Origin of the sequence: Streptomyces sp. SAJ15, from assembly GCF_007595705.1 — a bacterium.
Taxonomy (GTDB): Bacteria; Actinomycetota; Actinomycetes; order Streptomycetales; family Streptomycetaceae; genus Streptomyces.
The window spans coordinates 230,687-344,863 of sequence record NZ_NISY01000013.1; the positions used below are offsets into that span (position 1 = coordinate 230,687).

Consider the following 114,177-nt stretch of genomic DNA (forward strand, 5'->3'; position numbering starts at 1 on the left):
AGCTCGCGCGGCACGTTCGACAGCGCGGCCAGGTAAATGATCATGTAGTAGCCCAGCCCCTTCCACACCGTCAGGGCCATCGCGCTGAACAGCAGCAGCCACTGGTCGCCGAGGAACTCCACCGGGCCCGCGCCGAGGAACTCGAGCATGGCGTTGACCAGACCCCGGTCGTCCAGCATCCAGCCCCAGATCAGCGAGACCACGACGAGCGAGGCGACGACCGGGGTGTAGAAGGCGGACCGGAAGAACGCGACGCCGGGGATCTGCTTGTGCACCAGCAGCGCGAGCAGCAGCGGCAGCAGCACGGTGCAGGGCACGACCAGGGCCACGTACAGCAGGCTGTTGCGCAGGCCCACCCAGAACTGCTCGTCGTCCAGCATGGTGCGGAAGTTCTCCAGCCCCACCCAGGTCCCGTCGGTCAGCGTCCGCTTGTCGGTGAACGCCGTGGAGACCGTGGTGAGGAACGGATAGAGGCTGAAGGCGGTCACGACCACCAGGCCGGGCAGCAGGAGCAGCCAGGGGCTGCCGGCCCAGTGGGTGCGTACGGCGCGGCGGCGCGGCGGCCGGTCGCCCGGCCGGGGCGCGGCGGGGTGCTCCGCGGGGTCCCCGGGGATCGGCCGGGCGGGCGCGGTGGCGGGGCGGCCCATCAGCTCTGCCGCAGCAGCTTGTTGCTCTGCTCGACGGCGTCGTCCAGCGCGTCCTGGGGCGACTTCCTGCCCTGGAGCGCCTTGGCCACCTCGTTCTGGAGCACGGTCTTCATCTCGTCGCTCATGACGACGGGGGTGTAGTTGACGGCCCCCTTCAGCATCCGGGCCGCGGCGACCCGGACCCGGCTCTCGTCGCTGCCGTCGTCCCTGGACCAGTACGCCTTCTCCAGCGAGCCCCTGGTGCTGGGGAAGATCGCGACCTCGTGGGCGAAGGACTCCTGGTTCTCCTTGTCGGTGACGAAGTGCGCGAAGGCGACGGCCGCCGCCTTGTGCTCGCTCCGCTCGTTGACCGCGAGTCCCATCACGTACATGTTCGGCTTGCCGGTGTTGTTGGGCGCGTCGGTGATGCCCAGGTTCTCGTAGAGGCTCGGCGCGTCCCGCTTGAAGGTCTCCAGGTCGTGGGCGCTGCCCGGATTGATGGCGACCTTCTGCTCCAGGAACCGCTGACCCGCCTTCTCCGGGGTCATCGTCAGCGCCTGCGAGTCCAGCCCGCCGTTGTCGTACAGCTCCTTGTACCTCGTCAGCAGCTCGACGCCCTTCGGCTCGTTGTAGGTGAACTCGGTCGCGTCGGCATCGGTCAGCCTGACGCCGTAGCGGCCGAAGTCCTCGACGGTGGGGGTGCCCGCCAGCGTGGCGACCTTCCCGTCCGACGTCTTCGCCATGGCGTTGGCGTGCGCGAAGAGTTCGTCGAAGCTCTTCGGGGGCTTCTCCGGATCCAGCCCCGCCTTCCGGAACAGCGCCTTGTTGTAGAAGAGCGGGCCGGTGTTCAGATACCAGGGGAAGGCATAGGTGCCGTCCAGGCCGGGCAGCGCGTTCCCCCGCCACGCCTCCGGGGTGTACTCGCCCTTGAACCTGGCGCTCGCCTCGGACTTGTCCAGATTCATCAGCAGACCGGCCTTGGCTAGGGGATACGCCAGGTCGGGGGAGACGTTGACGACATCGGGCAGATCGCCCGAACCCGCGTCCGCGCTGAGCTTCTCCGCGTAGTTCTCGGCCGGCTGGTCCAGCCACTTGACCTCGACGTCCGGGTAGCGGTTCTCGAACTTCTCGATCAGCTCGTTGAAATAGTCCTTGAAGTTCGCCCGCAGGTTCCAGGTCTGGAAGCTGATCTCGCCCTCGATCCGGCCGTTCGCGCTGCTACCGCCCCCGCCGTCATCCGATCCGCAACCGGTCAGCAGCAGTGCCGACAGGGCGAGCGGCACGGTGGTGGCGATGGCTCTACGGAAGAGGGGCATGACGGGCGTTCTCCTTCGGTCGGGCCGGGAGGTTGCGTCAAGAAGCTGCACCCGTACGGGGGTTCGAGTCAAGTCTTCCGCAACGAACTAATGCGCTTTAGTCTGTTGGTGCTCAAGCGCTTTAGCTGAACGCCTCTCCCCGCCGGGGCGGACGGCTCACGCGCGGGATGCTGATCTGTGTGTCGCACGGCTCCAGGAGGACCTCGATGCGCCGGACCCCGGCCCGACGCCCCACCATGAAGGACATCGCGCGCCGCGCCGGCGTGTCGGAGAGCGCGGTCTCCTTCGCCCTGAACGACCGGCCCGGTGTCTCGGCGGCCACCCGCGACCGGGTGCGGCGCGTCGCCGAACAGCTGGGCTGGCAGCCCAGCACCGCCGCCCGCGCGCTCTCCGGCGAGGGCTCGGCCACGGTCGGGCTGGTGCTGGCCCGGCCCGCCTCCACCCTCGGCGTGGAGTCGTTCTTCCTGCAACTGGTCTCCGGCGTGCAGGAGGCTCTCTCGCCGCGCCGGCTCGGGCTGCTCTTCCAGGTGGTGCCGGACCTCGACGCCGAGTGCGCCACCTACCGCCGCTGGTGGGCCGAACACCGCGTGGACGGGCTGCTGGTGGTCGACCCCCGCGCCGCCGACCCACGCCCCGAGCTGCTCACCGCGCTCGGCCTGCCGGCCGTGGTGATCGGCACCCTGCCCGCACCGCTCGCCGACCGGCCGGCGATCTCCAACATCTGGGCGGACGACACCGGCGCCATGGCCTCGATCGTCGACCACCTCCACGAGCTGGGGCACCGTCGCATCGTCCACATCGCCGGGCTGCCCGACCTCGCCCACACCCGCGACCGCGTCGACTCGCTGCGCGCGGAGGCCGCGCGCCGCGGGCTCGCCGACGTGTGCTCGGTGCCCACCGACTACTCCGACGCGCAGGGCGCGGCCGCCACCCGTCGGATGCTGGCGCAGGACCGGCCGCCCACCGCCCTCGTCTACGACAACGACGTGATGGCCGTGGCCGGGCTCGCCGTCGCCGCGGAGCTCGGCCTCGCGGTCCCCGCCGACGTGTCCATCGTGGCCTGGGACGACTCGGTGCTGTGCCGCAGCACCCACCCCTCACTCACCGCCCTGGTCCGCGACACCGCCACCTACGGGCGGCACGCCGCCGAGCAGCTGATCGCGCTGCTCGACGGCGGGCCGGCGGTGTGCGTCCAGGACGAGCTGCCGCGACTGGCGCCGCGCGCCAGCACGGCTCCGCCGCCGGCCTGAGTCGAGGCCGGCGGCGGAGCCGGACGGCGTGGCCGCGTCGAGCCGTGCGACGGGTCCCGGGCCGCCCGCCCGGGACCACGCCTTACGCCGGCACCGCCAGCGACAGCGCGAAACGGCCCTCGCGGTCCGTCCACCACTGGCGCAGCGCCAGCCCGGCGGCGGCCAGCTCGGTCCGCACGCTCTCCTGCCGGAACTTCGCGGAGACCTCGGTGCGCAGCTCCTCCCCGGCGGAGAAGTGCACCGCGAGATCCATCGAGGGGAACTTGACGGTGAGCGCCGCACGGGCGCGCAGTCGCATCTCGATCCACTCGTGCGCGGGGTCCCAGACGGCGACATGGTCGAAGTCGGCGGAGTCGAAGTCGGCGCCCAGTTCGCGGTTGAGGACGGCCAGGACGTTCTTGTTGAACTCCGCGGTCACCCCCTGGGCGTCGTCGTACGCCGCCACCAGCGTCGCCTCGTCCTTGACCAGGTCGGTGCCGAGGAGCAGCGCGTCACCGGGCTCCAGCAGATCGGCCACGGCGGTGAGGAAACGGTTCCTCTCCGGGGGCAGCAGATTGCCGATGGTGCTGCCCAGGAACGCCAGCAGCCGCGGGCCCGGTGTGTCCGGCAGCTCCAGACCCTCCTGGAAGTCGGCGACCAGGGCGTGCACATGCAGGGTCGGATGCTCGGCCAGCAGCCCCTCGCCCGCCTGCCGCAGGGCGCTGTCGCTGACGTCCACCGGGACGTACGAGTGCAGCTGCGGCAGGGCGCGCAGCAGATAGCGGGTCTTCTCCGAGGAGCCGGAGCCCAGCTCGACGAGGGTGCGGGCGGCGGTGGTGGCGGCGATGTCGGGGGCCCGCTCGATGAGGATCTCCCGCTCCGCCCGCGTCGGGTAGTACTCGGGGAGCTCGGTGATCCGGTCGAACAGCTCGCTGCCCCGCGCGTCGTAGAACCACTTGGGCGGCAGCTGCTTGGAGGTGCGGGTCAGGCCGTCGGCCACATCGGCGCGCAGCGCGGCGGACGTGGTGTCGACCGGGAGGGTGCGGGTCAGGCTGAACGGGCTCACGCGGAGGGCTCCTTGAGCGGGGTACGGAGTACGTCGGTGCGGGTGGCGCTGAGCAGGGTGTGGTCGGGGACCTCCGTCCAGAGCGGATCGTCGTCGTACGGCTCCGAGGCGACGACGACGGCCCGGCCCGGTTCGGCGCGGTACCAGAGCGTGTCGCCCCACGCGGTGGCGGCGATGGTCTCGCCGTCGGTGAGCAGCAGGTTCAGCCGGGAGTCGGGCGCGGCCGCCGCGACCTCCCGGGTGGTCTCGGCCAGCGCCTCGGGCGCCGGGTAGCCCTCCCGGAGCCGGTGCAGCAGCAGCGCCCACACCAGCGCGGAGTCGCAGCGCGCCTCCAACAGGAGCAGTTCGCCGGCCGGCAGCCCGGCGGCGAGCCGGGACAGCGAGTGCGGCCAGCCGCGGATCGCCCCGTTGTGGCTGAACAGCCAGTCGTCCCCGGCGAACGGCGCCGCGGCCGCCTCCCCGTCGGCGCTGGCCTCGGTGGCGTCCCGTACCGCGCCGAGCAGCGCGCGCGTGCGCACCACCCGGGCCAGGTCCGCGAACGAGGCGTCGGCCCACATCGGCCCGGACCGGCGGTATCGCGCGGGCCGCGGGTCGCCCGGGGCGTACCAGCCGACGCCGAACCCGTCGGCGTTGACCGTCCCGTGCACCTGTCGACGGGGCGCCCACGCCTGTCGGTAGAGCGAGTGCGGCGGACGCACCAGGACCTCGCCGATGGCCACGTCCGGTCCCAGGTAAGCGAGGTGTCGGCACATCAGTCCGTCCTCCCTCGCACGTCGTCCACGCGGTGCTGCGACGGGCTCGGCCCGGTGAGGGCGGGCCGTCGGGCCTCCGGGCGTCGCGGTCGGGCCGCGGCGCCCCCCGAAGGGGTGCGGGGGTCAGGCATCGCGGGCCTCCCGTTCCGCGTCCCGCGCGGTGCGGAAACCGGAGAAGATCTGCCGCCGGACGGGCAGGTCCCAGTTGCGGAAGGTGCCGCGGCAGGCGACGGGGTCCACGGCGAAGGAACCGCCGCGCAGCACCTTGTGGGTGCCGCCGAAGAAGACCTCGGAGTACTCGCGGTAGGGGAAGGCGGCGAAGCCGGGGTAGGGCAGGAAGTCGCTGGCCGTCCACTCCCACACGTCGCCGATCAGCTGCCGCACGCCCAGCGGCGAGGCGCCGCGCGGATAGCTGCCCACGGGGGCGGGCTGGAGATGGCGCTGGCCCAGGTTGGCGAGGTCGGGGGTGGGGTCGGCGTCGCCCCACGGATAGCGCCGGGAGCGGTCGGCGTCCGGGTCGTGCCGGGCGGCCTTCTCCCATTCCGCCTCGGTGGGCAGCCGGCGCCCGGCCCAGCGGGCGTAGGCGTCGGCCTCGTACCAGCTCACGTGCAGCACGGGTTCGGCGGGCGGCACCGGCTCGGTCACCCCGAAGCGGCGGCGCAGCCACTGGTCGCCCTCGCGGCGCCAGAACAGCGGCGCGTGCAGCCCGTGCTCACGGATGTGGGCCCAGCCCTCGGCGGTCCACCACCGCTCCCGCTCGTAGCCGCCGTCCTCGATGAACCGCTGGTAGGCGGCGTTGCTGACCGGCACCGTGTCGATGTGGAAGCCCGGCACCTCGACGCGGTGCGCGGGGCGCTCGTTGTCCAGCGCCCAGGGCTCGGCGGAGGTGCCCATGGTGAACGGGCCGCCGGGGACGAAGACCTCGGCGGGCAGCGCGGCGTCGACGGGCCCCGGCGGCGGGGGCGCGTGCAGGACGGCCGGGCCGCGCCGCAGCTGGTGGGTGATGAGCATGGTCTCGTCGTGCTGCTGCTCATGCTGGGCGATCATGCCGAAGGCGAAGCCCGCGTCGACCAGCGGATCGCCGTGCAGCGCGGCGCGCTCCAACACGTCCAGGACCCGGCCGCGCACCTCGCCGACGTAGCGGTGCGCCTCGTCGGGGGGCAGCAGGGGCAGCGAGGGGCGCGTGGCGCGCGGGTGCTCGAAGGCGTCGTAGACCGAGTCGATCTCCGGGCGCAGCGCCTCCTGGCCGCCGACGGAGCGCAGCAGCCACTGCTCCTCCTGGTTGCCGATGTGGGCGAGGTCCCAGACGAGAGGGGACATCAGGGGGGAGTGCTGGGCGGTGAGATCGCGCTCGTCGACGCAGTCGGTGAGGGCGCGGGTGCGTTCGCGGGCGGTGCGCAGCGCGCGCTCGGCCCGCTCCCGTATGGCGTCCGGATCGAGCGGTGCGGAGCCCTCGGGGGCCGCGGGCGTCTGGTGGGGGGTGGCGGCCTCGGGCGCGGTCATGGCCGGCGCTCCTTCCCGGTGGGGGCGGCCCCGGCGACGGGGGCCGTCAGATCGTCGGCCGGACATCGGCCACGGGCGACGTAGCGGTCGGTGAAGTCGGCGACGGCGGTGAGGATCCGGTCCGAGGCGCCGATGCGCGGCAGGGCCTCCAGGGCGGTGGCGAAGCAGCTCACGGCGGCGGCGTGCAACTCGGGGTCGGTCAGGGCGTGCCGGGCGGCGTTGCGCCAGAGCGCGTTGCGGGGTGCCGGCGCGCCGCCGGCGGTCTCCGCCAGCGGCTTGACCACGCGGTAGACGGTCTCGGCCGCCTCGGGGTCGTCGAAGAGCGCGGCGGTGACGGCGAGCGGGACGATCCAGCCGTCCTCGCCCGACTGTGCGTCGATCATGCGCAGTTCGAGGTGGCCACGCGGTCGGACCGGGGGGAAGAGGGTGGTGATGTGGTAGTCGAGATCCTCGATGTCCGGCGGCCGGGGCCGTCCGCGCCGCACCCACTGACGAAACGTCAACCCGTCGGCCAACGGCCACGGCCCGTGGTCGGAGCGGATGAACATCACCGGCGCGTCCAGCACATACGCCGACCAGGCGGCGCGCGGATCGCGGTCGTCGGGCGGGGCGAGCGTGCGGCCGGGGTCCATGGCGGCCCAGACGGCCTGCCGGGTGGAGCGGTAGCCGGTGGGAACCCCCCGCGCGAGAGGGGAGTTGGCGAACGCGGCGGTCAGCACCGCGCCCAACAGGTGGGCCAGCCGCCAGCGCCGCCCCACCCCCAGCGGCCCCGGCTCGGCGTGGCCGGCGTCCACGCAGACCTGTACCGAGGCCGTGCAGCACATCATGGAGCGCCCGGCCGTCCCGAAGCGGTCGAAGTACCGCTCCATCGAGGCGTAGCGGTGGTCGGTGAGCAGCCGGCGCGGCGGATGCCAGGGGTTGTGGCCGTGGCCGGCGATGCCGAGCCCCATGCGGGCCAGTAGATCGCGCACCAGGGCCAGATCCGCGGAGGTGTCGGCCACACAGGCGGTGAGCGAGGCGCAGGGGCGGGAGCTGAGCTCCAGCTGGCCGCCGGGTTCGAAGGTGAGCGCGGAGCGCAGCGGCAGTTCGCGCAGCGCGGCCACCGCGGCGTGCAGCCGGGCGGGGGCGACGGGAGTCGCCGGGTCGCGCAGGTCGTGCATGAGCCATTCCAGCTCGATGCCGATGAATCGGGGTGGTCCGGTCTTGAAGCAGATGCCGCGCACATGGGCCTCCATGTCGGCCTCGGCGGGCGAGATCCCGCCCGACCGCATCGCGGCGCGCATCGCCTTGTCCTCGGGCACAGCCATCTCCTGTCCCGTCCCGGTGATCGGCCCGCGGGGTGCGAGCCGGTATGCCGTCCTCCACCTAAACGTGCCATGGTCGCCGGGCTCAAGAGTGCCTACAGAGTTACACAAGAGTTCACGAGGCGCAGGGCGAGACAGCAGCCACACGCGCACCCTGCGTGACCGGCGGCGTCCCGGACGCCTCCGCGCGCTCCGACGCGCCTGTTCCCCAGAGGCCGACCGACCGCTTAGTATGCCGCGCGGCGCGGCACCGCGCGCCACGAGGACCGCTTGCGGGAGGCCATCTGATGCGGGCATGGCGAGTACACGAGAACGGCGAACCGCGCGAGGTGATGCGGCTGGAAGACGTGCCCGAGCCGGTCGCCGGCCCCGGCCAACTGCTGGTGCGGGTGCGGGCGGCCAATGTGAACTTCCCCGACGCGCTGCTGTGCCGAGGCCGGTACCAGGTGCGGCCACCGCTGCCGTTCACCCCCGGCGTCGAGCTGTGCGCCGAGGTCCTCGCGGTCGGCGAGGGGGCGCGGGGCGAGGTCGGGGCGCGCGTCCTGGCCACCCCCGTGCTGCCCGCGGGCGGCTTTGCCGAGCGCGCCGCCGTGTCCGCCGCGAGCGCGCTGCCGGCCCCGGAGACGCTGGACGACGCCGAGGCCGCCGCGCTCCACATCGGTTACCAGACCGGCTGGTTCGGGCTGCACCGCCGGGCCCGGCTCCAGGCCGGCGAGACGCTGCTGGTGCACGCCGCCGCCGGCGGTGTCGGCAGCGCCGCCGTACAACTCGGCAAGGCGGCCGGGGCCACCGTCATCGGTGTCGTCGGCGGCGCCGAGAAGGCGCGGGCCGCCCGCGAACTGGGCTGCGACCTGGTCGTCGACCGACACGCCGAGGACGTCGTCTCCGCCGTCAAGGAGGCGACCGGCGGTCGGGGCGCGGACGTCGTCTACGACCCGGTCGGCGGCACGGCCTTCACCCAGTCCACCAAGTGCGTGGCCTTCGAAGGCCGGATCGTGGTCGTCGGCTTCGCCGGCGGCACCGTCCCCGCCCCGCCGCTCAACCACGTCCTCATCAAGAACTACGCGATCCTCGGCCTGCATTGGGGGCTCTACAACACCCACGACCCGGCCGCGGTGCGCGCCTGCCACGACGCGCTGACCAAGCTCGCCGCACAGGGCGCCATCGCCCCGCTGGTCAGCGAGCGGGTCCCGTTGGAGGCGGCGGCCGACGCGGTCCAACGGGTCGCCGACGGCGCCACCACCGGCCGCGTGGTCGTCGTCCCCGGCCTGTCGGGGGAGGCGCGATGACCCACGACGAGGCGATGACCCACGACAACCCGCGGCCGAGCGGCGGAGCCGACGGCGGTGGTGCCGATGTCGGTGGGGTCGACGGCGGTGGTGCCGATGTCGGTGGGGTCGACGGCGGCGGCACCGACGCAGACCAGGCGCGCCACAGGGTGCGCGAGCTGCTGGCCGCCCATCCGCCCGCGACCACCCCTCGGCTCGACTTCCTGCGCGCCCGCTTCGACGCCGGACTGGCCTGGGTGCACTACCCCGAGGGCCTCGGCGGACTGGGCGCGCCGCGCGCCCTCCAGACCGTGGTGGACGCGGAGTTGGCGGCGGCCGGCGCCCCCGACAACGAGCCCCGCCGGATCGGGATCGGACTCGGCATGGCCGCCCCGACCATCCTCGGCTACGGCACCGACGAGCAGCGCCGCCGACTGCTGCGCCCGCTGTGGACCGGGGAGGAGGTGTGGTGCCAGCTGTTCAGCGAGCCGGGCGCCGGCTCCGACCTCGCCGCGCTCGCCACCCGTGCGGTACGGGACGGCGACGACTGGGTGGTGGACGGCCAGAAGGTGTGGACGTCCAGCGCGCACCTCGCCCGCTGGGCGATCCTCATCGCCCGCACCGACCCCGAACTGCCCAAGCACCGCGGCATCACGTACTTCGTCTGCGACATGACCCACCCCGGGGTCGAGGTCAGGCCGCTGCGGCAGATCACCGGCGAGGCCGAGTTCAACGAGGTCTTCCTCACCGGGGTGCGGATCCCCGACAGCGCGCGGCTGGGCCCGGTCGGCGAGGGCTGGCGGGTGGCCCAGACCACCCTGATGAACGAGCGGGTCGCCATCGGCGGCGGCCGCGTCCCGCGCGAGGGTGGCATGATCGGCATCGTCGCCGACACCTGGCGCGACCGCCCCGAACTCCGCACCCACGACCTGCATCAGCGCCTGCTGCGGCTGTGGGTGGAGGCCGAGGTCGCGCGGCTGGCGGGCGAGCGGCTCGGCCAGCGGCTCGCCCACGGCCAGCCGGGTCCCGAGGGGTCGGCCATGAAGCTCGCCTTCGCCCGGCTCAACCAGGAGATCAGCGGACTGGAGGTCGAGCTGCTCGGGGAAGAGGGCCTCGGCTACGACGACTGGACACTACGCCGCCCCGAACTCGTCGACTTCACCGGGCGCGAGGCGGGCTACCGCTATCTGCGCGCCAAGGGCAACTCGATCGAGGGCGGCACCTCGGAGGTGCTGCTGAACATCGTCGCCGAACGGGTGCTCGGGCTGCCGCCGGAGCCACGCGCCGACAAGGACGTCCCATGGAAGGACCTGCCGCGATGAGCACGCCCCGTTCGGAAGCGTCCCGTTCCGACGCGCCCCGTTCCGAAACCCCCCGACCCGAAGCCCACCGCCCCGAAGCACCCCGAGCCGACGCACTTCGCCCCGACGTGCCCCGGGCTGGGACTCCGCACCCCGCCGACCTGCTCTACTCCGAGGCCGAGGAGGACCTCCGGGCGGCCGTGCGGGCACTGCTCGACGATCGCTGCCCGCCGGCCGCCGTGCTCGCCGCGGCCGAGGCGGGACGCCCGTACGACGCCCCGCTGTGGGACACGCTCGGCCGCGACATCGGCGCGGCCGGGCTGCTGGTGCCCGAGAAGCTGGGCGGGCAGGGCGCCACCGCGCGGGAGGCGGCCGTGGTCCTGGAGGAGCTCGGCCGTTCCGTCGCACCGCTGCCGTACCTCACCAGTGCCGTCCTCGCGGTGCGGACCCTGCTCGGCTGCGACCCCGAGGCGGAGGAGGAGGTGCGGGGTCTGCTCGGCCGGCTCGCCGCCGGCCGCGCCACCGCCGCCCTGGCCGTGCCGCTCTCCACCGCCCCCGGCGGCGCGCCGCGGCCGACCGTACGGGCCGACGCCGACGGGCGACTCACCGGGCGGGTCACCGGCGTGGCCGGGGCGATCGGCGCGAGCACGCTGCTGGTCCCCGCCGACAGCGGGCTGTACGCCGTGGCCGCGGACGCCGCCGGGGTCCGGACCACCCCGGTCACCTCCCTGGACCTCACCCGCCCGCTCGCCACCGTCGACCTCGACCGGGCGGCCGCCCGGCGGCTGGCGCCGGCGGAACGCGCCGCGGCCGCGGTCGACCGCGCGCTGCTCACCGGCGCCGGGCTGCTCGCCTCCGAACAGCTGGGCCTCGCCGAGTGGTGCCTGGCGGAGACCGTGCGGCACACCCGCGAGCGGCACCAGTTCGGCCGGCCCATCGGCTCCTTCCAGGCGCTCAAGCACCGGATGGCCGCGCTCTGGCTGGAGCTGGTCTCCGCGCGGGCCGCGGCCCGCAACGCGGCCGACGCGCTGGCCGCCGACAGCCCCGACACCCCGGTGGCGGTCGCGGTCGCACAGGCGTACTGCGCCCGCGTCGCCGTGCACGCCGCCGAGGAGTGCGTCCAACTGCACGGTGGCATCGGGATGACCTGGGAACACCCCGCGCACCTCTACCTCAAGCGCGCCAAGAGTGCGGAGATCGCGCTGGGCACCCCCGGCCGGCATCGCGAGCGCCTCGCCGTCCTGGTCGGCATCCCGTCCCCCACCAGCTGAAACGCTCAGGCCGGCACCGACCCGGAGCTTTCCGGCCCGGTGCCGGCCCACCCCTGGCCGTGAGGTTTAATTGCAAACTGTTCGCAATAAAGCAAGATCTTCAGCAGGGGTGTGGGGGCATGACGGCCCGGACGATACGGACGGTGGCCGCCGCGGTGACGGCGGCGACTCTACTGGCGGGCGCCACGGCCTGCTCGACGCCGAGTGACAGCAAGGGCGGTGGCACCGAGGCCCTCGTCGTCGGCATCGCCAACGAACCGGAGACCCTCAACCCCCTCCTCGGCTTCGGCAAGGACGGCAACTCCAAGATCTTCGAGGGGCTGCTCCGCCACGACGCCGGGATGAGGCTCGTCCCCGCCCTCGCCGCCGCCCTGCCCAAGGTCTCCGACGACGGCCGGACCTACACGTACCCCCTCCGCCGGGGCGTGAACTTCAGCGACGGCGAGCCGCTGACCGCCGACGACGTGGTCTTCACCTACCAGACCATCCTCGACAAGAAGACCAACAACCCCTCCAAGGGGGAGCTGGACGCCATCGAGTCGGTCCGCGCCAAGGGCGACGACACCGTGGTCTTCACCCTGAAGTACCCCTACGCGGCCTTCGCCGAGCGCACCGTGCTGCCCATCGCCCCCGAACACGCCGCGGGCGGGCAGAACGTCAACACCGGCCCCTTCAACACCGCGCCCGTCGGCACCGGCCCGTACATGCTCACCCACTGGAGCAAGGGCGAGAAGATCAGCTTCAAGGCCAACCCGCACTACTGGGGCGGCACGCCGAAGGTGAAGAAGCTCACCATGGCGATCATCAAGGACGACGACATGCGCGCCACCCGGCTGCGCTCCGGCGACCTGGACGGCGCGATCCTGCCGCCCAACCTCGCCAAGACCTTCGCCAAGGACAAGAGCAAGCGGACCATCACCGCCAAGACCACCGACTTCCGCGCCGTCACCCTCCCCACCGACAACGAGGTCACCGGCGACACGGCGGTGCGCCGGGCCCTCGACCTCGCCGTGGACCGCCGCGCGATGGTCGACGCCATCCTCGAAGGCGCCGGTACGGAGGCCTACGGCCCGGTGCCCGGCGGCAGCCGGTGGTTCGCCAAGGGCACCGAGCGCGCACACGACCTCGCCCAGGCCCAGCGGATCCTGGACGAGGCCGGCTGGAAGCCCGGCGAGGACGGCGTCCGGGAGAAGGACGGACAGCCCGCCGCCTTCACCCTCTGGTACCCCTCCGGCGACAAGCTCCGCCAGGAACACGCCCTCGCCTTCGCCGCCGACGCCAAGAAGGCCGGCATCAAGGCGACCGTGCAGAGCGGCACCTGGGAGGTCATCGAGCCCCGGATGAAGAAGGACGCGGTGCTCGCCGGCGGCGGCAACCCCGCCGACCCGGACTTCGACCTGTACAACCTGCTCCACTCCGCCCTCGCCGGCGACGGCTTCAACAACATGGCGCGCTACGCCAACCCCGACGTCGACCGGGCCCTGGAGGAAGGCCGGCGCAGCGGCGACCAGGCCGAGCGCAAGCGCGCCTACGACACCGTCCAGCGCGAGCTCGAGGACGACCCCGGCTATGTCTTCCTCACCCACGTCGACCACCGCTATGTGATGCGGGACGCCTGGGACGGCCCGAGCACCCAGGTCGAGCCGCACGACCACGGCCTGGGGGCCGGCCCGTGGTGGGACGTCGAGGACTGGGCGCCGAAGAGGTGACGCCCCGCCAGACCGGCCCCCGGCTGCCCTGGGGGCCGATGGCGCGCATGGCGGGGCGGCGGCTGCTGTTCGCCGTCCCGGTCCTCCTCGCCGTCACCTTCGGCGTCTTCGCCATCGCCGCCGCGTCGCCCTTCGACCCCGCGCGCGCCTACGCGGGGTCGGCCGGGCTGAGCGCCGGGCAGGACACCCTCGACCAGCTCCGCGTCAACCTGCACGCCGACGACCCGTTCACCGTCCGCTGGTGGCGCTGGCTCACCGCCGCGTTCCACGGCGACCTCGGCGACTCCAGCGCGCTGCGCCAGCCCGTCTCCCAGGTCATCGGCGAGCGCATCGGCTGGTCCGTGCTGCTGTGCGCGGTCGCCTTCACGCTCGCCCTCGTCCTCGGCACCCTGCTGGGCGTGCTCGCGGCCCGCCGTCGCGGCGGCCTCCTGGACCGCGCGGTCACCGGCGCCGCGTACGCCCTCGAAGCGGCGCCGCCGTTCTGGATCGGGCTGCTCGCCGTCTGGTTCTTCGCGCTCAGGCTCGGCGCGCTCCCGGCCGGCGGCCTCACCGACACCGGCAGCGACATCGTCACCGCCGACCAGGTCGCCCGCCATCTGGTGCTGCCCGCCGCCGTGCTGGCGGTCTCCCAGCTCCCGTGGTTCGTGCTGTACGTGCGGCAGGGCGTCGGCGACGCGCTGGAGGAGGACCCGGTGCGCGGCGCCCGCGCCCGCGGACTGAGCGAGCGCACCGTGGTGCTCCGGCACGCCCTGCGCAGCGGACTGCTGCCGGTGCTGACCCTCGTCGGCTCCCGGGTGCCCGAGCTGATCACCGGGGCGCTGCTGGTGGAGACCGTCTTCAGCTGGCCGGGCATCGCCTCCGCCACCGTCGAGGCCGCCACCAGTGTCGACTTCCCGCTGCTGGCCGCCCTCACGGTGTTGGCCACCGCCGCCGTGCTGGCCGGCAATCTCCTCTCCGACCTGCTGTACGGTCTGGCCGACCCGAGGGTGGGGTTCGATGGCTGACCGCCTCCCCGGGGAGCCGGCGAAGACCACCGACGCGCCCGGCACGGCGTCCACGCCCGGCACGGTCTCCGCCCCCGGCACGGTCTCCGCGCCCGGCACCGGGGCCGGGTTCGCGTCCGGCGCCGAGGCGCCGGTGGTCTGGCGTGACCGGGGCCGGGCGCGAGACGGCTTCCGTACGCTGCGTGTGCGCGTGTCGGCCGTGCTGGTCGCGGTCGTGGTGCTGGCGGTGTTGTTGGTGCCGGCGCTGGTGCCGCTGGACGAGCAGGCCGTCGATCTGACGTCCAAGCTGCTGCCGCCGTCGGCCGCGCACCCCTTCGGCACCGACGACGTCGGCCGCGACCTGCTGCTGCGCAGCGTCTACGGGCTGCGCGTCTCACTGCTGGTGGGCGTGGTCGCGGCGCTGGTCGCCACGCTCGTCGGCACCGCGATCGGCGCCCTCGCCGGGGCCCTCGGGGGCTGGGCCGACCGGCTGCTGATGCGGCTCGTGGACCTCTTCTCCTCGGTGCCCCATCTGCTGCTGGGCATCTTCGTGGTCGCCATGTTCCGGCCGGGCATCTGGCCGGTGATCGCCTCCGTGGCGCTGACCCACTGGCTGTCCACCGCCCGGATCGTGCGTGCCGAGGTGCTCTCGCTGCGCTCGCGCCCGTACGTCGACGCGGCGATCTCCGGCGGCGCCTCGCGCTGGCGCGTCGCCGTGCGCCATCTGCTCCCCGGTGTCGCTCCGCAGGCCGGTCTCGCCGCCGTGCTCATGGTCCCGCACGCCATCTGGCACGAGTCGGCGCTCTCCTTCCTCGGGCTGGGGCTGCCGGCCCACGAGGCGAGCCTCGGCACGATGGTGCAGAGCGCGCGAGGCTCGCTGCTCGCCGGTGACTGGTGGCCGACGCTGTTCCCGGGCCTGTTCATCATCGTCCCCACCCTCGCCATCGCCGGCCTCGCGGGCGCCTGGCGGGAGCGGATCAACCCGCGCCGGCGATCGGAGCTGATGCTGTGATGACCCCGTCCCGGCGCCTCGCCGCGAAGGAGCGCCCCGCGCGGGGAGCCCCCGTGAACAGTGCCGCCGCGAAGGGCGCCCCCGGAGACGACGTCCCCCTGAAGGCGGTGTCGGGCGCGCCCGTGCTCAGCGTGCGCGACCTGTCCGTGCGCTTCCGGATGCGCGGCGGCCGGCATGTGGCGGCCGTGAGCGGGGTCGGCTTCGACCTGGCGCCGGGGGAGTGCCTGGCGCTGGTGGGCGAGAGCGGCTGCGGCAAGTCCGTGCTCGCCTCGGCGCTGCTCGGGCTGCTGCCCGGCAACGCCCAGACGGCGGGCAGCGCCCTGCTGGACGGGCTCGACCTGCTCGCCGCCGACGAGCGCACCCTGGCCCGCACCGTGCGCGGCCGCCGGGTGGGCCTGGTGCCGCAGAGCCCCGCGGCCCACCTCACCCCGGTGCGCACCGTGCGCGCGCAGCTGGAGGAGACCGTACGGGAGCTGACCGGCACCGCGCGGGCGGAGCTACGGGCCGCCGCCGAGGCGGCCGCCGCGCGGGCGGCGTTCCCCGCCGACCACCTGGACCGCTATCCGCACCAGCTCTCCGGCGGCCTGGCCCAGCGCGCCGCCACCGCGCTCGCCCTGGTGGGCGACGCGCCCCTGCTGCTCGCCGACGAGCCGACGACGGGGCTCGACCGCGACCTGGTGGAGCACACCGTCGACGAGCTGCGCCGGCACACCGACGACGGACGGGCGCTGCTGATCATCACCCATGACCTGGCGGCCGCGGAGCGGATCGCGGACCGGGTGGCGGTCATGTACGCGGGTCGCGTCGTCGAGATCGCCGACGCGACCGCCTTCTTCGGCACCCCCGGCCCCCGCCACCCGTACGCGCGCGGGCTGCTCGCCGCGCTCCCCGAACGGGACTTCACGCCGATCCCCGGCATGCCGCCGGAGCTCGGCGCGCTCCCCGCCGGCTGCGCCTTCGCCGCCCGCTGCGACCGGGCCACCGAGGTCTGCGGCACGCTCCCGGCGCCGCGCGACGGCGTCGCCTGCCACCACGCCATGGAGGCCGCCCGTGCTTGAGCTCCGCGAGATCACCGCCGGATACGACCGGCGGGCCCCCGTCGTCCGGGGCGTGTCGCTGAGCGTCGCCCCCGGTGAGGCGGTCGGGCTGCTCGGCCCCAGCGGCTGCGGCAAGTCGACGCTGGCGCGGGTCGCCGCCCTGCTGCACCGCCCGGACGCGGGCACCGTCGTCCTCGACGGGGAGCCGGTGCGCGGCTGGCGGCACCGCGCCCCCCGCGCCCAGCGCACCGCCTACGGGGTGGTCTTCCAGCAGCCGCGGCTCTCCGCCGATCCGCGACTGTCGCTGCACGCCCTGATCGCCGAGCCGCTCCGCGCCACCGGCCGGCGCGCGGAGGCCACCGCGCGGGTGGCCGAACTCGCCGACGCGGTCGGGCTCTCCGCCGAACTGCTCGCCCGGCGACCGCACGAGGTCAGCGACGGACAGCTGCAACGCGCCTGTCTGGCACGGGCCCTGGTGCTCCGCCCACGCTGGCTGGTCTGCGACGAGATGACCGCGATGCTGGACGCGTCGACCACCGCCGCGCTCGTCGCCGTGGTCGAGGAGTACCGCCGCGAGACCGGCGCCGGGCTGCTCGCCGTCGGCCACGACCCCGCGCTGCTGGACCGCTGGTGCGACCGTGAGGTCGCCTGGAGTTCCCTGTCGGCAGACGGTTGCCGAGCATCCCGCGGATGAACCTTCGGCCGATGTCCCCGCCGGTGTCGCCTCGTGAGAGTGCCTCCGCGTGGACGAGCCGCTGCCCCGCCCCGAGGGTCGTGATCGGAGAGAAGGCCGCCGACCTGATCCGCCGGGGCGACTGACCGCGAGTCCCAGGCGGCCGACAGGAGGAGGGCGGCGCGCGCCGTGTGCCGCCCTCCCCACCCGGCCGGGGCCGGTGCGTCGTCACAGCAGCTCGGCCGCCACCCTCAGGTCGGCCACCAAGCCCTGGTACACCGCCTCACGGTCGTCCGCGCGCAGCACGGCCGAGGGGTGGATGGTCGCCACCAGACACTCGCCCGACGGCGCGTAGCCGTCCACGGCCGGGCAGGGAAGCAGCATCCCGCGCTGTCGCGTCACCCGGAACGAGGGGCCGAGCAGCGCCTTGCCGGCCGTGGCGCCGAGCGCGACGATCACCTCGGGGTCGACCAGTCGCAGCTCGGCGCCGAGCCACGGCCTGCACGCCGTCAGCTCGTGCAGGTTCGGGGTCTTGTGGATACGGCGTTTGCCGCGCTCGGGGACGAGCGTGAACTTGAAGTGCTTGACGGCGTTGGTCACGTACGCCTGGTCCGGGTCGATCCCCGCCTCTTCCAGGGCGCGCGTCAGCACCCCGCCGGCCGGGCCGACGAACGGCCGCCCGCGCCGGTCCTCCTGGTCGCCCGGCTGCTCGCCGACGAGGACGATCCGCGCGCCGGCGTCGCCCTCCCCGAAGACCGTCTGGGTGGCCTCCCGGTGCAGCGGGCAGCCCCGACACTCCGCGGCCGCCTTCCGTAGCGCGGTCAGCCCGCCCCTGCGCGGCACGAACGGCTCGGCGGAGTACGCCTCCTCCGGCTCCGCCCCGTCCTCACCCTCGACGTCCGCCATGGGGTTCCCGGGGTCAGCCCTGCCGACCGCGTCCGCTGAGCATGTCGCGCACGCGGTCGACCATGCCGGCCCCGGGAGCGAGCAGCTTGTTCGCGGGCGGGGTGTCGGGGGCCGCGGGGTGCGGCCGGGTCGGAGCCATCTTCTTGGCCCGCCGGATCTTGTCGCCCAGTTTGTCGAGCTGGTCGGCGGAGCAGGACTCGGCCAGCAGCGGGAAGAGGCGACTCTCCTCGTCGGCGACGTGCGTGGTCACGGCTTCCTTCAGCCGGTTGATCAGCGAGTCGAAACGGGTGTCCTCCGCGTCGCAGCCCTCCAGCTCCTTGAGCATGCGTTCCACGGCGCTGTGGTCGTCGATCTCCTTGTCGGCCAGGTCGTCGCCGTCGTCCACGTAGCGGCGCACCGCGGGGTAGAGGTACTCCTCCTCCGCCACGGAGTGGCGCACCAACTCGATGGTCAGCTGATCGGCCAGGCGCCGCCGCTCGCCGTCTCCCGCCGGCAGCGCCCCGATCCGCTCGAAGAGCGACTCCACCTCGCGGTGGTCAGCAGTCAACTCCGCGATGACGTTTCCGCCGTGCCCCATGGTCAGCCTGCTCTCTCGTTGTTTCCGGACGGAAATCAGCTTTTCCGCACGAGCTCTTTCGTCTCCTGCTCGGAGTCGCGTCGTACCGCACCTCGTGGAGGTGCTGACGGCACTCAGCCGCTATACCTCCCACCCTCCCGCGCCGTTGACCGCGCCCAGCCCGGCCTTCCACCCGGATGGCCTCCTTTCGCCGGCCCCGTCAGCCAATTCCGCCGCGGGCGCGGACCGGTCGGTCTCGGGCCCGTCAATTCACGGAGATCCTTCACTCTGACGAGGGGTGAGGAGACGGCGCATCACCCATACGCGCAGGGCGTTCGCGATCCACGCCGCGAGCACATGCCGTCATCATGAAGGGAAACCGCATCCCGATGTCCTCGGGTGACGCGATGGGGTGTTCGACCCACAGGAAGGCAGAGATCTCATGTCGACGACCGCGGAGCACACGGCGGCCCCTGTTCGGGAGCGGCCCGGCATGGGAGCGATCATCGTCGATTGGGTGACGACCACCGACCACAAGAAAATCGGTCACCTCTATCTGATCACCTCATTCATCTTCTTTCTCTTCGGTGGAGTTCTCGCGTTGCTGATGCGGGCCGAGCTGGCGCGGCCCGGTGTGCAGATCATCTCCAATGAACAGTTCAACCAGGCCTTCACCATGCACGGCACGGTCATGCTTCTGCTGTTCGCCACGCCCACCTTCGCGGGGTTCGCCAACGCGGTCATGCCCCTGCAGATCGGATCCCCCGATGTGGCGTTCCCCCGGCTGAACATGCTGTCGTACTGGCTGTTCCTCTTCGGCGGGCTGATCGTCCTCGGTTCACTGGTGACCCCGGACGGCGGCCCGGACTTCGGATGGACCGCCTACACGCCGCTCAGCGGCGAGGTACGCACCCCCGGGATCGGCGCCGACATGTGGATCATGGGGTTGGCGCTCGCGGGCTTCGGCACGATCCTCGGGTCGGTCAACTTCATCGCCACCATCGTGTGCATGCGCGCCCCCGGAATGACGATGTTCCGGATGTCCATCTTCACCTGGAACATCCTGCTGACGTCGATCCTGGTGCTGCTCGCGTTTCCGGTCCTGGCCGCCGCGCTGCTCGTGCTGGAGTCCGACCGCAAGTTCGGATCGCTGGTCTTCGCCCCCGAAAACGGCGGGGCCCTGCTGTGGCAGCACCTGTTCTGGTTCTTCGGCCATCCGGAGGTCTACATCATCGCGTTGCCGTTCTTCGGCATCGTCACCGAGATCTTTCCGGCGTTCTCCAGGAAGCCGATCTTCGGATACGCGGGCCTCGTGGGTGCCACCATGGCCATCTCCGGGCTCTCGATCACCGTCTGGGCGCACCACATGTTCGCCACCGGTGCCGTGCTCCTCCCTTTCTTCTCCTTCATGACATTCCTGATCGCCGTGCCCACCGGAGTCAAGTTCTTCAACTGGGTCGGCACCATGTGGACGGGGTCGCTCTCCTTCGAGACGCCCATGCTCTGGTCCGTGGGATTCCTGGTCACCTTCCTCTTCGGCGGTCTGACGGGAATCATCCTCGCCTCGCCTCCCATGGACTTCGAGGTCACGGACAGCTATTTCGTCGTCGCCCACTTCCACTACGTGGTCTTCGGGACCGTCGTCTTCGCCACCTTCGCGGGCTTCTATTTCTGGTGGCCCAAGATGACGGGAAAGATGCTGGACGAAAGGCTGGGGAAGATGCATTTCTGGACCCTGTTCATCGGCTTCCACACCACGTTCCTGGTCCAGCACTGGCTCGGCGCGGAGGGAATGCCCCGCCGCTATGCGGACTACCTCTCCGTCGACGGGTTCACCACCCTCAACTCGCTGTCCACCATCGGTTCCTTCCTCCTCGGCCTGTCCACCCTTCCGTTCCTCTACAACCTCTGGAAGACCACGAAGTACGGGAAGAAGGTCCACGTCGACGACCCGTGGGGCTACGGCCGTTCACTGGAGTGGGCCACCTCCTGCCCGCCACCCCGGCACAACTTCCTCACCCTGCCCCGGATCCGCAGCGAGTCGCCCGCCTTCGACCTGCACCACCCGGACGTGGCCGCCCTGGAGCGGTTGGAGAACGTCGCCTATCGAGACGTCGTCGAACCGGGGAAGGGCCTGGCGCCGCCGCTGGGAGACGAGGAGCGGGGGAAGTGACGCGCCGGAGGCGTCGGGCGCGCCAGACGCGGCGGCGGGAGGCGGCGGCCGACGCCCCGAGGGGCCTCGCCCAGCTGGAGACATATGTGTACTGCCAGGGCGAGATCGGCAACGCACGAAAGGAAGCCGAGGCGTTCGCCCGAGGCATGCCCTGGCTCACCGCCGCGCAGCACGAAGAGGTCGTGCGCCGCTTCGCGAAGGCACGCCTGGAGCTCTCCCGCACCCTGCTGCGCGAGCTCGCGCAGCGACGCGACGACCTGGGACGCGAGTACGCGGACCGCTACGAGGCGCTGCAAGGCCGGCTGAAATCGCTCTGCGCCGGGGTGCTGATCAGCGTGTCCTTCCTGGCCACCGGCATCGCGCTCGTCATGACGCTGCGCTGACCCGCTCGCAACGCCCCGCCGGCAGGCGGCCGGACGCACTCCGCCGCCCGCCGTGCCGGTCCCCGCACGCGGCGTTGGAGCCCCCCCGAGGCGGCGGTCGCCGTGGGGTGCCGGGACCGGAGCGGCCTTCGTCGTGCGCGGGTCCGAAGGACGTGCGAGCGTGGAGGGAGGGGCGCCGGCGCCGGGAGCGGAGGCGCCTTCGACGGCCTCTTCGACGGCCCGTTGCGGCGGGCCGGAGAGGACGGTCCGTGGTGGTCAGGGACGGGGAGGTTTCCGTGCAGCTGTCCTTCCTCGATCGGCTCTACGAGCAGCCCGGTCCCTGGGCCAGCGTGTATCTGGACACCTCGCGGGACATCGACGACCCGGACAAGGCGATCGCCCTGCGGTGGAGGCACCTGCGCGACGACCTGGTGGCCGGTGGCGCGGACGCGGCCACCGTCGACGCCCTGGCGGACGCGGCGGGCGCCGACCGCGAGGTGGCGGGACGGCACGGGCAGGCGCTGTTCGCGACGCGTGGACGGCTGGTGCTGGTCGAGGAGTTGCCGGAGCCCCCGCCACGCGACGTGGCGCGCTTCGGACCACTGCCACACGCCCTGCCCGTGGCTGTGCAGTACGCGCCCGACATCCCCTACACGGCCATCGTGCTCGAACGGCTGGTGCCCCCGGACGCCGACGGCGCGGAAGAGGTGGTCGTGGAGGTGGAGAGCGGACGCTGGCCGATGAGCCGGGCTCTCCCGGGCCCCTCGGACCTCCTCCGGGTCGCGGTCGAGGACTGGCGGCTGGAGCTGCCGGGCATCGTCCGGCGCCTGGCGGAGCTGGCCGGCCAGGCGGACGCGGAGGCGATCGTGGTCGGCGCCGATCCGGGCAACGAGCGGCTTCAGGGAGCGCTGGTCAACCGCCTTTCCGCACGGGTGCCCCACGGCCGGCGCGTGGTCCGGAGCGTCGCCCCCACGGACCCGACGCCATCCCCGCCCGAGAGCGGGCGGGCCCTGCTGGAACAGGAACTGAGCGGGCTGCTCACCGGCCGTCTGAGGGAGTCCGACCACGAGCGGCTGGAGCGCTACCAGGCGCAGCGGGCACGGCGCCCGGACACCTCGGAGGGCATGAGCGCCGTGGTCACCGCCCTGCAGCGCGGCCAGGCCGACACCGTGCTGCTCAACGACCCTCCGCGGCTTCCCTCGCCTCTCTTCGTCGGCACCGAGCCGGGGCAGATCGCCTCGACGCCCGGCGAGCTGGAGGCGTTCCGGTCCTCCACCATCCGGGAGGAGGACGCGGGAGACGCCCTGCTGTGGTCCACCGTCGGCACGGGCGCCCAACTGACGGTGGTGCCCCAGGACACGCTGGCGTTGCGCGACGGTGTCGGGACACTGCTGCGCCACGCGTGACGCGGCCGGCGCACCGCGCGGCACGCCGTATGCGCCGTCGCCCTCGAGACCTCGTGGCCGGGATCGTCCACGAGACACGGAAACCGGAAGGCAAACGACAAACGACAAACCGGACAAAGGGAAATCGGGCAAGGGAAATCAGACAAGGGAAACCAAGCGCAAAGGAGCGAAGCATGGCCGCCACCGACCCCACCCAGGTGCAGAAGGCCCTCAAGGGAGCCCACTACCCCAGCGACAAGCGCGAGCTGGAGCAGCTGGCCAAGAAGAACGGAGCCGATCAACAGATCGTGAAGAAGCTCCACGACGCGAAGCGGGACCGCTTCGACAGCCCCGCCCAGGTCCAGGAAGAGGTCTTCGGCTCCTGAGCCGAGGGGCGTCCGGGTCCCGGAGCCCGCCCGTCGGGCCCCAGGACCGGAACGCCACGGCCGTCCGGGCGTGCCGCGCCCGGACGGCCGTGGCCCACGACGTCACCGCCAGGGAAGGAGAGGCACGATGACGACGGGTACCCGTGCGGCGCACCCCGTGGCCGTGGTGACGGGGGCCGACTCCGGAATCGGCCGGGCCACGGCCGTCACGCTCGCCGACCAGGGCATGGACATCGGCGTCACCTGGCACAGCGACCAACCCGGAGCGGAGCGGACCGCCACGGAGGTGCGGGTCCTGGGCCGGCGCTGCGAGCTGGAGCGGATGGACCTCACCCGGCTACCGGAGGACACCGCCGCGATCGACCGGCTCGCCGACCGGCTGGGCCGGATCGACGTCCTCGTCAACAACGCCGGCACGGGGACGGCCACCGCCTTCCTGGACCTCGACCCCGACACGGTGCGGGAGGTCCTCGACGTCGACCTCTTCGGCCCGTTCCTGTGCGGACAGCGTGCCGCCCGTCGCATGATCCGGCAGGGCGACGGCGGGCGCATCATCAACGTCACCAGCGTCCACGAGCACCAGCCGCGCGTCGGCGCCGCGCCGTACTGCGCGGCCAAGGGCGGTCTGGGGCTGCTCACCCAGGTGATGGCGCTCGAACTCGCCGGACACCGGATTCTGGTGAACGCGGTGGCGCCGGGCGAGATCGCCACCCCGATGACCGGTCAGGAGGACGTCGACGTGACGACCGTCCACCGTCCCGGTGTGCCGTTGGGCAGGCCGGGTGACGCCCGCGAGGTGGCCGCCGTGATCGGCTTCCTGGCGGGGGAGCGGGCCGGTTACGTCACCGGCGCCTCATGGGCCGTCGACGGCGGGATGCTGCGCATGGGTCCCATGGCCGGTTCACACCTGCCCGACGACTCCTGGCGCCGCCCCTGATCCTCCGCCGCCCAGGGACCGGCCCCGGGCCGCCAGCCGGCCCCCGACGCGCGCCTCGGCGTGGGCCCTCGCATGTCGGCCGCTCCGTCGCGCGGCCTCTTCGGTGCCGGCCAGGCCCCCGCGCGGCGCCCCGGTTCACCACGCGGCGTCCCCGCCCACCCCGCGGCGTTCCGGCGTGTCGGCGGCCGCCGACCGGCGCCGTCGCGTCCGCGTGAACGGGTTCGGCGCCGCGGCGTTTCGGGTGCCGGCCGGTCCTCGGCGCGGGTCGGCGCCGGGGTGCTGCCTCCCCCGAACGGGCGACGCGGAGTCGCGGCGCCCGGTGCTCGCCTCCAGGCTGAGGGGAGCCGAGGCCCCGGCGGCGCCCGGTGCACGACAGGCTCGGGAGACCGCCGGGAGACCGGAGGAGACGACATGGACACCGCACTTTCCGGCATATGGCGTCACGCCGTGGTCACCGGCGGCGCGGGCTTCGTCGGTTCCCATCTGTGCACCGCCCTTCTGCATCACGGCACGGCCGTGACCTGTGTGGACGACTTCAGCACCGGGGCGCCGGAGAACATAGCCCACCTGCGCGACCGGCCGGGCTTCACCCTGGTGGAGGCCGATGTCGCCGACCGGCTCGACGCCGGGCGCGACGACGTCGACCTCGTCCTGCACTTCGCCTCACCCGCCTCCCCGGCCGACTATCTGCGGTTGCCGCTGCACACGTTGGAGACCGGGAGCCTGGGCACCCGCAACGCCCTGGCGCTGGCCCGCGCCCACGACGCGCGCTTCCTCCTCGCCTCCACGTCCGAGGTCTACGGCGACCCGCAGCAGCATCCGCAGAACGAGACCTACTGGGGCAACGTCAATCCGGTCGGCCCGAGGAGCGTCTACGACGAGGCCAAGCGCTTCGGCGAGGCCCTCACCACCGCCGAGGCCGGAAGCCACGGGACCGACACGGGCATCGTGCGTCTGTTCAACACCTACGGACCGCGGATGCGCGGTCACGACGGCCGCGCCGTCCCCACCTTCATCCGGCAGGCGCTGGCCGGGGAGCCCCTCACCGTCACCGGTGACGGACGGCAGACCCGATCCCTGTGCTTCGTCGACGACACCGTGCGGGGCATCCTGGCCGCGGCCGCCTCAGACCTCCGTGGGCCGGTGAACCTGGGCAACCCCACGGAGATCACCATGCTGGAGCTCGCCCACACGGTCATCGAGCTGGCCGGTTCGAGCTCCACGGTCACCTTCATCGAACGTCCGACGGACGACCCGGCGGTGCGGTGCCCCGACATCACCCTGGCGCGCGGCAAGCTCCAGTGGGAGCCGCGCGTGGGCCACCGCGACGGCCTGCGGCGCACCATCGACTGGTTCCGGAAGCGGCTCGACGGCTGACCCGCCCGTCCGCCGGCCGGCCCCGCGGCCACGACGCCCGACGCATACGACGAAAGGCGCTGAACCCATGCGCATCCTCGGCATCAACGCCCTCTTTCACGACCCCGCGGCCGCCCTGGTCGTCGACGGTCGGACGGTCTGCGCCGCCGAGGAGGAACGATTCTCCAGGCGTAAGCACGGCAAGCGCCCCGTTCCGTTCTCGGCCTGGGAGATGCCGGAGAAGGCCGCCGCCTGGTGCCTGCGACAGGCCGGACTGGGTCCCGGGGACCTGGACGCGGTGATCTACTCCTTCGATCCCGCGCTCGCCAGGCCGGCCGACGAGATGGGCCTGGACGACCCCTGGGACCACCTGCGGCTCACCTACGCCGCGCAGGCCCCGGGCTTTCTGAAGGCCGCCCTGCCGGGCCTGGACCCGGCCGTGGTGCGCTTCGTGCCCCACCACATGGCGCACGCGGCCTCGGCGGCGTTCGCCGCGCCCGACGCGGAGTCCTGCTCGGTGCTCGTGCTCGACGGCCGGGGGGAGAGCACCTCACACCTGGCCGCCCGTCGCGTGCAGGACAAGCTGGAGCCCCTCTACGGACAGCGGCTGCCGCACTCGCTCGGCCTCGTCTACGAGGAACTCACCGCCCATCTCGGCTTTCTGCGCTCCTCCGACGAGTTCAAGGTGATGGCGCTGGCCTCGTACGGCAGACCGCGGATGCTGGACGAGATCCGCCGCCACGTCCACCCCACCGGAGACGGCGGATTCCGGGCGACCGGGGTGCCCTGGGCGGAGTTGTGTCCGCCGCGCCGCCCCGACGAGCCCTGGAACGAGGCGCACGCGGACGTCGCGGCGAGCGCCCAGGCGTGTCTGGAGGAGACCCTGCTGGACCTGGTGCGCTGGCTGCACGGCCGGACCCACGACAGCGTGCTCGCGCTGGCCGGCGGCGTCGCCCTCAACTGCGTGGCCAACGCGCGGATCGCCCGCGAGGGCCCGTTCGACCGGGTCTGGGCGCAGCCGGCGGCCGGTGACGCCGGAACGGCCCTGGGAGGCGCCCTGCTGTACGCGGCGGACGGAGGCGACCGGCCGCGGCCCATGCCCGGGGCCGACCTGGGCCGTGGCTGGTCCGACGCGGAGCTCGAAGCCTGGCTGAAGCGGGCCAGGGTCCCCTACGAACGGCCGGCGGACATCGCCGAGACGGTCGCCGAGGCGCTGGCCGGAAACGCCATCGTGGCGTGGTTCCAGGGGCGTTCCGAGTACGGCCCCCGGGCCCTCGGCCACCGATCGCTGCTGGCCCACCCCGGGCACCCGGGCAATCTGGAGCGGCTCAACGACGTCAAGGGCCGCGAGCAGTTCCGCCCCGTGGCCCCCATGGTGCTCGCCGAACGGGCGGGCACGATCTTCGACGGCCCGCTGCCCAGCCCGTACATGCTCTTCGTCCACGACGTGGCCCCCGAGTGGCGGGAGCGCATCCCCGCGGTGGTGCACGTGGACGGCACCGCGCGCATCCAGACGGTGGACCCCGCCGACGAGCCCCTGGTGGCCAGGATGCTGACCGCGTTCGAACGCAGGACCGGGCTGCCGGTCGTCGTCAACACCAGCCTGAACACGGCCGGCCGGCCCATGGTCGACGACCCTCGGGACGCCCTCGAGTGCTTCGGCTCCACCCCGGTCGACCTGCTGGCCATCGGGCCCTTCGCGGTCCGACGCGACCGCCTCTTCACGACCGGCCCGGCCGCCGCGACCGAGCGGGAGGCCGATCGATGAGCCCGGCCGACACCGACGCCCCCGACTACGTCGTCGTCATCCCCACCCTCGGCAGACCGAGCCTCGCCGACTGCCTGGAGGCGCTGGCAGCGGGCCGCGGCCCGCTGCCCCACCGCGTGGTGCTAGTCGACGACCGCCCGCTGGACCGGTGCGACGCGCTGCCGGCGCCGATCCCGTTCCGGCTGCGCGACCGTACCGACACCATCCCCGGCTGCGCCGCCGGCCCGGCCGCCGCCCGCAACGCCGGCTGGCGGGCCGCCCCGGAGACGACCTGGGTGGTCTTCCTCGACGACGACGTGGTGCCCGGCCCCTCGTGGGCCGCGGACCTGGTCGCGGACCTGGCCGTCGCCGGGCCGCGCACCGCGGGCGTCGCCGGGCGCGTCAGCGTCCCGCTGCCGACGGAGCGCAGACCCACCGACTGGGAGCGCAACACCGCCGGACTCGCCACCGCCCGCTGGATCACCGCCGACATGGCCTACCGGCGCGCCGCGCTGGTCGCCGTCGGCGGCTTCGACGAGCGCTTCCCGCGCGCCTACCGGGAGGACGCCGACCTCGCCCTGCGGGTGCTCAAGGCCGGCTGGTCCCTCACCACCGGCAGCCGCCGCACCACCCACCCGGTCCGCCCGGCCGACCGGTGGATCTCCGTGCGACTTCAGGCGGGCAACGCCGACGACGTGCTGATGACCCGTAAGCACGGCCGCGACTGGTGGGGGCGGGCGGGCGCCCCCCGCGGCCGGCTACCGGGCCATCTGCTCGTCACCGGCGCCGCCGTCGCCGCGCTCCTGTGCGCCGCCGCCGGCCGCCGCCGCGGGGCCGCGCTCTCCGCTGCCCTGTGGCTAGCCGGCACCGCCGAGCTGGGCTGGGCGCGGATCGCGCCGGGTCCCCGGACGCGGCCGGAGGTCACCACCATGCTCCTCACCAGCGCGCTGATCCCGCCGGCCGCCACCGGCCACTGGCTGCGGGGCCTGGTCCGCCATCGCCGGGTCCGCCCCGACCGGCCGCCGGAATCCGCCCGACCCCCGCGGACGCGGCGCCGCCCGGCGCGCGAGCGGGTGCCCCGATGACCGCCGGCCACGGCCACCGGGCCGGCCCGGGCCGGCCCCGGAGGCGCCCGCCCTCGCCCCCCGGGGCCGACCGCGCTCCGACCTCCGGTCCTCCGGCCGGCGGCAGCCGGCACACCCCCTCCCGCCCCTGGCTGTACGGCCCCCGAACGGCCGCCGTCGAGGCGGCCCGGCCCCGACGCCCGAGTGGCGTCCCACGGCTCCCGCAGGCCGTGCTCTTCGACCGGGACGGCACCCTCGTGGTCGACGTCCCCTACAACGGCGACCCCGCCCGGGTCCGTCCGATGCCGACGGCGGCCGACGCGGTCCGCGCGGTCCGCGCCCACGGCGTGGCGGTGGGCGTGGTCAGCAACCAGTCCGGAGTCGCCCGCGGACTGCTGACCCGCCGACAGGTCGAGGCGGTGCAGCACCGGGTGGACGAACTGCTGGGCGACTTCGACGTGTGGGCGGTGTGCCCCCACGGCCCCCAGGACGGCTGTCGCTGCCGCAAACCCGCTCCCGGACTGGTCCTCGCCGCCTGCCGCCGGCTCGCGGTCGACCCGGCCCGTACCGCCGTCATCGGCGACATCGGCGCCGACCTGGCGGCCGCCCGCGCCGCCGGCGCGCGCGGGATCCTCGTCCCCACCCCCGCCACCCGGCCGGCCGAGACCGCGGCGGCCGAGGAGAGCGCCCGCGACCTGCTCGCCGCCGTGCGCCTGGCGCTCGGCGGCCGCCCGCCGTCCGGAGCCGCCCTATGACCGGGCTCCCCCGGACCCTGGTCGTCCGGCTGGACAGCGCGGGCGACGTGCTCCTGGCCGGCCCCGCGATCCGCGCGGTGGCCGCGGGGTCCTCCCACACCGCGGTGCTGTGCGGCCCGTCGGGCGAGCCCGCCGCCCGGCTGCTGCCGGGAGTCGACGAACTCCTGGTGCACGACGCCCCCTGGGTGGGCCTGCGCCCGCCGCCGGTGAGCCGGGCCCGGACCGACGCGCTGATCGACACCCTGGCGGCCGGCCGCTTCGACCGCGCCCTGGTGCTCGTCTCGTACCACCAGAGCCCACTGCCCGCGGCGCTGCTGCTCAAGCTGGCCGGGGTGGTCTGGACGGCGGCCGACAGCGAGGACTACCCCGGCGCCCTGCTGGACCTCCGGCACCATCGCGCACCGCACCGCCACGAGGTCGAGGCCGCCCTGGACCTCGCCAGGGACGCCGGCTTCCCCCTCCCGCCCGGCGACGACGGAGCGCTGCGGGTCTGCGCCCCGCCCGACACCGACCACCTCACCGGGCCCGGCCCCTATGTGGTGCTGCACCCCGGGGCGGCCGTACCGGCACGCGCCTGGAGCGCGCACCGGGCGGTGCGCGCCGCGGCCGCCCTGAGCGCGGCCGGGCACCGGGTGGTGGTCACCGGGGGCCCCGCCGAGAAGGAGCTCACCGCGGCGGTCGCGGGAGACCACGCGCTGGACCTGGGCGGCCGGACCGACATGCGCCAACTGGCCGGAGTGCTGGCGCGGGCACGGGCCGCGGTGGTCGGCAACACGGGACCGGCGCATCTCGCCGCCGCGGTCGGCACCCCGGTGGTCTCCCTGTTCGCGCCCGTGGTCCCCGCGGAGCGGTGGGCGCCCTACCGGGTGCCGCACGTGCTGCTGGGGGACCAGGGCGCGGCGTGCGCCGGCAGCCGCGCCCGCGACTGCCCCGTCCCCGGCCACCCCTGCCTCGACGCGGTGCCCGACTCCGAGGTGCTGGCCGCCCTGGCCGGCCTCGTCGACGCGGCCACCGGACGGCGCCGCGATCCCACGCCCGTCGTGCCGGACCGTTCCCGAGACACCGAGCGAGGCGCGAGCGTATGAACATCCTGCTGTGGCATGTGCACGGCTCCTGGACGACGGCCTTCGTCCAGGGACCCCACACCTATCTGGTGCCGGTCACCGCGGACCGCGGACCCGACGGGCTCGGCCGGGCCCGCACCTTCCCCTGGCCCGACACGGTGCGCGAGCGGACGCCGGAGCAACTCCGCGACGAACCCGTCGACCTGGTCATCCTGCAGCGGCCACACGAGGCGCGACTCGCGGAGCGCTGGCTCGGCGGCCGCCGCCCGGGCCGGGACCTGCCCGCGGTCTACCTGGAACACAACGCCCCCGACGGCGAGGTGCCGCACACCCGGCACCCGTGCGCCGACCGCGACGACCTGGTGCTGGTCCACGTCACCCACTTCAACCGGCTCTTCTGGGACAACGGCGGCACCCGGACCGAGGTGATCGAACACGGCATCGTCGACCCCGGCCACCAGTACACCGGCCGGCTCCCCCGCGCCGCCGTCGTCGTCAACGAACCGATGCGCCGCGGCCGGACCGTCGGCTGCGACCTGCTGCCCGCCCTGGCCGCCGAGGCCCCGCTGGACGTCTTCGGCATGCGGACGCGGGGACTGGCCGCCCACCTCGGGCTGTCCGCCGACCGCTGCCGCACCGCGGACCTGCCGCAGAGCGAGCTGCACACCGCCATGGCCGCGCGCCGCGTCTACCTCCACCCCGTGCGCTGGACCTCCCTCGGGTTGTCCCTGCTGGAGGCCATGCACCTGGGCATGCCGGTCGTCGGCCTCGCCACGACCGAGGCGGTGGAGGCCGTGCCCGCGGGCGCCGGAACGCTCTCCAACCGGCCGGGCACCCTGACCCGAGCCCTCCGCGCCTATCTGCACGAGCCCGAGGCGGCCGCCGAGGACGGCCGCCGGGCCCGCCAGGCGGCGCTCGCACGGTACGGGCTCAAACGCTTTCTCCACGACTGGGAACGCCTGTTGACGGAGGTACGTCCATGACGCCCGGCACCCACGCACAACAGCTGTCCATCGCCCTCGTCTCCGAGCACGCCAGCCCGCTCGCGGCCCTGGGCGGGGTGGACGCGGGCGGACAGAACGTCCACGTGGCCCGCCTCGCGGGGGCGCTCGCCGACCGGGGCCACCGGGTCACCGTCTACACCCGGCGGGACTCCGCCGACGCGCCGGACACCGTCCCCCTGCGCCCCGGCGTCCAGGTGCGACATGTCACGGCAGGCCCCGCCGAGCACCTGCCCAAGGACCGCTTGCTCCCCTACATGCCGGCCTTCTCCCGCTTCCTGGCCGAGGACTGGCGATCGCGGCCGCCGGACGTCGTGCACTCCCACTTCTGGATGTCCGGGGTCGCCGCCCTGCGCACCACGCGGCTGCTGGGGCTGCCGCTGGCGCACACCTACCACGCCCTGGGCACCGTCAAACGACGCCACCAGAAGGACGCCGACACCAGCCCACCCAGCCGGATCCGGCTGGAGACCCGCGTGGGGCGGGGCTGCCAGCGGATCATCGCCACCTGCCGGGACGAGGTCGCCGAACTGCGGCGCATGGACATCCCCGAGAGCAGCGTCCGCGTGGTGCCGTGCGGAGTCGACACCAGCCACTTCACCCCGGACGGCGCCGTCGCCCGCCGGGGCCCGTACAGCCACCAACTGCTCCAGCTGGGGCGCCTGGTTCCACGGAAGGGCGCCGCGGTCTCCGTCGCCGCGCTGGCCCTCCTGCCGGACACGGAACTCGTGATCGTCGGCGGTCCGCCCGCCGACCGGATCGACGAGGATGACGAGGTGCGGAGGCTGCGCGCCCTCGCGCTGAGCGCCGGGGTCGCCGACCGGGTCCGCTTCACCGGCGGCGTTCCCCCCACGGACGTCCCCGCCCTGCTGCGCGCCGCGGACGTGGTGCTGTGCCCCGCGGACTACGAGCCCTTCGGCATCGTGCCGCTGGAGGCGATGGCCTGCGGCACCCCCGTCGTCGCGAGCGCCGTCGGCGGACAACTCGACACCGTCTGGGACCCGGGCACCGGGCGGCTGGTTCCACCGGGCGATCCACGGGCCCTGGCCCGGGCCGCCGCGGGGCTCCTCGTCGACCGGGAGGCCCGCCTCGCCTGCGGGGCCGCGGGCCGCCGAAGGGTCGTCACCCGCTACGGCTGGGACAGGGTCGCGGGCGCCACCGAGGAGGTCTACCTCGACGTCCTGCACCGCCGACCGTCCTGACCGCGGCCGCCTGACCCGCGCCCCGGCCCACCGCCGCCGAACCCGAGTCCGAAGGAGGTGCGGGCCGCCGTCGTCCACCCGGACCCGGCGCGCCCGACCAGCCATGAGCCAGTCCTTTGAGGCCGCCCACGAACACTGCCAGTCGTTGCAGGACGCGCTGAGCCGCTTCCGACGGCACAGCCTCCACCGGATCGGGGAGTGGGGCGCGCACCTCGCGGCCATCCTGCCCGTCGGCGGGCGGCTGCTGGCCGCCGGCAACGGCGGCAGCGCCGCACAGGCCCAGCACCTGACCGCCGAACTCGTCGGGCGCTACCAGCAGGAGCGCCCCGGATACTCCGCCATCGCCCTGCACGCCGAAACCTCCAGCGTCACGGCGATCGGGAACGACTACGGCTTCGACCACGTCTACGCCCGGCAGGTCGCCGCGCACGGCCGCCCCGGCGATGTGCTCGTCCTGCTGTCCACCTCCGGCCGCAGCCCCAACCTGCTCTCCGCCGCGGACACCGGCCGCGACGCCGGGCTGCGCGTGTGGGCGCTCACCGGCCCGCTGCCCAATCCGCTGGCCGCGGCGGCGCACGAGACGGTGTCCATCGACGCGGAGAGCACGGCCACCATCCAGGAGGCCCACCTGCTCGCGGTGCACCTGCTCTGCGAGAGCCTGGACGCGGTCGGCGCCACCCCCTCGGCCGGCACCGAGGGTGAAGGGCCCCTCCGCCCGGGGGAGTCGGCATGACGGCGCGCGCCCGACAGCCACTGGTCATCGTGGGAGACGTCCTCCTGGACCGGGACGTGGCGGGCACGGCCTCCCGCCTCACCCCGGACGCACCCGCCCCGGTGGTCGACGCGACAGCCGACCGGACACGCCCCGGCGGAGCCGGCCTGGCCGCCGCGCTCGCCGCCCGCGGCGGCCGCCGGGTGACCCTGGTGACCGCGCTCGGCGACGATCCGGCCAGCGACACCGTCCGGCGCGCGCTGCGGCGCCTGGTGCGCCTGGTCGAGATCCCGCTCACCGGGACCCTGCCGGTCAAGACCCGGATCATCGCGGGGGGCCGCCCGCTGGTCCGGGTGGACCACGGCGGCGGCTCCCCGGGCGAGCCGACCGAACCGGCCCGCGCCGCGCTCGAGCAGGCGGGCACCGTGCTCGTCGCCGACTACGGCCAGGGCACGGCGCGCTCGCTCCGGGACCAACTCGGCCGAGCGGCCCGCTCGGTGCCGCTGCTGTGGGATCCGCACCCCAGGGGCCCCGAGCCCGTGGCCGGGGCCCGCCTGGTGACGCCGAACGCGGCGGAGGCCAGCGCGCTGTGCCCCGGCGACGACCAGTCGCTGCGCGCCTACGCCCGGCGCGGCACCCGGCTGGCGGCCCGCTGGAAGGCGGCCGCCGTGGCGGTGACACTCGGCGAACGCGGCGTGCTGCTGGCCCGCGCCGACGTCGACACGCCGATGCTCATGCCCGTGCCGTACCGGGCGACGGGTGATCCGTGTGGCGCGGGCGACTGCTTCGCGGCCACCGCGGCCGGCGCTCTCGCGGACGGCGCGCTGCCGGAGGAGGCCGTGCAGCGGGCGGTCGCGGAGGCGGCCGACTTCGTCGCCGCCGGCGGGGCGGGCAACGGCGCCCTGTGGAACACCGCGTCGAGCGAACCGGTCCGGCCGGCCCGGGAGAGCGACCCGTTCGCCCTCGCCGAAGCCGTCCGCGCCCGAGGCGGAACCGTGGTGGCCACCGGCGGCTGCTTCGACCTGCTGCACGCCGGCCACGTGGGCCTGCTGGAGAACGCCCGCGGAATCGGCGACTGCCTCATCGTCTGCATCAACTCCGACGCGTCCGTCGCCCGGCTCAAGGGCCCCGGCCGCCCGCTCGTCCGCGCCGCCGACCGGGCCCGGGTGCTCGCCGGGCTGTGCAGCGTCGACGCGGTCGCGGTCTTCTCCGAGGACTCCCCGCAGGAACTGCTGCGCCGCCTCCGCCCTGACGTGTGGGTGAAGGGCGGCGACTACTCCCTCGACGATCTGCCGGAGGCCGAGACCCTCCACGAGTGGGGCGGCCAGGCCCTCATCCTGCCCTACCTCGACGGCCGGTCCACCACCGCGCTGGCCCGGCGGGCCGCGCGCGCCGCCGCACCGGACGGCCGACCGTGACCGGACCCGCGGGAGAGCCGGAGACGGAGGTCGCCACCCCGGCGCCGCCGCCGGCCCGCCGGGACGGCGGGCCGCGGGTGGGCCTGGTGATCATCACCCGGAACCGCCGCTCCAGCCTGCTGCGCACCCTGGAGCGCCTCATCCGACTGCCCGAGGCCCCACCCATCGCCGTGGTCGACAACCACTCGACGGACGACACCGTCGCGGCCGTGCGGGAACGCCACCCGGAGGTGACCCTGCTGGCCCTGGACCGCAACCTGGGCGCCGTCGGCCGCAACCGCGGCGTGGCGGCCCTGACCACCCCGTACGTCGCCTTCAGCGACGACGACTCCTGGTGGGAACCCGGCTCCCTGGCGCGCGCGGCGGAGCTCTTCGACGCGCACCCCCGGCTGGGGCTGATCGCGGCGGCCACCCGGGTCGGCCCGGAGGCGGCGCCCGACCCGCTCAACGCCGTGCTCTCGGCGTCCCCGCTCGGCCGGGAGCCGGACCTTCCGGGCCCCTCGGTCCTGGGCTTCCTCGCCTGCGCCTCCGTCGTGCGCCGCTCCGCGTTCCTCGCGGCCGGGGGCTTCCACCCCCTCCTGCACTTCGGCGCCGAGGAGTCGCTGCTCGCCATCGACCTCACCGCCCGCCGCTGGGGAGTCGTCCACTGCCCCGAGGTGGTCGCCCGCCACGACCCCGAGCAGGACGGGGGCTCCCCACGCCCCGGCCGCCTGGTGCGGGTGCGTCGCAACGCGCTGATCACCGCCTGGTTGCGCCGACCGCTGCGGCACGCCCTGGCGCGTACCGCGCGGCTGGCCCTCGACAGCCGGACCGACCCCCAGGCGCGGAGGGCGCTGGCCGAGGTCACGCGCGCACTGCCCGCCGTCCTGGCGCGACGGCACCCCGTACCGCGCGGCGTCGAGCGGCGCATCCGGGCCGTCGAGGCGGGCTCACCGGGCGGCTGAGGACGAGCCCGGGCGCCGGGCCGCGACCGGGCTCTGGTCCACGACCGGGCTCGGGGCCGCGACCGGGCTCGGGCCCGAGGCGAGGCGAGCGACCGCGCCGTCCGGGCACCGGCTCATCGAGCCACAGACGAAGGAGGGTTCGTGACCGACCCGCGGATCACCGTCATCGTCATCACCCACAACCGCAGGGACGACCTGCTGCACACGCTGGGACACCTCGCCCGGATCCCCGAGCGGCCGGCGGTCATCGTGGTCGACAACCGGTCCGCGGACGGCACCTCGGACGCCGTACGACGGCGGTATCCGGCGATCACCCTGCTCACCCTGGGCCGCAACCTGGGCGCGGTCGGCCGCAACCTGGCCGCCCGTCAGGCGACCACGCCCTACCTCGCGTTCTGCGACGACGACTCCTGGTGGCATCCGGGCTCGCTGGCGGGCGCGGCCGACCTGCTGGACGCCCACCCGACGGTCGCCGCGGTGACCGCGCGCATCGTCTCGCACCCCCATCCGGACGACCCCGCCGCGCGCGGCGGCAGCCACGAGGACCCCATCGTCCCCGAGCTGCGGGACTCGCCGCTGCCGACCCCGGCCGGGCTGCCCGGACCGGTGCTCGGCTCCTTCCTCGCCGCCGCCACGGTGATACGTGCCGACGCCTTCCGGTCCGCGGGCGGCTTCTCCCCGCGGCTCGTGCTCGGCGGCGAGGAGGAACTGCTCGCCGCCGACCTCGCCGCCCGCGGCTGGCGGCTCTGCTACGTCGACCGGCTGACCGCCCATCACCGCGCCTCGCCGCGCCGGGACCCCACCCTCCGGCGTCGCCGGGGCATCCGGAACACCCTCTGGTTCACCTGGCTCCGCCGCCCCTGGCCCACGGCCCTGCGCCGGACGACGTGGCTGGCCGCGACCGTGCCCCGCGACTCGGCCTCGGCACGGGCGTTCGCCGAAGCCCTCCGGGGGCTGCCCTGGGTGCTCCGCGAGCGGCGCCCGCTGCCCCCGGACGTCGAGCGGGGCCTCAAGCTCCTCGCCGACTCCCAGCGGCGGTCCACCGCCCGCCGCTACCACGGCTGAGCCGGGGACGGCCGCCGGCCGGGCTCGCCGGGGCGCTCGCCCGTCAGGTCGGGGAAGTGCCGGCCGGCTGCCGGCCGGGGGTCGCCGGGGCGCCGGCCTGTCCGGGAGGTGCCGGCAGGCCGCCGGCCGGGGGCGCCGGCGCGTCCGCCTGTCAGGACCGGGAGGCGCCGGCCGGCCGGGGGTCGCCGGCGCGCTCGCCCGTCAGGACCGGGAGGCGCCGGCCGCACGGCGGCCCGGGCTCGCCGGCGCGTCCGCCTGTCAGGACCGGGAGGCGCCGGCCGGCCCGTGGCGAGCCGGTCCACCAGCTCGTCCCGGTACAGCCGGGCGACCCGGTCGAGGAGGTCGGGGTGGCGCAGCAGACCGGCGGCGGCCTGGTCCCCCTCGTCGGGGGCCGTCAGCCGGCGGAACGCCACGGCGGTCACCGAGTCGTGCTCGCCGCCCGCCGCGGCGACGACCGCCGCGTCGGCCAGCGTGGGCTCGGTGAGCAGACAGGCGGCCCAGCTCGCCACCCCCTCGTCCACCCAGGAGCGCCACGCCTCCTCCGCGGAGTCGGGCGTCGGGTGCCCGCCCACCAGCCCGTCCAGCCGATGCGACCCGCCCGGGCCCAACAGGGACACCAGCCCGACGTCCAGCGAGGTCGGGTAGCGCAACCAGGCGGCGACCGTCACCGCCTGACGGGCCTGGGCCTCGGCGAGCGCCGCGCTCAACGGGCCGCCGACGGGTGGGTAGGCGCGTAGCAGCCACCGGGTGGTGGCCGCTATGACCGAGGTGAGTTCCACCGACATGACGCGACGGTTCTCCTTTCTGCCCGGGCCTACGCGGCGGCGGGCGCCAGGGCCATGGGACGGCCGCGTACGGCGGCGCCCGCCAGGATCGAGCCCGCGACGACGAGCCCGCCGAAGACCAGCGCGCCGCGCGCGCCGGCCAGTTCCATCAGCAGACCGAGCAGCGGCGGGCCGGCCAGACCCCACAGCGTGCTCGCGCTGCGCCACACGCCCAGCACCCGACCCCGCATGTGGGCCGGCGGGTCCGTCTGGAGGACCGTGGTGCCGGCCGTGTCGGACATGGACTCCACCACGGCCATCGGCAGCACCAGCACCAGCAGCACCGCCAGGGAGGGCGAGAGGCCGGCCGCCACCTGGAGCAGCGCCCCGGCGGCCGCCAGGATGCCCACCAGGCGCACCGAGGGGCTGCGCAGCCGCGCGGCGAGCACCGCGCCCACGATTCCGCCGACGGCCAGCACCGTGGACACGGTGCCGAACGCGCCCTCGCCGCCATGGAGCGGACCGGTGACGAAGACCGCCAGGGTCAGCCCGTAGTTGCGGCCGAAGACGGCGCTCAGGCCGGTGATACCGGCCAGCGCCACCAGGCGCGGCCGACGGCAGAAGAAGGCCAGACCCTCGCGGGCGGTCATGCCCTCCTCCCGCCGCTTCCGCCGCTTCCGCTGTTCCGGCTGTGCCGGCTGTGCCGGGCGGGGTGCGACCCCGGAGCCGTCGACGACGCGGGTGGTGCCGGCCGCGGGGGTGAGGAAGGGAATGACGGCGGCGACGAAGAGGAAGGACAGCCCGTTGGCCGCGTAGGCGGCCTGGGTTCCCAGGAAGGCGACGACCACACCGGCCGCGGCGGCGCCCGCGAGCCGGCCCACGCTGTGCACCAGGGAGCCGACGGCGATGGCGGACGGCACGTCCTCGGTGGGCACCAGGTCGTTGCCGAGCAGGGCGCAGGCCGGTCCCTCGACCGTCGCGATCAGGCCGGTGACGGCCGCCAGGACCATCAGCGCGGCCACGTTCAACTGGTCGAAGGCGACCAGCGCGGCGGTGGTGAAGGCGACCAGTGCCAGGGCGACCTGGCTCACCGCGGCGGTGACCTTGCGCGGCCAGCGGTCCACCGCGGCACCGCCCAGCAGCCCCATGAGCAGACCCGGGGCCGCCTGGACGGAGAGGGACAGACCGGTCGCCGCCGCCGACCCGGTGACCTGGAGCACCAGCAGGTTCTGCACGGTGAGCTGCATCCAGGTGCCGGCGTTGGACACCAGGTTGGCGAAGGACCACCACCGCATGCCGCGGTGGCGCAGCGAGCGCCAGGGGGCGCGGTCGGGTCGGCCTTCCGCCCGCCGCCGGAAGGGGCGGGACAGGACGGACCGTCCGGCCGACGGGCCGGCCTGGGCGGGAATGGGGGAGGGGGTGGGGTTGGGGATCGGGGTGGGGGCAGTGTCGGCGGCAGCGGCGACCGCTCGGAACTGGGTGGCAGTGGGCACGTCGAGAACTTCGTGAAGAGCCCGGCAGGCTCGGACAGCGGAGTCGGCGCGACCTGGTCACCGGCGGAGGCCGGGCAGGTGCCGAGTTCGGTCGGTGCTGCGCGGAGGGCCCGGACTGCCGAGGCACTCCCGTCAGCAGCCCACATCCTCACAGAAGCGACGGCACGGTGGGGTCCGGATTGGCCGCGGGAGGCGTCCGGGAGCCCGTGAAGCCCTTGGCCCGCAAGGGAGAGGGGGAGCCCGGTGAGGTTGACCACAGGACCACCGCGGAGGCCGGGTTGTGGAGCAGGTCACTCCGCCGCACCGGCGGGGTTCCGCACTGCGATCTCCCGGGCCTACTGGCAGAATTCATCCCGATTTGTCGGTATGCACTGCGATCCACCGGAGCATCGTCGAAGGAGCGGTTCCCATGCCGGGTTCCCGTCGGCGGCCACCACGCGGCCGCACCTCCGCGAGCGAGCCCGGCCGCGCCGGCCCTTACGCCGGGTCCGGCCGCGCCGGCCTGTACGCAGGGGTCGGCCCGTACGCCGGGACCGACCGCACGGCCCCGTACGCCGGGGCCGGCCCGCCCGCCGGGATCGGCCGTACCGGCCCCTATGCCGGGGTCGCCCTGTACGGCGGGGTCGGAGGCACCGCCCTCGACGCCCGGACCGGCCGCACCGCCCCGTACGCCGGGACCCGCCCGTACACCGGCAATGGCCGTACCGGCCTGTACGCAGGGGCCAGCCCGTACGCCGGGGCCGGCCGCACTCCCCTCCATGCCGGGACCGGTCGCACCGGCCCGCACGCCAGGACAGGCGGCACCCGCCCCTATTCCTATGCCGGGGTCGCCCCGAGCGCCAGGACCGGCGGCACCGTCCTCCGTACCGGCCCGTACGCCGAGGCCGGCGGCACCGCCCTCGATGCCGGCGCCGGTTGCACCGGCCCCTATGCCGGGGTCGCCCCGTACGCCCGGACCGGCCGCACCGCCCTCCGTCCCGGAGCCGGCGGTACCACCCCCTGCGCCAAGGCCGTCCTCCGTGCCGGCGCCGGCCGTACCGGTCCGTACGCCAAGGCCGGCCCGCACGCCAGGGCCGGCGGCACCCGCCCCCATGGCGGGGTCGCCCCGTACGCCGCGGCCGGCGGCACGGCCTTCCATGCCAGCACCGGCCGCACCGGCCCGGGCGCCAAGGCCGGCCCGTACGCCAGGACCGACCGCACCGCCCCGGACGCCGGGATCGGCCCATACGCCAAGGCCGGCCGATACGCCAAGGCCGGCCGATACGCCAAGGCCGGTCCGTGCGTCGGGGCCGGTCGGTGACCGGCCGAGGGGGCGGGAGCCGCGCGGAGACCCGTCCCCGCATCCTGGTGCTGCGTGCCCTGGGGCTCGGCGACCTGCTCACCGCGGTGCCCGCGCTGCGGGCCCTGCGCCGCGCCCACGCGGACCACGAACTGGTGCTCGCGGCCCCCCGCCGGCTGACCGGAGCGGCACGGTCGACCGGCCTGGTGGACCGGGTGCTGCCCACCGCCGCGGCGCCCGGCAGGCCGGTGCCGACCGCGCTCGCCTGGTCCGGCCCACCCCCCGAGGTCGCCGTGGACCTGCACGGCAACGGCCCGCTCAGCCACCGACTGCTCAGCTCGCTGGCCCCGGCCCGACTCTTCGCCTACGCCCACCCCGGAACCCCCGACGTGACCGGGCCCCCGTGGCGGGAGGACGAGCATGAGCGCGCTCGCTGGTGCCGCCTGCTGACCTGGTACGGTCTCGCCGCCGACCCCGCCGACCTGCGCATTCCCGACCCTCGCCGGGTGTCTCCCGCGCCCGGCGCCGTGATCATCCATCCAGGAGCGGACGCCCCGGCCCGGCGCTGGCCACCGGAGCGGTTCGCCGCAGTGGCCCATGCCCTGTACGCCGCCGGCCACCGGGTCGTCATCACCGCGGGGGCCGGAGAGGGAGCGTTGGCCCGGCGCGTCGCCGGGCTGGCCGGACTGCCGAGCCGCACGGTCCTGGGCGGCGCCGGGGACGTGCCGTTCGACGAACTGGCCGCGCTCGTCGCCCACGCCCGCGCCGTCGTCGCCGGCGACACCGGCCTCGCTCATCTGGCCAGTGCCGTGGGAACCCCGTCGGTCACGCTCTTCGGCCCCGTCGCCCCTCGCCTGTGGGGGCCGCCCCGGTCGGCGGCGCACCGGGTGCTCTGGCACCCGGACCCTCGCGACACCACGCGCCCCGGTGACGCCCACGGCGGCCGCCCCGACGCCCGGCTACTGCGCATCACCGCCGCCGAGGTCCTCACGGCCGTCTTCCGCCTGCCCCGCGTGGACGGGGCCGTCGCCGCCCTGGCCGTGACGTGAACGCCGGCCGTGACGTGAATGCCGGCCGTAACGTGAACGCCGGCTGTGACGTCGACGCCGGTCGTGCCATGGGCGCCGCCCGTCCCACCGCGTCCGGCGCGCGCGTGCTGCTCACCGGGTGGTTCAGCTTTCTGCACGGCGAGGTGACGGCGGGCGACCTGCTGGCGGAGGAGAGCGTGCGACGAGCCCTGTGGGAGGCCGCCGTCGAGGTGGAGACGGCGTGGTCTCCGGTGTTCTGGCCGGAGGCCCTGCATCTGGTGGACGCCGACCCGGCCGACTTCAGCCATCTCGTCTTCGTCTGCGGGCCCGTGCACTCCACCCTCGCCCCCGACGCGGGCTCCAGCCCGCTGCTGGAGCTGCACGCGCGCTTCGCCCGCTGCCGACGCCTCGCGGTCGGCGTCTCGGTCACCGACCCCTCGGATCCGGCGGTCACCGGCTTCCACGACGTGCTGCCCCGAGACGCCCCCCACGTCCCCGTCGCGGCCGTCGACCTCAGCGTCCAGGCCCCCAGGGCGGACCCGCCGCCTCCGCTCGTCGGGGTGATCCTCACCGAGGGACAGCACGAGTACGGCCCCCGCCGACTGCACGCCCGGGTCTCCGCGGCCCTGACCCGCTGGCTGGCGTCGATCGACGTGGCCGCGGTTGCCCTCGACACCCGGCTGGACACCCGGGACTGGCGTCTTCCGTCCAGCCCCGAGCAACTGCACGCCGCCCTGGCGCGCCTGGACGCCGTGGTCACCACCCGGCTGCACGGCCTGGTCCTGGCCCTGCGCGCCGGCACACCGGCGCTGGCCGTCGACCCGGTGGCCGGCGGAGCCAAGGTCAGCGCGCAGGCCGCGGCGCTCGACTGGCCCGCGGTGCTGCGCGGCGAGCGGCTGCGGACCGGCGACCTCGACCGCGCGCTGACCTGGTGCCTTTCTCCCCACGGACGCGCCCGAGCCGGCCGGTACGCGGGAGAGGCCGCCCCCAGCGATCTGCTGACCGGGCTGGTGCGCCGGGTCGTCGACCGCTCCGCCATGTGACGGACTGCCGCGCCCCGGTCGCACACCGCGGCGACGCCGACGGCCACCGGTTGCCGTCCTGCGGCTTCGGGAGTTTCGTGGAGAGAACGCCCCGCGGGGCGTCGAGCACTCCGACCGCCCTGCGCACGGCCCGCGGCGAAGGGAGCCCCCCATGCTGATGGCCCACCCCACCGTGCTCCGCGAGCTCATCGAGAGGTACGAGGCACTGCAGGACCTTCCGCACAGCCCCCAGGTGCGGCAGAGGACGGCCGATGTCGTCTACACCCTGTGTGTCTCGACCGGCACCCGTACCGCCGGCGCGGCCCTCGCGACCGCGCGCGACCAGCTGCGGCGGGCTTCCGTCCGAGAGGTCGGTCCCCGGTCTCTGGCGAAGGAGAGTGACGCCGGCTGCGCGGGCGAGTCGCCCCGGCCCGCGCGGGCCGTCGGTATCGAACCGGCGATCTGCACCCGTCCGGAGTAGCCCGCCTGCCATGGTGGCGGGCCCTTCGTGAGCGACACTGACGGCTGATCCTTACCCATGGATCCCACCCACCGTCGCCGCCGAGGAGGCCCGCCATGGCCATTTCCATCTCCGTGGTCCTGCTGCTGCTGGTCCTCGCGGTGGTCTTCCTGCGGAGCGGCGGCCTGCGCGTCTCGCACGCCATCGTCTGCGTGCTGCTCGGCTTCTACCTCGCCAGCAGCAGCCTGGCGCCGACCATCTCGGAGGGCCTGGCCGCCACGGCGGACGTGGTGAGCAGCGTACGGCCCTGAGCGGCGCCGCTCAGCGGCCGATCTCGACCCCCTCCAGCACACCCAGCGCGTCCGGCACCAGGATGGCCGCCGAGTAGTAGGCGGAGACCAGATAGGACGTCACCGCCCGCTCGCTGATGCCCATGAAGCGCACGTTCAGGCTCGGCTCGACCTCGTCCGGGATGCCGGTCTGGTGCAGCCCGACCACGCCCTGGTCCTCCTCGCCGGTGCGCATCGCCAGGATGGAGCTGGTGCCGGTCTCGCTGATCGGGATCTTGTTGCAGGGCAGCAGCGGAACGCCGCGCCAGGCCCGCACCGACGCCCCCATGAAGTCCAATCCCTGCGGATAGACGCCCCGCTTGTTGCACTCCCGGCCGAAGGCGGCGATCGCGCGGGGGTGCGCCAGGAGGAACCGGGTCTTGCGGCGTCGGGCCAGCAGCTCGTCGAGGTCGTCGGGGGTGGGCGGCCCGCTGCGGGTGTAGACGCGCTGCTTGAGGTCGGCGTTGTGTAGCAGCCCGAACTCGGTGTTGTTGACCATCTCGTGCTCCTGGCGCTCCCGTAGCGCCTCGATGGTCAGCCGCAGCTGCTGCTGCAGCTGGCTCATGGGGTCGTTGTAGAGGTCGGTGACGCGGGTGTGGACCCGCAGCACGGTCTGCGCCACGCTCAGCTCGTACTCCCGCGGGGCCAGTTCGTAGTCCACGAAGGTGCCGGGCAGCAGCGGCTCTCCGACATGGCCGGAGGTGATGGCGATGTCGGCCTCGCCGCGCCGGTTCCGCGGCGGCTCCGGCCGTCGCTCCACGCCCTCGATGTGGGAGCGCAGCACCCCGGAGCGGTCGGCCAGCTCCTGGAAGGCTCCGCGGGACAGCGCCAGCACGGTGGTGCGGGTGACGGCCTTGACGGTGTACTCCCACACCCGCTCCGGCCCGGTCAGCGACTCGTCCCCGAAGTAGTCCCCGTCCGCGAGCACGCCCAGCGAGTGCGCCTCGTCGTACTCCCCGGGGCTGAGCTTGTCGACCTTGCCGTGGGCGATCAGGATCACCTCGTTGGCCGGTCGCCCGGCCTCGGCGAGCACATCGCCCGGCGCGTACTGGCGCTGGATGAACCGGTCGGCGAGGTTCTCCAGCACACCGTGGTCCTCGAAGCCCCGCAGCAGCGGGAGTTCGGCCAGCTCCGGCGGGATGACCCGGACGTCCGGGCCGGTGCTGATGAACTCCACCCGCCCGTCCCCGACCGTGTAGGTCAGCCGGCGGTTCACCCGGTACGTACCGGCCGAGACCTGCACCCAGGGCAGCACCCGCAGCAGCCACCGGGAGGAGATGCCCTGCATCTGCGGAGCGGACTTGGTCGTTGTGGCGAGATTGCGCGCTGCCGAGGTACCGAGGCTCAGCTGCGGCTCGCCGGCGGGCTCCACGGACGTCGTCATAAGAGGTCTTCACCCATTTCTGTGCGGTACGAAGCTCTGTGCGGTACGAAGCGGAGGTGAGTCCTTGAAAAGCGCGAGGAAAGCGCGAGGAGGAGCGCGAGGAAAGCGGGAGGAAAGCGTGGACTGCGGCTCCCGTCAGTTCCCGACTTCGACGTTCTCGAGAATTCCGAGAGCGTCGGGGACGAGCACGGCGGCGGAGTAGTAGGCGCTGACCAGATACGAGATGATGGCCTTGTCGCTGATCCCCATGAAACGCACCGTCAACCCCGGCTCGTATTCGTCCGGAATTCCGGTCTGACGCAGTCCGACGACGCCCTGGCGCTCCTCGCCGGTGCGCATGGCGAGAATCGAGCTGACCCCGCTGGGGCTGACCGGGATCTTGTTGCACGGGAAGATCGGGACCCCACGCCAGGCCGGCACCGCGTGGCCGCCCACGTTGGCGCTCTGCGGCGCCAGACCGCGCCTGTTGCACTCCCGGCCGATGGCGGCGATGGCCCGCGGGTGAGCCAGGATCAGCCCCGGCTCCTTCCAGACCGTGGCCAACAGCTCGTCCAGGTCGTCGGGGGTGGGCGGCCCGCCGCGGGTGTGGATCCGCTGCTTGAAGTCCGCGTTGTGCAGCAGGCCGAAGCTCCGGCTGTTGACCATCTCGTGTTCCTGGCGCTCGCGCAGCGCCTCGACGGTCAGCCGCAGCTGCTGTTCGAGCTGGTTCATCGGGTCGTTGTAGAGGTCGGCGACCCGGGTGTGCACTCGCAGCACGGTCTGCGCCACGCTCAGCTCGTACTCCCGCGGCGAGGTCTCGTAGTCGGCGAAGACGCCGTCGAGGGAGGGCTCGCCGACGTGCCCGGAGGCGATGGCGATATCGGCCTCGCCGTGCTGGTTCCGCGGCGGCGTCGGCGCGTTCCGATACGCCTCGACGTGTGACCGCAGCCCCTCCGCGCGGGCCTGGAGCGCCAGGAACTCCTCGCGCGCCAGCGTCAGCACGGTCGCGGAGGTGACGGCGCGCGCGGTGAACCGCCAGGTGCCGGCGTCGGTCGCGGCCAACTCCCGGTCGCCGAGGTAGTCGCCGTCGGCGAGCGAGCCGAGCACGGTGGGCTCGTCGTACTCGCCCACGCCCAGCTTCTCGATCTTGCCGTGGGCGATCAGGACCACCTCGTCGGCCGGCTCCCCGGCCGCCACCAGCACCTCGCCGGGGGCGAGTTCGCGCTGCCGGAAGCGGTCCGCGAGCGCCACCAGCACCTCGGTGTCCTCGAACCCGCGCAGCAGCGGCAGCTCGCGCAGCTCCACCGGGATGACCCGGACCTCGGCCCCGGCGGCGACGAACTCCACCCGCCCGTCGCCGAGCGTGTGCGTCAGCCGTCGGTTGACCCGGTACGTGCCGCTGGAGACCTCCACCCAGGGCAGCAGCCGCAGCAGCCACCGCGAGGTGATGCCCTGCATCTGCGGCACGGTCTTCGTCGTCGTGGCCAGGTTCCGCGCCGCGGCCGTGCCCAGGCTCAACCGCGGATGCGTCATGTTTTCGGCGCCGGACCGGGATTCCGCCGAAGTCGTCATGGAGAAAGCCCACCCACCCTTTTGGGATCTACATCTAAAATTGCACTGGAGCGCCCCCGAAGCTAGCAGCGCTCTTTGCGTCCGCGCAGTCACTCGGACGGGTGGCATGATCAGGTTTGGTTAGGAGCGGGTAAATACACCGATGCCGTTGGGCACGGGGCGCTCCGAGCCGCCCGAGGGATGGTTCCGTACTTTTGTGCGGGTGCCACCGGGGGGCCGTGTCACCAGCGTCGAGGAACCGCCGCCGTCCAGGTTCACCACGTCCCGCGCGCCGAGCTCCAGCATGACCTCGGCCAGCTCCGCGATCGTCAGCCCGGAGCGGTACTCCGCCCTGCCGTCCAGCGCCAGCAGATGGAGGAGCCGCCCGCCCCTGCCGACGCCCGCGCCGGTGCGCACCGCGGTGGTGACGGCGTCCAGCCCCTCCAGGGGTCGACCGTCACGAGCGATGGGATAGCCGCCGACGGCGAAGTCGAACGGGGTCCGCTGAGTGCCCTTCAGGGTGTACGCCGTCCGTACCGGGTCGCCCACCCGCAGCCCGCGCAGCGCCCGCGCCCCCGCCTCGCGGCCCACCAGCACCACCGCGTCCGACGCGATCGCCCCCTTGCCCGGGGTGCGGGCCACCGCCGTCACCCGCCCGCGGCGCACCGTCACCTCCCGGGTCTCGGTGCTGCACGGGGCCGACCGGTCGGTGTCCGTGCCGCAGGTCGCCCGCACCCGCGAGGTGGTGCCCCAGTCGGAGGTGAACGCGCCGACGCCGTCCACCGCCACCGCGTACTGGTTCAGCCCGCGCAGCCGCAGCGCGCCGCGCGGGGTGCGCACCGTGCCCCGCAGCGACAGCCGGTCCACCCGCGCCCTGCGGTCCGTGCCCACCCCGATGACGTCTCGGACCGACGCCCCGGGCGGCAGCGCGGGCCCGAACCGCTGTCCCCTGGGAACCGCCCCCTTCAGCACCCGCCCGCCGGCCACGGCCGGGCCCACCGGGGCTCCGGTGGCCTCCACGCCCGGGTGCTGGATCTCGGTGATGTTGAAGAAGTCGCCGTTGACGGCGGCCACCGCGCCGCGCGCGTCGGCCAGCCGGGTCACCGGCGCCCGGGCCCCGACCGCGTCCGGGTACAGCAGGCCCGTCGCGGTCCGCGCGGTGCGCAGGTCGACGGTGAGCAGATGGGCGTAGGCCGTGCCATGGGGCGTCGACACCGCGAACCTCCGGTAGTCGACGCCCGGCGCCAGCGTGGTCTCCGTCAGCTGGCGCAGCCCGTTCGGCGCGCCCCGCGCGGGAGTCGCTCCGACCAGTCCGCCGCCGACGAGCGCCACCCAGGCGGTGCCCGCCGCCACCGTCGCCCGCAGCCGTCTCAGTCGTCCGTGGCGTGTCATCGTCCCCCCTCGGTCCCGATGGCCCGGGCGGCCCTCGATGGTGGCCAACTGTCGCACCGGGCAAGGGACTTCTCCACGGCGCGCGGGCGTGAACGGAACGCCGGGGAAACCACGGGGGAGCACCCTCGGAACTCTTCATCCCCCTCTGCCCAACGCGCGCCCCGCCCCCGATACTCACTGGCGTCCGCCGTGCACAGCCGCGTGCACCCCCGGCCGTGGGCCGGGACGAGAGCCGGGAGGTCCCCATGGTCCGCCGTACGCGCCGCGCCTTCGTCGTCACTCTCGGAGCCGCCCTCGCGGGCGGTGTGGCCGCGCCCGCCCCGGCGGCGGAGGCCGCGACCGGGCGCGACCGCCGTGCGCCGCTGCGCAGAGCCCATGCGCACAACGACTACGAGCACCCCCACCCGCTCGATGACGCGCTCTCGCACGGCTTCACCAGCGTCGAGGCCGACATCTGGCTGGTCGACGGCGAACTGCTGGTCGCCCACGACGAGGTCGACCTCGACCCCGAGCGCACCCTTGAGGCCCTCTACCTCGACCCGTTGGCGCGGCGTGTCCGGGCCAACGGCGGTCGCGTCTTCCGCGGTCACGACGTCACCCTGCAACTGCTCATCGACATCAAGAGCGCGGGCGACCCCACCTACCGCGAGCTGTCCCGACGGCTGCGCCGCTACGCGCCCCTGCTGAGCGTCGCCGCCGGCGGCCGGGTGCGCCGCCGCGCGGTCACCGCCGTCATCTCCGGCGACCGCGGCGCGCGGGTCCCCATGGAGGCCGAGCGGATCCGGCACGCCTTCTATGACGGCCGACCGGACGACCTGGGCAGCGGCGTCCCGGCCTCCTTCACCCCGCTGATCAGCGCCAACTGGAACTCGCTCTTCACCTGGTGGGGGATGGGCGAGATGCCCCCGGCGCAGCGGGAGCGGCTGCGGCGCGTCGTCGGCGCCGCGCACGCCGAGGGGCGGCGCGTCCGGTTCTGGGCCACACCGGACCTGCCGGGCCCGGAGCGTGAGGCGGTGTGGCGCGAGCTGCTGGCGGCCGACGTCGATCACATCAACACGGACGATCTGGCCGGCCTGGAGGACTTTCTTCGCATAATGCGCTGATCAGACATAGCCGCATCGTACGTGTCTGGTGTCGCGGCACCCGGTGCGCCATGCTGGTCGCTATGTTGATCAAGGACGCGACGGCCGACCACTGGCCCGTCATCTGGCCTTTCCTGCAGCGGATCTGCGCCGAGGGTGAGACCTTCACCTATCCGGTCGACCTGGACGAGCCGCTGGCCCGTGACATGTGGATGCTGAAGGCGCCCGGCCGCACGGTCGTCGCCGTCGACGCGGCGGGAACCGTGGTCGGCACGGCCAAGATGAATCCCAATCAGATGGGACCCGGCGCCCACGTCTCCAGTGCCAGCTTCATGGTCGACCCCGCGCACCAGGGACGCGGGGTCGGCCGCGCCCTGTGCGAGGAGGCGCTGCGCTGGGCGCGCGCCGCCGGCTACCGTGGCATGCAGTTCAACGCCGTCGCCGCGACGAACACCCGCGCGGTGGGCCTCTACCGCACCCTGGGCTTCGAGGTGGTCGGCACGGTCCCCGGAGCCTTCCGGCACCCGACCGAGGGGTATGTGGGGCTGCACGTGATGTACTGCGCGTTCTGAGCCGCGATCTGAGAAGAACGCCTTCTGAGTTGCCGTCGGGCGCGCGGTCGTGTGGGGGGTCCGGGCCGCCCCTGTGGGACAACGCACCGGCTCCTCGCATGACGGGTCCCCGCCCCACGGATCCGTCGCGCGGTCGTTCGTCATGAGCCCCGCGCGGAGCCGCGCCGAGGGACCCGAGCCCCCGTTGGGGTGACGGCCCGTCGGCCGGCCACCCGCGCGGGCGCGCGTGTCCTCGGTGTGCGCGTCCCGAAGCGGCTGCGCCGGCCGCACGAGGGTGACATCGACGACCGCGCGGGCGCGCACGGCCCCGCGCGAGGCCGCCTCCCCCGACGGGTCACCCGCGGCGCAGCAGGGTGTCGGCGTCGGCCAGCACCGAGCCGATGCGCTCCAGGGCCGCGTCGTCGCGCGCGACCGCCTCGTACTCGGGGCCGTCGGCGGTGCCCCAGCGCCGGGCGACGGCCGCCGGGTCCTCACCCAGCAGCAGCCCCGCGGCCTGGGCGGCCGCGCCCAGCGCCACCGGCTCCGCGACCCGCGGCACCCGGAGGGGGCGGCCGCTCAGCCGGCGCACGGTGTCCCGCCAGGCCGTACCCCGGGCCCCGCCCCCGATCAGCAACAGCGCGGCGTCCTCCGCACCCTCCCGGGGGCCGGCCGCCTCCAGCACCCGGTCGAGGGCGGTCAGCAGCGCGTGGACGGCACCGTCATAGGCGGCCTGGAGCACCTGGCCGGGCGTCGTGTCATGGCGCAGCCCGTGCAGGAGGCCGGAGGCCCGCGGCAGGTCGGGGGTGCGTTCGCCGTCGAGGAAGGGCAGCGCGACCACCGAGCCGCCCGGCTCCACCGCCTCACGCTCGCGGCCGAGCAGCGCCGCGAACCGGTCGACGGCGGGCGCGCAGTTGAGGGTGCAGGCCAAGGGGAGCCACGCCTCGCGGGCGTCGGCGAAGCCCGCGACCACCCCGGTCGGGTCGGCGGGGCGCCGCGCGGACACGGTGAAGACCGTGCCGGAGGTACCCAGGCTGAGCACCGGCTGACCGGGGTGCAGCCCGAGCCCCAGGGCCGCGGCCATGTTGTCGCCGGTGCCGATCGCCACCAGCGCCCCGCCGGGCAGCGGCAGGTCCGGCCGGCTCCGCACGGTCCCGGCCGCCTCGCCGTGCCGGCGGACGCGCGGCAACAGCGCGGCGGAGAGCCCGACATGCTCGAGCACCCGGTCGTCGTACGCCTCGTCCGCCGCCGACCACCAGCCGGTGCCCGACGCGTCGCCCCGGTCCGTGGTCGCCTCGCCCGTCAGGCACTCGGTGAGGTAGTCGTGCGGCAGCCGTACGGCTGCCGTCGCGCGGACGGCCTCGGGCTCGTGCTCCCGCAGCCACGCCCACTTCGTCACCGTGAAGGAGGGCGCGGGGACACTGCCGGTGCGCTCGGCCCAGACCGCGGGTCCGCCGAACTCGGCCAGCAGCCGGTCGCGCTGCGGCGCGGAGCGCACGTCGTTCCACAACAGCGCGGGCCGCACCGGGTTCCCGACGGAGTCGAGCGTCACCAGGCCGTGCTGCTGCCCGGCGATGGACACCGCCGCGGCCTGCCGGGCCTCGGACCCGCACTCCTCCAGGGCCGCGCACAGCGCCCGCCACCACCCGCGGGGGTCGCTCTCCCGGCCACGGCCGTCGGCCCCGCCGCCGACGGTGTGGGGGGCCCGGCCCCGTGCGACGACCTCGCCGGTCGAGGCGTCGACGACCACCGCCTTGGTGGACTGGGTGGAGCTGTCCACGCCGACGACGAGCGGCCCCTCGGACACCTGCATGGCTGTGGCCACCGGACTCTCCCTCTGTGCGGTCTGGGCGACCCGCGCGGACCGCCGTGGCCCGCGCGGGCGTCGGAGCCGGCCGGACGGGACCGACCACGGCGCCGCCGTCCCTGCGGCGGCCGAGCGGCGGTGCCCGGCGCGGGGCCTCCAGTCTCCCGTCGGTCGTCCTCCGCGGGCGCGCGGAGGACGACCCCCAAGCGGGTGTCAGTCCGCGAGCAGCCCGGCGAGCGCGGCCGCCGGATCCTCCGCGCACGGCCCGGCGGGCCACCACTGCCCGCGCTCCTTGCGGTACGGCCACCAGCGTCCGTCCCGCCCGTAGCGCAGTTGGACGCCGGAGCCGACCGCGGTCCACCGGTTGCCGGACGCGCGCAGCCGGGGCAGCCCGCCCGGTGCGTCCGCCCCGCTCCGCCCGCCCTGTTCGGCCGGGGCGCCCTGGTCCGCGCCGTCCTCCTGGTCCTCCCAGGCGGCGGCGAGCTCCGCGCGGGCGCGGGCGAGCGCCTCGGCGTCCGGCGCCCAGTCCTCCTCCAGCACCGCCAACCCGGCCACGCCGCCGTGCTGCCAGGCACGCACCGCGCGCTCCAAGGCCCCGCGGTCACGGCCGCAGCCCTCGGCGAGCCGGGCGCGGATCCGCGCGGTGTCCGGGTTCGGCGCGCCGGCGTCGGCCGCCAGCCGCACCGCGTCCTGCCAGACGGAGAGCCCCGCGGGGAACGGCGCGGTCGCGTGCTCCGGCGCCAGCGCCTCGGCCAGCAGCCGGCGCGCCCGTACGGCCGCGTCCGCCGCCAGGAACTCCAGCGCGCCGGGGTCGAGCCCCGGGGCCGGGTCCGTGCCGCCGCCGAGAGCGGGCGGCACCCCGGGCTCCGCCACGGTGGGCGGGGGCTCCGGCAGCGGCGCCACGAGGGCGCGGCCGGCGAAGACCTCCGCGGCCGATATGCCCTCCGCGGCCGTGGCACCGGCCGCCTGACGGACGGTCGGCGTCGCCCCGTCGGCCGGATCGGCCGCGGGACCGTCGGGGGCGGACTCCCGTACGGCGGCGGCCGCCCGCGCGGCACTGCGCTCCTGGAGCTCGTCCAGCACCTCCCGCTCGGTGCGGCCGCGCACCAACAGCAGCACGAACGGGTCCTGGTCCAGCAGCCGCGCCACCTGGTAGCAGAGCGCGGCGGTGTGCGGGCAGTGGTCCCACTCCGTACAGCCGCACTCCGGCTCCAGGTCGCCGATGCCGGGCAGCAGCTCGACGCCGGCCGCGGCCGCGTCCTCGGCCAGGTGCGGCGGCATCTCGCGGTCGAGCAGCGCGGCGATGTTCCCCGCGCGGTCCGCGACCACCGCCAACAGTCGGTCCCACTCCGCCTCGTCGAACTCCCGCAGCAGCACGTCGGAGCGCTGCCGCGTGCCGTCGCGGTCGCGGACCACGCTGGTGATGCGGCCCGGCCGCACCGAGACGGCGCCCACCGCCCCCGCCCGCGCCTGGACCCGCCCGCGTCTGAGCTGATCACCGTCGAGCGCCGTGTCCTCCAGGGCCTTGAGCCAGGCCCGGCCCCACCAGGTGGTGGCGAAACCGCGGCCCCGCGCGGGCGGCAGCGCGTCGAAGGTGCGCTCGGCGGGGCTCTCCCCGTGCCGTGTCCGGTACGCCTCGGTCATCGGTCGTTCCCCCTCAACTCCACCAGTTCCGCCAGCTCGGCGTCGGTCAGTTCGGTCAGCGCCGCCTCGCCGGTGCCCAGCACCGCCTCCGCCAGCTCCCGCTTGCGCTCAAGCATCGCCGCGATCCGGTCCTCGACCGTGCCCTCCGCGATCAGCCGGTGTACCTGCACCGGCCGCGTCTGCCCGATGCGGTACGCACGGTCGGTGGCCTGCGCCTCCACGGCCGGGTTCCACCAACGGTCGTAGTGCACCACGTGCTCCGCGCGGGTGAGGTTCAGACCGGTGCCCGCCGCCTTCAGGGACAGCAGGAAGACCGGAATCTCGCCGTCCTGGAAGCGGCGGACCATCTCGTCCCGCTGCGCCACCGGCGTACCACCGTGCAGGAGCAGCGTCGGCACGCCGCGCGCCGCCAGGTGCCGCTCCAGCAGTCGGGCCATCCGCACGTACTGCGTGAAGACCAGCACACCGGCGCCCTCGGCCAGGATGGTGTCGAGCAGTTCGTCGAGCAGCTCCAGCTTCCCGGAGCGCCCGGGGATCCTGGGCTCGTCCTCCTTGAGGAACTGCGCCGGGTGGTTGCAGATCTGCTTCAGCCCGGTGAGCAGTTTGACGATGAGCCCGCGGCGCTCGAAGGCGTCGGCTCCGGCGATCTCGGCGAGGATCTCGCGCACCACCGCCTCGTACAACGCGGCCTGCTCCGTGGTGAGCGCCACCGCGCGGTCCGTCTCCGTCTTCTCGGGCAGCTCCGGGGCGATGCCCGGATCGGACTTGCGGCGGCGCAGCAGGAAGGGCCGCACCAGCCGCGCGAGCCGCTCGGCGACCGCCGGGTCGGCGGCCCGCCCGCCGCCCTGCCCGGCACCGCCCTCGAGGGGCTGGGCGTAGCGCCTGCGGAAGGCGCCGAGCGTCCCCAGCAGTCCGGGGGTGGTCCAGTCGAGGATCGCCCACAGCTCGGTGAGGTTGTTCTCCACCGGGGTGCCGGAGAGCGCGATCCGCGCCTTCGCCCCTATGGTGCGCAGTTGCTTGGCCGTCGCCGAGAACGGGTTCTTGACGTGCTGCGCCTCGTCCGCCACCAGCATGCCCCAGGGCCCGGCCGCCGCGAGCCGTCGCGCGTCCAGCCGCATGGTGCCGTATGTGGTGAGCACGAACTCGCCGTCCGCCAGGTCCTCCAGGCTCCGCGCGGAGCCGTGGAAGCGGCGTACCGGGGTGCCGGGCGCGAACTTCCCGATCTCCCGCTGCCAGTTGCCCATCAGCGAAGCCGGGCAGACGACGAGCGTGGGGCCGGCGGTGTCGGGGGAGGTCTGGCGGTGCAGATGGAGGGAGATCAGGGTGATGGTCTTGCCCAGGCCCATGTCGTCGGCGAGACAGCAGCCGAGACCGAGCGAGGTCATCCGGCTCAGCCAGTCCAGGCCGCGCAGTTGGTAGTCGCGCAGCGTCGCGGTGAGCGCGGCGGGCTGCCGCACCGGCTCCCGGCCGGTGCCCTCGGGATCCTCGGGGGTGGCGACCGCGTCGCGGAGCCGGGCCAGCCAGCCGGTGGCCTCGACCTCCACGGTGGAGCCGTCGGGAGCCTCGGCACGTCCGGTGAGCGCGGCGCCGAGCGCCTCCACGGGGGTGAGCTTGCGGTCCTGCCGATCGCGGGCCGCGCGGACCGCCTCCGGGTCGATGACCACCCACTGGTCGCGCAGCCGCACCACGGGACGGCTGGCCTCGGCGAGCCGGTCCAGCTCCGCGCGGGTGAGCTCCGTGTCGCCGACGGCGAAGCGCCAGTCGAAGCGGAGCAGCGCGTCGGCGGAGAGGAACGAGGGCAGGCCGGAGCCGTCCCCGTCGAACCGTTGCCGCCCCTCCGCGCGGCCGTCCCCGTCGGAGCGGTCCCCGCCGTCCGGGCCCACGACCGCGCGGGCGGTGAGCCCGCGCGCCAGCTCCTTGGGCCAGTGCACCCGCACACCGGCGGCGGCCAGCGCGCGGGCGGCGGCGCCGAGCAGCTCCGCCACCTCCTCGTCGGCGAGTTCGACGGCGTCGGGCACGGCCGCGGAGAGCAGCGGGGTCAGCGGCGGCCAGGCGTGCGCGGCCCGGCGCAGGGTGAGCAGCGCGTCCATGCGGGCGCGTGGGCCCAGCGCGGCGGCCACCGGCGAGGCGCCGGCCCAGACGTCGGCGGCGTCGGCGACGAGCGCGGGGTCGGTGAGGCTGTGCAGTTGGAGGACGGCGCGGAAGTCGGGCCCGCGCATGGCGTCGTCCGCCGTGTCCTCCACGGCCGCGTCCACCGTCGGCCCGTACGCCTCGACGCGCAGCGACAGCCGCACGCCGGCGTCGTGGCCCGCGGCGACGTCCGCGGCCCAGGAGCGCTGCTCGGGCAGCCGCCGCGGCTCGGCGGCGGCGAAGGCGGGGCCGCCCGCGGCCAGGGCCGCGGCGGGCGAGCGCGGGAGGCCGTCCGCCACCGCGTCCAGGAAGGCGCGGAGCAGCCGCTCGGGCTCGGGCAGCAGCGGTGGTCGGGCGCCGGGCAGCGGTACGGCGTGCGCCTCCGGCGGCATCGCGGCGGCCAGCTCGCGCACCCGGCGCAGGTCGTCGGCGGAGAGCGGGCCGGCGCGCCACGCGTCGTGGTCGGCGGCGCTGAGTCCGGGCAGCAGGCGACCGCGGGCGGCGAGTTGGAGGGCCAGCACCGACGCGGCCCCCCAGAAGGCGGCGGCCGGATGGCCGCCTGCGGCACGCGCCCGAGTGAGCACCGGCAGCGCCTCGCCCGCCGACAGCACCAGGGCCCGTACGGTCCGGGTGCGGATCTCCGCGCCGTCCGGGACGACGACGGTCAGCTCCTCGACGCGGTCGGGATCGGACCCCGGGGCGGGCGCGTCGGCGGAGGGCGAGTCGCCCGGCGTCCAGAAGGCGAGGCGTCCGGCGCGCGCCGGGTCACCGGGCAGGAAGACGGCGTGACAGCGGATGAGTTCGGTGATCAGGGAGGGCGTTGCCGCGAAGGGCGATGTCACAGCGATGACGCATTCCTCAAATTTGACTAGCCGAGTAGGAATCGCCGAGGGTACACCGCCGGCCGGGCGTCCGGACGTGCTTTCTGAGTGATCCGTGTCACTCGGGTGGAGACTGGATGCGTCGTCCTCGTGTCGCCGGGCGCCGAGGGGAACCGCGGGGTGACGGTGCCCGTGGCGGGGTGAGCGCGGCGTGTCGCCGTGAAGGAGGCGGAAGATGTCCAAGGGTGCGAAGGCCGCCACCGGGGCGGTCGTGGTGGCCGTGATCCTGCTCTGGCTGCTGCCGCTGTGGGCGGCGGTGGCAATCATCATCGGGGTGCCCGTGGCGGGCTTCCTCCTGCTCGACCCGGAGCAGCGACGCAGGCTGCGCGGGTCCTTCCGCAAGGAGATCGGGCGCTGAGGGCGCGGCACCCCGCCGCGCGGTACGCCGCCGCGCGGTACGCCGAGCGGCCGAGGCCCGCGCGGGTCGGCCGCTGGCCGGGGAGGCTTCGCCGCCGTCCGCGACGATGAGCGTCGGTTCCCGGGCCAGTGCGCGCGCGATGCCGGGTGGCGGGCCGGGCTTCTCCGGTGCGGCGGAACGCGCCCGCGCGGGGTGGGCTCGGCGGCGGGGTGGGAGAGTGGCCTCCCCTGTCTCCGGCGGGGGAGGCGGTCACTGCGGGCGAACGGCCAACTGGTCCAGGGCGTTCAGCAGGGCCGGCAGTTCCGGGCCCCGGCCGACCGGCAACACCTCGCCCGGAGCCTCGTCCAGCAGCACGAACGCGATGTCGTCGGTGCGGGCCACGAGGCTCCACCCCGGCCCGTCGGCCCGGAGCGTGCGCGCGTCGCCCGAGGCGAAGGCCGAGCGGATCCGGCCGGGCGGCGGGGGCGACTCCAGGTAGGCACGGGCCTCCTCCAGGACGCGGCGCACACCCGCGTGCGGCCTCTCACCCGCCGGCACGAACGTCACCTCATCGCCGATCTGCTCCCGCCAGGTCGCCCACTGGAGCGCGATCTCGTCCGCCCCCAGCCGACGCTGGGCGGGGCCCCACTCGCCGGCGTCCGGTGGCGCGAGCGGCAGCCGCCCGGGCGTGGCTTCGTGGGCGGCCTTCGGGTCGAACTCCGGATCGGGCCGCGGGTCGTGGGGAGCCGGGATCCCGGGCACGGCCACGGCGACGGCCAGCGGCCACCCGGGGAGCGAGGCGACGACGGTGCGTTCGTCGGGGGACAGGTCGTACTCCATGCCGCAGTCCCAGGCGGCGATCGCACAGGCGACGAGCGAGACGTCGTCGGTGACCACCGTCCAGCGCGCGCCCTCCTCGTCCTGGCCCAGGACCAGCCCGTATCCGGCGTCGAACGGGTCCAGCCCCAAGGCCCCGCAGACCTCCGGGTAGTCGTCCCCGAGCACGCTGGGAAACCGCGCGGGCGTCAGGAGGACCGCGGTCAGGACGTACAGTGCGCCGTCCCCCGCCTCCTCGATGGGCTCCTCCGTCGTGGCCACGGCGGCCTCCTCCTCCAGCTCGTGTACGGCGTCCGGCTCCAGCTCGTGCACGGCGTCCGGGCCGGGCGCGGCGCGTTCGACGCGGCCACCGGGGCGTGACGGGCGGGCGCGCCCCGGCGTCGGGGCGACCGGGCGTACGGGGCGATCGACCGGCTCCGAGCGGCATGACGCCCTCGGCCACCTCCGGTCCATCGACCGACCACGTCCGGCCGACCGGTTGTCCGGCGCACCTTAACCAGCCGGTAGCCACGGCGTCGAGAGGTCGCGCGAAGCCGTCGTGGCACGCGCCGGGCCGAACACTCAGACAGAGGGCAGACCCAGGAGAGACCGCGCCACCTCCTGTGGTGACGCGTCGCGCTCCCGCGCGAGCGCTATCACCGCCCGGCAGGCCAGTTCGTGCACGCCGAACGCCAGCGCCTCCGGCGACACCCACTCCGCCGCCTCCGAGCTGCGCCGCTCGTCCGCCTCCGCGCACGCGGCGACGTGGGTGGCCGCCGCCTCGAAGAGGTTGGGCCGATGGCGGGCCGGGCGCGGGCCGGAGGCCCTGCCGACGGGGCGGGGCGCCGCGCGGCGTGCCGGCGCCGGCTGTGGTGCGGCGGGCCGGGTCGCGGACCGCGGTGCCTCCGGCCGGGGAGCCGCCGTCGGCGGCGGGCCGGCGGACCGCGCGGCGCGGGTCCGGGCTGGCGCGGGCCGGGGCCGCCAGAGGACCCGCCACACCTCGTCGATCAGCGTGCCCATTCCGCGGAGCTTTCCTGCCACGTCGACCATCCCCTCGCTGAGCCGCTGGAAGTGCCGTAGCGCCAAGTGTCCCCCGCGCGGGCGTCGTTGTCCCGGCCGTCGAGAGGCCGGGGCCACCGGGGCCCGTACGGCCGAGGTGTACGGTCCCCGAGGCCGCGGCCCCACCGAGGGGCAGGCCCGACGCGCGAGGCCGGGGGCCGGCCGCGGGGGATGGGGCCGACGCGGAGACGGGCCGCGTGGGGCGGACCGGGAGCGGGCGTGGAGCGGCTGGGGGCTTGACGCGGGCAGACGGGACACGTGCTCGGACCAAGCGCGGGACGTGGCCCGCCCGAGCGGCTGGGGGTCGACGCGGGGCAGACGGCACGCGTGCGCGGGCCGGGCCCGGGGCGTAGGGCGCCGAGCGACGGGGTCCGGGGCGGGGTCAGCCGGGACGCTCCGCCAGGGCCAGGAAGCGCGCGTCCACGTCCTCGTACGAGCTCAGCCGCCAGCCGGAGCGCGTCAGCAGCGGGCGGAGGTTGGGCTCGGCGCGCAGGTCGTCGGGGGTGAGCCGGCGGCCCTTCCGGGCGGCGAGCGCCGCCCTCCCGACGGGATGGAACAGCGCCAGCCGCCCGCCGGGCCGCACCACCCGCGCCAGCTCACGCAGCCCCGCCTCCGGGGCGGGCAGATGAGACAGCAGCCCGGCGGCGAACACCGCGTCGAGCGTTCCGTCGCGCAGCGGCAGCCGCGTCACGTCGGCGACCGTGAGCAGCGCCGTGCGGTGGCGACCCGCGCGGACCGCCGCCTCCAGCATCGCCGGCGTGAGGTCGGCACCGAGGACCCGCCCCTCCGGGCCCACGGCGGCGCGCAGCGCGGGCAGGGCGCGGCCGGTGCCGCAGCCCGCGTCGAGGACCGTGTCTCCGGTGCGCAGCTCCAGGTCGGCGACGGCGGCGGCATAGGCCGGAGCGTCATCGGGGAAGCGCGCGTCCCAGTCGGCCGCCCGCGCGGTGAAGAACTCCCGCACCTCGTGGTGGTCGTCGCTCACAGGGCTCCTTCGGAGGTGGTGGAGGCGGCGGCGCCCCGTCGGCGACCGTCCAGGGTCGACAGCGCGGTGTAGAGCGCGCCCGCGACGAGCAGCGCCACGACCACGCCGATGTTCATCGCGCCGAGCGTGCCCCGCGCGGCGCTCTCGGTGAGCAGGAACCCCACGCCTCGCGCGAGGTGTGGATCGGCGGAGGTGATCAGTCCCAGCCCGAGGGCGGTGGCCACGGCGAGCGAGACCACGGCGGGCCACCCCACGGGCCGGACCGCCGTGAGGCCGTACCCCGCCGCGCGGCGACGCCACTGCTCGACCAGGAACACCGCCACCCAGGCCGCCATCGTCACCCCGACGATGGACAGGAACGCCTGGAACGTGGCGAGGAAGCTCTGCGAGACGAACAGCAGGTACCAGCCGCCGAGGGTCATCAGCGCGCCGTCGACCAGGACCGCCAGATGGCGCCGGATCGGTACGCCGAGCGTGAGCAGCGACATCCCCGAACTGTAGATGTCCATGATCGCGCCAGAGACGAAGCCGCCGACGGCGGTGAGCAGATACGGCACCAGGAACCAGGTCGGCAGCTCGGCGGCCAGGGCGCCCACCGGGTCGGCGGCGGCAGCGGCGGCCAGCCGCGGATCGCCCGCGGTCAGCAGCGCGCCGAAGACCAGCAGCACCAGCGGCGCGAGGACGCCGCCCAACGTCGTCCAGCCGGCGATGCCCCGCGCGGAGGCGTCGCGCGGCAGGTAGCGGCTGTAGTCCGCGCCGCAGTTGACCCAGCCCAGACCGAGCAGGTTCATGGCGAAGACGACGCCGCCGACGAACACCCCGGCGTCCCCCGGGGCGCCGCCCGTCGTCGACAGGTCGACGCGATCGACCATGAGGACCATGTACGCGACCGTCATCACGGCTATGGCGGCGGTGAGGTACTTCTGCACCTTCATGATCAGCGCGTGCCCGTAGACTCCGACGACGACCACCACGGCGGCCGTCACCGCGAAGCAGAGCGCGACGGCGGCGGTCGTCGGCGAACCCTCGCCGCCCCGCTCGGCGAAGGCACCCGGGGCGACGCGCGCCAGGATCGCCGCACCGCCCAGCGAGGAGAGGGTGACCAGCACGGTCTCCCAACCGACGTTGGAGACATAGCTGAAGAGGGTCGGCAGCTTGTTGCCGTGCAGTCCGAAGGAGAGCCGGCTGATCGCCATGGTCGGCGCCCCGGTCCGCGCGCCCGCCACCGACACCAGGCCGACGAGCGCGAACGACAGCACATAGCCGATCGCTCCGGCGGCGACGGCCTGCCACCACCCCAGCCCCAAACCCATCAGGTAGACGCCGAACGCGACGCCCGCGAGCGAGAGGTTCGCGGCCGCCCACGGCCAGAAGAGCGACGCCGGCGTGCCGTGCCGCTCGGCGTCGGGGACCGGGTTGATCCCGTTGCGTTCGACCACTCCGGCGGAGGTGTTCACGGTGCGCCGCCGCGGGGCCGTGGGCTGTCGTGTCATAACACCATGATCGCGCGAGCCCGCGATCCCGTGAACGGCCCGGCGCGCAGTGGCTGACGGGCCCGCCCGGGAGAAGGCCGAGCCCCCCGCTAGTCGGTGAGCCCCGACAGCGCGACGACCTGGTCCACATGGACGCGGACGACCAGCTCGCCGGGGACGCCGTTGCGGGCGCCGAACTCCTCCGCCCGGTCCTCGCCCATGTAGCGGGCGGCGATCCGGGCCGCCCAGTGGCGGAGTTCGTCGAGGTCCTCACTCAGCTCCGCCCGCCCGCGCAGCGTGACGAAGGCGAACGGCGGCCGCTCGTCGTCCACACAGAGGCTGACCCGCCCGTCGCGCGCCAGATTGCGCCCCTTGACGGTGTCCTTCCCGGTGTTGAAGACCACGTCCTCCCCGTCGAGCAGGAACCACACCGGGGCGAGGTGCGGGCTCCCGTCCGCCCGGACCGTCGCCAGCTTCGCGGTGCGGGTTCCCTCGGAGACGAATGCCTGCCACTGATCCTTGGTCATCTTCCTTGCCATGTCCCCATCCTGCCAACCCGCTCACACGGGCGCCGCCAGTCCCGAGGTCGGGTTGCCGAGACGACGGCAGTGAGAAAGGCTGGTGCAGGTGCGGGGAATTCGCCGGACGGGGAGGGCACGGAATGGCACTCAGTAAGGGGCTCGACTGGCTGCTGGACGACCTGACCGGGCGTGTCGAGCATGTGCGGCACGCCCTCGTGTTGTCGACCGACGGCCTGGTGACCGCCGCCAGCTCCTCGCTACCACGCCAGGACGCGGAGCACCTCGCCGCGGTCGCATCGGGTCTGCACAGCCTCGCCAAGGGGTCCGGACGGCACTTCCGGACCGGCCGGGTGCGGCAGACGGTGGTGGAGTTCGAGGAGGGCGTGCTGTTCGTGACGGCGGCCGGAGACGGCAGCTGTCTCTGCGTGCTCGGCGGGCCGGACAGCGACGTCGGGCAGATCGCCTACGAGATGGCGCTGATGGTGAACAGAGTCGGGGAGCATCTGGGCGTCGAGTCCCGGCGGCAGAGCAGCGCGACCAGTCACCTCTAGCGGTCGATCGGCCCGGGAATCCGACGGTCGGACGGTCGGCTCAGCGACGCGGTCGGTCGCCGAGGGGCCGGAAGGGGATCACCCGAAGGGCTGAGCGGGTTGTCCACATGCGCGGGCCTGTCCACAGCCACGCCCGCCGCCTCCGCGCCGCCGCTAGATTCGTCACTGTCAGTGATTGATCGTGGGTCGTGGCGTGGCGGCACGTGAAGGCGTGGCGCTCCGTCGAGATCCGGAGCGGGGGAGGCCAGCGATGGTCGTACGCGAGCACGTTCTGTCGGAGCGGACGCCGGGTTCGGGGCGGCGACCCGCGCCGCGTCGGGAGGTGCCGGCGCGGCCACCCGAGACACCGGCCCCGGATCCCGACCGGCCGCCGGAGGACACCGTCACGCCCGGCTGGGCCGCTCGGCGACTGGGTCTGAAACCAAGCGAGTTCGAGCTGGCCGTACAGCTGGGTGAGGTGCGCACCGTGGCCACCGGCACCCCGTGGCTGCGGCGTGTGGCCCGCGCCGAGCTGCGCCGGCTCGCCGAGGCCGAGGGCGGCCCCGAGGGGCTGCGGGAGCGGCTGCGGTTGGTCGGGGCGGGGCAGGGGGCGGCGCTGTTGGGCATCAGCCCCGGCCGATTCGGCCGGCTGGCGCGCTGCGGGTGCTTCACCCCCGCCCGCTTCTACGTGAACCGCTACCAGGCCGTCGTCTGGCTCTATCTCGCGACCGAGCTGCGGCAGTTCGCCGAGCGGGAGCCGGAGTTGCTGACCGGCCGCGCCCCGGCCGGGCTGCTGGCGATGCTCGCCGCCGGTATGGACCTGCGGGCCCGCGGCTGGCGCGGCCGCCGGGCCGAGCAGCTCATCGGGCAGACGGACGACCCGTGGGAGCGGGTCGCGGTGTGGGCTGCCCTGCTGGCCCCCGACGAGCTGGACCAGGCCGTCGAGGACCCGCGTGAGCGCGCCTGTCTGCGGCGTCTCCGCCCCGCCCTGATCTCCACCGGAGCCCACGCCCCCGGCTCGCGCGACGCGGCCGCCGGCATGCTCACGGTGGACGACCCGGTGGAGCTCCGCACCTGTCGCCTCAGCCTCGCCGCGGCGCTGGCCACGGCCCGCGCGGCCCGGCCGGCCCCGCTCCTCGGGCCGGCCGAGGCCGTTCCCGGGGGCGTCGAGACGTGGCCGCCCAGGGAGGGCGTGGAGCCGTCGGGGGCGGCGACGACGGGAACGACGGCGACGACGGGGGCGACGACGGCGCTGACAGGGACGATGGCGACGACGGGGACGACGGAGGCGATGGGGCTGAAGCCCGCCGGGCGGCCCGTACGTGAACCCGCATCCCGCACCGGCCGCCCGCGCCCGCTGTGGAGGCGACTGCTCGGCCGCGCGTGATTCCCGGGCGCCCACAGGGCGAACGGGCCCCGCCGGGAGCGGTCGACGCCGCATCCTCCTCGCCGTGGTGGGGCGAAAACCATCGATGTGAAGATCAGCTTAGGTTAGGCTTCCCTAGCTTTCCGATGCTGTTGTGACGCCTGTCCGGTGATTGACGGAAGTAGAGCACCCATGACGTATGACCTCGCCCGCTCAGCCCGTCTGTCGCGTCGTGGCCTGTTCGCGGCCGGCGGTGCTCTCGCCCTCGCTCCGGTGCTGGCGGCCTGCGGCGGTGACAAGAAGGACGACACGGCGAAGGCGGGCGGGGGTTCCTGGTCCTTCAAGGACGACCGGGGCCGCACGGTCACGCGCAAGAAGACGCCGGAGCGGATCGTGGCCTTCGTCAGCACCGCTGCGGCGCTGTACGACTACGGGATCGAGTGCACCGGCATCTTCGGGCCCAGCTCGCCGGTGCACGGCAAGCCCAACCCGCAGGCCGGAGACCTCGACGTGAAGCGGCTGACCAGCCTCGGCGAGGCATGGGGCGCGTTCAACATCGAGAAGTACGTCCGGCTCCGGCCCGACCTGCTGGTCAGCAACATGTTCCCGGCGCCCGATCTGTGGTTCGTGCCGCAGGACAGCGCCAAGAAGATCCAGGAGATCGCGCCCAGCGTCGGCATCGACGTCGCTCGTACCTCACTGCTCAACCCGCTCAAGCGCACCGCCGAGCTCGCCGAGTCCCTCGGTGCCGACCTCCGCGCGCGTAAGGTCGTCGACGCCAAGGCACGCTTCGACCGGGCCGTCCGGACCCTGCGCGAGGCCGCCGCGGCCAACAAGGGCCTGAAGATCCTCGCCATGACCGCCGACCCGGACAACCTCTACGTCGCCGTCCCCGACTCGTACTGCGACCTCAACTTCTACAAGAGCCTCGGCGTCGAGTTCGTGGAGGGCGAGAAGAGCGACAAGTGGGGCTTCTGGGAGTTCCTCAGCTGGGAGAACGCCGACAAGTACCACGCCGACCTGATAATGATCGACAACCGTTCCAGCGCACTGCCGCGGCGGCAGCTCGACGAGCGGCCCACCTGGCGCCGGCTTCCCGCGATCAAGGCGGAGCAGACCGTCGACTGGGCCATGGAGGAGCGCTTCAGTTACGCCGGTTACGCGCCGGTCCTCGAACAACTCGCCGCCGCGATAACCAAGTCCAAGAAGCTGCGCGCTTAGCCGCGCCCTGGCCCGCCGGGTCGGGAGCGAGGAGCCGCCCGTCGGCGCGAGGATCCGCTAGCGGAAAAGAGCCGCGTGCTCTTCCGCCCACGAGCGGAACGTGCGCGCCGATGCTCCGGTGATCTCTTCCACGGTGGAGGTGACCAGGTTCGATTCGGGCCGCGTCTCGGCGCTGGCCAACAGGGCCTCCACGAGGGCGGGTGGCCTGCCGTCGGCGAGCATCTGCTCTCGCGCGACCTCGAGGGGGACCTTCTCGAAGCGAGTCCGACGGCCGATCGCCTCCCCGATCGTGTCGACCTGCTCGCCCCTGCTGATGACCCGCGGGCCGGTCAGGACGTGTTTCGCCCCCGCGTGCCCTGCGTCGATCAGCGCACGTGCCGCCACGGCCGCCACATCACGTTCGTGGATCACCGCTGTGGCGGCGATGTCGGGACCGCGAACGACGCCCGTGGCCCGGATCTGCTCGGCCCACCCTCTCGCGTTGGAGGCGATGGTGTTCGACCGCAGCACGGTCCACTCCAGGCCGGATTCCTCGATCAGGCCCTCCATGTCGGCGTGGAGCTGGTTGATCGGGTCGGTCTGCCGTTCGCCGTCGTCGTTCACGCCCGACGACGAGAGGTAGACGATGCGGCGTGCGTGCCGTGCGATCGTCTCCATTACGGCGGGGGCGCCCTCGGTCGTCAGGAAAGGCCAGATCAGGAACACCGTGTCGGTCCCCGTCAGCGCCGCCTCCAGCGTCTCCGGCCGGGACAGGTCTCCGCCCACGACCTCGACTCCCCGCGGCAGCTCGGCCGATTCGGGGTCACGCGCCAACGCGCGTACAGCGACGCCTGCGGTCAGGAGCTGAACGACAACGTGTCGACCGACGTTCCCGGTGGCACCGATCACGAGAATCTCACTCATGATCAGGTCAGCCTCGGCCATCCTCGAAGTATTCCTCCCTGCCGGGCCGGGGCCGGGGCCGGGAGCGAAGGTGAGGGATCGAAGGTGAGGGCGGACGCGGCGGTGCGGCGCACAGCCGCCGCTCGGACCGATGCCGCTCTCGTTAGGGTTCGACCGGTACGTATCACCGAGCTCGGGAGATCAACGGGTGTCCGATCTCGACTTCTACGCTCACGTCGCCACCCGCTGCGACGTCCTCGGGGCCGGCATAGGGTCAGGGCTCGCCGCATGGGAGGCCATGGTGGGCCCGGACTACATCGACGATGGCGGCGATGGGCTGGTGCGCCGGGACTACGGGCTGGTGGAGCTCTCCTTCTCGGATGCCGACGGGCTCCTGTCCTGCTTCGGGATCGGCGTGCAGGTCCACCGGTTGGTCCACGGTCCCTGCGTGCCGCCGCCCCTGGAACGGGAGTACGGGGAGTTCGCGCCCCGTGCCCGGTTCGAGGAGTTGCGGTCCGTGATCCTTTCCGTCGGGTGCACGGTCGAGCCCGATGACCTCTCAGGGGACATCCACCGTTATCGCGTGCCCGAGTCCGACGCGCGCCTTCTCGTCATCGCCGACCCCGACCCGCATGGGAACGGCGACCACGATGTCGACGACCCGGAGATTCACCAGCCAGGCGACGTGTGGGCGTTGAGTATCTCCCCGGCCTGGTGGAGGCCGCGCTAGGGAGCGAACCCCGTTCGACGGCGGGCCCGTGAATCGTTGTCAGTGCCGTATGACAAGGTCTGATCGCACGAGTACGGCACGGAACGAGGAGTTCAAGATGACGGGGGCCTGGGGCGAGGCACGCGTGGTGGACCTGGCGCGGCGGCTGAAGGGTGCGGACACCGACGGCTGGAGCGGCGCGGGGTTGCGGGCGATGGTCGAGGGCCTCGGCTGGGGGTGGCGGAACAGCGCCGTCGGGCCGCGGCTGAGCACCGGCCCGGAGTCGGCCGCGGATCCGCGGTGGGCGGCCCGACTGCGCCCGACGGGCCGCTTCGAGGAGGACTACGCGCACGACGGCGAGGAGTACGTGGGGCTGTATGTGCCCGTCGCGCTGCCGGAGGGCGGGGCCGCGGAGAAGGCCGCGGCCTTCCGGACGGTCGCCGAGGCGCTGACGAAGGAGTTCGGCCCCGCCTCCATCATGGGCGCGTACGGCGACCCCGGACCGTTCTACGACTCCGCGCCGCTGTGGGGGAGCCCGTTCCTCCGCTGGCGTGAGCGCGAGAACACGCTGGAGCTGCACGCCGGCGAGCACGGCCCCGAACTGCTGCTCCAGCCCACCGATCCGGTGGAGAACTGGTTCTGGCGGCAGGGGCACGGCGAGCACTACGCGGTCGGCGGGTTCTTCGGCTCCCGCCGCGACCCCGCCAACGCGGCCCTGGGCTTCCCGGGTCGCTGGCGCACCGACGACTGGGACGTTTTCGTGAACGCCCTGGGCGACTTCCTGCACACGCTCCCGGCCGAGACCCACGCCCTGGGCATCGAGCTGGACCTGGGCTTCCACGCGCTGGTGCCCGGCACCTACGGCCCGATCCTGTTCCACCTCGTCTGCAACGACCGGCTGGAGATCGTCTACGACCCGGAGCGCCTCCACGAGGACGGCACCGATCCGACGTCCTTCGGCTGGATCCCGCAGAGCTCCCGACCGGCCGCCCTGGACCACTGGCTTGAGTGTCCCTACCACTCCGGGGACTTCGGCATCGGCGAGGTGGACGGCCGCCGGCTGGCCCGGATGATGGTCGACACCCTGCGCGCCCTGGGGGTCGCCTCCCCGAAGGACCTCAGCCTGTCGGACCACGCGCAGCGGGTCGGGGACTACCACGTCGACTACTACGGCCTCACCCTGCGGGAGAACCCGTAAGCAGGGTGCGGGATCCGCGGTCGTCCGCGGCCTTGTGCGGGGATCCGCGGTCGTCCCCCCGGCCCCCGGCAGCCCGCTGAGGTGGGCGGCCGGGGGCGGGAGGGGAGCGTCAGTCCGCGCGGCCGGTGGCGGCCACCGTGATGCCCAGGCCGATCATCGCGAACCCGCCGGCCCCGCCGACCAGGGACATGCGGCGTTCGGAGCGGGCGAACCAGGCGCGTGCAGCGGAGGCCGTCAGGGCCCAGGCCGTGTCGGTGACCAGGCCGATGCCGATCGGGATCAGGCCGAGGACGAGCATCTGGGTGGGCACCGCGCCGGCCCCGTGGTCGACGAACTGCGGGAGCACGGCGGCGAAGAAGACGAGGCCCTTGGGGTTGGTGGCGCCCACCAGCAACCCGTCCACCACGGTGCGGACGTCGCCGCGGCGCGCCGGCCGCGGCGACGGTCGCCCCGCCTCGCCCAGTCGCCCGCGGTGCCGGAGGGCCCGTACGCCGAGGAAGACCAGGTAGCCGGCGCCGGCGAGCTTCACCGCGGTGAAGGCCGTCGCGGAGCGACCGATCAGCGAGCCGAGGCCGAGGGCGACGACGACCACCAGGAGGTAGGAGCCGAGCACGTTGCCCCAGACGGTCGCCAGCGCGGTGCGGCGGCCGTGGGCCAGGGCCCGGCCGACGACGAAGAGCACGCTCGGCCCCGGAATCACGATCATGACGAAGGACGCCGCCGCGAACGCGAGCAGCCGTTCACCGGACACCGGATCTCCCCACCGTCGCCCCCGTGGAAGACACCTGGTCGGTGCCGACCGTCCGTCGCACGTCACACTCAACAGCCTTGGCCTCAGCGTGTCCAGCGCGGATGGCCGGGGTAAAGCGGTGCATATTCGGGCGTTACCACCCGGTGAGATGCTTGCTTGCCCTCCCGAGGTGACCATGGGCGACCCCGGCGCCCTGCTCAGCCGACGAGGGGGGTTAGCATATGAGCGCCGCCTAGCTCGAAAGATAAACCTGTGACTGTCAACGAAGACTCGTTCACAAACTGGAAGCACCGCGAGGAGATCGCGGAGTCGATGATTCCGATCATCGGGAAGCTGCACCGGGAGCAGGACGTCACCGTCCTCCTCCACAGCCGCTCCCTGGTGAACAAGTCGGTGGTCAGCATCCTCAAGACCCACCGATTCGCCCGGCAGATCGCCGGCGAGGAACTCTCGGTCACCGACACGCTGCCGTTCCTCCAGGCCCTCACCACCCTCGACCTCGGGCCTTCCCAGATCGACATCGGCATGCTCGCCGCGACCTACCGGCGCGACGACCGCGGTCTCTCGGTGGAGGAGTTCACCGCCGAGGCCGTCTCCGGCGCCACGGGGGCCAACAAGGTCGAGCGCCGCGAGGGGCGCGACGTCGTCCTCTACGGATTCGGCCGCATCGGCCGCCTCGTCGCCCGCCTGCTCATTGAGAAGGCCGGTTCCGGCAACGGCCTGCGGCTGCGCGCCATCGTCGTCCGCCAGGGCGGCGACCAGGACATCGTCAAGCGGGCCTCGCTGCTGCGCCGTGACTCGATCCACGGCCAGTTCCAGGGCACGATCACCGTCGACGAGGCGAACAGCACGATCATCGCCAACGGCAACGAGATCAAGGTGATCTACGCCGGCGACCCGTCCGAGGTCGACTACACGGCGTACGGGATCAAGGACGCCATCCTGATCGACAACACCGGCAAGTGGCGCGACCGCGAGGGCCTCTCCAAGCACCTGCGCCCCGGTATCGACAAGGTCGTCCTGACCGCCCCGGGCAAGGGCGATGTCCCCAACATCGTCCACGGCGTCAACCACGACATGATCAAGCCGGACGAGCAGATCCTGTCCTGCGCGTCCTGCACCACCAACGCGATCGTCCCGCCGCTGAAGGCGATGGCGGACGAGTACGGCGTGCTCCGCGGCCACGTGGAGACCGTCCACTCGTTCACCAACGACCAGAACCTGCTGGACAACTACCACAAGGCCGACCGTCGCGGCCGCTCGGCGCCGCTCAACATGGTCATCACCGAGACCGGTGCCGCGTCCGCCGTCGCCAAGGCGCTGCCGGAGCTCAAGGCGCCGATCACCGGCAGCTCGATCCGCGTCCCGGTGCCGGACGTCTCGATAGCGATCCTCAGCCTGCGCCTCGGGCGTGAGACCACCCGCGAGGAGGTCCTCGACTACCTGCGCAACGTGTCGCTGACCTCGCCGCTCAAGCGCCAGATCGACTTCATCAGCGCCCCCGACGCGGTGTCGAGCGACTTCATCGGCTCGCGCCACGCCTCCATCGTCGACGCCGGCGCCACCAAGGTCGACGGCGACAACGCGATCCTGTACCTCTGGTACGACAACGAGTTCGGCTACTCCTGCCAGGTCATCCGCGTCGTCCAGTACGTCTCCGGGGTGGAGTACCCGACCTACCCGGCTCCGCTGGTCTGACGGACGCCCCGTCCGACGGGCGGCCTGCTGGACCGCCGCCCCGTCTGACGTACGTCCCGAGCAGAGGTCCGCGTCGTGTGGCAACACCCGACGCGGACCTTTGTCATGGGTGAAACCGCAGATCAGACGTGCTGGCGGAAGAGTCCCTCCTGCATCACCGAGACCAGCAGCCGACCGTCGCGGTCGAAGATCTGGCCGCGGGCCAGGCCGCGGGCTCCGGTGGCGACGGGGGACTCCTGCTGGTAGAGGAACCACTCGTCCGCGCGGAAGGGGCGGTGGAACCACATGGCGTGGTCCAGGGAGGCCATGTCGAAGCCGCGGGGACCCCACAGCGGCTCGACGGGGATGCGCACCGCGTCGAGCAGGGTCATGTCGCTGGCGTAGGTGAGGGCGCAGGTGTGCACGAGCGGGTCCGTGCCGAGCGGGCCCACCGCGCGCATCCACACCGCGCTGCGCGGCTCGGCGCCCTCGAGGTCCTCGGGCGACCAGCGCAGCCGGTCCACATAGCGGATGTCGAACGCCTGGCGCCGCTCCATGCGGCGCAGCGGCTCGGGCAGCTCGCCGAGGTGCTCGCGCAGCTCCTCGCCGAGCCGGGGGAGGCTCTCCGGCTCCGGCACCCCCGGCATGGGCACCTGGTGTTCGAAGCCCGGCTCCGGCTCGTGGAAGGAGGCCGTCAGATTGAAGATCGTCCTGCCCTGCTGCACGGCCACCACCCGCCGGGTGGTGAAGGACCGCCCGTCGCGCACCCGCTCCACCTGGTAGACGATGGGCACCCCCGGCGTGCCGGGACGCAGGAAGTAGGCGTGCAGCGAGTGCACGGGGCGCTTCCCGTCGGTGGTCCGGCCGGCGGCCACCAGGGCCTGACCGGCCACCTGCCCGCCGAACACCCGCTGCAACGACTCGTCCGGGCTGTGGCCGCGGAAGATGTTCAGCTCGATCCGCTCCAGGTCGAGCAGGTCGACCAAGCGCTCGGCGGGACTGGTCATCGGTGGAGCCCTTCTGCCGGTGGAACTCGCCGTGGGGTGGCGTACCGGAGGTTACAGCTGGCCCACGTCGGTGACCCGGACCACCGCGCGGCCCTCCTCGTCGGAGGCCGCGAGATCCACCTCGGCGGAGATGCCCCAGTCGTGGTCGCCGTTGGGGTCGGCGAAGGTCTGGCGCACCCGCCACAGGCCGTGCTCCGGGTCCTCCTCGATCCGCAGCAGCTTGGGCCCGCGGGCGTCGGGGCCGGTGCCCAGGTCCTCGTACTCGTCCCAGTAGGCGTCCATGGCCTCGGCCCACCGGGCTTCGTCCCAGCCCGCCTCCTCGTCCATCTCGCCGAGCTCCCGGACGTCGTCCAGGGCGGCCAGCTCCACCCGGCGGAACATCGCGTTGCGCACCAGCACCCGGAAGGCGCGGGCGTTCGCGGTGACCGGCTTGACCTGGTCGGCGCGCTCCTGGGCCTCCTCGGCCGACTCCTCCTCCGGGTTGGCCAACTGCTCCCACTCGTCCAACAGACTGGAGTCGACCTGCCGGACCATCTCGCCCAGCCAGGCGATCAGGTCCTCGAAGTCATCGGACTTCAGGTCGTCGGGAACGGTGTTCTCCAGGGCCTTGTAGGCGCTGGCGAGGTAGCGCAGCACGATGCCCTCGGTCCGCGCCAGGTCGTAGAAGGACGTGAACTCGGTGAAGGTCATCGCCCGCTCGTACATGTCCCGGATGACCGACTTGGGCGACAGCGGGTGGTCGCCGACCCACGGGTGGCTCTTCCGGTACAGCCCGTAGGCGTGCAGCAGCAGCTCCTCCAGCGGCTTGGGGTAGCTGATCTCCTGCAGCCGCTCCATCCGCTCCTCGTACTCGACGCCGTCGGCCTTCATCGCGGCCACCGCCTCGCCGCGGGCCTTGTTCTCCTGCGCGGCCAGGATCTGCCGGGGGTCGTCCAGCGTCGACTCGACGACCGAGACCATGTCCAGGGCGTACGACGGCGACTCGGGGTCCAACAACTCGAAGGCGGCGAGGGCGAAGGTGGACAGCGGCTGGTTCAGCGCGAAGTTCTGCTGGAGGTCCACCGTCAGCCGCACCCGGCGGCCCTCGGCGTCCGGCTCGTCCAGCCGCTCCACGACCCCGCCGTCCAGCAGCGAGCGGTAGATCGCGATGGCGCGGCGGATGTGGCGCAGCTGGTTCTTGCGCGGCTCGTGGTTGTCCTCCAGGAGCCGGCGCATCGCCTCGAAGGCGTCGCCGGGCCGGGCGATGACCGACAGCAGCATGGCGTGGGTGACCTGGAAGCGCGAGGTGAGCGGCTCCGGCTCGGAGGCGATGAGCTTCTCGAAGGTGTTCTGGCCCCAGTTGACGAAGCCCTCGGGGGCCTTCTTGCGGACCACCTTGCGGCGCTTCTTCGGGTCGTCCCCGGCCTTGGCGAGGGCCTTCTCGTTCTCGATGACGTGCTCGGGCGCCTGCGCGACCACGAAGCCGGCGGTGTCGAAGCCGGCCCGTCCGGCGCGGCCCGCGATCTGGTGGAACTCCCGCGCCCGGAGCGTCCGCACCCGCTGCCCGTCGTACTTGGTCAGCGCGGTGAACAGCACCGTGCGGATCGGCACGTTCACGCCCACGCCCAGGGTGTCGGTGCCGCAGATGACCTTGAGCAGGCCGGCCTGGGCCAGCTTCTCCACCAGCCGACGGTACTTGGGCAGCATGCCCGCGTGGTGCACCCCGATGCCGTGCCGGACGTAACGGGACAGGTTGCGTCCGAACTTGGTGGTGAAGCGGAAGTTGCCGATCAGCGCCGCGATCTCGTCCTTCTCGGCGCGGGTGCACATGTTGATGCTCATCAGCGCCTGGGCCCGCTCCACCGCCGCGGCCTGGGTGAAGTGCACGATGTAGACGGGCGCCTGTCGGGTCTCCAGGAGCTCGGTGAGGGTGTCCGTCATCGGCGTCGTACGGTACTCGTAGCTCAGCGGCACCGGCCGGGTCGCGGACCGTACGACGGCCGTGGGCCGCCCGGTGCGCCGGGTCAGGTCCTCCTCGAACCGCGTCACGTCGCCGAGCGTCGCCGACATCAGGACGAACTGCGCCTGCGGCAGCTCGAGCAGCGGGATCTGCCAGGCCCAGCCCCGGTCCGGCTCGGCGTAGAAGTGGAACTCGTCCATCACCACCTGGCCGATGTCGGCGTCCCTGCCGTCCCGCAGGGCGATGGAGGCCAGCACCTCGGCGGTGCAGCAGATCACCGGGGCGTCCGCGTTGACCGACGCGTCGCCGGTGAGCATGCCGACGTTCTCCGTGCCGAACACCTTGCACAGCTCGAAGAACTTCTCCGAGACCAGGGCCTTGATCGGCGCGGTGTAGAAGGTGACCTGGTCGTTGGCGAGCGCGGTGAAGTGGGCGCCCGCCGCCACCAGGCTCTTTCCGGAGCCGGTGGGCGTCGACAGGATGACGTTCGCGCCGGACACCACCTCGATCAGTGCTTCCTCCTGGGCGGGGTAGAGCGAGATGCCCCGCCCCTCGACCCAGGTCGAGAACGCCTCAAACAGCGCATCGGGGTCGGCGTCGCTCGGCAGCTGATCAATAAGAGTCACCCCCCTATACTGCCTGGTTTCCCGCGCGAGCCGGGAACCGGCTGTGCTGAGGAAGATCGTCCACAGCTAGGGTGGTCGGGCCGATCAGACCAACTCCCGCGCGGAAGCGGGCACGAACAGGGGCGGGGCACGACGATGATGGGACCGGCGCACTCACTGTCCGGGGCGGCTGCCTGGCTGGGGGTGGGGGCGGCGACCGCGGCGGCCGGCCATGCGATGCCCTGGCCGGTGCTGGTCGTCGGCACCCTGATCTGTGCCGGGGCCGCGCTCGCCCCCGACCTGGACCACAAGGCCGCGACGATATCCCGCGCCTTCGGCCCGATCTCCCGCACCCTGTGCGAGGTCACGGACAAGCTGTCGCACGCCGTCTACAAGGCGACCAAGACACAGAGCGACCCACGGCGCTCCGGCGGCCACCGCACGCTCACCCACACCTGGGTGTGGGCGGTGCTGATCGGCGCGGGCGCCTCCGCGCTCGCCGTGGCCGGGGGCCGCTGGGCGGTGCTGGGCATCCTCTTCGTCCACATGGTGCTCGCCGTGGAGGGGCTGCTGTGGCGGGCCGCCCGGGTCTCCAGCGACGTCCTGGTCTGGCTGCTCGGCGCGACCAGCGCCTGGCTGCTCGCCGAGATCCTCAACAAGCCGGGCAACGGCTCGGACTGGCTGTTCGACGGCCAGCCGTACCTGTGGCTGGGCCTGCCCATCGTGCTGGGCGCGCTCGTACACGACATCGGGGACGCGCTGACCGTCTCCGGCTGCCCGATCCTGTGGCCCATCCCGATCGGCCGCAAGCGCTGGTACCCGGTGGGCCCGCCCCGCGGAATGCGCTTCCGCGCCGGGAGCTGGGTCGAGCTGAAGGTGCTGATGCCGGCCTTCATGGTCCTGGGCGGCCTCGGCGGGCTGGGCGCCCTCAACGTGATCTGAACCGATCGGCGCGGCCTTTGGCGGGCGCCGGTCGGCGCGGCCCTCAGCGGGCCGCCGCCCCCTCGACGACCGACTCTCACCCTGAGGTCTAGGGTGAGAGTCGGTCGTCGTATGGTGACCTGGCGCACACGCCGACCCGCGCCGCGCGAGGCGCCGTCGCGCGGCGGTCGCCACGGTCGCTACCGGTGCCAGGAGCGCCACAGCGCCGCGTACGCCCCACCCGCAGCGACCAGTTCGTCGTGGCTGCCCAACTCGCTGATCCGGCCGTCCTCCACCACCGCGATCACATCCGCGTCATGGGCGGTGTGCAGCCGGTGCGCGATGGCGACCACCGTCCGCCCCTCCAGCACCCGGGCCAGCGAACGCTCCAGGTGGCGGGCCGCGCGCGGGTCGAGCAGGGACGTGGCCTCGTCCAGGATCAACGTGTGGGGGTCGGCGAGCACCAGCCGGGCCAGCGCGATCTGCTGCGCCTGCGCCGGGGACAGCGCCAGGCCGCCCGAGCCCACCTCCGTGTCCAGCCCGTCCGCGAGCCCCCGTGCCCAGGCGTCCGCGTCCACCGCGGCGAGCGCCGCCCACAGCTCCGCGTCCCGGGCGGAGGCGCGCGCCAGCAGCAGGTTGTCGCGCAGCGAGCCCACGAAGACATGGTGCTCCTGGTTGACCAGCGCCACATGCTCGCGCACCCGCTCCGCGGGCATCCGGGCCAGCGCCGCGCCGCCCAGCGTGACCTCGCCCGTCCGGGGCGCGTAGATCCCCGCGATCAGTCGGCCCAGTGTCGACTTGCCCGCCCCGGACGGCCCCACGAGGGCCATCCGGGTCCCCGGCCGCACCCGCAGGGTGATCCCGCGCAGCACATCGCTGTCGGCCCGGTAGCCGAACCGCACCGCGTCCGCCCGGACGTCCCGACCCGCGGGCGCGTCCGCGGTGTCGTCGACGGTCGTGTCGATCTCGCGCACCCCGACCAGCCGGGCCAGCGACACCTGGGCGACCTGGAGCTCGTCGTACCAGCGCAGGACCAGCCCGACCGGCTCCGCCAGCATCTGCGCCAGCAGCGCCCCGGTCGTCAGCTCGCCGACCGACATCCAGCCCTGGAGCACGCACGCGCCGCCGATCATCAGCACCGAGCCGGTGATCAGGGTGTAGGTCGTGTTGATCACCGGGAAGAGGACGGTACGCAGCCAGAGGGTGTACCGCTCCCATCGGGTCCATTCATGGATCCGATGGTCGGAGAGCGCCACACGGCGCTCTCCCAGCCGGTGCGCCTCGACGGTCCGCCCGGCGTCCACGGTCTCGGTCAGCGCCGCGGCGACCGCCGCGTACCCGGCCGCCTCCGAGCGGTAGGCGCTCGGCGCGCGGCGGAAGTACCAGCGGCAGCCGATCAACAGCACCGGCAGCGCGACCAGCACGGCGAGGCCGAGCGGCGGCGCGGTCGCGGTCAGCGCGCCCAGCAGCAGACCGGCCCACACCACGCCGATCGACAGCTGCGGCACCGCCTCGCGCATCGCCTCCGACAGCCGGTCGACGTCGGTGGTGATCCGGGAGAGCAGGTCTCCCGTGCCGGCCCGTTCCAGCACGCTCGGCGGCAGCCGCACCGAACGGACAAGGAAGTCCTCCCGCAGGTCCGCCAGCATCCGCTCGCCCAACATCGCGCCGCGCAGCCGCACCTCCCGCACGAAGACGGTCTGGACGGCGAGCGCCACCGCGAACAGCGACAGGGTGCGCCCCAGATGGAGGTCCTCGGCGCCCCGCGACACGTCCTCGACCAGGCCGCCCAGCAGATACGGACCGACCATGGAGGCGAGCACCGCGGCGGTGTTCACCGCCAGCAGCGCCAGGAACGCGGCGCGGTGACGGCGCAACAGCTCACGCACATAGCCGCGGACGGTCGCCGGCCCGCCGACCGGAAGGGTCGCCGCCGACTCCGACGCGGCGGGGTCGAACTCCGGGGGTGCCACGCCGATCATGCCGACTCCTCCACGCGCTCCCTGCCGCCCGGTTCCAGGTCGGTGGGCGGCATGCCGTTCCGTTCCCTGTCGCCTGGTTCCGTGCTGGTGGGCGGCACGCCGTTCCGTTCCCCGTCGTCCGACTCCAGGTCGCCGCGGATCGTGGGCCGCCCCACACCGTTCCGCTCGCCCCGTTCGGCGTCGGTCTCCCGGGTGACCACCGCCTGGTACGCGGGGTCGGCGCGCAGCAGCTCGCGGTGGGTCCCGGCCGCCACCGCCGTGCCGTCCCGCACGAACACCACCCGATCGGCCCGGTCCAGCAGCAGCGGGCTGGAGGTGAAGACGACGGTGGTGCGGCCGCGCCTCAGCCGCCGCAGCCCGTCCGCGATCCGCGCCTCGGTGTGCGAATCCACCGCCGACGTCGGCTCGTCGAGCACCAACACCTCGGGGTCGGTCACCAGCGAGCGGGCCAGCGCCAGCCGCTGTCGCTGGCCGCCGGAGAGCGACCGGCCGCGCTCGGTGAGCCGCGCGGCCATCGGGTCGCCCGGCCGCCCGTCCGATGTCGGCACGGTCCGCGCGAGCGCGGCGAGCACATCGCCGCACTGCGCCGCCTCCAGGGCCGCGGACGCCGTGACCGCCCCCGAGGCGGGCACGTCGAACAGCTCGGCCAGGGTGCCCGACAGCAGCGTCGGATCCTTGTCCTGGACCAGCACCGCGGCACGGGCCGCCGACAGCGGCACCTCGTCCAGGGCGACGCCGCCGAGCAGCGGAGAGGGAGAGGCGGCCGATCCGGCCGGCCCCTCGGGCGTCGCCGACCGCCGGTCCGGTCCGGCCTCCTCGGCCGGGTGCCCGCCGAGGCGCTCGGCCAGCCGCCCGGCCGCGTCCGGATCGCCGCACACCACCGCGGTCAGCCGCCCGGCCGGCACCAGGAGGTCGCTCACCGGGTCGTACAGATCGCCGCCGAGCGGCTCGCCGACCCCGCCGCGCCCGCACCCCGGGGCGGCCTCGGCCGCGGCCGTGCCGCGTCGCAGCGCCAGCACCCGCGCCGCGCGGCGGGCGGAGGGCCGGGAGAAGGAGTACGCCATGGCGATCTCCTCCACCGTCCGCAGCGGCACCAGCAGGAAGGTGACCGCGGCGTAGACGGTGACCAGTTCGCCGACCTCGATCCGGCCGTCTTGGGCCAGCACGGCCCCGTACCCGACGACGCCGATCAACAGCAGCCCCGGCAACACCACCTGGACCGCCGCGATGAGCGCCCACATCCGGGCGCTGCGCACCGCCGCCTCCCGCACCTGCTGGGACGCCCGCCGGTACCGCTGGAGGAACAGTTCCTCGCCGCCGATGCCCCGCAGCACCCGCAACCCGGCGACGGTGTCCGCGGCGAGCTCGGTGGCCCGGCCGGCCTTCTCGCGCTGCTCGTCGGCCCGGCGGGTGGCACGCGGCAGCAGCGGCAGCACGGCCAGCGCCAGGACCGGTATGCCGACGGCCACCACACCACCCAGGGCGGGCTGGTAGAGCACCAGGGCCACGCACACCCCGATGGTGGTGAGGAAGGCGGCGGTGAACCGGGAGAGCGCCTCCACGAACCAGCCGATCTTCTCCACATCGCTGGTGGACACGGCGACGACCTCGCCCGCCGCCACCTGTCGGGTCAACGAGGCCCCCAGCTCGGCCGTCTTGCGTGACAGCAGCTGTTGGACCCGCGCGGCGGCCGTGATCCAGTTGGTGACGGCGGCCCGGTGCAACATGGCGTCGCCCAGCGCGGAGAGCGCGCCGAGCAGCAACAGCAGCCCGCCGGCGAGCGCGAGGCGGGCGCCCGAGCGGTCCACCACGGCCTGCACCGCCAGTCCGACCGCGATCGGGAACGACGCCACGGACGTCAGGTGCAGCAGGCCCCACAGCAGCGCGCGGAGCTGGCCGCCCAACTGCCGCCGGCCCAGCCAGAGCAGAAAACGCGGTCCGGACCGTACGTCGGGCAGGCCGGGGTCGGGGTACGGAAGATCGCGAATCTGCATGACGTCCCAGGGCTCGCGGGGGAACGGGATGACGGGCGGAGACGGTGAAGAGGACGGAGGCGCGGGCGGCGAGGTGCGGAAGTGGGGCCGGTGGGCTGCTCGTAGCGCGGCTCGGCGGACGGGACGACTCGGGCAGCGGAGGGCGGAACGAGGGAACGGTGAAAGGTTCGCCGCACGGCGCGTCGGAGTTCAACTGGTTTTCCGTTCCGCGGTACGGCGCACTTCCCGGGTCACCTGCGCGTCCAGGGACCGGGGTGCGACGATGGCGCGTATGGGAATCTCCGGCACCTTGTCCAGACGTACGGCCGCGCTGACCGTGGCGGCGGTGCTCCTGCTCGCCGGCTGCGGCGGCTCGGACCACGACGACGCTGACAGAGCCGGGGACAAGGCGAAGGGCGGAAGCGACGGGCGGGGCGCGCGGGACACCGTCGGCGACGGCGGCGGCCCGCGCGGCGGCTCCGCCAAGCAGCCCGCGAACCGGGCCTCGCCGCCCGCCGTGTCGACCCGCATCCCCGACGTGGGCGACACGCTGCACTCCCGCATTCCCGACCGCTCGCGGCAGGTCCTGGCCGTGTACGGAGAGGGCGAGAACTCCGCCCGGGCGACCGCAGTGCTCTATGTCAAGCGCGGCGAGAACTGGCATCGGGACCGGAGTTGGGCCGCGCACAACGGCCGGCGCGGCTGGACGGTCGACCACGAGGAGAACGATCTGCGCAGCCCCGTCGGCGTGTTCACACTCAGCGACGCGGGCGGGGTGCTGCCCGACCCCGGGGCCCGGCTCCCGTATGACGCCGACGCCGCCTTCGCCGCGCCGCGGTACTGGCCGAAGACTTACTGGAACGACTTCGACTACGTCATCGCCATCGACTACAACCGGGTCCGCGGCACCTCGCCGCTCGACCCGACCAGACCCCGGGGGCAGCGTGAGGGCGGCGGCATCTGGCTCCATCTGGACCACGGCAGTGGCACCTCGGCCTGTGTGAGCCTCCCCAAGTCCGGCATGGAGTACCTGCTGAAGACGCTCGACCCCGAGCGGCACCCGGTCGTGGTGATGGGGGACAAGGCCCACCTCGCGGACTAGGGCGGCCGGGCTCGCTCGCTGGGCCGAAGGCGGCGCCCAGCGGCGCCGCGACCACGCTCCCGGCAGCCGTCGGCGCGCGCTCGGGGTCCGGCCGGCCCGCGCCGACCGGACCCCGCCCCGCCGCCGTGTCCGCCGTTACGCCCCGGGCTTGGCCGAGTCCACGCCCGGTCGGGCCTTCCGCCAGTGGCCGCGGGTGAAGTCGGGGATGGTCTGCGGGGCGCCCTTGGCCCGGATGGAGGCGTTGCTCAGCGGCACCGGCGCGGTCCAGGTGGCCCCGTCGTAGACGTCGAAGTCCGGCACCAGACCGAGCCGCATGCACTGCGTCAGGCGGTAGAGCATGATGTAGTCCATCCCGCCGTGTCCGCCCGGCGGGTTGCTGTGCTCCTTCCACAGCCAGTGGTCCCAGTCGGCGTACGCCGTGAAGTCACCCCAGCGGTCGTCGTGCATCTCCGGTTCCAGATAGATCCGGGGCGGATAGTCCTCGAAGACCCCCTTGGTGCCGCCGAGGATGTTGTGCCGGCTGTACGGGTGCGGGTTGGAGACGGCGTGCTCCAGCCGGATGACACGACCCTTCGCGGTCTGCACCAGGCTGATCGACATGTCGCTTTCTATGTATGTCTCCTTCCAGCTCGGGTCGCCGGGCGGCATGTGCTGCTCCCGATAGGCGGCCAGACCGCGGGCGGGGGAGCCGAAGGTGGTGATCCGCACGGCGCGGTCGCCGCGGTTGACGTCCATGTAGTTGGCGACCGGGCCGAAGCCGTGGTTGGGGTAGAGGTCGCCGCGCAGCCGGGTGTGCCAACGGCGGCGCCACGGCGTCTCGTAGTACTCCGGGTCGAACATCAGCCCGCGCAGGTCGTGGATGTACGCGCCGGCGCCGTGCAGCAGCTCGCCGAAGAGGCCCGCGTGCGCCATCCGCAGTACCCGCATCTCGTTCCTGCCGTAACAGCAGTTCTCCAACTGCAGGCAGTGGCGGCGGGTGCGCTCCGAGACGTCGACCAGCTCCCACAGCTGGTCCAGCTCCATGGCCAGCGGGCACTCGACGCCGACGTGCTTGCCGTGCTCCATCGCCGTCCGGCACATCTCGAAGTGCCACTCCCAGGGCGTGGCGACGTAGACGAAGTCGACGTCGGCGCGCTCACACATCCGCACGAAGTCGTGCTCGCCGTGGGCGTAGCCGGCGGGCGTGGGCCGGCCGGCGGCGGTGACCTTGGCGACCGCTCTGGTGACCTTCTCCTTCACCGGGTCGCACACCGCGGTCACCCGCACCCCCGGCAACGCCAGAAAGAGGTCGATCATGCTGCCGCCGCGCTGGCCGAGGCCGACGATGCCGACGCGCACGGTGGCGCGCGGCTCGAAGGGCACCCCGATCATGGTCGCGCCGCGCCGCGGTGGAGTCGCGGGGGACTCCTCGGTGTCCACGGACTCGGCCGCGGTGGCCGGCGCGGCGGACGCCGGTTCGGCGGCGAGGCCGCCGAACCCGACGCCGATCCCGGCCCCGGTGGCGCCCGCGGTCCTCAGGACCGAGCGTCGACTGGGCTGTCGCGGTGTTTCCTCGTTCATCGAGCCTCCAGGTGAACTGACCGGCACGGCTGGTGGATGCACCTCGTCAGGACCCTGGCGGTTGCGGCACATGGGGCACAAGAGAGCCCGATTGGACTCTCGGTACGGGGAGTTGGACTTCCGTCACACCGATGGCCGCCTGGCTGAACGGGAGGGCACGGGGCGGCGGCCCGACGACGGTGCGCCGCGAGCCGCGACCGGACCCGACCGGCGGGCGATGGCCGCCCGGAGCGCGTGCCGCCCGGAGCGCGTGCCGCCGGGAGGGCATGCTGTCCGGAGCGCCGGCCGCCCGGAGCGCGTGCCGTCCGGAGGGCGTGCTGCCTGGAGCGCGTGCTGCCTGGAGCGCGTGCCGTCCCGAGTGCCGGCCGCCCGCCGCCCGGAGCGCCTTGTGGGGCCGCCCCCGCGTGCCGCGGTTGTCGGCGGTCGGGGCGGCGGTGGCTCAGCAGCCGCTCAGCAGCCGCCCGGACCGACGGAGAGCGTGTCCAGGAGCCCACCGAGCATCTCCCGCTGCCGCGCGGAAAGGGGCGCGAGCACGTCCTCCGCCGCGGCCCGGCGCGCGTCCCGCAGCGCGCGCAGCGCCGAGCGGCCGGTCTCGGTGAGCTCGATGCGGATCACCCGGCGATTGGCCGGATCCGGTGCCCTGCGCACCGAGCCGTGCGCCTCCAGGGCGTCGACCAGGGTCGTCACCGCGCGCGGCACGACGTCGAGGCGCTCCGCGAGATCCGCCATCCGGGGCGGTCGGCCGTCACGGTCGAAGTGCGCGACCGTGCGCAGGAGCCGAGACTGGGCCGGGGTGATGCCCAGCGGCTCCAGATGGCGCCTCTGCGCGCGGTGCAGCCGGCGCGTGAGGCTCAGCAGCTGCTCGGCGAGCTGCCCGGAGGCGTCGGAGGCGGGGAAGGGCGCGGGGGTGCACATACGGTGACTCTACCAGGGCATAATTCATTGTGAGCTTAGGTAACAGTGGTCTATGCTCATCATGGCTCGACGCGCGCCTTCGGCCGGCTCGTCGCCGCACAGGCGGCCGGCGACCGGGTGCCGGCGCGCCGCTGCGAGCGCGCCGTCATCGGCCCGCCGCTGTCGGCGGGCGGCCGTCGGGCTCGCCGAGCCGCCGTACGGCGCCCGTGGCGCCGCGCGACGCACCGCCCTCGACCCCTCGACTCCGACTCCCGCCATCGACGCCCGACGCCTGAAGGAGCCCATGCATCACGACGCACCCGAGTGGACCCCACCGCCCGCCGACCCGGACCAGCCCGCCCAGGTGCGGCGCATCCTGCGGCTCTTCCGTCCCTATCGCGGCCGGCTGGCCCTGGTGGGGCTGCTGGTCGCGGCCTCCTCGCTGGTCTCGGTCGCCTCCCCGTTCCTGCTCCGCGAGATCCTCGACACCGCGATCCCCGAGGGGCGCACCGGCCTGCTGACCCTGCTGGCCCTGGGCATGGTCCTCGCGGCGGTCGTCACCAGCGTGTTCGGCGTGCTGCAGACCCTGATCTCCACCACCGTCGGCCAGCGCGTCATGCACGATCTGCGCACCGGGGTCTACGACCGGCTGCAGCGGATGCCGCTGGCCTTCTTCACCCGCACCCGCACCGGCGAGGTGCAGTCCCGGATCGCCAACGACATCGGCGGTATGCAGGCCACCGTCACCTCGACCGCGACCTCGCTCGTCTCCAACCTCACCAGCGTCGTCGCCACCATCGTCGCGATGCTCGCGCTGGACTGGCGGCTGACCGTGGTCAGCCTGCTCCTGCTGCCGCTGTTCGTCTGGATCAGCCGCCGCGTCGGCCGGGAACGCAAGAAGATCACCTCGCAGCGGCAGAAGCAGATGGCCGCCATGGCCGCCATGGTCACCGAGTCGCTGTCGGTCAGCGGCATCCTGCTGGGCCGCACCATGGGCCGCTCCGACTCCCTCACCAGCGCCTTCGCCCGCGAGTCCGAGCGGCTCGTCGACCTGGAGGTGCGTTCCAGCATGGCCGGTCGCTGGCGGATGTCCACCATCACCATCGTCATGGCGGGCATGCCCGCCGTCATCTACTGGACCGCCGGCATGGCCCTCCAGACGGGTGGCCCGGCCGTCTCGCTGGGCACCCTCGTCGCCTTCGTCTCCCTCCAGCAGGGCCTGTTCCGGCCCAGCGTCAGCCTGCTCTCCACCGGCGTGCAGATGCAGACCTCGCTCGCCCTCTTCCACCGCATCTTCGAGTACCTGGACCTGCCGGTGGACATCACCGAGCCGGCCGATCCGGTACGGCTCACCACGGTGCGCGGCGAGGTCCGCTTCGAGGCCGTTCACTTCTCCTACGACGAGCACCCGGACGCGACCGGCACGCCGAAGCAGCCCACGACAGCGCGGAGGAACGGGAAGGCCACGGGGAGCGAGAAGGCGGGCGCGAACGGGAAGGCCACGGGGAGCGAGAAGCCGGGCGTGAACGGGAAGGCCACGGCGAGCGAGAAGGCGGGCGCGAGCGGACAGGACCCGGCGAGCGGAAAGCCGGGCGCGAACGGGAAGGTCACAGCGAGCGGCGAGCCCGGCGCGAACGGGAAGCCCGTGCGGCACGCCCTGCGCGCCATCGACCTCACCGTCCCGGCCGGCGGCAGCCTGGCCGTCGTCGGCCCGACCGGCTCCGGAAAGAGCACCCTCAGCTACCTCGTGCCCCGGCTGTACGACGTGACCGGCGGCCGGGTCCTGATCGACGGCGTCGACGTGCGCGACCTCGACTTCGACAGCCTCGCCCGCGCGGTCGGCGTCGTCTCCCAGGAGACGTACCTCTTCCACGCGTCCATCGCCGACAACCTGCGCTTCGCCAGGCCCGACGCCACCGACGAGGAGCTCGCCGAGGCGGCTCGCGCCGCCCAGATCCACGACCACATCGTCTCGCTGCCCGATGGCTACGACACCCTGGTGGGCGAGCGCGGCTACCGCTTCTCCGGCGGTGAGAAGCAGCGTCTCGCGCTGGCCCGGACGATCCTGCGCGACCCGCCCGTCCTCATCCTCGACGAGGCCACCAGCGCCCTCGACACGCGCACCGAACAGGCCGTGCAGCAGGCCATAGACAAGCTGTCGGCGGGCCGCACCACGATCACCATCGCCCACCGGCTCTCCACCGTCCGGGACGCCGATCAGATCGTGGTCCTGGACGGCGGCCGGATCGCCGAGCGGGGCACGCACGACGAGCTGCTCGCGCGGAACGGGCGCTACGCCGCGCTCGTACGGAGGGACGCCCGCCTCACCACGAGCCAGTCCCCGGCCGCGACCTCGACCCCGGTCGGCTGACCGGCGCCCGGCGCCGCCCATGCCGTCCGGCGCCGGGCGCCGGGCGCCGGGTTCGCTAGGCCGGGCCGAACTCCGCCCGGACGGCCTCCGTGTGCTCTCCGAGCGCGGGCACCGGCCGCAGCGGGGCGCGTCGGCCGCGCACCTCCACCGGGGGCAGCAGGCCGCGCAGCGGTCCGACCGGGGAGTCGAAGTCCTGCCAGCGGTCGCGCGCGGCCAGCTGTGGATGGGCGGAGAACTCACCGACCGTCCGCAGCCGCGCGTTGGCGATCCCCGCGGCGTCCAGCAGTACGGTCAGCCCGTCCGCCGTATGCGCGGAGAATCGGTTCTCCAACTCCGCCGTCAGCTCGTCGTCGTGCGCCCGGCGCAGCGGATTGGTGGCGAACCGCGGATCGCGCGTCAACTCCGGACGGCGCAGCACCCGCTCGCACAGGGCCACCCACTCCCGGTCGCTCTGCACGCTGAGGAAGACCCGCGCGCCGTCGCCGCAGCGGTACGGCCCGTACGGCGAGATCGACGGATGCCGGGCGCCGCTGCGCACCACGGGGGTGCCGCCGTACTCCTCGGCGAAGTAGGGGTGGCCCATCCACTCCCCGAGCGCGTCCAGCAGCGAGACGGACAGGGCCGAGCCCACGCCCGTGCGCTCGCGCTCGTACAGCGCCGTGAGGATGCCGGTGTAGGCGTACATCGCGCCCGCGATGTCGGCTATCGAGATGCCGGGGCGGGCCGGCTCCTCGGGGCTGCCGGTGATCGACACCAGCCCCGCCTCACACTGCACCAGCAGGTCGTACGCCTTCTTGTCGCGGTACGGCCCGCCCTCGCCGTAGCCCGAGATGTCGCAGGTGATCAGGTGCTCGTGGCGGGCCCGGAGCGCCGCGGAGCCGAGGCCCAGGCGCTCGCAGGCGCCCGGGGCGAGGTTCTGCACGAAGACGTCCGCGCGGGCGAGGATCGCCTCCAGCAGGCCCCGGTCGGTCGGGTCCTTCAGGTCCAGGACCGCGCTCTCCTTGCCCCGGTTGACCCAGACGAAGTAGGCGGACATCCCTTTGACATTGCGGTCGTAGTCGCGGGCGAAGTCGCCCCGACCGGGGCGCTCGACCTTGATCACCCGAGCGCCGAGATCGGCGAGTTGACGGGTCGCGTACGGGGCGGCGACGGCCTGTTCCAGTGCGACGACGGTGATGCCGTGGAGAGGAAGCATTCCGGCAGTATCACCCCGCTCACCCGTCACCGGGGATGGCCCAGGGGCCACGCGCGCCACCGACCCTCAGCCCAGCAGCCGCCGCACGTACCGGACCTGTTCCGCCTGTTGGTGCACGCCCCCGCCCTCGTGCCCGTTGAAGGACCAGACCCTGAGCTCCTTCTCGCCCCCGTAGTGGTTGTACGCGGCGAAGCCCCCGGAGGTCGGTGTGACCTCGTCGCGCAGCGCGGTGGAGAAGAGGGCGGGCGCGCTCGCGCGGGCGGCGAAGTTGAGCCCGTCGAAGTGGTCCAGAGTGGCGAACACGTGCTCAGCCAGGTCCCGCTGCCCGGCGAGGTAGCGCGCCAGCTCGCCGTACGGGTCCATGTCCGTGATCTCCACGGCGCGCCGGATGTGCGTCATGAAGGGCACGTCGACGAGCGCGCCGGCCAGGTCGGGCACCAGCCCCGCGGCGGCCAGCGCCAGCCCGCCGCCCTGGCTCGCGCCGCTGACCACGATCCGCGCGGCATCCACCGCCGGGTGCGCGCGGGCGGCCTCCACGGCCCGCACGGCGTCGGTGTACAGCCGCCGGTAGTAGTAGTCGTCCGGGCTGAGCACGCCCCTGGTCAGCATCCCCGGCACCTCCGGACCGGTGCCGCCGACCGGGTCCGGGGTGGCGCCGGGGCCGTGCGGGCTCCAGCCCTGCCCGCGGCTGTCCATGACGAAGACCGCGTACCCCGCGGACGGCCACAGCAGCCAGCTGTACGGTAGGCTCCGGCCGCCGTTGTAGCCGATGAACTGCACCACACAGGGCAGCGGCGCGGCAGCCTCCCGCGGGACCAGCAGCCAGCCCCGGATCCGATGCCCGCCGAAGCCGGAGAACTCCGCGTCATAGGTACGCAGCCGGGCCAGCCCCGCGTCCGACTCCGAGAACACCGCGTCGAGCTCGTACTTGCGCGCCTCGGTCAGCGTCCGGTCCCAGAAGGCGTCGAAGCCGGCGGGCTCGGGCAGCGGCGGCCGGTAGCCCCGCAACTGCTCCAGGGGCAGGTCGAGGAACACGGAGGGCCTCCCGGGGATCGCGTCGGGCGCGTCTCCAGAAGACTGCCACGCGGGACGGGATACACACCGGTGCGCGCACCGCGCGCCGGGAGGATTGGTGCGTGGGGCGTACGCTCGTACGGTGGGCGCGTGGACGCCCGCCCCGTCCGCGGTCCGTCAGCTCCGTGGCGCGGGCGGGGACGCCGTGCCGAACGGGTTGTCGATCACGTACCGCCAGCGGCCGTCCGGCCCACGGCGGGCCACATCGGTGGCGGTCCCCTCCAGACGGACGTGCTCGCCGTCCGGTCGATGGCCGTCGATGACCCAGTCGACGATGAGCAGGGCGATGTCGTCAGCGACGTAGGTGTGCCGCGGGCGGACGCTGATCGGCAGTCCCAACGCCTGGAACTCGGCGTTGGCGGCCCGCAGTTCCGGGCCGGTGACCGACTCCCCGGGACGGGGCACGAACACCGCCCCGTCGGCGTAGACGCGGGCGAGCTCCTCGGGACTGCCGGAGTTGAACGCGGCGGCGAAGGCCATCGGATGTTGCTCCGGGTCGGAGACCAGGGCGACAGTAGGGGCATGATCGTGTTCGGGATGCGTGGCGAAGCTCATGACGACAGCCAAGCCGGCTCCGACGTGGCTCACCAAACGGATACCCACGTCTGGGACGGAGACCTGGTGCCGTCCCCGCGCGGGCGCACCGCCCGGCCGGAGGCGGACTGTCCGGTGGAGGTCGCCCTGGCCGCGGTGTCGGGCCGCTGGACCACGCTGGTCCTGCGCGAGCTGATGCACGCCCCGCAGTCGTTCGGCACCCTGCGGGAGCGCCTGCCGGAGATCAGCCCCAAGGTGCTCTCCGACCGGCTGCACACGCTCCGCGAGCGCGGCCTGGTCGCCCAGGAGCGGCTGCCCGGATTCCCCGTCCGCACCCGGTACACGCTCACCCCGGCGGGACGCGCCCTGCGGCCGCTGCTCGTCGAGCTGTACCGCACGGGGGAGCGGCTGAACGAGCTCTCGGCCGTGGCCGGCCAGGCCGCCGAGGCGCACGACGCCGTACCCCACGCCGTGCGCCACACCGTCCGGACGACCGGGTAGGCCCCGTGTCAGCGGTCGCCCCGTGCCAGGGCGGTCCCGCGTCAGCGGTCGCCATGTGTTCCGGACGGCCCCGCGTCAGCGGTCGCCTCGCGCGCTCGCGCGGTCCCGCGTCAGCGGTCGACCCGTGCGTCGGACGGCCCTGTGTCCGGCACCTCCCCGACCCGCGCGGCCGCCGGATCGAGCACCCGCTTCAGGAAGGCGCGCGTCCGTTCCCGCCGCGGGGCGCCGATGACCTCGACGGGGCGGCCCTGCTCGACGATCACCCCCTCGTCCATGAAGACGACCCGGTCCGCGACCTCCCGGGCGAAGCTCATCTCGTGTGTGACGACCAGCATCGTCATGCCCTCGTCGGCCAGTGAGCGCATCACCGCCAGCACGTCGCCGACCAGCTCCGGGTCGAGCGCCGAGGTCGGCTCGTCGAACAGCATCAGCTCGGGGTCCATCGACAGCGCCCGCGCGATGGCCACCCGCTGCTGCTGCCCGCCCGAGAGCTGGGCCGGATAGACGGACTCCTTGTCGGTCAGCCCGACCCGGGCCAGATTGCGCCGGGCGATCTCGACCGCCCGCGCCTTGTCGCGGCGCAGTACCCGCCGCTGCGCCAGGGTGAGGTTCTCCAGGGCGGTCAGGTGCGGGAAGAGGTTGAAGGACTGGAAGACCATGCCGATCCGTCGCCGGACCCGGTCGATGTCCACCTCCGGGTCGGTGACCTCGGTGCCGTCCACCGTCACCGTTCCCGCGCTGGGCTCCTCCAGCAGGTTCACACAGCGCAGCAGCGTGGACTTGCCCGAGCCGGAGGGGCCGATGACGCAGACCACCTCCCCCCGCCCCACCGTGAGGTCGATGCCTCGGAGCACCTCCAGCTCGCCGAAGGACTTGTGCAGCCCCTCGACCCGGATCGCCGGGCCCTCAGGACGCGTTTCCCCGGACACCGGTGGCTCACCTCGCCTTCGCGGTACGGGCCTCCAGCCGTCGGACCAGATGGCCGAGGGGGAGGGTGATCAGCAGGTAGCACAGCCCGGCGACCAGGATCGGGGTCAGGCTGCGGTGCTGGTTGAGCGCGTCCCGGCCGAACTTGGCCAGCTCGTACTGGTCGAGCGACAGCCCGAGCAGATACACCAGCGAGGAGTCCTTGGTGAGCAGGATCAACTCGTTGGTGAGCGGCGGCAGGACGATCCGGAACGCCTGGGGGATGACCACCGAGACCATCGCCCGCCCATGGGACATGCCCAGTGAGCGCGCCGCCTCCATCTGCCCCTTGGGGACGGCCTGGATGCCCGCGCGGATCGTCTCCGCCATGTACGCGGCGCCGACCAGCCCCAGCGCCAGCATCACCGTGACATAGCGGTCCAGCGCCACATGGAAGGCCAGCGGCACGCCGAAGCCCAGCGCGATGAAGACGAGCAGGGCGGGCACCCCGCGGAAGAACTCGATGTACGCGATCGACAGCCAGCGGTAGGGCGGCACCTGCGACAGCCGCATCAGCGCCAGCACCAGCCCCAGCACGAGGCCGAACCCGAAGCCGAACAGGGTGTAGACGACGGTGTTGACCAGGGCGGTGGTGATGATGTCGGGGAACAGGGACCGGGCGACCTCGACGTCGAAGAAGGCGCGTCGCAGCTCACCCCAGTCCGCGGCCAGGACGACGGCGAGCAGCGCCGCCACCAGCACGGCGTACTGCGCCGTCCGCACCATCCGCGCCCGCCGCCGACGAGTCATTGCCATGGTGACTCCTCAGTTCGTCGGACGGCCGGTCTCAGCTCTTCTCGGTCTTCTTGGGCGCGGCGCCGAACCACTTCTTGTAGATGGCGTCGTAGCGGCCGTCGTCCCTGGCCTTCTCGAGCACCTCGTCGATCTTCTTGCGTAGGGCGTCGTTTCCGGTCCGCACGCCGATGCCGTAGGTCTCACCGGTGTCGAACTCGGCGCTGACGTCCGTGTCGGGGTTGTCCCTGACGTAGTCGTAGAGCACGCCGTTGTCGTTGATCCCGGCGTCCACCTGGCCGGTCTTCACGGCGGTCAGCAGCAGTGCGAGGTCCTCGAACTGGACCACCTTCACGCCGTCGCCGTGCTCCTTGGCGTACACCTCACCCGTGGTCTTCTCCTGAACGGCCAGCCTCTTGCCCCTCAGGTCGGCGAGGGACCGGTAGGGCTCGCCCTTCTTGGTGATGAGGGCCTGGGTGGCCTCGAAGTAGGGGGCGGAGAAGTCCATGTTCTCGTCGCGGACCTTGGTGATCGTCATCCCGGCCGCCGCCACGTCGCACTTGCGGATGTTGAGGTCCTCACCGGACTGGATGCCGTCGAACGGCGTGTCCACGATCTCCTGCTCGACGTCCAGCTCCTCGGCGACCAGGTCGACCAGGTCCACGTCGAAGCCGACGATCTTCTTGCCCTCCTTGAACTGGAAGGGCTCATACGGCAGATGAGTGCAGGTCGTCAGCTTCCCGGACGAGACAAGACTGATCTTCGAACCGTCCGAGTCGGTCGACTCGGTGCTGGTGCAACCCGCCAGCAGCAGGGCGGCGGTGGTGGCAGTGGCTATGACAGGCAACGCGGAGCGAGCGGACACGGCACCTCCGGAGCATGGTCGGTGAACGACCCCACCTGATCAGTGAGTTGGGCGCATCCTGCCATTCGCGGGGCGCGTTGTCGCGAGGAACGGCGCAGTCATCACCCCGGTGGCCGGAACGGCGCGGGCGCGGGGGTGCCCCCGGGGTGCGGGCCGGGCATCCCTCGCGTGCGGGCCGGGCTCAGCGGCGCCGACGGCGCTTGCGGCGCCTGCTCCAGAACCAGCCGGCGGGCGGCTCGTCCGCCCGCCACGGCTGCGGCTCGGGCGCCTCCCGCCGCCACCGCTCGGTCAGCATGCGGGCGCGCGCCGAGGGTTCGGCCACCTCGGCGCCGCGGACGAAGTCCTCGTCGAGGACGACCTCGTCGACCTCGCCGATGTCGTCCCGGCCGTCACCCGCCCCCGCCTTGTCTGCCGCGTCGGAGCTCACGGCGCACCTCCCAACGGTTGCCTGTGGTCTACGGGCAACGTCCCGGCGGCGCACCGAGTTCCGGCGGTGGCGGTGGCGGTGGCGGTGGCGGTGGCGGTGGCGGTGGCGGTGGCGGTGGCGGTGGTGGCGGCGGTGGCGGTGACGGTGGCCGTGCCGTGCCGTGCCGCGGCGGGCCCGGAGCGCGGCCGGCCGGTGCGGAGGTCGGCGCGCGGCCGGTCGGCCCGGGGCTCAGCGCGCGGCGGGCCGTTCGAACCAGCGCCGGGTCCGCTCGGCGGCCGAGGCCGGCGCGGCGGCCATGATGTCCGCAAGGGTCTGGGCCGCCAGCTCCCGCCGCCAGGCGAGCTCCGCCCGACGCATGGCGGTGGTGAACGCGCAGGGCTGGGCGAACTCCGCCGCCGGCAGCCCGGCGCCGATCCCCTGCTGACGGATCTCCGCGCAGCGGAACGGGTCCTCCGGCCCCTCGACCGCCGTGACCACGTCCATCAGCGTGATCGCCTCCGGCGGGCGGGCCAGCCGGAAGCCGCCCCGGGCCCCCGGAGTGGAGGTCAGCAGGCCGGCCCGGACAAGGGCCTGCAGTCGCTTGTTGAGATACGCCGGGGGCAGCTCGAAAGCCGCCGCGAGCCTGGCCGTCGGCACCGGTGTGTCGGCACCGAGCCACGCCAGCGTCAGGCAGCAGTGCAGCCCCCACTCGACACCTTCACCCATCTTCATAATCGGGACACTATACATCCAGATAACGCCGCGGCGCAGAGCGCGGCGAGCCGGGCCACGCGAGCCGGGCTACGCGATCCGGTCCAGGTCGCCCCGCAGGACGCGGTGGCGCGGTGGCGCGCCGGACAGCAGCCGCTCCACCTCCTCCGTCGCCGCCGTCCCCAGCCGCTCCAGCTCATTGCCGAGCGCGCCCGCGATATGCGGAGTGAGCAGCACGTTCGGCAACCGGTAGAGCGGCGAGTCGGCCGGCAGCGGTTCCGGCTCGGTGACGTCGAGCACGGCGGAGAGGCGCCCCGCCACGAGCGCGTGCGTCAGCGCCTCGGTGTCCACCAGCGCGCCCCGCGCGGTGTTGACGAGGGTGGCCCCGTCCGGCATCAGGGCGAGCCGGCGGGCGTCCAGCAGGTGGCGCGTCTCGGGCAGCGCGGGGGCGTGCAGGCTCAGCACGTCGCTGCCCGCGACCAGCGCGTCCAGCGGCATCGACCGTACGCCGAGCTCCCGGGCCTCCGCCGGCGGCAGGTGCGGGTCGTACACGGCCACCTCCACATCGAACGGTCGCAGCAAGGCGATCAACCGCCGGCCGATCCGGGAGGCGCCCACGATCCCCACCCGTCGCCGGAGGTTGCCGACCCGCGCGGTCTCCGCGCCAGTGGGGAAGCGGTGCTCGGCGGCGTACCGTCCGCTCAGTCGCCAGGCGTCCTTGCCGCTGAGCAGGATCGCGGCCAGGGCGAACTCGGCGACGGGCACCGCGTTGGCGGCGGCCGCCGAACAGACGACCAGCTCCCGGTCCCAACACTCCGGCGTGATGTGCGCCTTGACGCTGCCGGCGGCGTGCACCACGGCCCGCAGCTTCGGCAGCGCGTCGAGCACCTCGGCGGTCAGCGGGACGCACCCCCAGCCGGTGATCAGCACCTCCGCCTCGGCCGGATCCACCCCGCCCGCGGCCACCGGCCGGGGCGCCGCGGCGCGCGGAACGCGCACGGACGCGGTCAGCCGGTCCAGCAGCGGCCCGGGGAACAGCCGCGGAAGGTGGACGGGATCCATGACGAAGAGCGCCGCGGGCGATACGGACACAGGGCCTCCGGTCGGGGAGTGAACGGCGGACGACAAGCCGGACCTCGATGCTGGTGCGGCGGGCGGGCGTGACGGGCGGACGGCGGTGGGCGGGGAGCCGGCAGCCCCATCGTGGCGAATCCTCCGCGGCCCCTCCAGACGGCATGCGGCCGCACCCGTGGGCACGCCCGACCCGGGGCCGCCGCAGCGCCGCCCGGCGCCGAGTCACGCCAGCCGGCAACGAGCCACGCCGGCCAGCCGGCCGGGCGGCCCGGTGGGCGGCCCGGCCGGCTGGCATACGCTGATGCCCGCAGCCGGTCGTGCTGTCTGTCATCAGCTGTGTGTCGTACGGAGGCGGAACCTTGGCCAGGAAGCGGATACCCGTCATTCTCGTCGCGGGATTCCTGGGATCCGGAAAGACCACTCTCCTCAACCATCTGCTGCGGGAGAGTGGAGGCACGCGGATCGGCGTCATCGTCAACGACTTCGGGAGCGTCAACATCGACGCCCTGGCCGTCGCCGGACAGGTCGATTCGATGATCCCGATCGAGAACGGCTGTCTGTGCTGCGCCGCCGACGCCACCGAGCTGGACGACATGGTGGGCCGACTGGCGCGCCCGGCGGCCCGGATCGACGTCATCGTGGTCGAGGCGAGTGGGCTCGCCGAGCCACAGAGCATGATCAGAATGCTGCTGGCCAGCTCCGACGACCGGGTCACCTACGGCGGGCTGGTCGAGGTGGTCGACGCCGCCGAGTTCGACCGCACTCGCGAGCGCCACCCCGAGCTCGACCGACACATCAAGGCGGCCGATGTGGTGGTGCTCAACAAGACCGACCGGGTACGGGAGGACGCGCGCCGACGGGTGTCGGAGGAACTCGGCCGACTCGCCCCCGGCACCCCCGTGGTCGTGGCCGAGCACGGGCGAGTCGATCCCGGCTTCCTCTTCGACCAGCGGCCCGCCCCCGTGCGGGAAGAGCCGTTCCAGCAGCTCTCGTTCGCCGAGCTGTGTGACGAGGAGGACGGGCGCGACCACGACGGGCACCTGCACGCCGCCTACGAGAGCGTCTCCTTCGTGTCCGAGCGGCCGCTGCACCCCCGGCGCTTCATGGAGTTCCTCGACAACCGGCCCGCCGGCCTCTACCGCATGAAGGGGTTCGTCGACTTCGCGTCGGCGGACCCGACGCGGAAGTTCTCCCTGCACGCGGTGGGCGCGTACCTCCGCTTCCAGACCTCCGCGTGGGCGCGGGGCGAGGAGCGGGCGACCCGGCTGGTGATGATCGGCACCGGCGTCGACGGCGCCGCGCTCACCGCGCGGCTCGCGGACTGTGTGGAGCCCGCGCCGGAGACGGTGGACGAGCACCATCTGCTGGGTGTGTTGCGGTACGTGCAGGAGTAGCCCCCTCGCAAGGGGCACTCGCCGGTTCCGGGTCCCACGCCCGCGGCACGTCAGCCTTCCGGGCCCGGGTCCGCCGATCAGGTGACCTCCGGAGGCCGGGGCTGCGCCCGTGGCACCGGTCGGGGGAGGGTGGGCCGGTGCCCCGCGAAGTGTTGCTGATGTCCGTGCTGGGACTGCTGTGCTGCGTGTCGGCGTGCACCGTCGTGCCGCCGCCCGGGGAGGGCCGGGCCCCGACCGCGGCCACCGTCGCACCGGCCCGTACGGCCACCTCGCCGCCCCCGCCGCGGCCGGCGCCGGACCGGGTCTGGGCGGCAGCCGACTCCGGGCCGACCCCGACGCGCCGGCCGGGGCGGGACGGCCCGTCGGCGGCCGCCCCCTCGACGGCTCCCGCCCCCGGGGCCACGGCCGGCCCCGGGCGCACCGAGGAGACCCGTCCCGCGCCGTCGCGCACCCGGGCCGCGGCCGGGGCGGGAGCCGGTCAGGGCGGCACGGGCGGCACCCGCGCCGGGACGCGCTCACCGTCGCGGCCGACGGCCGGCACCGGCACCGGCTCGCGTGGCTCCGGGGCGAGCCCCCGCCCCGGCCGGACGTCCGGGCCCGACGGAAGCCAGTCATGGGAACCCACCGTGGCCCCGCGCCCGTGGTCCACCAGGAGGCTGGGCTATCTGTGCGACGCGCTCGCCTCGGAGCTCGGCTCCGTGGAGATGCGCCTGTGTCGGGAGCTGTACGGCTACTGAGGGGCTGTCGATGCGGTCCAGGCGGATCGCGGCCTCCGGCCGCGGCGCGGCGCGACCGCTTCCGGCCGCCGCCCCGTACGCTGAACCGACTCGGCCCGAGGCGCCCCGCGGACGCCGCCGCCCGGGGCTCCGTGGATCCGCGGTCGCGCCGCGGCGAGCACCGCGCGCCGCACGGTGGCTCGGTGACGAGTCGTTCGGCCCCGTCGTTGAGACATTCCAGCGGACCGGGAACAGGAGGCGTGGCATGGAGCGGTACGACACGTACGAGCTGGTGTTCACCAAGTCGGACGAGGCGGACCGGGGAAACGGGGGAGACCGGGCCACGGAGGACGTGGTCGTGGTGCGCCGCACCGACGCGCGGGGCCCGGGCGGCCATCCCGTCTACACCGACGACACCGGGATCCTGCGGGCGGAGATCAGCGATCGCGCCGAGGTCCGGATGCTCGCCAGCGGCGGGCATCAGAGCTATGCGACGCCGGTGCGGGCCCGCCCCGTCACCCGGTGACCTTCCGGGCGCCGACCACTCTCACCCGCTTGGACGAGATCCACGAGGTGGGCGCCCCGCGTTGACAGGTGGAGGGGCCCGCGACGGCGAAGGGACTGTGGTGTTGGAGGTCAGCGACATCCGCGAGTGGCGCGGGCACGACGTGCTCGACGTCGACCGGCATCGGATCGGCGAGCTGGAGGCGGTCTACGTCGACACCGCGACCGACCAGCCGTCCTTCGCGACCGTCATGGTCGGCATGGTGACCCGGCGCCGGCTGGTGTTCGTCCCGTTGGCCGGCGCCACCGTCGGACCGGACTATGTGCGGGTCGACCATGCGAAGAAGCAGGTCAAGGCGGCCCCGTCCATCGAGGTCGACGGCGAGCTGCCGGCCGAGGAGGAGGCGGCGATCTTCGCCCACTACGGGCTCGACTACCAGCCCGGCACGGGCGGCGAGCGCCGCATGGCCCGCCGCTGACCCCCCTCCCCCTCCTCCCTCCTCCGCGGCCCCTTCCCCCTCCGCGACCCTACGACGGGACAGGTGACGGAACCTCCGATGACCCTCTTCCTCCTACTGATCATCGTGGCCATCGTTCTCGGCATCATCGGCGCCACCGTCGAGGGCCTGTTCTATCTGCTGATCATCGGCATCCTGGTCTTCCTCGTCGATCTGGTGCTGGCCGGTATGAAGCTGGGCCGCCGCCGCTCGAAGCACCCCCGCTGACCCGCCGGGGCACGGGACTGCCGACCGTCGTCGCGGGACGCCTCGGCCACCCCGGACGTCCCGGACGCCTCGGCGGTCAGTGGTGCTCGACGATGCGCGCGATCAGCAGCGCGACGTCGTCGTGGCCGATCGGCCCGCGCAGCCGCCGCAGCAGCACGTCGCAGGTCGCCTCCAGCGGCCGGTACGGGTCGTCGAGCAGCTCCAGCAGGGTGTCCAGCCGGGTGTCGATGTCCTGGTGCCGGGTCTCCACCAGACCGTCGGTGTAGAGCACCAGCTGGTCGTCGGGGGCGAGCCGGAGGGTGGTGGTCCGGAACGGGGCCCCGCCCGTGCCCAGCGGCGCGCCGATGGTCAGGTCCAGCAGCCGCGACGGCCGGCCGGGGCGCACCAGGGCGGGCGGCAGATGGCCCGCGGAGGCGACGCGACACAGCCCGCGATGGGGGTCGTAGACGGCGTAGACGCATGTGGCGAAGGACGGCTCCAAGCGGGTGATGATCCTGTCCAGGTGTCGCAGCAGCCGGGCCGGGTCGAAGTCCAGCTCGGCCAGGGTCTGGGTGGCGGTGCGCAGCCGGCCCATGGTGGCCGCCGCGGTGACGCCGCTGCCCATCACATCGCCGACCACCAGCGCGGTCCGGTCCCCGGCCAGCGGGATGACGTCGAACCAGTCGCCGCCGACCTCGGCGGCGGCCCCGGCCGGCTGGTAGCGGGAGGCGACCTCCAGGCCCGCCCGGCGCGCCGGGGCCTGCGGCAGCAGACTGCGCTGCAGGGTGACCGCGGTGTCGCGCACGCTCTGGTACCAGCGGGCGTTGTCGATGCACACCGCCGCGCGGGCGGCCAGCTCGCTGGCCAGGACCACGTCGTCGGCGTCGAAGGGCAGCTCGTTGCGGGCCCGCTTGAGGTCGAGCGCGCCGAGCACCTCGCCGCGGGCGATCAGCGGCACGGCCAGATAGGAGTGGACGCCGGCGGCGGCCAGCAGCCGGACCGCCTCCGGGTCGCGCGCGATCCGGGGCAGATCCGCCTCCCGCACCCGGGGGACGTGGATCGGCCGGCCCGTCAGCACGCACTGGGTGACCAGCCGGTCGGCGTCGTACTTCGCCAGCTCGCCGGGCGGGTCGGCGGCCCGGACGGCCTCGGTGGGGTAGGCCGCGGCCAGGGCCAGCGCACGGAAGATGGCCGGCCCGCCGCCGGGCACCAGGTTGGCCCTGCCGGACAGCACGGCGTCCAGCACGTCCACCGCCGCCACGTCGGCGAGCTCCGGCACGGCCACGTCGGCCAGCTCGCTCGCGGTCTGCTGGAGGTCCAGCGTGGTGCCGATGCGGGCCGAGGCGTCGGCCACCAGGGCCAGCCGGTGCCGGGCGCGGGTGGCCTCGGTGGCCGCGCGGTAGCGGGCGGTGACGTCCAGCAGGGTGATGCACAGGCCCAGCACATGCCCGGAGGCGTCCTCCAGCCGGAAGTACGAAACCGACCAGGCCCGCACCTCCTGCTGGCCCGGGGGGCCGGGCGCCGCCGCCCGCCGCTCGTCCGGGCCGGCGCCCCGCCCCGGTCCCACGCCCTCAGGCCCGGCGCCCTCGCCCGGGCCGGCCCGGGGCCCCGCACCCACCGGGGCGACGGTGTCTCCCACCGGGGCGACGGTGTCTCCCGCCGGTGGGACGTCGTCCGCGGGGCGGTCGGGCGGTGGGACCGCGGCCGGTGGGACGGCGTCCGCCGCCGGGCCCAGGGTCTCCTGGGCCAGCAGCGGGTCGCCGCTGGCCAGGACCCGCCGCATGGCGGACTCCAGCACATCCGAGTCCAGGAACGGCAGCATCTCCAGCACCGGCCTGCCGATCTGCTCCGCGACCGGGACGCCGTTGAGCCGCTCCAGCGCCGGGTTGACGGCCACGCAGCGCAGGTCGGTGTCGACCACGGCCATCCCGGCGGGGGACTGCGCCACCAGCCGTGCCGACAGCGCCAGGTCCCGTTCCATCCGCTGCACCGTCGACCGGTCGGCCGCCAGCCCGAGCGCGTAGACGTCCCCCCGGTCGTCGACCAGCCGCATGTTGCGGAACTCCACCAGCCGCGTGGAGCCGTCCCGGTGGCGCAGAGGGAAGATCCCGGCCCAGGCGTCGCCCGACAGCACCTGGGAGAACAGCTCCAGCACCTCCGGAAAGTGCTCCTCGGTGACCAGCAGCCGGGCGGCGAACCGGCCCAGTGCCTCGTCGGCGGTGTAGCCCAGCAGCTCCTCGGCCTGCGGGCTCCACAGCACGATCCGCCCGGCCGCGTCCAGCACCACCGCGGCCATGCCCAGCACATCCAGCAGCTCGCTCCGGTCGGGGGCGCCCGCATCCGTCCCGCCCGGCGGACCGGGGCCGGGCCGGAACGCGTCGCTCGAACCCATCCGGGCACTCCTTCCGCCGGCCGCCGGGCGGCAGCCGGGTGCTGTCCGCGGGTGCCCGCACGGTCCCGGCCGCTCCTCGGACAACGGGCGTCTCCATCGTCCCTCCACACCCTGGTACCACGCAGCCCGTGCGGTGCGGGGATGGAGCCGTCGGAATGACGTCGGCGGCACCTCGGCGGCACACCGGCCACCGACCGGAGCCGACCGCGTGACACCGCCGCCGGTGCTCCGGTGGACGATCGACGGTCGGCTGGAGGGTGCCCGGCGGGGGCACAGGAGGCATCGCCCGGTGTCCGACCGGCGGTTCACGGCACGCCACGGCGGACGGTGCGCCCCCCGCCGGTGGGCCGGCGGCGCGACGTACGACGGGCTACGGCATGCTGAGGAGCTCGCCTGGCCGGTGGGCACCCGCATACGCCGTACGTGCGCTGCGCCCCGCGGAGGAACCGTGCCCGCTCACCGTGATGGGGCGGGGAAATGACCGCGGCTGCCGCGGAGGCTTACGACCCGGTGGGCCGACGGGGTGATAAATCGGAGCCGCCTGGATGGGCGGTCTCCGGGGGAAGTCGATGTGCGTCCAGGATATGCGCGGCGACGTAGTTCCCGCTATACGTCGCGTCCGTGATTCTCCGCGAGTTCCACGGCCGGGGCGATGGCTCGCCCATTCGGAGAACCGGGCCGGTATCGCGGCCCGGCGGGACCCGATGCGCGACCGGGATGTACGGCGCGGATGCGGGGCCGTGATGGCTCGTGATGGTCGACCACGATGTGGCCGAAAAGATCCAGGAAACCGCCGCCGCGGGCCGCTCTTCCCGCTTCCGCGGCGTCCGCTGTGCCGATCGGCGCGTTCACATCCATCACCGGGGGGCGGGCCCGTCACTCCCGGGGGCGGAGACCCGCCACCAGGAGGTGAGGGTGACCCGCCACCCCGTATAACAGCCGGTCACCCGTGCATAGGCCATTGGTCCCCGGGCCCAGCGGCGGCGTCCGTCTTCTCCTTGGACGTCGGGCTCGCCGCGACCAGGGGAGGACCGCCGGTGTCACCGGGCGCGCGGCCCGGACGGGTCGTGTCGCGGGGCCCGGACCGACGCCCGGGGTCGACCTCGCGTGGGCCATGCCACGGGGGCTTTGCAATTCCTTGTGCGGAGGTCGCCTTCTTCCCCGATGAAGGAGCCCGTTCTTCCCCGTGGAAGGAGCCCGCTCTTCCCGATGAAGGCGACCGTTCGACCATGACTGAGCATCTCATCAGTTTCCGGGCGCGGTGATGCGGTCGGTTCCCGGAGGTCACGGAAGCGGCAGTCCGGCGCCGGCCGCCAAGCGGTGGAGTTGCCCGAGCTCGCCGCCTCGAACAGCGACGCGAAGTCGCCTCGCTCCCGTCGGTGCCGCGCGGAATTCGCCGCGCCGCCGCGCCGTCGTGGAACTGGGCGTAAGTGCCCGGAAGTCCAAGGTCGTTGAGAGTGCAACGGACGAAGGTGAAAACAATCCCGTGGCTCCCCGAGTCCGGCGTCCGTGGCCGAAGTGAATCAATTCCACCGCCGGGAAGCGTACTTAGCCACTTGCCGATCACTGGAGTCCCGCCTCACTCCGCCACGAGGGCGACCGGCGCCGTGCGCCCCCGACCCTCCACGCGCCCGTCGTTGCGCATGTGACGGAGCATCAGTCCCCGTGCGGGTGGCGACGGATGGCGCACGGCATGACGTGAGGCCCCTTGCGCCTTGTGACCTGCGCGCCGCGGCTGCGGTACTCGTCATGTCCGCCGGGACCGCCGATGGACGAGAGACCCGCCGTAGTGGAGAGGAACAGGCCCATGGCCGCACGAGAGAGTGACCGCCGTTCCGCATCGCCCAGCAGCCGCGTCTCCCCGCTGGTCGCCGCCCTCACCGCCGGCGGTGTCGGCCTCGCCCTGCCGATCCTGCTCGCCGGCGCCGGCCACGCCGCGTCGGTCGGCACCTGGGACAAGGTCGCCGAGTGCGAGAGCGGTGGCCGCTGGCACATCAACAGCGGCAACGGTTACTACGGCGGTCTGCAGTTCTCGCAGAGCACCTGGGCGGCCTACGGCGGTCGGGCCTACGCCCCACGGGCGGACCTCGCCAGCAAGTCCCAGCAGATCAGCGTCGCCGAGGTGGTCCTCACCAAGCAGGGCCCCGGGGCGTGGCCGGTCTGCTCCGTCCGGGCCCAGCTGACCCGCGGCGGCGAGCGGCCCGCGGACGCCGGCCGTGCCGAGAGCCGGGACCGCGGCTCGCGCGGCGGCTCCGGCGCCTCGCGGCCCGGACCGGAGTCCTCCGACGGCGGCGCGGACCAGCGGCCCCAGCCGGCCCCGAAACGCGCGGCGTCCGGGACCTACACGGTGGTCAACGGGGACACCCTGTCCGGCATCGCGCTCCGCCACGACGTCAGCGGCGGCTGGAAGACGCTGTACAACGCCAACCGGGACACCATCGGCGGCGAGCCCGGACTGATCCTCCCCGGGCAGCGGCTCGACATCCCCTCCGGCGGCTCCTCCTCGCGGGGCACGGGCACCGGACAGTCCGACGGAGGAGCGCCCACCGCGGTGCGCGCCGCGACCGCCGGCACCACCAGGGACAACGCGAAGACCGACGATCCGGACGTGCCGCGCCCCGCCGCCGGCAGCCATGTCACCCCGGTCAGGGCCCGAGTCACCACGCCGTACGGCGCCGGCGGCTCAAGCTGGTCCAGCGGCCGGCACACCGGGGTGGACTACGCGGTCCCCGTCGGTACCTCGGTCCGCGCCATCGCCGGCGGCCGGGTGGTCTCCGCGGGCTGGAGCGGTGCCTACGGCTACGAGGTCGTCATCCGCCACGCCACCGGCGTCTACAGCCAGTACGCCCATCTGTCGGCGCTGAACGTGCACAGCGGACAGATCGTCGCCGGCGGGCGCACCATCGCCCGCACCGGAGCCACCGGCAACACCACCGGGCCGCACCTGCACTTCGAGGTGCGCACCAGCCCGCACTACGGCTCCGACATCGACCCGATCGCCTATCTGAGGGCGCACGGGATCGGCTCCTGACGAGTTCAGGAGCTCGGTGGGGGGAGGGAAGGCCGTCCGGCGCAGCCGCCGGGCGGCCTTCCCGTGCCGTCGAACCCCGGCCAGCCCGTCACCTTTTTCGCGGCCCCGAGCACCGGCTTCACCCGAGCCGGAAGAGCTCTCCGTAACGTGACACTCCCCGGCTTCGCCGGCTCCGCCCTCCTCCGTGGCGCCGGGCGGCTGTTCTACGCTGAGGCCCATGTCCCAGCCGCGCCGGGCGCTGCTGGCCGGGTCGGTCGGCAACCTCATCGAGTGGTACGAGTTCGGGGTCTACGGCTACTTCGCCACGATCATCGCCGGGACCTTCTTCACACCCACCGGCGGTAGCCCGAGCGAGGGGCTGATCCGCACCTACGCCTCCTTCGCCGTGGCGTTCTTCTTCCGCCCCGTCGGCTCCCTCCTCTTCGGACGCCTCGCCGACCGGGTCGGCCGTCGACCGACCCTGATCGCCGTCCTGCTGCTGATGACCGGCGCCACCACCCTGATCGGACTGCTCCCCGGCTACGCCACCCTCGGCCCGGCCGCGCCCTGGCTGCTCACCGCGGTCCGCGCGGTGCAGGGGCTGTCCGCGGGCGGGGAGTTCGGCGGCGCCGTCTCGCTGCTGACCGAGTCGGCGCCGCCGGGCAGGCGCGGCCTGTACGGGGCGTGGCAGTCCTTCACCGTGGCGCTGGGGCTGCTCGGCGGGGCCGGTCTCGCGGCGCTGCTGGCCACCGTCCTCAGCCCGGCGGCCCTGGCCGACTGGGGGTGGCGACTGCCGTTCCTGCTGACCCTGCCGCTGGGCCTGGTCGCGCTGTGGCTGCGGCTCCGGCTGGAGGAGACCTCGGCCTTCCGGCGCGCGCGGGAACCGTCCGGGTCGGCAGCATATGGGACAGCGGCATCTGGGACGGCACCGCCTGCGGTGGCCGACGAGCGGACAACGAGGGCTCCGGGGGCTCCGGGGGCTCCGGGGGCGCGGCGGAAGAGGTCCACGGGGCCTTCGCCACGGCCCCCGTCCGCCCCGGTCGAGCCCGTCGTGACGGAGCGTCGGCTCCCGCCCGCCCGTCAGGAGCCCACCCTCCGGCCGGCCGTCGTGATCGCGCTGGCCGTCGGCCGGGTGATGGGCTGGTCCGCGGCCGGCTACACCTTCCTGGTCGTCCTGCCCTCCTACCTCCAGGCCACCCTGGACGCCACCTTCCAGCAGGCGCTCATCGCCACGACGCTGGCCAACCTCGGTTTCGCGCTGACCATCCTTCCGGCGGGCGCCCTCAGCGACCGGGTGGGCCGGCGGACGGTGATGCTGACCGGCGCGCTGCTGGTGACCGTGCTCGCCCTCCCGCTGCTCCACGTGGTGCGGGACCCCGGGGCGGGCACGGCGGCGCGGAGCCTTTCGGTGCTGCTCGCCGGGGCCGCCGTCGGCCTCATGGCCGGCCCCGGGCCGGCGATGCTCGCCGAGATGTTCCCGACCGGCGTCCGCTGCACGGGCCTCGGCCTGGCGTACGCGCTGTCCAACGCCGTGTTCTCCGGCTCGGCCGGGCTCATCGTCACCGAGCTGATCGACCGCACCCACGAGGTGGACATCCCCGCCTACTACGCGGCCGGGACCTGCGCCGTCAGCGTCCTCGCCCTGCTCACCCTGCGCGGCGACGACCACCGACGCCCGCTGCGCGACTGACCGACGACCGGACCGGGAGGACACCATGCGGGTGATCGGGCTGATGTCCGGCACGTCCTGCGACGCGCTGGACGCCGCGGCCGCCGACCTGACCCTGGACGGGGACCGACTCACGCTGACCCCGCTGGGCGCGGTCGGCGAACCCTGCCCCGGCCCGCTGCGGGCGGCCCTGACCGCGGCCCTGCCGCCCGCCGCGACCACCCTCCGCGAGGTGTGCCGGCTGGACACCCTGATCGGCCAGGCGTTCGCCGCGCTCGCCCGCCGGGCCGACCGGGAGCTGTGCGCCGGCCGCGCCGACCTGATCAGCTCCCACGGACAGACCGTCTACCACTGGACCGAGGGCGGCACGGTCCGCGGCACCCTCCAACTCGGCAACCCCGCCTGGATCGCCGAGGCCACCGGCCGCCCCGTCGTCTCCGACCTGCGCAGCCGCGACGTGGCGGCCGGCGGCCAGGGCGCGCCCCTGGTGAGCCTCGTCGACGCGCTGTGGCTGGCCGGCCGGCCCGGCGTCCCGTGCGCGCTCAACCTCGGTGGCATCGCCAACATCACCGTGCCGACCGGCGGCGCCCCGCTCGCCTTCGACACCGGCCCCGGGAACGCGCTCGTCGACGCCGCCGTCCACCACCTGAGCGGAGGCCGCGCGGCCTACGACGCGGACGGTGCCCTGGCCCTGCGGGGAACGGTCCACCGGCCGCTGCTGCGGCGGCTGCTGGCGGACCCGTACTACGCCCTGCCGGCGCCCAAGACGACCGGCAGGGAACACTTCCACCTGCCCTACCTGCTGGCCGCGCTCGCCGACTGGCCCGCGCTGCCGGCCGAGGACGTGGTCGCCACCCTCACCCGGCTCACCGCCCACACCGTCGCCGGCGCGGTGCGCGCCGCCGGCGCCACGGAGGTGATCGCCTCCGGAGGCGGCACCCGCAACCCGGCCCTGACGGCCGCCCTCCGCGCCGAGCTGCGCGGCGTGCCGCTGCGCGCCTCCGACGAACTGGGTCTGCCGGCGGACGCCAAGGAGGCCTACGCCTTCGCCGTGCTGGGTTTCCTCACCCTCCACGGGCTGGCCGGCACCGTGCCGTCCTGCACCGGCGCCCGCCACCCCCGCGTACTGGGCTCCGTCACCCCCGGCCGTGACGGGCTGCGGCTGCCGCCGCCCGCCGCGGCGGCACCCACCCGGCTGGTGCTGTCGGGCCCCCGGCAGCGCCCGGATGGCCCCGCTGCCGATGCCGATCGGCGCCGGCTCTCGTACCGTCGGGAGTGAGGTCCCGCACAGCGCGGGGGGAGTCCTGACGGCAGAGGAGCACGGTGATGAGCGCCCCCGACACCGAGGATGGCGTCAGCGTCCACCTCACCGACTGTGGCCACGAGGACGCGGGCGCGGTCTTCGGCGCCCTGGAAGCCGCCTTCCCCGAGGGAGCCGGGCCGCCACGCAGCGAGCTCCGACCGGGCGCCGCCGGCGTCGAGCACCCCATGGTGTGGTGCATGACGATCGACCTGAGCACCCGCGGCGCCCCCCTGCGGGCCATCCCCGTGCCCCTGGCCGGCCCCGTGACCGCCGACCTCTTCGGCGCCGCGGACCTCGTCCGCCGGGTGAGGAAGCAGCTGGCCGCCGTCTTCGAGGTCGAGGAGCGCGGCCATGTCTCCGGCGAGCACGAGATGGAGCTGCGGCTGCGGCTCACCTCGGGGCGGGAGGAGTAGCGCCCCTCCGGCCACCGTGCCGGCCGCCCTGCGGCCCGCCCCTTCCACGCCGGAACAGACGGCGTAGGACGGTGCCCGGCGGCAGCTGGCTGGCGAGCAGCGAGACCACGAGCGCGATGATCACCACGGGGATGATCTCGATACTGCCGACGAGCAGCACCACCAGGACGGCGCTGCTGACCGGCAGCCGCAGCACCGCGACGACGCCGGCGGCCATGCCCGCCGCCATCCCCGGCACCAGCCCCAGCCCCGGCAAGGGCGCGAGCAGCGCGCCCAGCGCCCCGCCCAGGAAGGCCACGGGGAAGATCGGGCCGCCCCGCAGGCTGCCCAGGCAGAGCGCGTAGCCGGCCGACTTGAACAGCAACACCGCGACCAGGGCACCGTCGGGCCAGCCGGCGGGGTCCGCCGCCAGCCCGGCCAGGGCGGACTGGCCGGAGAGCGCGGCCTCGGCCGGGGAGCGGCCGGTCAGCAGCGCGTACAGCGCGGCGCAGCCGGCGGCGGCCAGCGCGCACAGCAGGGTGCGGGGGAGCGGGCGTACGGCGACGAAGGCCGCCGTGCGCCGGCCGGCCGCCGTCACCAGCCGCAGCACCGGTCCCAGCAGCAGGCCGATCACCACGGCCCCCACCACATCGCCGGCGTCCAGCGGCGGCGGGGCCGGCAACCCGATGTCCAGACCCCCGGTGCCCAGGCCCGTCCAGCGGCCGAAGCCGGTGAAGACCAGCGCCCCGACGCCGCTGCACGCCAGCGCCGGCAGCATCACCAGCACCAGCCGGGGGCCGGCGACCCCGGCCACCTCGATCAGCAGCACGGCGGCCACCAGCGCGTTGCCGAAGATGGCCGCGATGGCGGCCGCGGAGCCGGCGGCGCTCAGCAGCGCGGCCAGGTCGGGGTGGCCGCCCATCCGCGCCGGCCCGGCCAGCAACAGCGCGAGCCCACCGCCGAACGCGATCAGCGGTGCCTCCGGGCCGAGCACGGCGCCGAACGGCAGACACGCGGCCGCCGCGAGCAGCACGCCCGGCAAGGCCGCGGCCGAGGCCCCGCCCGACTGAAAGCCGGCGGCGGGGATATGGCCCCCTCCGCCGGGCAGGCGGGTCGCGACGACGCCCACCACCACCCCGGGGACGAGCGCGAGCGGGAGCGGCCACCACCAGGGCGGGACCTGCCACCCCAGGGTGTGGGGCCAGCTCTCCCACAGCAGACGCGTCAGCTGGTGCAGCCCGACCAGCAGCCAGAACGCCGCCAGCGACACCGGAACGCCGATGAGCGCGCAGAACCCGACGGTGCGCAGATAACCGGGGCTGTGCAGCACGGCGCGCAGCCGCTCGGTCTCGTCCGGTTGCGCCGCGGCTCCCGGCGGCCCGCTCGGATGCTGGGTCATCAGCGCCCCTCTCCCCGCTCCGCCGCGCCGAGCGGACGGGGTTCGCCCCGGGTGTCCAGCCGATGGAGCGGCACCGGGGCCGGTCCGGCCGGCGTCACCGCGACGCCGGGGCCGTCGTGGGGGTCGTCGCCGGGGCCGGTCGGGCGGCGACCGGCGGTGGCGGGTCGAAGAGCGGTGGCGAGGGGGTTGGCGGGGAGGGCGCCGGTGGTGCCGATTCCGCTCAGCCTCCCGTCGCGAAACCGGGGAAGAGCGTCATCCCGCCGTCCACGTACAGCGTGGTCCCCACGACGTAGTCGAACTGGTCCGAGCAGAGCGCCACCACGGCGGTGCCGATGTCCTCCGGATCTCCGACCCGGCCGTACGGGATCAGCCGCAACAGCTCGGCCTCGGCCTGCTTCGTCTCCCAGGCGCTGCGGTTGATGGGGGTGCGGATGGCACCGGGCGCCACCGCGTTCACCCGGATGCGCTGGGGAGCGAGCTCCTGGGCCAGCGTCGTCATCATCATCTCCACACCGCCCTTCGACGCCGCGTAGTTCACATGGCCGGCCCAGGGGATGAGCTGGTGCACGGAGCTCATGCAGACGATCTTTCCGGCGGACCGGGAGACCTCCGGAACCACCCCGCGCCGCCGGAACTCCTTGACCGCCTCCCGGGCACACAGGAACTGGCCGGTGAGGTTGACGCCCAGCACCTTGTTCCAGGCGTCGAGCGACATCTCGGTGAGCGGCGCGTCGCGCTGGAGGCCGGCGTTGGCGATCAGGATGTCGATGGTGCCGAGCTCCCGGACCATGCGCGCGACCATGTCGACGACCTGGTCCTCGCGGGACACGTCGGCCTCGTGGGCGTAGGCGCGCACGCCGAAGCCCTCGATCTCCTTGACGAGGTTCTCCGCGGCCGGCTGGTCGGAGACGTAGTTGACGACGACATCGGCGCCGGCCCGCCCCAGGGCGAGTGCCGTCGCCTTGCCGATGCCCGAGTTCCCTCCGGTGACCAGCGCCTTCTGCCCCTTGAGCGGCGTCGCGGAGAAGGCGGGAGGGGCATCATGCGTAGAGGTGTTCACCGGCGACTCCCTTTCGAACAGCCTGGACAGCCACCGGACACCCAACCTCCCCGGTCACCGTGTGGCGTGCGGCGCCGCACCCCGTTCGCCCGACGGAGCGACATGGCTCAGGCCAACGGCGTAACCGGGGCCCGGGATCGGTCCCGGCGGTGGGAGTCGGGGCGACGTCTCAGCGGGCGCCGGCCTCCGGAGGCGTGTGCTGCCGCTCCACCCGGGTCAGCGCGGCGTCCAGGGTGAGGGCGGTGTCGATGAGGCCGAGATGGGTGAACGCCTGGGGGAAGTTGCCGAGTTGCTCACCGGTGACGGCGACCTCCTCGGAGTACATCCCCAGGTGGTTGGCGTAGGTCAGCATCTTCTCGAAGACCAGTCGCGCCAGCTCCAGCCGTCCCGCGCGCGCCAGCGCGTCGACATAGACGAAGGTGCACAGCGAGAAGGTGCCCTCCGCGCCGCGCAGCCCGTCGGGGGAGGCCGAGGGGTTGTAGCGGTAGACGAGGCTGTCGGAGACCAGCTCCTCCGCCATCCCGTCCAGCGTGGAGAGCCACATGGGGTCGCGCGGGGCGATGAAGCCGACCGTGGACATCCGCAGCAGCGCCGAGTCGAGCACCTCGCTTCCGTAGTGCTGCACGAACGCCCGCCGGTCGGTGTTCCAGCCGCGCTCCATGATCTGCTCGTAGACCCGGTCGCGTTCGGCGGTCCAGCGGTGCAGGGCGGAGGGGCGGCCGCGCAAAGCGGACATCCGCACCGCCCGGTCGAAGGCGACCCACGTCATCAGCCGGCCGTAGGTGAAGTCCTGACGCCCGCCCCGGGTCTCCCAGATGCCCTCGTCCGGCTGGTCCCAGTGCTCGGCCAGCCAGTCGACGATGGTGCGGAGCGAGATCCAGCCCTCGTGGCCGAGCTGGAGGCCCCGCTCGTCGGCGAAGTAGATGCTGTCCAGCGCCTCGCCGTAGATGTCGAGTTGGAGCTGGTCGGCGGCTCCGTTGCCGATGCGCACGGGGCGTGAGCCGCGGTAGCCCTCCCAGTGCTCCAGCACCTCCTCGGTCAGGTCGGAGGAGCCGTCGACCCGGTACATGATGCTCAGCGGCCCACCGCCGTCGCCGGCCTGTTCCCGGACCCGGTCGCGCAGCCACTCGATGAACGCCTCGGCCTCCTCGGTGAAGCCGAGGCCCAGCAGCGCGTAGACGGAGAAGGAGGCGTCGCGGATCCAGGTGTAGCGGTAGTCCCAGTTGCGCTCGCCGCCGAGCTGCTCGGGCAGTCCGGCCGTCGGCGCGGCCACCAGCGCGCCGCTGGGCGCGTAGGTCATCAGCTTCAGGGTGACGGCCGAGCGCTCCACCGCCTCCCGCCACCGGCCCAGGTAGCTCGAGCGGCGCAGCCAGGTGCGCCAGTAGTCGACGGTCTCGTCGAACAACTGCTGGAACTCGGCCGCCCGCATCTCGCGGGGCGGGCCGTCGGCCGCGGACTCCAGCACCAGCCCGCGCTGCTGCCCTGCCTCCAGGGGCAGTCGGACGTGGAGGTCTTCGCCGTAGGGGCCCTCGGTCGTGGTCAGCCGGGCCGGGCGGGTGTCGTCGGGCTCGCGCACGGTGTGCAGGGTCAGCCGCATCCCGTCGGCGGAGAACAGCGCGCCCTCCTCGGTGACATGGGTGGTGTGGGGGGCACGGCCGTAGTCGAAGCGCGGCGCGATGTCCACGGTGAACTCCATCCGGCCGCGGACGCAGCGCAGCATGCGGACGATGCGGTGGTTGTCGGTGGCCCGGGCTCCGGCCACCGGCATGAAGTCCACCACCTCACCCGCGCCCTCCTCGCTGGTGAAGCGGGTGATCAGGACGGCGGTGTTGGGGTGGTAGAGCTGTTTGACGGAGTCCGCTCCCCGCGTGGGCGCCACCCGGAGGTGGCCGCCGCGCTCGCGGTCGAGCACCGCGCCGAAGACACTCGGCGAGTCGAAGCGGGGGCAGCAGAACCAGTCGATGGTTCCGTCGATGGAGACCAGCGCCGCGGTCTGGAGGTCCCCGATCAGCCCGTGGTCGGCGATCAGCGGATAGTCCTTCATGCTGGCATGGTCGCCAGGCGGCGCCGCCGGTAGCCTCACCTGTCGCGGGTGATATCGCCCGTGGACGGTCTGGGACGGAGCCCCCGACGCCCCCTCCGGACCGCCCTCAACCTTGGAATCCTGTGCCAGGTGCGGAATCCACCTTTGGAACCTAGGGTGGCCGCGTGCCGTCCGCGCAGGGGCGGACGGCACACACGACGCGCGCCCGCGGCTACTCGACCGTGGCCTCGAAGAGGGCCGTGCAGCCGTGGACGGTCAGCTTGTACTCCGAGAAGCGCTTGCCGAGCTCGCGATCCAGGTCCGCCAGGCTGTCCTCGGTGTTGTTGAACCCCTTGACCGCGTTGAGCCGGTTCAGGGCGAGCCGGGCGCGACGGGTCACGGGCACCCCCCGCGAGAGCACCGTGGAGCCGAACAGGGTGCCCCCGGGGCGCACGCAGGCCGCGGCGTTGTCGAAGGCGACGCCCTTGTAGCCGAAGTCGCCCGGCACACAGTGCAGCATGAGATTGAGGGCCGCCGAGTCGTGCGACCGCTGCGGCAGCGGGAACGGCTCCAGGACGTTGCCACGGCAGGTGGCCACGTCATGGCGGCCCAGCCGCCGGGAGACGTACTCCAGACAGTGCGGGTTCATGTCGAACAGCGTGATGCGCTGCCCGACGGGCAGCGGGGTGTGGTGCAGCAGATAGCCGGAGCCCACGCCGATGTCCAGGTGCTCGGTGGAGACGTTGCGCCGATACAGCCTCAACAGCTCCCGCCTGGGCACCTTCCAGAAAACCGGACAGGTCAGCCCGTAAACCATGGCGTCATAAAAGCGGAGGGATATCGGCGTGTAACTCGCCTGCCCCGCTTTGACATCGGCGGACGTGGGGGTGACGGCCATAGGGAGAGAGTCCTCACTCGTGGAGACTGTGGATGGCGTGACACGGATCCGAGCGGCGCGCCGCATTGCCGGGAAAAGCGTAGCCATGCGTTTCCCAGAAGCGCTGTAGCGCGACTCGACCGTGGAAAGCTCCACGCCACCTCCGCGGGGAGTCGGTAGCGCCCGCCGTGGCGCTCCGGCCGCCCGCAGTGATCCAATACACCCGGTCCGGGACCTTTCCCGGCGCGGACAGGAACTCACGTACGAACGGCGGCCGGAGCAATTCCTGGCCGAAATCCACGAGGAGGTCTTGCCGTCCTGGCCTTCCGGCGGCTAAGGGAGCGTCAGCGGCCCCCGTCGCCCGCCGCCGTCCGGGCGAACTCGCGGCTCACCCCCGCGTAGTGCTCGGCGAAGCTGGTCGCGAACGCCTCGGAGTCCACCAGTTGGCGCAGCCGGGCCCGGCGCAGCCTGCTCTCGAAGGGGCCGTCGCCCGGGTAGCGGTGCAGCAACCAGGTCATCCACGCGGAGAACTCCTGCGCCTGCCACACCCCCCGCAGACTGGTACGGGAGTAGTGGTCGAGCGACTCGCGGTTCCCGGTCGTGTACCAGGACGCGAGCGCCTCGGCGAGGATCCGGGCGTCCGCCACGGCCAGGTTCAGCCCCTTGGCGGCGGTCGGCGGGACGATGTGCGCCGCGTCCCCGGCCAGGAACAGCCGCCCGTACTGCATCGGCTCGGCGACGAAGCCCCGCATGGCGGTGATGGACCGCTCCAGCACCGGACCCTCGTTCAGCTTCCCCCGCCCCTGGCACAACCGGTCGTTCAGCTCGGCCCACACCCGGTCGTCCGGCCACGCCTCCAGCCGCTCGTCCGGATCGACCTGGAGGTACAGCCGGCTGATCTGGGACGAGCGCATGCTGTGCAGCGCGAAGCCGTGGTCGTGGACGCCGTAGATGAGCTCCTCGCCGGCCGGCGGGGCGGCGGCCAGGATGCCCAGCCAGGCGAAGGGGTACGTCTTCTCGAAGACCGAGAGCTCGGACCGCGGCACGGACCGCCGGGCCACCCCGTGGAACCCGTCGCAGCCGGCGACGAAGTCCGCGCGGATGGTCGTCCGCACCCCGTCCAGCGTGCAGCTCACGGTGGGCGCGTCGCCGGTCAGCCCGTCGAGGACGATGTCGTCGACGCCGAAGTGCAGCGGCGCTTCGGCCTCCAGCCGGGCCCGGATCAGATCCTTGACCACCTCCTGCTGGCCGTAGACACACACCGACCGGCCGCACAGCTCCGCCGTGGAGATCCGATGCCGCTCACCGCCGAAACGCAGCTCGAAGCCCTCGTGGACCTGGCCCTCCCGGTCCAGCCGGGCACCGACGCCGGTGGTGCGCAGCAGGTCCGCGGTGGACTGCTCCAGCAGGCCCGCGCGGACCCTGCGCTCCACGTACTCCCGGTCCCGCAGCTCCAGCACGATGGAGTCGATGCCCTCCAGCCGCAACAGGTGCGCCAGCACCAGCCCGGCCGGACCGGCGCCGACGATCACCACTCGGGTGCGCAGTAAGCGCATCTCTGTCTCTCCTCGTCTCGGACCGACGCTGTCTCGGACCGACGCTGTCTCGGACCGGCGCTGTCTCGGACCGGCGCTCAGTGCGCCGGGGCGGCCGGCTGCCGTTCGGGGAAGGCGGTGTCCAGCAGCCGCAGCAGCGGGGCGGCCTTCACCGCGGTCTCCTCGAACTCCGCGTCCGGGTCGGACAGCGCCACGATCGCCCCGCCGACGCCGTAGCCCACCCGGTCCGGTGTGGCCACCACCGTACGGATGACCATGCTGAGGTCCGCGGCCCCCGACAACGAGAAGTATCCGAGCGCGCCCGAGTACACCCCGCGCGGGCCCGCCTCCAACTCGTCGATCAAGTGCATCGTACGTATTTTCGGCGCTCCGGTCATCGATCCGCCGGGGAAGGCCGCGCGCACGCAGGCCACCGCCGAGCTGTCCGGCCGCAGTGTGGCCCGTACGGTGCTGACCAGTTGATGCACCGTCGCGTAGCTCTCGACCTCGAACAGCCGCGGGACGTGGACGGAGCCGACCTCGGCGCAGCGCCCCAGGTCGTTGCGGACCAGGTCCACGATCATCAGGTTCTCCGCGCGGTCCTTCTCGTCGCCGAGCAGGTCGGCGCGGAGCAGGGCGTCCTCGTAGGGGCTCGCGCCCCGCGGCCGGGTTCCCTTGATCGGCTTGGACTCGGCCTCGCCGGCGGCGGACACCCGTAGGAAGCGCTCCGGGGAGGTGGACAGCACCGAGAGGCCGTCCAGGCGCAGCAGCGCGGCGAAGGGCGCGGGGCTGACCCGACGCAGATAGCGATAGCCCAGCCAGGGGTCCAGCCGACCGGGCGCGGTGACCATGTTGGTCAGGCACACCTCGTAGGTCTCGCCCTGGCCGATCGCCTCCTGGCAGGCGGCGATCAGCTCGAGGTAGCGCGCGCGGTCGTGTCGCAGCCGCAGCTCGCCGATGGTCGCCGGGTCCGTGCCCACGACGGCCGAGGCCGCGGGGGGCGCCGGCTCCGCCGCCGGTGCGGTGGGTCGGTCGGCCAACCGGGCCAGCTCCGCACGGGTCCCGGCCAGCCAGTCGCGGGCCGGCGCCGCCCGGCCGTGCTCGGCGAGGGCGAGCAGATAGGTGGTGGAGGTGAGGTGGTCGAAGACGACCGCGCGGTCCGCGAAGATCATGGCGGCGTCGGGTTCCGTGGAGCGGTGCGCCCGCTCGCCACCGCACTCCGCCTTCAACTCGTAGCCGAGGTAGCCGACCCAGCCCAGCGCGAAGTCGAACGGCAGGTCCGGCACCCGGACATGACGCTCCGCCAGATCGGCGTCCAGCCACTCCAGGAACGGGCCGTGCACCACCTCGGTGCCGGCGGTCGACTCCACGGTCACCGTCCGCTCCCAGACATCGGCGGTGGCCACCCTGGCCAGCGGGCCTTCGGCGTCCCCCATGAGGGAGAACCGGCCCGACTCGCCGTCGGGACGGCTGCTGTCCAGCCAGAAGGCGTGCCGGGAGCCGCTGAAGAGGTGCTCGAAGACCGCCTCGTCAGCCACCCGGGTCGCCATCCGCTCCACCAGTACCCGGAACCGGCGCGCCCCCGCGGCGGGGTGCCGCCGATGCCCTTCGGCGGCCGCCGGCACCGGTTTCCGCGCCGGGGGCGCGCCCCTTCGCGCGGCCGGGTCGACGTCGCCGTTCCGCTGCCACCACGCCCGGGTCAGCTCCCGGAAGTTGCGGATCAGCTGGTGGCCGTGGGCCGTTCCGATGGACTCCGGGTGGAACTGCACACCCCACAGCGGCTTGTCCCGGTGGGCGACGCCCATCAGTACGCCGTCCGGGGTCCAGGCCGCCGCGGTCAGTTCCGCCGGCAGTCCGTCCACCGCCAGCGAGTGGTAGCGCACGGCCTCGAAGGGCGAGGGCAGCCCGGCGAAGAGACCGCTGCCGTCGTGCACCACCGGAGACACCCGCCCGTGCCGCACCTCCGGCGCCCGGTCCACCGTGCCGCCGAAGACATGGCACAGCCCCTGATGGCCCAGGCACACGCCGAGCAGGGGGAGGGCGGAGGCGGCGATGACGGCCTGACAGATGCCGAAGTCGGCGGCGCGCTCGGGGCGTCCGGGGCCCGGCGATATCACCACGTTGTCGAAGCCGCGCAGCGTGGCGGCCGACGGCAGCGGATCGTCGTGACGGATGACGACGGGCTCTTCCTCATTCACCTCGGCGAGGTAATGGAAAAGGTTGTAGGTGAACGAGTCGTAATTATCGATCAGCAAAGTCCGCATCATTCCCCCGTGTTATGCATCCCCCCGCGGGTCGGTCGAATTCCCGCGAGTGAATGTTCAACAGGATCTCCACGCCGGCGATCTCGTGTCAAGTCCCAGTTTTCGTCCACAGTACGGACATGATCTCGGTGAGCGGCACATTCCCGGCCCCAACTCCTTTACGGTGCAGTGCCAACCGTCCGCGCGCCACGGGGTGAGGTCCGAAGACGATGCAGATTGGAATCAACTTCTTTCCCGATGTCGACCCTCAACAGAGGCCCGCCGACCAGTACTTCGCCGAGTGCCTGGACTTGGTGGAGCTCGCCGACCGGCTGGACTACCACCACATCCGGATCGTCGAGCACTACTTCCACCCCTACGGCGGCTACTCGCCCAACCCGCTGCTGTTCCTGTCCGCGGCGGCCGCCCGCAGCCGCCGGCTGCGACTCATCACCGGCGCGGTGCTGCCCGCCTTCAACCACCCGCTCAAGCTCGCCGGCGAGATCGGCATGCTCGACGGCATCTCCGGCGGCCGGCTGGAGGTCGGCTTCGCCCGGGCCTTCCTGCCCCACGAGTTCCAGCGCTTCGGCGTGGACATGGACACCAGCCGGGCCCGCTTCGACGAGGGCATCGAGACGGTACGGCGGCTGCTGGCCGAGGAACACGTCGCCCACCAGGGCCGCTTCCACTCCTTCCCGGCCACCACCTCGCTGCCCCGCCCCACCCAGCGCCCGCACCCGCCGCTGTGGGTCGCCGCGCTCTCCAACGAACAGAGCTTCCGCCGCGCCGGCGAGCTCGGCTGCGGAATCATGGCCAACCCGCTGGCCGCCGAGACCATGCGGCACAACCTGGGCGTCTACCGCGAGGCGTGGCGCGCGGCCGGACACCCCGGCCGGGGACGGGTGATGCTCGCCTTCCACATGCACTGCGCCCCCGACACCGAACTGGCCAGGTCCCGGGCCGAAGAGCCCGTCAACTCCTATCTGCGCAGCCTCGTCTCCGCCGCCGCGGACTGGACCGACGGCGCCGCCAGCGCCGACTACCCCGGCTACCAGGAGATGATCGCCAAACTGGCGGCGGACGACTTCCACAGCGTGCTCGCGCGGAACGCCGCCCTCGTCGGCACACCGGAGGACATCGTCGACCAACTGCGCCGGTTCCACGAGGAGTGCGGCGGCTTCGACGTCGCCAGCCTCCAGGTCAACTTCTCTACGCTGGACCCCACACTGGCCCGCGCCTCCGTCGAGCTGTTCGGCGAGCAGGTCCTGCCCCGGCTCCGGGCGGGGGCCGCGCCAGTCGACGCCAACTGACCAGGAGAGCCCAGCGATGACCCAGGATCCGCCCCAGCACGCCCCGGCCGCTCCCCACTCCCCGGGGGTGACGGCCCCCTCGGACCCGGGCACCCCCGACTCCCCGGGGACGACGGCCCCCTCGGACCCGGGCACCCCCGAGACCGCACACCGACGGACGAGCCCCGGGCCGCCGGCCGCCCCCGACTCCGCGCCCGTCGGGCGCTCGGGGGCCGGCACGGGCGCACAGCCTCTCGCCCACCCTGACGCCGGGCACCACCCGGAGCCTCCGAGCTCCCAGGACACCGACTACCGCCGCTCCCTGCTCCGCAGTCGGGAGAGCCGCACCCGCGCCGACCGGCCCGGGCGGTTCCGGCTCGCCGGCCGCGACTGGACCCTGCTCGACGACGTCTTCGCACCCGTCTACTCCCCGTCCACCGAGGTCTTCCTGGAACTGCTCGACTTCCCGCCCGGCGGCTCCGTGCTGGAGATCGGCTGCGGCACCGGAGTCATCGCCGTCAGCGCCGCCCTCGCCGGCTGCACCCGGGTGGTCGCCACCGACATCAACCCGCACGCCGTGCGGAACGCCGAGCTGAACGCCGCCCGGCACGGCGTCGCCGAACGAGTCCGCTGCCACACCGGTGACCTGTTCGCCCCGCTCGCCCCCGAGGACCGCTTCGACCTCGTCTTCTGGCACTCCAACTTCGTGCTCGCGCCGGACGGGCTGGAGCGGTTGGACGCCCACGACCTGGCGTACGTGGACCCCGGATACCGGGCCCACCGCGACTACCTGAGCCAGGCGCCGCACCGGGTCCGCCCAGGCGGCACCGCGCTGCTCGGCTTCAGCAGTCGCGGCGACGCGGCCCGGCTGCACCACC

General features: G+C 73.9%; 97 protein-coding genes and 2 pseudogenes (2 of these 99 only partly in view). 54 read left to right on the plus strand and 45 right to left on the minus strand.

Annotation, left to right across the window (positions count from 1 at the left end; translation table 11 throughout):
- Both CD790_RS27305 and CD790_RS27310 read right to left on the minus strand, forming a co-directional pair.
- A protein-coding gene (locus tag CD790_RS27305) for a carbohydrate ABC transporter permease (protein WP_144386010.1) crosses the window boundary here: on the minus strand, positions 1-647 show its 5' portion. Its footprint begins 370 nt before the window's first position; 647 of the gene's 1,017 nt are visible here — the first part of the coding sequence; its start codon is at positions 645-647; its stop codon lies beyond the left edge, outside the window.
- Positions 647-1,942 carry an extracellular solute-binding protein gene (locus CD790_RS27310; protein WP_144386011.1) on the minus strand — a complete coding sequence of 432 codons (1,296 nt, stop codon included), beginning with the start codon at positions 1,940-1,942 and terminating at the stop codon, positions 647-649. The genes CD790_RS27305 and CD790_RS27310 overlap by 1 nt, the downstream gene beginning before the upstream one ends.
- 206 nt (positions 1,943-2,148) lie before the next feature.
- Between CD790_RS27310 and CD790_RS27315 the strand changes: the two genes are divergently transcribed.
- Complete coding sequence (locus tag CD790_RS27315) at positions 2,149-3,192, plus strand: LacI family DNA-binding transcriptional regulator (RefSeq protein WP_144386012.1); 1,044 nt, start codon at positions 2,149-2,151, stop codon at positions 3,190-3,192.
- An 82-nt stretch (positions 3,193-3,274) separates the two neighbouring features.
- Here the strand turns inward: CD790_RS27315 and egtD are convergent, their stop codons facing one another.
- From egtD to egtA, 4 genes are all read right to left on the minus strand, one after another.
- The gene (gene egtD / locus CD790_RS27320; RefSeq protein WP_144386013.1) at positions 3,275-4,237 is read right to left on the minus strand and encodes an L-histidine N(alpha)-methyltransferase; all 963 of its coding nucleotides are present in this window, start codon (positions 4,235-4,237) and stop codon (positions 3,275-3,277) included.
- Positions 4,234-4,989, minus strand: a complete 756-nt coding sequence (gene egtC / locus CD790_RS27325) for an ergothioneine biosynthesis protein EgtC (protein ID WP_144386014.1) — start codon at positions 4,987-4,989, stop codon at positions 4,234-4,236. The genes egtD and egtC overlap by 4 nt, the downstream gene beginning before the upstream one ends.
- A gap of 123 nt (positions 4,990-5,112) precedes the next feature.
- Positions 5,113-6,492: an ergothioneine biosynthesis protein EgtB gene (gene egtB, locus CD790_RS27330; RefSeq protein WP_144386015.1), complete on the minus strand. Its 1,380-nt coding sequence runs from the start codon at positions 6,490-6,492 to the stop codon at positions 5,113-5,115.
- Positions 6,489-7,775: an ergothioneine biosynthesis glutamate--cysteine ligase EgtA gene (gene egtA, locus CD790_RS27335; protein WP_144386123.1), complete on the minus strand. Its 1,287-nt coding sequence runs from the start codon at positions 7,773-7,775 to the stop codon at positions 6,489-6,491. Before egtA ends, egtB begins: the two co-directional genes overlap by 4 nt.
- A gap of 308 nt (positions 7,776-8,083) precedes the next feature.
- On the opposite strand from egtA, the gene CD790_RS27340 reads away from it, so the two are divergent.
- The 8 genes from CD790_RS27340 (at position 8,084) to CD790_RS27380 (ending at position 17,071) form a co-directional block, all read left to right on the plus strand.
- Complete coding sequence (locus tag CD790_RS27340; protein WP_144386016.1) at positions 8,084-9,085, plus strand: NADPH:quinone oxidoreductase family protein; 1,002 nt, start codon at positions 8,084-8,086, stop codon at positions 9,083-9,085.
- Positions 9,082-10,386 (plus strand): acyl-CoA dehydrogenase family protein, encoded by a 1,305-nt coding sequence (locus CD790_RS27350; RefSeq protein WP_260867910.1) that lies wholly within the window; start codon positions 9,082-9,084, stop codon positions 10,384-10,386. The genes CD790_RS27340 and CD790_RS27350 overlap by 4 nt, the downstream gene beginning before the upstream one ends.
- 107 nt (positions 10,387-10,493) lie before the next feature.
- Positions 10,494-11,636, plus strand: a complete 1,143-nt coding sequence (locus tag CD790_RS27355; RefSeq protein ID WP_260867911.1) for an acyl-CoA dehydrogenase family protein — start codon at positions 10,494-10,496, stop codon at positions 11,634-11,636.
- Between the two features lie 119 nt (positions 11,637-11,755).
- On the plus strand, positions 11,756-13,345 hold the full coding sequence (locus CD790_RS27360; protein ID WP_144386020.1) for an ABC transporter substrate-binding protein: 1,590 nt from the start codon (positions 11,756-11,758) through the stop codon (positions 13,343-13,345).
- A 38-nt stretch (positions 13,346-13,383) separates the two neighbouring features.
- On the plus strand, positions 13,384-14,349 hold the full coding sequence (locus CD790_RS27365; RefSeq protein ID WP_144386124.1) for an ABC transporter permease: 966 nt from the start codon (positions 13,384-13,386) through the stop codon (positions 14,347-14,349).
- Positions 14,342-15,340, plus strand: a complete 999-nt coding sequence (locus CD790_RS27370; RefSeq protein WP_144386021.1) for an ABC transporter permease — start codon at positions 14,342-14,344, stop codon at positions 15,338-15,340. Before CD790_RS27365 ends, CD790_RS27370 begins: the two co-directional genes overlap by 8 nt.
- A gap of 158 nt (positions 15,341-15,498) precedes the next feature.
- A complete protein-coding gene (locus tag CD790_RS27375; protein ID WP_260867928.1) occupies positions 15,499-16,398 on the plus strand; it encodes an ABC transporter ATP-binding protein in 900 nt (299 codons plus the stop codon).
- Positions 16,391-17,071: an ABC transporter ATP-binding protein gene (locus tag CD790_RS27380; RefSeq protein WP_144386023.1), complete on the plus strand. Its 681-nt coding sequence runs from the start codon at positions 16,391-16,393 to the stop codon at positions 17,069-17,071. The genes CD790_RS27375 and CD790_RS27380 overlap by 8 nt, the downstream gene beginning before the upstream one ends.
- Before the next feature lie 207 nt (positions 17,072-17,278).
- Here the strand turns inward: CD790_RS27380 and CD790_RS27385 are convergent, their stop codons facing one another.
- Together CD790_RS27385 and CD790_RS27390 are read right to left on the minus strand one after the other, a co-directional pair.
- Entirely contained in the window at positions 17,279-17,956 is a 678-nt protein-coding gene (locus tag CD790_RS27385) for a UdgX family uracil-DNA binding protein (protein ID WP_144386024.1), read from the minus strand.
- A 13-nt stretch (positions 17,957-17,969) separates the two neighbouring features.
- The gene (locus tag CD790_RS27390; protein WP_144386025.1) at positions 17,970-18,533 is read right to left on the minus strand and encodes a hemerythrin domain-containing protein; all 564 of its coding nucleotides are present in this window, start codon (positions 18,531-18,533) and stop codon (positions 17,970-17,972) included.
- 421 nt (positions 18,534-18,954) lie between these two features.
- Between CD790_RS27390 and ctaD the strand changes: the two genes are divergently transcribed.
- The 16 genes from ctaD to CD790_RS27470 all read left to right on the plus strand — a co-directional run bounded on the left by ctaD (position 18,955) and on the right by CD790_RS27470 (position 36,083).
- A complete protein-coding gene (gene ctaD, locus CD790_RS27395) occupies positions 18,955-20,685 on the plus strand; it encodes a cytochrome c oxidase subunit I (RefSeq protein WP_144386026.1) in 1,731 nt (576 codons plus the stop codon).
- The gene (locus CD790_RS27400) at positions 20,682-21,068 is read left to right on the plus strand and encodes a hypothetical protein (RefSeq protein WP_260867913.1); all 387 of its coding nucleotides are present in this window, start codon (positions 20,682-20,684) and stop codon (positions 21,066-21,068) included. Before ctaD ends, CD790_RS27400 begins: the two co-directional genes overlap by 4 nt.
- A gap of 275 nt (positions 21,069-21,343) precedes the next feature.
- Complete coding sequence (locus CD790_RS27405; RefSeq protein ID WP_144386027.1) at positions 21,344-22,453, plus strand: hypothetical protein; 1,110 nt, start codon at positions 21,344-21,346, stop codon at positions 22,451-22,453.
- Positions 22,454-22,626: 173 nt separating this feature from the next.
- Positions 22,627-22,818, plus strand: a complete 192-nt coding sequence (locus tag CD790_RS34890; RefSeq protein ID WP_186319264.1) for a DUF2795 domain-containing protein — start codon at positions 22,627-22,629, stop codon at positions 22,816-22,818.
- 127 nt (positions 22,819-22,945) lie between these two features.
- On the plus strand, positions 22,946-23,755 hold the full coding sequence (locus CD790_RS27415; RefSeq protein ID WP_144386029.1) for an SDR family oxidoreductase: 810 nt from the start codon (positions 22,946-22,948) through the stop codon (positions 23,753-23,755).
- Positions 23,756-24,166: 411 nt separating this feature from the next.
- The gene (locus CD790_RS27420; protein WP_144386030.1) at positions 24,167-25,132 is read left to right on the plus strand and encodes a UDP-glucuronic acid decarboxylase family protein; all 966 of its coding nucleotides are present in this window, start codon (positions 24,167-24,169) and stop codon (positions 25,130-25,132) included.
- Positions 25,133-25,199: 67 nt separating this feature from the next.
- Positions 25,200-26,879: a carbamoyltransferase C-terminal domain-containing protein gene (locus CD790_RS27425; protein ID WP_144386031.1), complete on the plus strand. Its 1,680-nt coding sequence runs from the start codon at positions 25,200-25,202 to the stop codon at positions 26,877-26,879.
- A complete protein-coding gene (locus CD790_RS27430) occupies positions 26,876-27,943 on the plus strand; it encodes a glycosyltransferase family 2 protein (protein ID WP_144386032.1) in 1,068 nt (355 codons plus the stop codon). Before CD790_RS27425 ends, CD790_RS27430 begins: the two co-directional genes overlap by 4 nt.
- A 209-nt stretch (positions 27,944-28,152) precedes the next feature.
- A complete protein-coding gene (locus CD790_RS27435; protein ID WP_260867914.1) occupies positions 28,153-28,677 on the plus strand; it encodes an HAD-IIIA family hydrolase in 525 nt (174 codons plus the stop codon).
- Entirely contained in the window at positions 28,674-29,762 is a 1,089-nt protein-coding gene (locus CD790_RS27440; RefSeq protein ID WP_144386034.1) for a glycosyltransferase family 9 protein, read from the plus strand. Before CD790_RS27435 ends, CD790_RS27440 begins: the two co-directional genes overlap by 4 nt.
- Positions 29,759-30,724, plus strand: coding sequence for a glycosyltransferase (locus CD790_RS27445; RefSeq protein ID WP_144386035.1), 966 nt, complete (start codon positions 29,759-29,761; stop codon positions 30,722-30,724). Before CD790_RS27440 ends, CD790_RS27445 begins: the two co-directional genes overlap by 4 nt.
- Complete coding sequence (locus tag CD790_RS27450) at positions 30,721-31,944, plus strand: glycosyltransferase (RefSeq protein WP_144386036.1); 1,224 nt, start codon at positions 30,721-30,723, stop codon at positions 31,942-31,944. The genes CD790_RS27445 and CD790_RS27450 overlap by 4 nt, the downstream gene beginning before the upstream one ends.
- 103 nt (positions 31,945-32,047) lie before the next feature.
- A complete protein-coding gene (locus tag CD790_RS27455) occupies positions 32,048-32,677 on the plus strand; it encodes an SIS domain-containing protein (protein WP_144386037.1) in 630 nt (209 codons plus the stop codon).
- On the plus strand, positions 32,674-34,074 hold the full coding sequence (rfaE2, locus tag CD790_RS27460; protein WP_144386038.1) for a D-glycero-beta-D-manno-heptose 1-phosphate adenylyltransferase: 1,401 nt from the start codon (positions 32,674-32,676) through the stop codon (positions 34,072-34,074). The genes CD790_RS27455 and rfaE2 overlap by 4 nt, the downstream gene beginning before the upstream one ends.
- An 83-nt stretch (positions 34,075-34,157) precedes the next feature.
- On the plus strand, positions 34,158-35,018 hold the full coding sequence (locus tag CD790_RS27465; protein WP_144386126.1) for a glycosyltransferase family 2 protein: 861 nt from the start codon (positions 34,158-34,160) through the stop codon (positions 35,016-35,018).
- A gap of 141 nt (positions 35,019-35,159) precedes the next feature.
- Positions 35,160-36,083: a glycosyltransferase family 2 protein gene (locus CD790_RS27470; RefSeq protein ID WP_144386039.1), complete on the plus strand. Its 924-nt coding sequence runs from the start codon at positions 35,160-35,162 to the stop codon at positions 36,081-36,083.
- 281 nt (positions 36,084-36,364) lie between these two features.
- Here CD790_RS27470 and CD790_RS27475 read toward each other — a convergent pair.
- Positions 36,365-36,868 (minus strand): annotated as a pseudogene (locus CD790_RS27475) (hypothetical protein); the annotation flags it as partial.
- A 29-nt stretch (positions 36,869-36,897) separates the two neighbouring features.
- Positions 36,898-38,142 carry an MFS transporter gene (locus tag CD790_RS27480; protein WP_399218327.1) on the minus strand — a complete coding sequence of 415 codons (1,245 nt, stop codon included), beginning with the start codon at positions 38,140-38,142 and terminating at the stop codon, positions 36,898-36,900.
- A gap of 607 nt (positions 38,143-38,749) precedes the next feature.
- Between CD790_RS27480 and CD790_RS27485 the strand changes: the two genes are divergently transcribed.
- The 5 genes from CD790_RS27485 (at position 38,750) to CD790_RS27505 (ending at position 42,440) form a co-directional block, all read left to right on the plus strand.
- On the plus strand, positions 38,750-39,640 hold the full coding sequence (locus CD790_RS27485; protein WP_144386040.1) for a hypothetical protein: 891 nt from the start codon (positions 38,750-38,752) through the stop codon (positions 39,638-39,640).
- Positions 39,637-40,668: a glycosyltransferase family 9 protein gene (locus CD790_RS27490; RefSeq protein ID WP_260867916.1), complete on the plus strand. Its 1,032-nt coding sequence runs from the start codon at positions 39,637-39,639 to the stop codon at positions 40,666-40,668. The genes CD790_RS27485 and CD790_RS27490 overlap by 4 nt, the downstream gene beginning before the upstream one ends.
- Before the next feature lie 68 nt (positions 40,669-40,736).
- Positions 40,737-41,690 carry a polysaccharide pyruvyl transferase family protein gene (locus tag CD790_RS27495; protein ID WP_144386041.1) on the plus strand — a complete coding sequence of 318 codons (954 nt, stop codon included), beginning with the start codon at positions 40,737-40,739 and terminating at the stop codon, positions 41,688-41,690.
- A 151-nt stretch (positions 41,691-41,841) separates the two neighbouring features.
- Entirely contained in the window at positions 41,842-42,150 is a 309-nt protein-coding gene (locus tag CD790_RS27500; RefSeq protein WP_144386042.1) for a DUF5133 domain-containing protein, read from the plus strand.
- Positions 42,151-42,245: 95 nt separating this feature from the next.
- Positions 42,246-42,440, plus strand: coding sequence for a hypothetical protein (locus CD790_RS27505; protein ID WP_144386043.1), 195 nt, complete (start codon positions 42,246-42,248; stop codon positions 42,438-42,440).
- A gap of 10 nt (positions 42,441-42,450) precedes the next feature.
- Here the strand turns inward: CD790_RS27505 and CD790_RS27510 are convergent, their stop codons facing one another.
- From CD790_RS27510 to CD790_RS27520, 3 genes are all read right to left on the minus strand, one after another.
- Positions 42,451-43,842, minus strand: coding sequence for a family 2B encapsulin nanocompartment shell protein (locus CD790_RS27510; protein WP_144386044.1), 1,392 nt, complete (start codon positions 43,840-43,842; stop codon positions 42,451-42,453).
- Between the two features lie 135 nt (positions 43,843-43,977).
- Positions 43,978-45,393, minus strand: coding sequence for a family 2B encapsulin nanocompartment shell protein (locus tag CD790_RS27515; RefSeq protein WP_144386045.1), 1,416 nt, complete (start codon positions 45,391-45,393; stop codon positions 43,978-43,980).
- Positions 45,394-45,513: 120 nt separating this feature from the next.
- Positions 45,514-46,764 (minus strand): phosphodiester glycosidase family protein, encoded by a 1,251-nt coding sequence (locus tag CD790_RS27520; RefSeq protein ID WP_144386046.1) that lies wholly within the window; start codon positions 46,762-46,764, stop codon positions 45,514-45,516.
- 245 nt (positions 46,765-47,009) lie between these two features.
- Here CD790_RS27520 and CD790_RS27525 point away from each other — a divergent pair, with 245 nt between their 5' ends.
- Together CD790_RS27525 and CD790_RS27530 are read left to right on the plus strand one after the other, a co-directional pair.
- Positions 47,010-47,867, plus strand: a complete 858-nt coding sequence (locus CD790_RS27525; protein WP_144386047.1) for a phosphatidylinositol-specific phospholipase C/glycerophosphodiester phosphodiesterase family protein — start codon at positions 47,010-47,012, stop codon at positions 47,865-47,867.
- A gap of 62 nt (positions 47,868-47,929) precedes the next feature.
- On the plus strand, positions 47,930-48,418 hold the full coding sequence (locus CD790_RS27530) for a GNAT family N-acetyltransferase (protein ID WP_144386048.1): 489 nt from the start codon (positions 47,930-47,932) through the stop codon (positions 48,416-48,418).
- 334 nt (positions 48,419-48,752) lie between these two features.
- Here CD790_RS27530 and xylB read toward each other — a convergent pair whose 3' ends face one another.
- The 3 genes from xylB to CD790_RS27545 all read right to left on the minus strand — a co-directional run bounded on the left by xylB (position 48,753) and on the right by CD790_RS27545 (position 54,817).
- Positions 48,753-50,207, minus strand: a complete 1,455-nt coding sequence (xylB, locus tag CD790_RS27535; RefSeq protein WP_144386129.1) for a xylulokinase — start codon at positions 50,205-50,207, stop codon at positions 48,753-48,755.
- A gap of 207 nt (positions 50,208-50,414) precedes the next feature.
- Entirely contained in the window at positions 50,415-51,845 is a 1,431-nt protein-coding gene (locus CD790_RS27540) for an SWF or SNF family helicase (RefSeq protein WP_144386049.1), read from the minus strand.
- Positions 51,842-54,817: a DEAD/DEAH box helicase gene (locus CD790_RS27545; RefSeq protein ID WP_144386050.1), complete on the minus strand. Its 2,976-nt coding sequence runs from the start codon at positions 54,815-54,817 to the stop codon at positions 51,842-51,844. The genes CD790_RS27540 and CD790_RS27545 overlap by 4 nt, the downstream gene beginning before the upstream one ends.
- A gap of 214 nt (positions 54,818-55,031) precedes the next feature.
- Here CD790_RS27545 and CD790_RS27550 point away from each other — a divergent pair, with 214 nt between their 5' ends.
- Complete coding sequence (locus tag CD790_RS27550) at positions 55,032-55,214, plus strand: hypothetical protein (RefSeq protein ID WP_144386051.1); 183 nt, start codon at positions 55,032-55,034, stop codon at positions 55,212-55,214.
- A 249-nt stretch (positions 55,215-55,463) separates the two neighbouring features.
- Here the strand turns inward: CD790_RS27550 and CD790_RS27555 are convergent, their stop codons facing one another.
- The 5 genes and pseudogenes from CD790_RS27555 to CD790_RS27585 all read right to left on the minus strand — a co-directional run bounded on the left by CD790_RS27555 (position 55,464) and on the right by CD790_RS27585 (position 60,061).
- Positions 55,464-56,291 carry a hypothetical protein gene (locus tag CD790_RS27555; protein ID WP_144386130.1) on the minus strand — a complete coding sequence of 276 codons (828 nt, stop codon included), beginning with the start codon at positions 56,289-56,291 and terminating at the stop codon, positions 55,464-55,466.
- A 300-nt stretch (positions 56,292-56,591) separates the two neighbouring features.
- A pseudogene (locus tag CD790_RS27560) lies at positions 56,592-56,831 on the minus strand (hypothetical protein); the annotation flags it as partial.
- Positions 56,832-57,450: 619 nt separating this feature from the next.
- Positions 57,451-58,050 carry a class I SAM-dependent methyltransferase gene (locus CD790_RS27575; RefSeq protein WP_144386052.1) on the minus strand — a complete coding sequence of 200 codons (600 nt, stop codon included), beginning with the start codon at positions 58,048-58,050 and terminating at the stop codon, positions 57,451-57,453.
- Positions 58,047-59,543 carry a cytosine permease gene (locus CD790_RS27580; protein WP_144386053.1) on the minus strand — a complete coding sequence of 499 codons (1,497 nt, stop codon included), beginning with the start codon at positions 59,541-59,543 and terminating at the stop codon, positions 58,047-58,049. Before CD790_RS27580 ends, CD790_RS27575 begins: the two co-directional genes overlap by 4 nt.
- A gap of 89 nt (positions 59,544-59,632) precedes the next feature.
- Positions 59,633-60,061 carry a PPOX class F420-dependent oxidoreductase gene (locus tag CD790_RS27585; protein WP_144386054.1) on the minus strand — a complete coding sequence of 143 codons (429 nt, stop codon included), beginning with the start codon at positions 60,059-60,061 and terminating at the stop codon, positions 59,633-59,635.
- Between the two features lie 122 nt (positions 60,062-60,183).
- Here CD790_RS27585 and CD790_RS27590 point away from each other — a divergent pair, with 122 nt between their 5' ends.
- From CD790_RS27590 to CD790_RS27600, 3 genes are all read left to right on the plus strand, one after another.
- The gene (locus tag CD790_RS27590) at positions 60,184-60,594 is read left to right on the plus strand and encodes a roadblock/LC7 domain-containing protein (protein WP_144386055.1); all 411 of its coding nucleotides are present in this window, start codon (positions 60,184-60,186) and stop codon (positions 60,592-60,594) included.
- 250 nt (positions 60,595-60,844) lie between these two features.
- Positions 60,845-61,960, plus strand: coding sequence for a DUF6397 family protein (locus tag CD790_RS34895; protein ID WP_186319265.1), 1,116 nt, complete (start codon positions 60,845-60,847; stop codon positions 61,958-61,960).
- 171 nt (positions 61,961-62,131) lie between these two features.
- Positions 62,132-63,160 carry an ABC transporter substrate-binding protein gene (locus CD790_RS27600; RefSeq protein WP_144386056.1) on the plus strand — a complete coding sequence of 343 codons (1,029 nt, stop codon included), beginning with the start codon at positions 62,132-62,134 and terminating at the stop codon, positions 63,158-63,160.
- 57 nt (positions 63,161-63,217) lie between these two features.
- On the opposite strand, the gene CD790_RS27605 is transcribed toward CD790_RS27600, so the two are convergent.
- A complete protein-coding gene (locus CD790_RS27605) occupies positions 63,218-64,084 on the minus strand; it encodes an NAD(P)H-binding protein (protein WP_144386057.1) in 867 nt (288 codons plus the stop codon).
- Positions 64,085-64,250: 166 nt separating this feature from the next.
- Between CD790_RS27605 and CD790_RS27610 the strand changes: the two genes are divergently transcribed.
- Positions 64,251-64,772, plus strand: a complete 522-nt coding sequence (locus tag CD790_RS27610) for a hypothetical protein (protein ID WP_144386058.1) — start codon at positions 64,251-64,253, stop codon at positions 64,770-64,772.
- A gap of 97 nt (positions 64,773-64,869) precedes the next feature.
- The gene (locus CD790_RS27615) at positions 64,870-65,949 is read left to right on the plus strand and encodes a hypothetical protein (RefSeq protein ID WP_144386059.1); all 1,080 of its coding nucleotides are present in this window, start codon (positions 64,870-64,872) and stop codon (positions 65,947-65,949) included.
- A 109-nt stretch (positions 65,950-66,058) separates the two neighbouring features.
- On the opposite strand, the gene CD790_RS27620 is transcribed toward CD790_RS27615, so the two are convergent.
- Complete coding sequence (locus CD790_RS27620) at positions 66,059-66,655, minus strand: LysE family translocator (RefSeq protein ID WP_144386131.1); 597 nt, start codon at positions 66,653-66,655, stop codon at positions 66,059-66,061.
- 297 nt (positions 66,656-66,952) lie between these two features.
- On the opposite strand from CD790_RS27620, the gene CD790_RS27625 reads away from it, so the two are divergent.
- The gene (locus tag CD790_RS27625) at positions 66,953-68,398 is read left to right on the plus strand and encodes a glyceraldehyde-3-phosphate dehydrogenase (RefSeq protein ID WP_144386060.1); all 1,446 of its coding nucleotides are present in this window, start codon (positions 66,953-66,955) and stop codon (positions 68,396-68,398) included.
- Between the two features lie 122 nt (positions 68,399-68,520).
- Here the strand turns inward: CD790_RS27625 and CD790_RS27630 are convergent, their stop codons facing one another.
- Complete coding sequence (locus CD790_RS27630) at positions 68,521-69,384, minus strand: acyl-CoA thioesterase II (RefSeq protein ID WP_144386061.1); 864 nt, start codon at positions 69,382-69,384, stop codon at positions 68,521-68,523.
- A gap of 51 nt (positions 69,385-69,435) precedes the next feature.
- On the minus strand, positions 69,436-71,949 hold the full coding sequence (locus tag CD790_RS27635; RefSeq protein ID WP_144386062.1) for an RNA helicase: 2,514 nt from the start codon (positions 71,947-71,949) through the stop codon (positions 69,436-69,438).
- A gap of 135 nt (positions 71,950-72,084) precedes the next feature.
- On the opposite strand from CD790_RS27635, the gene CD790_RS27640 reads away from it, so the two are divergent.
- Positions 72,085-72,870 carry a metal-dependent hydrolase gene (locus CD790_RS27640; RefSeq protein WP_144386063.1) on the plus strand — a complete coding sequence of 262 codons (786 nt, stop codon included), beginning with the start codon at positions 72,085-72,087 and terminating at the stop codon, positions 72,868-72,870.
- A gap of 179 nt (positions 72,871-73,049) precedes the next feature.
- Here the strand turns inward: CD790_RS27640 and CD790_RS27645 are convergent, their stop codons facing one another.
- Positions 73,050-74,831: an ABC transporter ATP-binding protein gene (locus CD790_RS27645; protein ID WP_144386064.1), complete on the minus strand. Its 1,782-nt coding sequence runs from the start codon at positions 74,829-74,831 to the stop codon at positions 73,050-73,052.
- Positions 74,828-76,825, minus strand: coding sequence for an ABC transporter ATP-binding protein (locus CD790_RS27650; protein ID WP_144386065.1), 1,998 nt, complete (start codon positions 76,823-76,825; stop codon positions 74,828-74,830). Before CD790_RS27650 ends, CD790_RS27645 begins: the two co-directional genes overlap by 4 nt.
- Before the next feature lie 262 nt (positions 76,826-77,087).
- Between CD790_RS27650 and CD790_RS27655 the strand changes: the two genes are divergently transcribed.
- On the plus strand, positions 77,088-77,906 hold the full coding sequence (locus CD790_RS27655; protein WP_144386066.1) for a hypothetical protein: 819 nt from the start codon (positions 77,088-77,090) through the stop codon (positions 77,904-77,906).
- A 135-nt stretch (positions 77,907-78,041) separates the two neighbouring features.
- On the opposite strand, the gene CD790_RS27660 is transcribed toward CD790_RS27655, so the two are convergent.
- Both CD790_RS27660 and CD790_RS27665 read right to left on the minus strand, forming a co-directional pair.
- A complete protein-coding gene (locus CD790_RS27660) occupies positions 78,042-79,466 on the minus strand; it encodes a Gfo/Idh/MocA family protein (RefSeq protein WP_144386067.1) in 1,425 nt (474 codons plus the stop codon).
- A gap of 450 nt (positions 79,467-79,916) precedes the next feature.
- Positions 79,917-80,381 carry a MarR family winged helix-turn-helix transcriptional regulator gene (locus CD790_RS27665; protein WP_144386068.1) on the minus strand — a complete coding sequence of 155 codons (465 nt, stop codon included), beginning with the start codon at positions 80,379-80,381 and terminating at the stop codon, positions 79,917-79,919.
- A gap of 283 nt (positions 80,382-80,664) precedes the next feature.
- On the opposite strand from CD790_RS27665, the gene CD790_RS36245 reads away from it, so the two are divergent.
- Complete coding sequence (locus CD790_RS36245) at positions 80,665-82,731, plus strand: ABC transporter ATP-binding protein (protein WP_144386069.1); 2,067 nt, start codon at positions 80,665-80,667, stop codon at positions 82,729-82,731.
- A 55-nt stretch (positions 82,732-82,786) separates the two neighbouring features.
- On the opposite strand, the gene CD790_RS27675 is transcribed toward CD790_RS36245, so the two are convergent.
- The 3 genes from CD790_RS27675 to CD790_RS27685 form a co-directional block, all read right to left on the minus strand.
- A complete protein-coding gene (locus tag CD790_RS27675) occupies positions 82,787-83,926 on the minus strand; it encodes a CaiB/BaiF CoA-transferase family protein (protein WP_144386070.1) in 1,140 nt (379 codons plus the stop codon).
- Positions 83,927-83,992: 66 nt separating this feature from the next.
- Positions 83,993-84,961, minus strand: a complete 969-nt coding sequence (locus CD790_RS27680; protein WP_144386071.1) for an alpha/beta fold hydrolase — start codon at positions 84,959-84,961, stop codon at positions 83,993-83,995.
- Between the two features lie 156 nt (positions 84,962-85,117).
- A complete protein-coding gene (locus tag CD790_RS27685) occupies positions 85,118-85,555 on the minus strand; it encodes a DUF4440 domain-containing protein (RefSeq protein WP_144386072.1) in 438 nt (145 codons plus the stop codon).
- A 66-nt stretch (positions 85,556-85,621) separates the two neighbouring features.
- Here CD790_RS27685 and CD790_RS27690 point away from each other — a divergent pair, with 66 nt between their 5' ends.
- Positions 85,622-86,035 (plus strand): helix-turn-helix domain-containing protein, encoded by a 414-nt coding sequence (locus tag CD790_RS27690; RefSeq protein WP_260867918.1) that lies wholly within the window; start codon positions 85,622-85,624, stop codon positions 86,033-86,035.
- Positions 86,036-86,145: 110 nt separating this feature from the next.
- On the opposite strand, the gene CD790_RS27695 is transcribed toward CD790_RS27690, so the two are convergent.
- The 6 genes from CD790_RS27695 to CD790_RS27725 form a co-directional block, all read right to left on the minus strand.
- On the minus strand, positions 86,146-86,964 hold the full coding sequence (locus tag CD790_RS27695; protein ID WP_144386074.1) for an amino acid ABC transporter ATP-binding protein: 819 nt from the start codon (positions 86,962-86,964) through the stop codon (positions 86,146-86,148).
- Positions 86,965-86,971: 7 nt separating this feature from the next.
- Positions 86,972-87,757: an amino acid ABC transporter permease gene (locus tag CD790_RS27700; protein WP_144386075.1), complete on the minus strand. Its 786-nt coding sequence runs from the start codon at positions 87,755-87,757 to the stop codon at positions 86,972-86,974.
- A 31-nt stretch (positions 87,758-87,788) separates the two neighbouring features.
- Positions 87,789-88,598, minus strand: coding sequence for a transporter substrate-binding domain-containing protein (locus tag CD790_RS27705; RefSeq protein ID WP_144386076.1), 810 nt, complete (start codon positions 88,596-88,598; stop codon positions 87,789-87,791).
- Between the two features lie 181 nt (positions 88,599-88,779).
- Complete coding sequence (locus CD790_RS27710) at positions 88,780-88,974, minus strand: hypothetical protein (protein WP_144386132.1); 195 nt, start codon at positions 88,972-88,974, stop codon at positions 88,780-88,782.
- Between the two features lie 279 nt (positions 88,975-89,253).
- The gene (locus CD790_RS27720) at positions 89,254-89,736 is read right to left on the minus strand and encodes an Rrf2 family transcriptional regulator (RefSeq protein WP_144386077.1); all 483 of its coding nucleotides are present in this window, start codon (positions 89,734-89,736) and stop codon (positions 89,254-89,256) included.
- Positions 89,737-89,805: 69 nt separating this feature from the next.
- Entirely contained in the window at positions 89,806-90,777 is a 972-nt protein-coding gene (locus CD790_RS27725) for a hydroxyacid dehydrogenase (RefSeq protein ID WP_144386133.1), read from the minus strand.
- Positions 90,778-91,148: 371 nt separating this feature from the next.
- Here CD790_RS27725 and CD790_RS27730 point away from each other — a divergent pair, with 371 nt between their 5' ends.
- From CD790_RS27730 to CD790_RS27750, 5 genes are all read left to right on the plus strand, one after another.
- Positions 91,149-92,183, plus strand: coding sequence for a GTP-binding protein (locus tag CD790_RS27730; protein WP_144386078.1), 1,035 nt, complete (start codon positions 91,149-91,151; stop codon positions 92,181-92,183).
- 137 nt (positions 92,184-92,320) lie between these two features.
- On the plus strand, positions 92,321-92,920 hold the full coding sequence (locus tag CD790_RS27735; protein ID WP_144386079.1) for a hypothetical protein: 600 nt from the start codon (positions 92,321-92,323) through the stop codon (positions 92,918-92,920).
- 244 nt (positions 92,921-93,164) lie between these two features.
- Positions 93,165-93,425: a DUF6296 family protein gene (locus tag CD790_RS27740; protein WP_144386080.1), complete on the plus strand. Its 261-nt coding sequence runs from the start codon at positions 93,165-93,167 to the stop codon at positions 93,423-93,425.
- Between the two features lie 100 nt (positions 93,426-93,525).
- Positions 93,526-93,882 carry a PRC-barrel domain-containing protein gene (locus CD790_RS27745; protein WP_144386081.1) on the plus strand — a complete coding sequence of 119 codons (357 nt, stop codon included), beginning with the start codon at positions 93,526-93,528 and terminating at the stop codon, positions 93,880-93,882.
- Positions 93,883-93,945: 63 nt separating this feature from the next.
- Positions 93,946-94,128 carry a hypothetical protein gene (locus CD790_RS27750; RefSeq protein WP_144386082.1) on the plus strand — a complete coding sequence of 61 codons (183 nt, stop codon included), beginning with the start codon at positions 93,946-93,948 and terminating at the stop codon, positions 94,126-94,128.
- 76 nt (positions 94,129-94,204) lie between these two features.
- Here CD790_RS27750 and CD790_RS27755 read toward each other — a convergent pair whose 3' ends face one another.
- The gene (locus tag CD790_RS27755; RefSeq protein ID WP_144386083.1) at positions 94,205-96,499 is read right to left on the minus strand and encodes a SpoIIE family protein phosphatase; all 2,295 of its coding nucleotides are present in this window, start codon (positions 96,497-96,499) and stop codon (positions 94,205-94,207) included.
- Positions 96,500-98,306: 1,807 nt separating this feature from the next.
- Between CD790_RS27755 and CD790_RS27760 the strand changes: the two genes are divergently transcribed.
- The 4 genes from CD790_RS27760 to CD790_RS27775 all read left to right on the plus strand — a co-directional run bounded on the left by CD790_RS27760 (position 98,307) and on the right by CD790_RS27775 (position 102,894).
- The gene (locus tag CD790_RS27760) at positions 98,307-99,530 is read left to right on the plus strand and encodes a transglycosylase family protein (RefSeq protein WP_144386084.1); all 1,224 of its coding nucleotides are present in this window, start codon (positions 98,307-98,309) and stop codon (positions 99,528-99,530) included.
- Positions 99,531-99,747: 217 nt separating this feature from the next.
- Complete coding sequence (locus tag CD790_RS27765; protein WP_144386085.1) at positions 99,748-101,199, plus strand: MFS transporter; 1,452 nt, start codon at positions 99,748-99,750, stop codon at positions 101,197-101,199.
- 25 nt (positions 101,200-101,224) lie between these two features.
- Positions 101,225-102,457, plus strand: a complete 1,233-nt coding sequence (locus tag CD790_RS27770) for an anhydro-N-acetylmuramic acid kinase (RefSeq protein WP_144386086.1) — start codon at positions 101,225-101,227, stop codon at positions 102,455-102,457.
- Positions 102,458-102,504: 47 nt separating this feature from the next.
- Entirely contained in the window at positions 102,505-102,894 is a 390-nt protein-coding gene (locus tag CD790_RS27775) for a hypothetical protein (RefSeq protein ID WP_144386087.1), read from the plus strand.
- Here CD790_RS27775 and CD790_RS27780 read toward each other — a convergent pair.
- From CD790_RS27780 to pabB, 6 genes are all read right to left on the minus strand, one after another.
- Positions 102,872-104,272, minus strand: coding sequence for a chloride channel protein (locus CD790_RS27780; RefSeq protein WP_144386088.1), 1,401 nt, complete (start codon positions 104,270-104,272; stop codon positions 102,872-102,874). The genes CD790_RS27775 and CD790_RS27780 overlap by 23 nt on opposite strands.
- 220 nt (positions 104,273-104,492) lie before the next feature.
- Entirely contained in the window at positions 104,493-105,332 is an 840-nt protein-coding gene (locus CD790_RS27785) for an SDR family oxidoreductase (protein ID WP_144386089.1), read from the minus strand.
- Positions 105,333-105,501: 169 nt separating this feature from the next.
- Complete coding sequence (locus tag CD790_RS27790; RefSeq protein ID WP_144386090.1) at positions 105,502-107,376, minus strand: glycoside hydrolase family 15 protein; 1,875 nt, start codon at positions 107,374-107,376, stop codon at positions 105,502-105,504.
- A gap of 211 nt (positions 107,377-107,587) precedes the next feature.
- A complete protein-coding gene (locus CD790_RS27795) occupies positions 107,588-108,172 on the minus strand; it encodes a bifunctional 2-polyprenyl-6-hydroxyphenol methylase/3-demethylubiquinol 3-O-methyltransferase UbiG (RefSeq protein ID WP_186319267.1) in 585 nt (194 codons plus the stop codon).
- Positions 108,173-108,576: 404 nt separating this feature from the next.
- A complete protein-coding gene (locus CD790_RS27800; protein WP_144386092.1) occupies positions 108,577-109,788 on the minus strand; it encodes a 4-hydroxybenzoate 3-monooxygenase in 1,212 nt (403 codons plus the stop codon).
- Between the two features lie 77 nt (positions 109,789-109,865).
- Positions 109,866-112,031, minus strand: a complete 2,166-nt coding sequence (gene pabB / locus CD790_RS27805; protein WP_144386134.1) for an aminodeoxychorismate synthase component I — start codon at positions 112,029-112,031, stop codon at positions 109,866-109,868.
- Between the two features lie 209 nt (positions 112,032-112,240).
- On the opposite strand from pabB, the gene CD790_RS27810 reads away from it, so the two are divergent.
- Positions 112,241-113,320, plus strand: coding sequence for an LLM class flavin-dependent oxidoreductase (locus CD790_RS27810; RefSeq protein ID WP_144386093.1), 1,080 nt, complete (start codon positions 112,241-112,243; stop codon positions 113,318-113,320).
- 16 nt (positions 113,321-113,336) lie between these two features.
- Positions 113,337-114,177 carry the 5' portion of a methyltransferase domain-containing protein gene (locus CD790_RS27815; protein ID WP_144386094.1) on the plus strand. Its footprint extends 128 nt past the window's final position, so the window shows 841 of its 969 coding nt (coding positions 1-841); it begins with the start codon at positions 113,337-113,339; the stop codon falls past the right edge of the window.

What these genes read in the sequence shown, in the direction of transcription:
- CD790_RS27310 (WP_144386011.1), bottom strand. Translation starts at nt 1,942, where the DNA reads ATGCCCCTCTTCCGTAGAGCCATCGCCACCACCGTGCCGCTCGCCCTG.
- CD790_RS27315 (WP_144386012.1), top strand. Translation starts at nt 2,149, where the DNA reads ATGCGCCGGACCCCGGCCCGACGCCCCACCATGAAGGACATCGCGCGC.
- egtC (WP_144386014.1), bottom strand. Translation starts at nt 4,989, where the DNA reads ATGTGCCGACACCTCGCTTACCTGGGACCGGACGTGGCCATCGGCGAG.
- egtB (WP_144386015.1), bottom strand. Translation starts at nt 6,492, where the DNA reads ATGACCGCGCCCGAGGCCGCCACCCCCCACCAGACGCCCGCGGCCCCC.
- egtA (WP_144386123.1), bottom strand. Translation starts at nt 7,775, where the DNA reads ATGCGCGCCGCGATGCGGTCGGGCGGGATCTCGCCCGCCGAGGCCGAC.
- CD790_RS27340 (WP_144386016.1), top strand. Translation starts at nt 8,084, where the DNA reads ATGCGGGCATGGCGAGTACACGAGAACGGCGAACCGCGCGAGGTGATG.
- CD790_RS27350 (WP_260867910.1), top strand. Translation starts at nt 9,082, where the DNA reads ATGACCCACGACGAGGCGATGACCCACGACAACCCGCGGCCGAGCGGC.
- CD790_RS27360 (WP_144386020.1), top strand. Translation starts at nt 11,756, where the DNA reads ATGACGGCCCGGACGATACGGACGGTGGCCGCCGCGGTGACGGCGGCG.
- CD790_RS27365 (WP_144386124.1), top strand. Translation starts at nt 13,384, where the DNA reads ATGGCGCGCATGGCGGGGCGGCGGCTGCTGTTCGCCGTCCCGGTCCTC.
- CD790_RS27370 (WP_144386021.1), top strand. Translation starts at nt 14,342, where the DNA reads ATGGCTGACCGCCTCCCCGGGGAGCCGGCGAAGACCACCGACGCGCCC.
- CD790_RS27375 (WP_260867928.1), top strand. Translation starts at nt 15,499, where the DNA reads ATGCGCGGCGGCCGGCATGTGGCGGCCGTGAGCGGGGTCGGCTTCGAC.
- CD790_RS27385 (WP_144386024.1), bottom strand. Translation starts at nt 17,956, where the DNA reads ATGGCGGACGTCGAGGGTGAGGACGGGGCGGAGCCGGAGGAGGCGTAC.
- CD790_RS27390 (WP_144386025.1), bottom strand. Translation starts at nt 18,533, where the DNA reads ATGGGGCACGGCGGAAACGTCATCGCGGAGTTGACTGCTGACCACCGC.
- ctaD (WP_144386026.1), top strand. Translation starts at nt 18,955, where the DNA reads ATGTCGACGACCGCGGAGCACACGGCGGCCCCTGTTCGGGAGCGGCCC.
- CD790_RS34890 (WP_186319264.1), top strand. Translation starts at nt 22,627, where the DNA reads ATGGCCGCCACCGACCCCACCCAGGTGCAGAAGGCCCTCAAGGGAGCC.
- CD790_RS27415 (WP_144386029.1), top strand. Translation starts at nt 22,946, where the DNA reads ATGACGACGGGTACCCGTGCGGCGCACCCCGTGGCCGTGGTGACGGGG.
- CD790_RS27420 (WP_144386030.1), top strand. Translation starts at nt 24,167, where the DNA reads ATGGACACCGCACTTTCCGGCATATGGCGTCACGCCGTGGTCACCGGC.
- CD790_RS27425 (WP_144386031.1), top strand. Translation starts at nt 25,200, where the DNA reads ATGCGCATCCTCGGCATCAACGCCCTCTTTCACGACCCCGCGGCCGCC.
- CD790_RS27430 (WP_144386032.1), top strand. Translation starts at nt 26,876, where the DNA reads ATGAGCCCGGCCGACACCGACGCCCCCGACTACGTCGTCGTCATCCCC.
- CD790_RS27440 (WP_144386034.1), top strand. Translation starts at nt 28,674, where the DNA reads ATGACCGGGCTCCCCCGGACCCTGGTCGTCCGGCTGGACAGCGCGGGC.
- CD790_RS27445 (WP_144386035.1), top strand. Translation starts at nt 29,759, where the DNA reads ATGAACATCCTGCTGTGGCATGTGCACGGCTCCTGGACGACGGCCTTC.
- CD790_RS27450 (WP_144386036.1), top strand. Translation starts at nt 30,721, where the DNA reads ATGACGCCCGGCACCCACGCACAACAGCTGTCCATCGCCCTCGTCTCC.
- CD790_RS27455 (WP_144386037.1), top strand. Translation starts at nt 32,048, where the DNA reads ATGAGCCAGTCCTTTGAGGCCGCCCACGAACACTGCCAGTCGTTGCAG.
- rfaE2 (WP_144386038.1), top strand. Translation starts at nt 32,674, where the DNA reads ATGACGGCGCGCGCCCGACAGCCACTGGTCATCGTGGGAGACGTCCTC.
- CD790_RS27480 (WP_399218327.1), bottom strand. Translation starts at nt 38,142, where the DNA reads ATGCGGTGGTGGTCCTTCGCCAACCTGGTGTCCAACGCCGGCACCTGG.
- CD790_RS27485 (WP_144386040.1), top strand. Translation starts at nt 38,750, where the DNA reads ATGCCGGGTTCCCGTCGGCGGCCACCACGCGGCCGCACCTCCGCGAGC.
- CD790_RS27495 (WP_144386041.1), top strand. Translation starts at nt 40,737, where the DNA reads ATGGGCGCCGCCCGTCCCACCGCGTCCGGCGCGCGCGTGCTGCTCACC.
- CD790_RS27500 (WP_144386042.1), top strand. Translation starts at nt 41,842, where the DNA reads ATGCTGATGGCCCACCCCACCGTGCTCCGCGAGCTCATCGAGAGGTAC.
- CD790_RS27505 (WP_144386043.1), top strand. Translation starts at nt 42,246, where the DNA reads ATGGCCATTTCCATCTCCGTGGTCCTGCTGCTGCTGGTCCTCGCGGTG.
- CD790_RS27510 (WP_144386044.1), bottom strand. Translation starts at nt 43,842, where the DNA reads ATGACGACGTCCGTGGAGCCCGCCGGCGAGCCGCAGCTGAGCCTCGGT.
- CD790_RS27515 (WP_144386045.1), bottom strand. Translation starts at nt 45,393, where the DNA reads ATGACGACTTCGGCGGAATCCCGGTCCGGCGCCGAAAACATGACGCAT.
- CD790_RS27520 (WP_144386046.1), bottom strand. Translation starts at nt 46,764, where the DNA reads ATGACACGCCACGGACGACTGAGACGGCTGCGGGCGACGGTGGCGGCG.
- CD790_RS27525 (WP_144386047.1), top strand. Translation starts at nt 47,010, where the DNA reads ATGGTCCGCCGTACGCGCCGCGCCTTCGTCGTCACTCTCGGAGCCGCC.
- CD790_RS27530 (WP_144386048.1), top strand. Translation starts at nt 47,930, where the DNA reads ATGTTGATCAAGGACGCGACGGCCGACCACTGGCCCGTCATCTGGCCT.
- xylB (WP_144386129.1), bottom strand. Translation starts at nt 50,207, where the DNA reads ATGCAGGTGTCCGAGGGGCCGCTCGTCGTCGGCGTGGACAGCTCCACC.
- CD790_RS27540 (WP_144386049.1), bottom strand. Translation starts at nt 51,845, where the DNA reads ATGACCGAGGCGTACCGGACACGGCACGGGGAGAGCCCCGCCGAGCGC.
- CD790_RS27550 (WP_144386051.1), top strand. Translation starts at nt 55,032, where the DNA reads ATGTCCAAGGGTGCGAAGGCCGCCACCGGGGCGGTCGTGGTGGCCGTG.
- CD790_RS27580 (WP_144386053.1), bottom strand. Translation starts at nt 59,543, where the DNA reads ATGACACGACAGCCCACGGCCCCGCGGCGGCGCACCGTGAACACCTCC.
- CD790_RS27585 (WP_144386054.1), bottom strand. Translation starts at nt 60,061, where the DNA reads ATGGCAAGGAAGATGACCAAGGATCAGTGGCAGGCATTCGTCTCCGAG.
- CD790_RS27590 (WP_144386055.1), top strand. Translation starts at nt 60,184, where the DNA reads ATGGCACTCAGTAAGGGGCTCGACTGGCTGCTGGACGACCTGACCGGG.
- CD790_RS34895 (WP_186319265.1), top strand. Translation starts at nt 60,845, where the DNA reads ATGGTCGTACGCGAGCACGTTCTGTCGGAGCGGACGCCGGGTTCGGGG.
- CD790_RS27600 (WP_144386056.1), top strand. Translation starts at nt 62,132, where the DNA reads ATGACGTATGACCTCGCCCGCTCAGCCCGTCTGTCGCGTCGTGGCCTG.
- CD790_RS27605 (WP_144386057.1), bottom strand. Translation starts at nt 64,084, where the DNA reads ATGGCCGAGGCTGACCTGATCATGAGTGAGATTCTCGTGATCGGTGCC.
- CD790_RS27615 (WP_144386059.1), top strand. Translation starts at nt 64,870, where the DNA reads ATGACGGGGGCCTGGGGCGAGGCACGCGTGGTGGACCTGGCGCGGCGG.
- CD790_RS27620 (WP_144386131.1), bottom strand. Translation starts at nt 66,655, where the DNA reads ATGATCGTGATTCCGGGGCCGAGCGTGCTCTTCGTCGTCGGCCGGGCC.
- CD790_RS27630 (WP_144386061.1), bottom strand. Translation starts at nt 69,384, where the DNA reads ATGACCAGTCCCGCCGAGCGCTTGGTCGACCTGCTCGACCTGGAGCGG.
- CD790_RS27640 (WP_144386063.1), top strand. Translation starts at nt 72,085, where the DNA reads ATGATGGGACCGGCGCACTCACTGTCCGGGGCGGCTGCCTGGCTGGGG.
- CD790_RS27645 (WP_144386064.1), bottom strand. Translation starts at nt 74,831, where the DNA reads ATGATCGGCGTGGCACCCCCGGAGTTCGACCCCGCCGCGTCGGAGTCG.
- CD790_RS27650 (WP_144386065.1), bottom strand. Translation starts at nt 76,825, where the DNA reads ATGCAGATTCGCGATCTTCCGTACCCCGACCCCGGCCTGCCCGACGTA.
- CD790_RS27655 (WP_144386066.1), top strand. Translation starts at nt 77,088, where the DNA reads ATGGCGCGTATGGGAATCTCCGGCACCTTGTCCAGACGTACGGCCGCG.
- CD790_RS27660 (WP_144386067.1), bottom strand. Translation starts at nt 79,466, where the DNA reads ATGAACGAGGAAACACCGCGACAGCCCAGTCGACGCTCGGTCCTGAGG.
- CD790_RS27665 (WP_144386068.1), bottom strand. Translation starts at nt 80,381, where the DNA reads ATGTGCACCCCCGCGCCCTTCCCCGCCTCCGACGCCTCCGGGCAGCTC.
- CD790_RS36245 (WP_144386069.1), top strand. Translation starts at nt 80,665, where the DNA reads ATGCATCACGACGCACCCGAGTGGACCCCACCGCCCGCCGACCCGGAC.
- CD790_RS27675 (WP_144386070.1), bottom strand. Translation starts at nt 83,926, where the DNA reads ATGCTTCCTCTCCACGGCATCACCGTCGTCGCACTGGAACAGGCCGTC.
- CD790_RS27685 (WP_144386072.1), bottom strand. Translation starts at nt 85,555, where the DNA reads ATGAGCTTCGCCACGCATCCCGAACACGATCATGCCCCTACTGTCGCC.
- CD790_RS27700 (WP_144386075.1), bottom strand. Translation starts at nt 87,757, where the DNA reads ATGGCAATGACTCGTCGGCGGCGGGCGCGGATGGTGCGGACGGCGCAG.
- CD790_RS27720 (WP_144386077.1), bottom strand. Translation starts at nt 89,736, where the DNA reads ATGAAGATGGGTGAAGGTGTCGAGTGGGGGCTGCACTGCTGCCTGACG.
- CD790_RS27725 (WP_144386133.1), bottom strand. Translation starts at nt 90,777, where the DNA reads ATGGATCCCGTCCACCTTCCGCGGCTGTTCCCCGGGCCGCTGCTGGAC.
- CD790_RS27740 (WP_144386080.1), top strand. Translation starts at nt 93,165, where the DNA reads ATGGAGCGGTACGACACGTACGAGCTGGTGTTCACCAAGTCGGACGAG.
- CD790_RS27755 (WP_144386083.1), bottom strand. Translation starts at nt 96,499, where the DNA reads ATGGGTTCGAGCGACGCGTTCCGGCCCGGCCCCGGTCCGCCGGGCGGG.
- CD790_RS27760 (WP_144386084.1), top strand. Translation starts at nt 98,307, where the DNA reads ATGGCCGCACGAGAGAGTGACCGCCGTTCCGCATCGCCCAGCAGCCGC.
- CD790_RS27765 (WP_144386085.1), top strand. Translation starts at nt 99,748, where the DNA reads ATGTCCCAGCCGCGCCGGGCGCTGCTGGCCGGGTCGGTCGGCAACCTC.
- CD790_RS27770 (WP_144386086.1), top strand. Translation starts at nt 101,225, where the DNA reads ATGCGGGTGATCGGGCTGATGTCCGGCACGTCCTGCGACGCGCTGGAC.
- CD790_RS27775 (WP_144386087.1), top strand. Translation starts at nt 102,505, where the DNA reads ATGAGCGCCCCCGACACCGAGGATGGCGTCAGCGTCCACCTCACCGAC.
- CD790_RS27780 (WP_144386088.1), bottom strand. Translation starts at nt 104,272, where the DNA reads ATGACCCAGCATCCGAGCGGGCCGCCGGGAGCCGCGGCGCAACCGGAC.
- CD790_RS27790 (WP_144386090.1), bottom strand. Translation starts at nt 107,376, where the DNA reads ATGAAGGACTATCCGCTGATCGCCGACCACGGGCTGATCGGGGACCTC.
- CD790_RS27795 (WP_186319267.1), bottom strand. Translation starts at nt 108,172, where the DNA reads ATGGTTTACGGGCTGACCTGTCCGGTTTTCTGGAAGGTGCCCAGGCGG.
- CD790_RS27800 (WP_144386092.1), bottom strand. Translation starts at nt 109,788, where the DNA reads ATGCGCTTACTGCGCACCCGAGTGGTGATCGTCGGCGCCGGTCCGGCC.
- pabB (WP_144386134.1), bottom strand. Translation starts at nt 112,031, where the DNA reads ATGCGGACTTTGCTGATCGATAATTACGACTCGTTCACCTACAACCTT.
- CD790_RS27810 (WP_144386093.1), top strand. Translation starts at nt 112,241, where the DNA reads ATGCAGATTGGAATCAACTTCTTTCCCGATGTCGACCCTCAACAGAGG.